Genomic DNA, 114693 nt, shown 5'->3' with positions numbered 1-114693 from the left:
AGATGTCGGCGATCGTCGAGAAGCCGGCGCCGGAAGTCGCGCCGACGAACCTCGGCGTGGTCGGCCGCTACGTGCTGAAGCCGCGGATCTTCGATCACCTGCGCGCGCTGAAGCCGGGCGCCGGCGGCGAACTGCAGCTCACCGACGCGATCCAGGCGCTGCTCGCCGACGAGCAGGTGCTGGCCTACAAGTACCAGGGCACGCGCTACGACTGCGGCAGCAAGCTCGGCTACCTGAAGGCGACGGTCGAATTCGCGCTGCGCCACCCGGAAGTCGGCGCGGACTTCGACACGTATCTGCGCACGCGCGACGGCGCGCACCCGGCCGCCTGAATGCGCGGCAAGGGCCGGCCCGCGGCGGGCCCGGCCCTCCCCTGACAGGCCGCGCGCGTCAGTGCGCCGCGGCCGGCTTCACCGAGACGACGCCCGGCATCGCGCCCGCGTCGTCTTTTTTCGTCTCGACGAGCCAGCCCTGCCCGAGCTCGAACGGCAGTTTCGCGAGCGCGCTCTTCACGAGCGTCGGCGCGGCCTGCTGCGCACCCGGTTCGCGGTCGCGCAACGCGGCCGACACGCGATAGACGTCGGCGCCCGATTTCGCATCGACGAAACGCAGCGTCAGCACATGGCGATACACGGTGCCCGCGAACGGCAACGCGAGCGGCGCCGGCCCGTCGACCGTCACGCACGCGCTGCTCGCGCCGCCGCACTGCTCGGCCGTTGCCGCGACCCGGGCCGGCTGCGTCGCGTATGCGATCGTCAACCGGTAGCGCGCATCCTTCGACGACTGCGCATCGAAGCCGTGGCGCGCGAGCTCGTCGCGCACCAGCGCTTCGATCTGCCGGTATTCGGCGTCGTCGGCCTGTGCGGCCGTGCGCACGACCTCGTAGCCGTGCGCGTCCGCGGCGAAGGCGCCCGGCTGGCCGAGCGCGCTCACGCCGGTCGTGACGCCGGCGCAGCCCGTCAACAGCGAAGCCGCCAGCGCGGTCGCCGCCCATTCCTTTCTCATGACTTCCCCCAATGCTGCCGTCGTGCCCGGCCCTGTCAGGCGGACGGCTCGTCGATCGCGGGCAGCGACACCGTCACCGCGGTGCCGACGCCCACTTCGCTGTCGACCGACACGCTGCCGCCGTGGCGCGTGACGACCGTCTTCACGAATGCCATGCCGAGCCCGGAACCCGAGATCTCGGGCCGCTCGCCGGCATGGAATCGCTTGAAACGCTCGAACAGATGCCGCTGATCCTCCGGCGCAATGCCGTACCCCTGATCGCGAACCGTGCAGAACATCCGTTTCGATGCGTGCTCCACCGTCAGCGTACACGTGATCGTCGTGTCGGACGGACTATATTTGACCGCGTTGTTCAGCAGGTTCACGAACGCGCGCGTGATCAGCGAGCGATCCGCGCGCACCCAGCACATGTCCGTGCCGACGTCGGTGTCGATGCGGATGCGCTTGGCCTGCGCCTGCGGCCAGACCTCGTCGCTCGCGTCGATCAGCACGTCGACGAGGCTCGTCGTCTCGAGCTGGTACGCCTGCGACTCCGCGCGTGCGAGCTGCACGAACTCGTCGGCCAGCGACAGCGCGCGATGCGCGTAGCGCTCGATCCGCGCGAGCAGCGCGCGCATCGAATCGGTTTCCACGCGGTCGCGCTCGATCTCGACGAGCGCGAGGATCGACGACTGCGGCGAGCGCATGTCGTGCGACAGCAGGTGCAGCGCTTCCTCGCGCTGCCGCTCGGCCGCATGCAGCTCGGTCACGTCGACGAGGCCGGCGATCCAGCCCGTCACGCGGCCCTGCGCGTTCGTGCACGGCGCGTAGCGTAGCAGATGGTCGAGACCGTCGCGATCGCGCACCTCGATGCCGCGCGCCATCGCGTCGTGCTCGGCCCCGATCGTCGGGTCGAGCGCGGCCGGCCAGTGGTCGCGGATCGCGACGTCATGCTCGGCATTGCCGTCGACGGTCTTCACGAAGGTCAGCTCGCCGAGCGCCGCGCGCAACGGCCGCCCTTCCGGCAGCGGCAGCGCGAGCCGCGACCCGTAGCGCTTGGCCGCATGATTCGCGATCAGCACGGTGCCGGCCAGGTCGGTGACGAAGATCGGCTCGGGCATGCTGTCGAGGCTGTCCCACACGAAGCGCTTCATGTCCTGCACGCGCTGCGCGGCCTGCGCCATCAGCGCCATCTGCCGCTCGAGCACGTCGCCGCCGACGCTGCGCGTGCGCGGCGCCTCGGGCAGCAGGTGCGGTTCGTCGGCGAGCCGCTGCAGCTCGCGCCGCAGATACGACATCGTCATCTCGAGGCGCCGCCAGTTCCAGATCGGGTAGACGACCACCAGCCCGAAGATCGCGGGCGCGGGCGACAGCCAGATGCGCGTCTCGAACAGCAGCGCCAGGCTCGCGACGACGGCGAGCGCGGCCAGGCTCAGCGTCAGCAGCAGCGAGCGCCACGGCGACAGCATCAGGAAGCCGCCGAGCAGCACCGCGAGCGGCAGCAGCGACGCGACGAACAGGCCCGCGCGCGATGCGGGCGAGATCGCGGTGCCGGTCGCGAGCATGTCGAGCACGCTCGCGTGGATGTACACGCCGGCGAGCGGGCCGAAGTCGCCGGACACCGGCGTCGCGAAGCGGTCGTAGAGGCCCGACGCGGTCACGCCGACCACGACGATCTTGCCGCGCAGCGCGTCGGGCTTCACGCGCCCTTCGAGCACGTCGTCGAACGACAGCGTCGGATACGCGGGCGTGTTGCGGCTGAACGGGATCAGGTAGCGCCCCTCGCCGGCCGCGTCGCGCGACAGGTCGTGCGCGTGCGGGCCGGGCGCGCCGCCGGCCGGATGCAGCTTGCCGGCCGAGATCGCGCGATACACGGGCACCATCAGCTGCGGCCAGCGGGTGCGGCCGTCGCTCTCGAACAGCGCGACGCTGCGCACGATGCCGTCGGGATCGACTTCGAGATTGATATGGCCGAGCCCCATCGCGCGCGCCGCGAGCGCGGCCACGGGCGGGTCGACCGTGCGCGTGCCGTCCGGCTGCTCGGGACTCAGCAGCACGGGCAGGAAGGTCGGTACGCGGGCTATCGCGTCCGCGAACGCGCGGTCTTCCGACGAAGGCTCCGTAAACAGCACGTCGTAGACGACGGCGGCCGGCTGCGCGCGCGCGAGCGTATCGAGCAGCCGCGCATGCACGTCGCGCGGCCACGGCCAGCGGCCGAGCGCCGACACGCTCTGGTTGTCGATGTCGACGACGACGACGTCGGGCGACAGCGGCAGGCTGCGCAGCATCAGCAGCCGGTCGTAGATCAGCCCGTCGACGCTCGACGACAGGCGGCCGAGCGCGCACGCGAGAATCACCGCGACCCCGAGGCAGCCGATCGCGATCCACTCGATCAGGAAGCGGCGCCCGAGGCGCCGACGCGGAGAAACGGAATCGGGTTTCATGCGCCGCGGATCAGCGCGACAACGTAAACGCGCCAACCGGACTCGTCTTCTCGTAGAACTTGCCGCCTTCGAACTCCTCGACGGTCACCGCCCAGAAATAATCGCCCGGCGGCAGGTGCGCGACGGTGATCTGGCGCGACTGCAGCGCGACCTGGTCGACGATCGGCGCGCTCAGGTCCTTCGAGCGCGACAGCACGAACCGGTAGCGCGCCTGCTCGCCCGCGCCGTTCGGCGACCAGCGGAACACGTAGCCCTCCGCGCCCGGCGTGGCGGTCGCGTCGAGCCCCATCAGGCGCCGTTCGAACGCGTAGATGCGCGGCACGCCCTCGAGGCCGTTGCCGTCGATCGCGGCGATCCGCACGAAGTAGGTCCCGTTCGGCACGTCGCGGAAGACAGCGTGCGGCGCGTCGGTGCGCATTTCACGGAACAGGTCGAGCATGCCCGCGTCGTGCGCGAGTTCCACGTGATACGCATGCGCCTGCGCGAGCGGCGCGAGGTCGAACGCGACCTCCGGCTCGTCCTGCACCTTGTCGGGATGCGTGAGCGCCGGCGCGGCCAGCAGTTCGACCGGCGCGCCGACCGCGCCGGACGAGGTCGCGACGCTGCCGAAGTTCGCATGCACGAGCGTCGGACCGGCCGGACGCCGGTTGCCCGCGACGCCGACCGTGCCGTCGAGCACCTCGACGCGCGTCGTCGCGTTGCCGGCCGCGTCGTAGTTGACGCGAAAACGCGTGCCGCGCACGCCCGCGACGACCGACGGCGAGCGGATCTGGAAGCGGTCGTCGCGCTTTTTCAGATGCGTGACTTCGCTGTCGACCGCCCCGCGCGTCAGCTCGAACTCGCGATCGAGCGTGCCGGTCAGCACGGTGCGGCGCAGCGTCTTCAGGTCGAGCTGGCTGTCGGGCGGCAGGCTCATGTGCGTGCCGTCGGCGAGCTCGAGCGTCACGAAGCCGTTCGCGCCGGTGCGCACGCGATCGCCTTCGCTGAGCGTCGAATCGGCCGCAAGCGGCGCGTAAGCGTCGCCCGTGCCGCGCTCGGCGGTGCCCTGCACCGCGACCACGCGCGCGCTCAGCCGCTCCTTGCGCAGCCGCGCGAACGGCAGCTTCAGCGCGATGCCGGGCTGCAGATGCCGCGGCTCCGGCACGTGGTTCAGCTGCTGCAGCAGCTGCCAGTCGTCCGGGCCCTGCAGGTAGCGCGCGGCGACGTCGTACAGCGTATCGCCCGCCTGCGTGCGGTAGACGACCGTCTTGTCCGCCGCGGCAGGCGGCTTCGCCGCGGCGAGCTGGGCCGCCAGCGCGATCGCGACCGCGCAGGCCGCGCGCAGGCCGACGGCGCGCACCCGCGTGCGCGGCGCGATTCCGGCGCTCACTCCGGTTCTCCCTGGCCGACCCGCTCGAGCCGGTAGCCGTAGCCGTAGATCGGCGCGAGGCGGTAGCCGTTTTCCGGCCGCAGGCCGAGCTTCGTGCGCAGCATCGAGATATGCGTATCCATCGTGCGCGACGGGATGTCGGTCGCCTGCTTCCATACGAGATCGAGAATGTGCGCGCGCGACAGCGGCCGGTCGAGGTGCTGGAACAGCAGCAGCGCGAGCTCGAATTCCTTCTGCGTGAGGCTCACGGCCTTGTCGCCGACATATGCCTGCTTCAGGTTCACGTCGAAGCGGAACTGATCGAATTCACGCACCGTCGCCTCGGCGTTGACCGGATACGCGCGGCGCAGCAGCGAGCCGATGCGCGCGCGCAGGATCGGGCCCGACACGGGCTTGACCACGTAGTCGTCGGCGCCGGCGTTGAGGATCTGCGTGATCCCCGCCTCGTCGTCGCGGCTCGTCATGAAGATGATCGGCAGGCTGTGCTCGGTCTGATTGGCGCGCACCCACTTCAGCACTTCCTCGCCGGACATGTCGGGCACGTTCCAGTCGAGCACCAGCAGATCGAAGGTCTCGCGCTGCAGACGCTTCTTCAGGGCCTTGCCTTCCTTGAACGCATAGCACGTGTGGCCGGCGGCCGTCAGCGTTTGACTGACGAAATCCGTCTGGGCCGGATCGTCATCCAGTACAGCAATTCTCATAGCACCCCGCAAATCGAAAGCGATTCGTCCAGTTGAGCTCCCCGCTCTCACCCCGCCGCATGCAGCTCCTGCGCGACTTCGATACCGGCTCGGCGAGCCGTCGTTCGCCGCCGCGCGACGCATGCGGCACGGAGGCCCCGGCGATATATCTCAAAAACGGGGCGCGGACGAACCAGCGATTTCAGCATAGTAGTATGAAATTCGCCAATAAATTGCGCGGACTACGGTCCATTCTTCGAATAATCCTTCCCGTCGCGCAATGACGGGCGTCGCGAACAACCGCGGCGCCGGCTGTCGGCTAGATGAAATCGTCGACCGGCGTGCGCTGCCCGAGCATCTGCTGCAACTGGTCGCGCACGTGCTCCCACGCGGCGGCCGCATAGTCGGGCCGGCTCGCCGCCCATGCGTGCGCGAGGTCGAACACGCGCTCGACGGTCGCGCCGCAGTGCGTCGGCGGCTCGTCGCCCTGCGCGGCGTCCTGCAGGCGCTCGCCGAGCCATTCGGCGAGCCACGGCATCTCGGCCGCGGCCGAATCCGCGTAGGCTTCCAGCGCGGCACGCGCATGGCGATCCTGCTGCGGGTCGAGCTCGACACGGCTCGAGGCCGGCGCGCGCCCGGGCGCGATGCATTCCATTGCGGACGGACGTCGAATGGTCCCTGGTCTGAAGGACATGTCCTCTCCCCGTTTGTACGACGGTAGCGTCAGGCATGGCCCCCGTGCCCGCCTCGCGGACGCACCGTGGCCGGCGCATCCGTCACGCGGACGACCGGCCGGCTCAGTATACGCAGCCGTCGGTCCGGCGAGGTTTAAGAATTGTCAGAGACGCACGGCCCGGCTGGCGGGCCCGCACGCGCCCGGCGAGGTCGCGGCGTGACGCGTGAGGCGGGCCGTCAGCGGCGGCGCATCAGGAATACGAAGGTCTTGTCCTGCGTCGTCGATTCGACGATCTCGTTGCCCGTCTGCTTCGCGAATGCGGCGAAGTCGCGCTGCGAACCCGGATCGGTCGCAAGCACCTTGAGGATCTGCCCGCTTTCCATATCGGCGAGCGCTTTCTTCGCGCGCAGGATGGGCAACGGGCAATTGAGCCCGCGGGCGTCCACTTCCTTGTGAATCTGCATCGGCTGTCGACCTTCGAATGACGCGCCACGCGGGCGCGGGAGGAAGCTGCGATTTTACCGCAGCGCCGCCGCGTCTGCCGGCGCGGCCGGCGGCCCGGCGCGCCCGCGCGCGGCCGTCACGCGTGCGAAAAGCCGCCTGCGAGCTGTTCGCGCAGATGGCGCACCAGCGCGCGCACCGCGCTCGGCACGACCGCGCTGTACGGGCGGATCGCGAAGATGTGATCGCCGAACGCGCCGGACGGCCGCCAGCCGTCGAGCAGCGCGACGAGCCGGCCGGCGTCGAGATCGCGCTGCGCGCTGAAATCGGGCAGCAGCGCGATGCCGAGCCCGCCGAGCGCGGCCTCGCGCATCGCCTCGCTGTTGTTCGCTGCGAAGCTGCCGCGCACCGGCACGCTCACGCGTTCGCGCCGCCGGCCGTGCGGCTCGAAGCTCCACGCGGCCGGCTCGTTGTCGCGCAGATAGCACAGGCAGCTGTGATCGACGAGCTCGTTCGGGTGGCGCGGCGCGCCGCGCGCGTCGAGATAGTCGCGGCTCGCGACGAGCAGCGAGCGCGTGTCGCAGAGCTTCCATGCGACATGCGTCTGCGGCGCGGTCGTCGCATGGCGGATCGCGAGGTCGAAGCCCTCCTGCGTCAGCGAATGGAGCCGGTCCGACAGGTCGAGTTCGATCTGCACGCCCGGATGGCGCCGCAGGAAATCGGGCAGCTGCGGCACGATCTGCTGGCGCCCGAGCGCGACCGGCGCGGTCACGCGCAGCAGCCCGCGCGGCTCGCCCGCCAGGTCCTTCACGCGCGCGAAATGCTGCCCGATCGATTCGAACGCGTCGCGCGTGCTGTCGACCAGCGTCTGGCCCGCGTCGGTGAGCCGCACGCTGCGCGTCGTGCGGCGCACGAGCGGCACGCCGGCCGCCTTTTCGAGATCGGCGATGCGCTGGCTCATCGCCGCCTTGCTGATCCCGAGCCGCTGCGCGGCGGCCGTGAAGCTGCCGGCGGCGGCCAGCACCGTCAGCGAATGGATGTGCGGCCACAGCGCCTGGACATTTTGCTGATTCATTCGCCGATTATTCAGAATTCTGAACAGTGAATCAAGCTGCGCGGCCTTCTCCACGTGCAGGCGATTCCCTAGACTGGGGCTTTCCACCCCGATCCCGAGGAGACACGATGCATCCGGTTCCCGCGTTCACGTCCGACGCCGACGTCGGCCACTATGTCGACGGCGCTGCCGTCGCCGGCCGCAGCGGCCGCTTCCAGGACGTCTTCAACCCGGCGCTCGGCCGCGCGGTGCGCCGCGTCGCGCTGGCCGACGACAGCGAGGTGCAGCGCGCCGTCGCGTCGGCGAATGCGGCGTTCCCGGAATGGGCCGCGACGCCGCCGATCCGCCGCGCGCGCGTGCTGCACCGGTTCCTGCAGCTGATGAACGAGCACCGCGACACGCTCGCGGCGATCATCACGGCCGAGCACGGCAAGGTGTTCTCCGACGCGCAGGGCGAAGTCGCGCGCGGCATCGACATCATCGAGTTCGCATGCGGCGTGCCGCAACTGCTGAAGGGCGACTTCACCGACCAGGTCAGCACCGGCATCGACAACTGGACGATGCGCCAGCCGCTCGGCGTCGTCGCCGGCATCACGCCGTTCAACTTCCCGTGCATGGTGCCGTGCTGGATGTTCCCGGTCGCGATCGCGACGGGCAATACCTTCGTGCTGAAGCCGAGCGAGCGCGACCCGTCGGCGGCGCTGTTCATCGCGGACCTGCTCACGCAGGCCGGCCTGCCCGCCGGCGTGTTCAACGTCGTGCAGGGCGACAAGGGCGCGGTCGACGCGCTGCTCGACCATCCGGACGTGCAGGCGGTCAGCTTCGTCGGCTCGACGCCGATCGCGGCCTACGTGCAGCAGCGCGCGGTGCAGTCGGGCAAGCGCGTGCAGGCGCTCGGCGGCGCGAAGAACCATCTGGTCGTGATGCCCGACGCGAATCTCGACCAGGCCGTCGACGCGCTGATCGGCGCCGCGTACGGGTCGGCCGGCGAACGCTGCATGGCGATCAGCGTCGCCGTGCTGGTCGGCGACGTGGCCGACAAGATCGTGCCGGCGGTCGCCGAGCGTGCACGCAAGCTCGTGATCGGCGACGGGATGTCGCCCGAAGTCGAGATGGGCCCGATCGTCACCGGCGAAGCGCTGAAGCGCATCGAGGGCTATATCGAACAGGGCGTGAGCGAAGGCGCGCAGCTCGTGGTCGACGGCCGCGGCCTGAAGGTGCCCGGCCGCGAACACGGCTTCTTCACCGGCGGCACGCTGTTCGATCACGTGACGCCCGAGATGCGGATCTACCAGGAAGAGATCTTCGGGCCGGTGCTCGGCTGCGTGCGCGTGAAGGACTTCGGCGCGGCGGTCGACCTGATCAACGCGCACGAATTCGGCAACGGCGTGTCGTGCTTCACGAGCGACGGCGGCATCGCGCGCGAGTTCGCGCGGCGCATCCAGGTCGGCATGGTCGGCATCAACGTGCCGATTCCGGTGCCGATGGCATGGCACGGCTTCGGCGGCTGGAAGAAGAGCCTGTTCGGCGACATGCACGCGTACGGCGAGGAAGGCGTGCGCTTCTATACGCGCCAGAAGTCGGTGATGCAGCGCTGGTCGTCGAGCATCGGCAAGGGCGCCGAATTCGCGATGCCGACCGCCAAGTAACGCGGCGCGCCCGCCGGCCCGGCGGGCGTCAGCCGGCCGCCTTCGTGCCGTCGGCGGTCGGCAGATAGGACAGTTCGAGCCGGTACGCGAGCGCGACGAACAGGCTTTGCGCAAGGCCCATCGTCGCCGTCAGCGCGCGAAAGCCGAACGTCTCGCTGTCCTGCACCATCAGCGTCACCTCGGCCTCCCGCGCGAGCGGGCTCATCCGGCTGTCGGTGATCGCGATCAGCCGCGCGCCGCGCTGCACGGCCTGCTGCGCGACCTGCACCGTCTCCTCCGCATACGGCATGAACGAGATCACGATCATCACGTCGCCCTGCCGCACCGACCGGATCTGCCCCAGATGCATGCTGCCGAGCGCGCTGAACAGGCCGATGCGCTTGTCAGTGTGCTGCAGCGCATAGTCCAGATAGACGGCGATCGGAAACGCGCGCCGCGAACCGGCGATCCAGATCGCCTGCGTGTCGGCCAGCAGGTCGACGGCCTGTGCGAGCGCCTGCGCGTCGAGCGTCTGTCGCAACTGCTGCATCCCGGCAATGCTGCCCTTGATGAATTCGTCGGCGATCTGCTCGGGCTGCAGGCTCGACGAGCCCGATTCGATCACGTCGCGCAGCCGCAGGCTGTACGCGCGTCCCGGCGCGATCTGCTGCGCGAGCCCGTCGCGGAACACCCGCTGCATCTCGGAGAAGCCCGAGAACCCGAAATGCTTCGCGAAGCGCACGACCGCCGACGGCTGGACGCCGCACGCCTCGGCGAGCGACTGGATGCCCTCCAGGCCGAGCTGGTCGCGATGCGTTTCGACATGGCGCGCAATGACCTTCAGACGATTGCTGAGGCCGTCGTACTCCTGCGTCAGGCGCTGCAGGAACTGCTCGACGGTGGCGGGAGGTTTCTCGGATGAACTCATCGGATAGCGCGAAGTTGACGGCCCCGGTCTTCGCGCGATACGGGCGGGCGCGGCCGGGACTCGGCATGGATACATGCATGGAGGGCGAATTTAATCACGTTTGCGGCGCGGCCCGCGCCGCGCCGTCGCTCCCATGCGCTCGATCATCACCTGCACTCACTCCACGACGGTGGCTGGAAACGATTTTCCGCCGCGCGGGCGGCGCCGTAAAGATCGCCGATGCCGGACCCGCGCGCAGGGCCGAGGCACGGCGGCCCGGCCGCGCTCAGCGATAGTCGACCCACACGCCGCCCGCGTCGGCCGAGCGCACGCAGTTCTCGACCCAGCGCACGCCTTCGACGCCCGCATGGACGTCCGGAAAGCGGATGCCCTGCAACGTCGCCGTGTCGCCGCGATCGGCCGCATCCATCGCGGCCGCGAAGCGCGCATACAGGTTCGACCACGCCTCGAACAGCCCTTCCGGATGCCCGGCGCCGATGCGGTCTTCGCGCAATGCGTGCGGATGCAGGTACGGCATGCCGCGGTCGAGCACCTGCGCAGGCTGCCCCTGCACCTCGTAGCGCAGCTGGTTCGGATGCTCGTCCCACCATTCGACGCTCGCCTTCGAGCCGATCACCCTCACCTTCTGGCCGTGCATCGAGCCCGCGTTCACCGCGCTCGACCACACATAGCCGATCGCGCCCGTGTCGTATTCCATGATCGTGAACGCGTTGTCCTCGAGCGGCGAGCGGCTCTTCACGAAGCTCTGCCGCGAGCACATCAGCCGCCTGATCTTCAGCGCGGGCGCCATCACTTCGGAGATGTACAGCGGATGCGTGCCGATATCGCCGAGCACGTAGCTCGGCCCCGCGAACTTCGGATCGACGCGCCAGCGCGCGGCCGCGCTCGCGGCCTCGACGCCTTCGCTGTGAAAGCCGTGCGCGAACTGCATCTGCACGATGCGGATCTCGCCGAGATCGCCGCGCGCGATCATCTCGCGCGCCTGCTCGATCATCTGGTGGCCCGAGTAGCCGTATGCGACGCCGACGATGCGGTTCTTCTCGACCGACAGCCGCTGCAACGCCTCGGCCTCGGCGGTCGTGAAGCACAGCGGCTTCTCGCACACGACGTGCAGCCCCGCGTTCAGCGCGGCGCGGCAGATCTCGAAGTGCGTGTTGTTCGGCGTGGCGATCGACACCGCGCGGATGCCGTCCTCGCGCCGCGCCTCGGCGTCGAACATCGTCTGGTAGTCGGGATAGCAGCGCTCGCCGTCGACGCCGAGCTTCACGCCGAACTGGCGGCCGCGTTCGGGATCGATGTCGAACGCGCCCGCCACCAGCCGGAAGCTGCCGTCGCGCAGTGCAGCCGAGCGGTGACTGTAGCCGATCTGGCTGCCGAGGCCGCCGCCGACCATGCCCCAGGGAATCGAATGGCCCAGCAGAATCTGTCCGTCGATCATGATTGTGTCGTTCCTTGTCCGTAGTCGGGTCTTCAGGCGAAACCGGCCGATGCGAGAAACGCGCGGCTTGCCGCGACGTCGCGCAGGCTCGTGCCCGCATTGCGCGGATCGCGCTCCTGTTCGATCGTGATATAGCCGGCGTAACCGATGTCGTCGAGCGCCTGCCTGATCGATCGGTAGTCGAGCACGCCCTGCCCGATCGGGCACATCACGCCGCGCGCGCAGGCCGCGAAGAACGCGATGTGCTCGCCCATCACCGCGTCGTACACGGCCGCGTCGATATCCTTGAAATGCACGTAGTCGAGTCGCGCCGCGTGGCGGCGCAGCCACGTCTCGGGGTCCATGCCCGAGTAGTACAGGTGGCCCGTGTCGAGACACAGGCCGGCCGTGTCGGCCGGGATGTCGGCGACGATCCGGTCGATCTCGTCCGCGAACTCGATGTAGCCGCCCGCGTGCGGATGGATCACCGCGCGCACGCCGAACGCGTCGCGCGCGAGCGTCGCGATCTGCCGGATGTGGTCGACCATCGCGGCCCAGCCTTGCTCCGGCAGCCGCGGGGCGCGATCGCCGTGGCCGGCCGCGTAGTCGCGTTCTTCATGGCCCCAGTCCATCACGACCAGGTACGGCGCCGCGTAACGCTGCCCGGGCTGCGTCGGCAGCTTCGGCAGCCGCGTGATCAGCGCGCAGATGTCGCGCGTCTGGCGCAGCAGGTTCGGCAGGTTCTCCGGCGATACGAGATCGTCGAAGATCGTGCCGGCCGTAATGCTCAGACGCTGCCGCTCCAGCTCGGCGCTCACCACGTCGAGTTCGAGCGGGATGTAGCCGTAGGGCCCGAGCTCGATGCCCGAATAGCCGGCCTGCGCGGCCTCGGCAAGCACGTGCCGCCACGGCGGCAGATGCGGGTTATTCACGTCGTCGACGCCCCAGCAGCACGGCGCGCAACCTATCTTCATCGTCATGTCGGTCTGTCCGGCAGGATTCCTCGGGTGTCAGCCGCGATAGAACGCGGGACGCTCGGCCATCGCGATCGGCTCGACCGCACCGCTGCGCTGCGCGCGCACGCATGCGTCGGCCGCGACCGCCGCCGCGTAGCCGTCCCACGCCGACGGCCCGGTCAGCACGCCCTGTCGCACGCCGTCGATGAACGCCTGCAGCTCGACGTCGTACGACGCGATGAAACGCGCCTTCCAGTCGGTCATGATCTCGACCGACTGCCGCGCCGCATGCTTGAGCCCGACGGCCGGCGGATCGGGCAGCTTCGCGATGCCCTGCTCGCCGACCACCTCGCACTGGATGTCGTAGCCGTACTGGCAGTTCACGAAGATCTCGACGTCGATGCGCACGCCGCTCGCGGTCTCGAGCAGCACGATCTGCGGATCGGCGAGATGCGCGCACGCGTGGCGCGTCTTCCTCGGATAGACGACCTGCGCGCTCACGTAGTCCTCGCCGAGCAGCCAGCGCAGCACGTCGAGTTCGTGGATCAGCGTATCGGTGATCGCCATGTCGGTCGTGTAGCGCTCGCCGACCGACTGGTTGCGGTGCGCGCAATGCAGCATCAGCGGCGCGCCGATCTCGCCGCTGTCGATCACGCGCTTGAGCGCACGATAGCCTTCGTCGTACGGACGCATGAAGCCGACCTGCACGAGCCGCTTGCCGTGCGCGAGTTCGGCCTCGACGATGCGCATGCAGCCCTCGGCGGTCACCGCGAGCGGCTTCTCGCAGAACACCGGCTTGCCGTGCGCGATCGCGTCGAGCACGAACGCTTCGTGGGTCGGCCCCCACGACGTGACGAGCACGGCCTGCACGTCGGCGGCCGCGATCACGTCGTGGCCGTCGCCGTAGATCTCGGCGTCGAGCCCGTATTGCGTCACCGCGTCGCGCGCCTGCTGCGGATCGATGTCGTTGACGGCCACCACGCGCGCGCCGGACAGCGTGCGGGTCAGCCTGCGAATATGGTCCTGGCCGATCGCGCCGCAGCCGATCACGCCGATTTGCAAGGTCATCAGGGTCTCCAGTCGGTCAATGCATTCACGACGCGGCGCGCGCCGCGTCGACGAGTCGGCTTCAGCGCGCCGTGCGCTGAAAATGGCGATCCACGTAGCGCCCGATCGTCTCGCGCATGTAGCGCGACGACGCGTCGGCACGGTCCTCCCACGCGAACACGCACGACGACATCACGCCGTCGAAGCCGGCGTCGCCGAGCGCGCGGAAGAACACGTCCCAGTCGATCTCGCCCTGCCCGATGTCGAGGTGCTGGTGCACGCGGATCTGGTTCGAGCCCGGCGGGTTCACGATGTAGCGCAGCTGGCTGCTCTTGCGGTGATCGAAGGTATCGGCCACCCGCACGTGCGCGAGGATCGGCGCGGCCTGCGCGATCATCGCGGCCATGTCGTCGCCGTAGTAGAACGTGTGCGGCGCGATGTACGACAGCTTCAGCGCCGGCGAGCCGAGGTTCGTGACGATGTCGATCGCGGGCTGCAGCTGCTCGATCCAGTCCTCCGGATGCGGCTCGACCGACAGCACGATGCGCTCGCGCTCGAGGATCGGCAGCAGCTCGTCCATCGAGCGGAACCACGCGGCCTCGCACATTTCCTTCGGGTTCGCGCCCGGTCGCTCGCCGACCGAGCGCTCGGGCGACGCGCCGCGCCCGAACTCCGACACCATCAGCGCGCACTCCATCTCGATCGCGACCTCGATCGCCTTCTTCCAGCAGCGCACCGCCCATTGCCGCTCGTCCTCGAACGGGCTCGCCCAGCGATACATCGGCTGCAGCGACGCGAGGCCGACGCCGCTCGCGCGCAGCGCCTGCCGGAATGCGGCCATCCGCTCGCGCGTGGCGCGCGGCATCACCCACCAGTCGAGAAAGTCGCTGCGCGGCGACAGCTCGATCTGGTCGTAGCCGAGCTCGGCGACCGCGTGCGGCAACCGGTCGAGCGGCAGGTGGCGAATCATGTAGGGGTCCAGTGCAATCTTCATCGAAGGTTCCCGGTGAATCCAGAATCGGCCGCGCGGCGTTCGCGCGGCCGGCCCGCGAGCTCGACGCTCAGCGACGATGCTTCTTGTTGCGATACTGGTCGGCGATCACGGCCGCGACGATGATCGCGCCCTTGACCATCTCCTGGTAATACGCGTCGATGCGGATGAACGTGAAGCCCGACGTCATCACGCCGAGGATCAGCACGCCGATCACGGTGCCCGTCACGCGCCCGAGGCCGCCCGACAGCGAGGTGCCGCCGATCACGACCGCCGCGATCGCGTCGAGCTCGTACATCACGCCCATCCCCGACTGGCCGGAAATCGCGCGCGCGGCCGTCACGGTGCCGGCGATCCCGCTCAGCAGGCCCGCGATCGCATACACGAGAATCAGATGACGCGTCACGTTGATGCCCGACACGACGGCCGCATGCCGGTTCGCGCCGATCGCATACGTGTACTTGCCGAAGCGCGTATAGCGCAGCACCACGTGGAAGATCGCCGCGACGACGAGAAAGATCAGCACCGGATTCGCGCCGGCGCCGATCGCCGCGAACTGGTCGGTCAGCATCGACACCGGCATCCCGTTGGTGAACCATTTCGCGAAGCCGCGCGCGGCGACCATCGTGCCGAGCGTCGCGATGAACGGCGGGATGCCCGTCAACGCGATCAGCGAGCCGTTCAGCAGGCCGACCAGCAGCCCCACGCACACGCCGGCCAGCACCGGCCAGATCACCGGCAGGTCGGTCAGGTGCGGGAACACCGCGCGCGGGAAGTCCGACACCTGCGCGAGGCTCGCCGACACGACGGCCGCGGCCGCAACGACCGAGCCCGACGACAGGTCGATCCCGCTGGTGATGATCACGAGGTTCACGCCGACCGCGATGATGCCGATCACCGCCATCTGCAGCACGATGATCTCGAGCCGCTCCGCGTTGAACAGGAAGCTCTGGCCGACCACGATCCAGCCGATCGCTTCGAAGAACAGGCTGATGCCCACCAGCACGAGAAAGATGCTCAGCTCGGGCGGCCACTTCGCGTGCCGCGCCTTGATCGTCATGGTCTGCGCGTCCGCGACCGGATTCAGGTTGCCCATTTCAGTTGTCTCCAATGCTTGTTTCGGCTCAGCGCGATGCCAGGTCCATGATGCGAATCTGGTCGGCATCCTTGCGCTCGACGATGCCGGTCATGCGCCCTTCGTGCATCACCATGATCCGGTCGCTCATGCCGAGCACTTCCGGCATCTCCGACGAGATCATCAGCACCGCGACGCCCCTGGCCGCCAGCGCGCTGACGAGCCGGTGAATCTCCGCCTTCGCGCCGACGTCGATGCCGCGCGTCGGCTCGTCGAGGATCAGGATCCGCGGCTGCGTGAGCAGCCACCGGCCGATCAGCACCTTCTGCTGGTTGCCGCCCGACAGGTTCTGGATCTCCTCGTGCAGTCCGGGCGCCTTCACGCGCAGCGTCCGGCTCATTTCCTCGCAGTCGCGCTTCAGCTGCGCCTGCCGCACGAAGTTGAACTTCACGTAGCGGTTGCGCAGCACGGCCGCTTCCATGTTCGCGAGCAGGTCGAGATTGAGGAAGCAGCCGGTGTCCTTGCGATCCTCGGTCAGGAACGCCATCCCGTGCTTCATCGCCTGCGCGGGCGTCGCGATCCGCACCGGCTTGCCGTCGATCCGGATCTCGCCCGAGGTGGCCGGCACGACGCCGAACAGCGCCTCCGCGACGTTCGAGCGTCCCGAGCCGACCAGGCCCGCGACGCCGAGAATCTCGCCCGCGCGCAGCTCGAAGCTGACGTCGCGAAACACGCCGTCGACGGCGAGGTCGCGCACCGACAGCACGACGTCGCCGATCGGCACGTCTTCCTTCGGGAACATCTGCGTGATTTCGCGCCCGACCATCATGCGGATGATGTCGTCGCGCGTGACCTCGGTCGACGCGTGCGTGCCGATGTACTTGCCGTCGCGGAACACCGAGAACTCGTCGGCGATCTCGAACAGCTCGTTCATCTTGTGCGTGATGTAGACGATGCCCTTGCCCTGCTCGCGCAGCTGGCGAATGATCCGGAACAGGTGCGTGACTTCCTTGTCGGTCAGCGCCGACGTCGGCTCGTCCATGATCAGCACGTCCGAGTCGAACGACACGGCCTTCGCGATCTCGACCATCTGGCGGCTCGCGACCGTCAGCGTGCGCACGTCGGCGTCGGGATCGATGTCGATCGACAGCCGCTCGAACAGCGCCGCGGTACGGCGCCGCAGTTCGGCATGGTCGATCAGGCCGAAGCGGTTCTTCGGCTCGCGGCGGATCCAGATGTTCTCCGCGACGGTCATGTACGGCATCAGGTTCAGTTCCTGATGGATCATCGCGATGCCGCGGTCGAGCGCGTCGAGCGGGCCGTTCAGCACGACCGGCTCGCCGTTGATCAGGATCTCGCCCTTGTCGGGCGTATAGACGCCCGCGATGATCTTCATCAGCGTCGATTTGCCGGCGCCGTTCTCGCCCATCAGCGCATGGACGGTGCCGCGCCGCACGCGGAACTGCACGCCGTCGAGCGCGACGACGCCGGGAAACGACTTGCCGACGCCGCGCACCTCGAGCAGGCAGTCGGAAGCGGACGAAGCAGGTGAAACGAACGAAGCGGCCGGGGCCTCCTCGCTGGCCATTGGACGCGCCATCCTGGCTGTAAACATGAACGTTCCTCGAAAGTCGCGGGCGAGCCCGGCATGCCGGGCCCGCGCCATTCAGCGGGCCGGCCGGTCAGTGCTTCGCGTACTGGCTCATGTTGTCGGGCGTCACGAGCTCGAACGGCACGTTCACGTAACGGTCGACCGGCTGCTTCTTCGCGAGCTTGAGCGCCGCGGCGACGGCCTGCTGGCCCTGGCCGGCCGCATTCTGGAACACCGTCACCTTCAGGTCGCCGCTCTTCATCGACGCGAGCCCGTCCGGCGTCGCGTCGATGCCGGCGACGATGGTCTTCGGCGTCCACTTGCGCGCGGCCTTCAGCGCATTGATCGCGCCGATCGCCATTTCGTCGTTGTTCGACACGATCGCGTCGAACTTCGTCCCGGAGCTCAGCCAGTTCATCGTGATGTCCTGGCCCTGCGTGCGGCTCCACTTGCCTTCGCGCTTGTCGACGACCTTGATGCCCGAGCAGTCCTTGGTCGCGATCACGTCCTCGATGTCCTTGGTGCGCGCGCGCGCCGATTCGTTGGACAGCTCGCCCATCAGCACCAGGATGTCGCCCTTGCCGCCGAGCAGCTTGCACACGTTGCGCATCTGCAGCGTGCCCGACTGCTTCTCGTCGGACGCGACGACCGCGACGCCAGGCGGCAGCTTGTCGAAATCGACCGGCTTGCGGTTCACGTAGACGAGCGGAATCTTCGCGGCGGTCACCATCTTCGTGATCTTCGGCGTCGCGTCGGTGTCGACCGCATTCACGATGATCGCGTCGACCTTCTGCGCGATCATGTTCTGAACCTGGCTCAACTGCTTGCCGACATCGTTGCCGCCGTCCTCGATCTGCACGGTCGCGCCGTCCTTCTTCGCTGCGTCGGCGATGCTGTTGCGCAGGATGGTCAGGAACGTGTCGTCGAACGACGCCATCGTCACGCCGATCTTCTCGGCATGCGCGAGCGGCGTCGCCAGGATCGCGGCGGCCGCGACGGCAATCAGCTTGGTCTTCATGATCGATCTGTCTCCTCATCTCCGTGGGGCGGGAAGCGGCGCGTTGCACGCCGCCGGGCCGAGTCCGATCGAGTCCGATACGGACTGAAGCATCCGGATGGAACTGTAGATCACTTCGCCGAGAATTTGGAAATTTATTTCTACGTGATTTCACCTAGGGAACTGGATTTCCAAAAAGTCTAGACTGCGTCCGTAGCCCGATTCCCGGCGGCAGGCCGCTTCGCGTCGTGCAGCATCGACGTGCAGCGGCCGCCCGGCCGGTCGGTCCCCTAATCTGCCGGCATGGCCGATCGCCGGCCGCGAGCGTGACACGTGAACATGAGCCTGAACTTTCCGAGCGACCGCCCCATCGATCTCGCCTGCCTCGGCCGCGTGGCCGTGGACCTTTATGCGCAGCAGTACGGCAGCCCGCTGGAGGACGCGCGCAGCTTCCAGATGTATCTCGGCGGCTCGTCCGGCAACGTCGCGTTCGGCGTGGCGCGGCTCGGCCTCAGGACCGCGATGATCTCGCGCGTCGGCGACGAGCAGATGGGCCGCTTCGTGCGCGACACGCTGGCGCGCGAAGGCTGCGACACGAGCCAGCTGCAGACCGACCCGGAACGCCTGACCGCGCTGGTGCTGCTCGGGCTGAAGGACCGCGACACCTTCCCGCTGCTGTTCGTGCGCGAAAACTGCGCGGACATGGCCGTGCGCGCCGACGAGATCAGCGAAGACTTCATCGCCGGCTGCCGTGCGCTGGCGATCACCGGCACGCACCTGTCCACGCCGGCCACCCGCGAGGCGTCGCTGACCGCGCTCGGCTACGCGCGCCGCCACGGCGTCGTGCGGATCCTCGATATCGACTACCGGCCCGTGCTGTGGGGGCTGACCGCGCGCGGCGCGGGCGAGAACCGCTATGTGCCGGACGCCCAGGTCACGCGGCAGCTGCAGCAGGTGCTCGGCGAGTTCGACCTGCTGGTCGGCACCGAGGAGGAATTCCTGATCGCGGGCGGCGTGCCGCACGACCTGATCGCGTCGCTCGAAGCCGTGCGCCGCGCGAGCAGCGCGGTGCTGGTCGTCAAGCGCGGCGCGCTCGGCTGCTGCGTGATCGAGCGCGAGATCCCCGCGCGCATCGACGACGCGCCGACCTTCCCCGGCGAGCGCGTCGAGGTGCTCAACGTGCTCGGCGCCGGCGACGCGTTCCTGTCCGGCCTGCTGTCGGGCCTGCTGCGCGGCCGCGACTGGGCCGAGTCGACGCGCATCGCGAACGCGTGCGGCGCGATCGTCGTGTCGCGCCACGCCTGTTCGGCCGCGATGCCGACGCCGGCCGAACTCGAACACTGGTTCGGCGGCAGCCGCAATCCGCAGGTCGACGCCGATCGCACGCTCGCGCACCTGCATCGCGTGACGGTGCCGCGCCGCGCATGGAACGACCTGTGCGTGATGGCGTTCGACCACCGCAGCCAGTTCTACGAGCTGGCGGTCCAGGCCGGCGCGGACGAGGCCCGCATCAAGACGCTCAAGCGCCTGCTGGTGCGTGCGGCCGAGCAGGTCGAGCGCGACCGCCGGATCGAAGGCCATGTCGGCGTGCTGATCGACGGCGGCGCATACGGCAGCGACGCGCTCGCGTCGGCCACCGGGCGCGGCTGGTGGGTCGGCCGGCCGGTCGAGCTGCCGGGCTCGCGGCCGCTGCGCTTCGACGACACGCGCTCGGTCGGCTCGGCGCTCGTGCACTGGCCGACCGAACAGGTCGTGAAGTGCCTGGTCCACTACCACCCCGACGACGACGTCGCGCTGCGCGTCGAACAGGAGCAGCGCGTGCTGGAGCTGTGGGAAGCCACCCGTGCCAGCGGCAACGAGCTGCTGCTGGAAATCATCCCGCCGCGCGCGGTCACGCCCGCCGGCACCGAGGACGACGCGGTGCTGCGCACCGTCGCGCGCTTCTACAACCTCGGCGTGATGCCCGAGTGGTGGAAGCTCGCGCCGATGAGCGCGGACGGCTGGACGCGGCTCGCCGCGCTGATCGACGAACGCGACCGCTACTGCCGCGGCGCGGTGATCCTCGGGCTGAACCAGCCGCTGCAATATCTGGTCGACAGTTTCCGCTCGGCGACCAACCCGATCGTCAAGGGCTTCATGGTCGGGCGCACGCTGTGGGCCGACGCGTCGCTGCAATGGCTCGCCGGCCGCATCGACGACCAGGCGCTGATCGACGAAGTCGCCGGCAATTTCGCGCGGCTGGTGGATGCGTGGCTCGGCCGCCGCGCCGATGCCGCCCGCGCCGCCGCGGCCTGAGCTTGCCCCGCGATGACCATTCGACTCCTCTTCACCGACCAACGATGACTGCTACCGTGAGACTGACCGTCAGCCAGGCGCTCGTGCGCTACCTGGCCGCCCTGCGCGCCGAAGTCGTCCAGCCCGACGGCCGCACCGAGATCCTGCCGTACTGCGGCGGCGTGTTCGCGATCTTCGGTCACGGCAACGTGGCCGGGCTCGGCGAGGCGCTGCACGCCGAGAAGGACCGGCTGCCGACGTTCCGCGCGCACAACGAGCAAGGGATGGCGAACGCGGCGATCGCGTTCGCGAAGGCGAATTTCCGCCAGCGGATGATGGCCGCGACCTCGAGCATCGGCCCCGGCGCGACCAATATGCTGACCTCGGCCGCGCTCGCGCACGTCGGCCGGCTGCCGCTGTTGCTGCTGCCCGGCGACGTGTTCGTGTCGCGCCTGCCCGATCCTGTGCTGCAGCAGGTCGAGGACTTCGAGCAGGGCGACGTCAGCGCGAACGACTGCTTCCGCCCCGTCACGCGTTACTTCGACCGCATCACGTCGCCCGAGCAGCTGCTCGTCGCGCTGCCGCGCGCGATCCAGGTGATGACCGATCCCGCACAGTGCGGCCCCGTGTGCCTCGCGCTGCCGCAGGACGTGCAGACCTTCGCCTACGACTGGCCCGAGGATTTCTTCGCGCCGCCGCTGATCCGCATGCGCCGCCCGCCGGCCGACATGCTGGAGCTGGCCGATGCGCTCGACGTGCTGAAAGCCGCGAAGAAGCCGCTGATCGTCGCCGGCGGCGGCGTGCTGTACAGCCAGGCGTGGGACGCGCTGCGCACGTTCGCCGATACGCACGGCGTGCCGGTGGCCGAATCGCAGGCCGGCAAGGGCAGCCTCGCGTGGGACCATCCGCTCAACCTCGGCGCGATCGGCGTGACGGGCTCGCCCGCCGCGAACCGCGCGGCCGCGCAGGCCGACGTCGTACTGGCGGTCGGCACGCGGCTGCAGGACTTCACGACCGGCTCGCATGCGCTGTTCGGCCAGGCGACGCTGCTGAGCCTGAACGTGCAGCCGTTCGATGCGGGCAAGAAACGCGGGCGGCAGCTGATCGCCGATGCACGCACCGGCCTCGGCCAGCTGTCGGCCGCGCTGGCCGGCTGGCAGGCCGATCCCGCATGGACCGCCGCGAACCGCGACCAGGCCGCCGCATGGAACGCGCGCGTGGCGGAGCTGACGACGCGTGTGCCGAAGGACACGCTGCCGTACGACGCCGACGTGATCGGCGCGGTGCGCGACTCGGCGGCCGACGCGGGCCGCGACAGCGCGCGCGACGATCTGGTCGTCTGCGCAGCCGGCACGCTGCCGGCCGAGCTGCACAAGCTGTGGCGCAGCGGCGTGCCGGGCAACTACCACATGGACTACGCGTATTCGTGCATGGGCTACGAGGTCGCGGGCGGGCTCGGCGCGAAACTCGCGCGGCCCGAGCGCGAGGTGATCGTGATCGTCGGCGACGGCTCGTACATGATGCTGAACGCCGAGCTCGCGACCTCGGTGATGCTCGGCCGCAAGATCATCGTCGTGATCCTCGACAACCGCGGCTACGGCTGCATCGAGCGCCTGCAGCTGAACTGCGGCGGCGCGAGCTTCAACAACATGCTCGACGACTGCGTGCCCGAAGGCGGCGCACGCTCGACCATCGACTTCGCGATGCATGCGCGCGCGATGGGCGCCGACGCGGTGCACGTGCGCGACGTCGCCGAGCTGCGCAGCGAGATGCGGCGCGCCCGCGCGGCGAAAACGAGCCAGGTGCTCGTGATCGACACCACGCACCGGCGCACGACCGATGACGGCGGCGCATGGTGGGAAGTCGCGGTGCCGCAGGTCTCCGAACGCAGCGGCGTCGGAGCGGCCCACCGCGCCTATCTCGACGCGAAGACGCGGCAGCGGCGCTGATCGCGCGCACCGCCCCTCCCGAGCAAGCCCCCGTCCGCACGCGAAAACCATTCGAACCAAGGAAGCCCGTCATGAGCTGGAACGTCCGTATCGGCATCAACCCCCTGTCGTGGATGAACGACGACCTGCCGTCGCTCGGCGGCGAAACGCCGCTCGAGACGGCGCTGAAGGAAGGCGCCGAGATCGGCTACGCAGGCTTCGAGCTCGGCAACAAGTTTCCGAAGACCGGCCCCGAGCTGAAGGCCAAGCTCGCCGAATTCGGGCTCGTGTGCGTGTCGGGCTGGTATTCCGGATTCCTTGCTGAAGTCGAGCCGGGCATGAGCGACGCCGACGCGGTCGCCGCCGAGATCGCGCGCTGCCGCGCGCACATGACGAAGCTGCAATACAACGACGTGAAGGTGGTCGTCTACGGCGAATGCGCAGGCACGATCCAGGGCAGCATCGACACGCCGGTCGCGAAGCGCCCGCGTTTCGTCGACGACGACGCATGGCGGCGCTACGCCGCGCGGCTCGACGCATTCGGCGCGCACCTGCTCGACACCTACGGGATCAAGCTCGCCTATCACCACCACATGGGCGCGTACGTCGAGTCGCCGGACGACGTCGACCGGCTGATGGCGCTGACCGATCCGGCCAGCGTGTTCCTGCTGTTCGACACCGGCCACGCCTATTTCGGCGGCGCGGCCGACCCGGTCGCGCTGCTGAAGAAGCACGTGTCGCGCGTCGTCCACGTACACTGCAAGGACGTGCGGCCGCAGGTCGTCACGCAGGCGCGCAACGACGGCTGGAGCTTCCTGAACGGCGTGATCAACGGCACCTTCACGGTGCCGGGCGACGGCGCGCTCGATTACGAAGCGACGCTGCGCACGCTGAAGGACGCCGGCTACGAAGGCTGGCTCGTCGTCGAGGCCGAGCAGGACCCGGCCGTCGCGCCGAGCTATCCGTATGCGAAAAAGGGCTACGAGTCGCTGCGCGCGATCGTCGACCGCCTGAGCGCATGAGCGCCGTCATCTCATCGAGGAGCCCCACGCCATGACGATTTCTCCGCTGCTGGTCAAGGCCTCGCCGGACCGCGAAATCTGCAACGTCACGCCCGAGTCGGCCGGCTGGAAGCATGTCGGCTTCCGCGCGCTGCGCATGAAGGCCGGCGACGCCGAAACGCTCGATACGGGCGCGCGCGAGCTGTGCGTCGTCGTGCTCACCGGCACGGTGCGCGCCGAAGTCGACGGCGTGCGCTACGACGCGCTCGGCACGCGCGACAGCGTGTTCGACGCGGTGTCGCCGGACGCGCTGTATGTGCCGGGCGGCAAGACCGTCACGCTGGTCGCGACGCGCGATGCGGAAGTCGCGCTGTGCAGCGCGCCGTCCGCGAGCGCCGACAAGCCGGTGCAGCGCCTCGACGGCGAACGGATGCGTCGCTCGGTGCGCGGGCAAGGCACCAATACGCGCTATGTATGCGACATCCTGATGGGCGACAACCCGGCCGCCGACCGGCTGCTGGTGGTCGAGGTCGTCACGCCGGCCAGCCATTCGAGCAGCTATCCGCCGCACAAGCACGACCGCGACGCGGCGCCCGACGAGACCTCGCTCGAGGAAACCTACTACCACCGGATCGATCCGCCGCAGGGCTTCGCGTTCCAGCGCGTCTACACCGACGACCGCAGCCTCGACGAAGCATGCGCGGTCGAGAACCACGACGTCGTGCTGGTGCCGCGCGGCTATCACCCGGTCGTCGCACCGCACGGCTACACCCTCTACTACCTGAACGTGATGGCCGGCCCGAGCCGTGCGTGGGCGTTCAGGAACGATCCCGCTCACGAATGGATGCTCGACGCGGCGCCGAAGCGCTGACGCGCGCGCCGCTGCCGCCGCCGCAAGCCTGCGATCGCCCGGCAGCGCGAGCGTTCACCGCATGATCGCGCGAGCGCCCACGCCGCCGCGACGACTCAGCGCATCCCGCCGCTCGCGACCAGGCGCTCGCCGGTCATCCAGCGCGCGTCGTCCGACGCGAGGAACACGGCGATCGACGCGATGTCGTCCGGCTCGCCGAGCCGCCCCAGCGGCGTCCCGCTGCGCGTCTGCGCTTCGAGGTCCGAACCGATGATGCCCGCGCTGTGCGTGCCCTCGGTCACGACCATCCCCGGGTTGATCGCGTTCACGCGAATCTTGCGCGGCCCGAGTTCGAGCGCGAGCACGCCCGTGATCGCGTCCACCGCGCCCTTGGTGCCGCTGTAGACCGCGCTGGCCGGCGGCGTGATGCTCGTCACGACCGAGCTGATGTTGATGATGCTCGCGCCTTCGCCGAGATGCTTGACGGCCGCCTGCGTCGTCAGCAGCACGCCGAGCACGTTCGTGTCGAACTGCCGGCGGTAGTGCTCTTCCGTGATCGCCTCGATCGGCGAGAACTCGTAGACGCCCGAATTGTTGACGAGCACGTCGAGACGGCCGTAGGTGTCGATCGCCGTATCGACGATGCGCTGCGCATCGGCCGCCTTCGACACGTCGGCGCCCACCGCGACCGCGCGGCCGCCCGCTTCCTCGATCGCCCGCACCACCGCGTCGGCGCCCGTCCTGCTGCTCGCATAGTTGACGACCACCGCCGCGCCCTCGGCGGCCAGCGCCCGCGCGATCGCGGCGCCGATGCCCTTCGACGCGCCCGTGACGATCGCGACCTTGCCTGCCAGCTTGCTCATGATTGGATTCCTCAGTCAGATAACCCGGATGGAGAACGTCGGCCGCCGCGAACGTGCGGCGCACCGGCCTTGCAGGCAATGTAGAAGCTGTCGCCGCCGCGATAAAGCGGCTCGACGCGAATTGACTGGCTCGGCCAGCCGAACAATCGGCGCGCGGCCGTCAGCCGGCGCCGAGCCACGCATCGGCGATGTCGCCGCCGAGCGTGTCGAGCGGCCCGTCGTGGACGATCCGCCCGCGCCCCATTACCGCGACGCGACGCGCCAGCCGCGGCGCGAGCTGCAGCCGCTGCTCGATCAGCACGATCGCGACGCCGTCGGCCTGCAGCGCAGCGAGGCACGCACGCACCGCGTCGACCGCGCGCGGCGCCAGCCCTTCGGCCGGCTCGTCGACGATCAGCAGGCGCGGGCCGCCGGCGAGCGCGCGCACCAGCGCGAGCACCTGCTGCTCGCCGCCCGACAGCCGGCCAGCCTTCACGTCCGCGCGCGCGGCCAGCAGCGGAAAGCGCGCGAACAGCCGCTCCAGCGCCGTGCGCGCGGCTGCGCCGCCGACGCCGCGCAGCCCGAGTCGCAGGTTGTCGCGCACGCTCAGCAGCGGAAACACGTCGCGGCTCTCGGCCACGTAGGCCACGCCGCGCCGCGCGATCTCGAACGGCCGCGCGCCCGCGCATTCGACGCCCGCGATCCGCACCGAGCCGGTCGTGCGCACCAGCCCCATCACGGCCTTCGCGAGCGTCGAGCGTCCCGAGCCGTTGCGGCCGAGCAGCGCGAGCGTCTCGCCCGGCGCCAGCGCGAGATCGACGCCGTCGAGCACCGGCTGCAGCCCGTATCCCGCGCGCAGCCCGCGGATCTCGAGCAGCGCGCTCATGCGCCGCCCTCGCCGAGATACGCGGCGCGCACGGCCGGATCGGCGCGAATCGCGTCGGGCGCGCCGCTCGCGACCACGCGGCCGCGCACCAGCACCGTGATGCGCTCGGCGAAACCGAACACCGTGTCCATGTCGTGCTCGATCATCAGCACCGTGCGCCCCTGCGTCGTCGCGCGGATCAGCGCGATCATCCGCGCCGCCTGCTCGCGGTTCATGCCGGCTGTCGGCTCGTCGAGCAGCAGCGTGCGCGCGCCGCTCGCGAGCGCGATGCCGAGATCGAGCGCGCGCTGCTCCGCGTAGCTCAGTTCGGCGGCCGGCGTCTCGCGGCGCGCGTCGAGACCGACGTCGTGCAGCACGCGTGCGGCCGCGCGATCGACCGACGCCGATTCGCGCAGCCGGTTCCACCAGCGCCGCCGCTCGGCCGGCGCATGCAGCGCCGCGCAGCGCAGGTTGTCGAACACGCTCAGGCGCGCGAAGGCGCTGGTCTGCTGGAAGCTGCGGCCGATGCCGAGCCGGCTCGCGACGACCGGCCCGCGCCCCCGCAGCTCGACGCCGTGCAGCACGACCCGCCCGCGCGTCGGCCGCGTCGCGCCCGCGATCACGCCGAACAGCGTCGACTTGCCCGCGCCGTTCGGCCCGATCAGCGCATGGCGCTCGCCGGCCGCGACGCTCAGCTCGACACCGTCGAGCACGGTCTGCGCGCCGAAGCGCTGCACGATGCCGTGCAGCGCGATCGCATTGCCGTTCATCGCGTGTCCTCCTGCGCGCCGCGCGCGAGCCGCGCGCGCCAGCCCCACAGCAGCGCGCCGATGCCGGCCGCCGAGCAGGCGACGGCCCAGCCGGCCGGCATGTCCGCGTCGATACGCCACGCGCCGAACGCGAGGCCGCTGCCGTCGTCCGCTGCAAAGCGCCACGCATAGCCGAGCTCGGTCGCGCAGACCAGCGCGATGCACCAGAACGCGCATGCGGCGACGCCGCACAGCATGCGCCACCGCTCGCTTGCCGGCGCACCGCGCCGCAACGCGTGCGCGAGCGCCGCCGCGATGCCCGCGAGCCCGCGCGGCGCGGCCACCACGACCACCACGAACAGCACGCCGAGATACAGCGCCCAGCCGCGCGACACGCCCGCGACGACGATGCTCAGCGCGGTCAGCACGGCTGCGCCGGCCGCCGGCCCGAAGAAGCTGCCGGTGCCGCCGATCACCGCGGCGATCAGCACGGTCGCGGAGCGCGCCATCGACACGCTGTCGGGCGTCGCGATCTCGACGTCGATCAGCGTCAGCGTGCCGGCCACGCCCGCGAAAAACGACGCGCAGGTGACCATCGCGAGCCGCACGCGACGCGGATCGGTGCCGAGCGCCGCAACCCGCGCGGGATTGTCGCGCACCGCGTTCGCGAGCCGTGCGAGCGGCGTGCGCGTCAGCGCGTGCATCGCGAATGCCGAGCCGACGCACCACGCGGCGATCACCGCATACGCCTGCGCGGGCGCGCCGAAATGCCAGCCGAACCATGCCGTGCCGCTCGCGCGATCGATCGGCACGCCGCCGATGCCGCCGAACCACGCAGGCACGCTCCACGCGGCGGCCGCCACGCACTCGCCGAGCCCGAGCGTGATCATCGCGAACGCGGTGCCCGCGCGACGCGTCGCGAGCAGGCCGGCGAGCCAGCCGAACGCGGCGCCGGCCGCGCCGCCGACGAGCGGCAACAACGGCAGCGGGCCGCCGAAGCGGTTGAACCAGTGCGCGGCCGCGAACGCGCCGAGCCCCGCGAACGCCGCATGCCCGAACGACAGCAGCCCGGTCGTGCCGAGCTGCAGGTTGTACGACAGCGCGAGCACGACGAGCGCGGCCGTCTGCGCGAGATAGCCGAGCATCGCACCGTGCGGCCACAGCCACGCGGGCAGCGCGACGCAGGCCGCGAACAGCGTCCAGCGCGCGACGCCGGCGAACGCGGCGCTACGCATCGGCGCGCTCGCCGAACAGCCCGCGCGGGCGCGCGACCAGCACCGCGACCAGCAGCAGGTACGGCACCAGCGGCGCGAGCTGCGCGATCGACACCGCGGCGACGCTGTCTGGCAGCGCGAGGCCGGCCCACTGCGCGAGCTCGCGCAGCGACGTGTCGCTCGACGCGGCGAAGGTCTGCGCGAAGCCGACCGCGAGCGACGCGACGAATGCGCCGCCGAGCGAGCCGAGCCCGCCGATCACGACGACCGCGAACACGACGGATCCGACGGTCTCGGCGAGCGCGGGCTCGATCACCGCGAGCGGTGCGCCGATCACGCCGGCCAGCGCCGCGAGCGCGGTGCCCGCGCCGAACAGCGCGGTCATCAGGCGCGGCACGTCGTAGCCGAGCACCTCGACGGCCGCGCGATGCGTGAGCGCGGCGCGCACCACGAGCCCGATGCGCGACGCGCGCAGCAGCACGCCGAGCGCGACCAGCATCGCCGCGGACATCGCCATCATGAACAGCCGGTAGCGCGGCAGCGCGAGGCCGAGCACGGTCACGGGCGCGCCGTCGAACAGCGCCGGCACCGGAGCCGGCAGCGGCGCGAGACCCCACGCGAGCTTCGCGCCCTCGCCGATCAGGTAGGCCAGCCCGAAAGTCAGCAGCAGCTCGCTGGTATGGCCGTGCGCCTGCACGCGGCGCAGCAGCCAGCGCTCGCAACCGGCGCCGAGCAGCCCGACCGCGAGCGGCGCGAGCACGAGCGCGGGCCAGAACCCGGCCTGCGCGGCGATGCTGTAGCCGACGTACGCGCCGAGCATGTAGAAGCTCGCATGCGCGAAATTCAGCACGCCCTGCACGCTGAAGATCAGCGTCAGGCCGGCCGACAGCATGAACAGCAGCAGGCCGTAGCTGAGGCCGTTGAAGGCCTGGAGCGCGAACGCATGCACCGCGGGAACCGTCAGGTCGCGAGCGGCTCGAGCGCGGCGCGCAGCGCATCGGGCAGCGCCACCGGCCGGCGCGTGCCGCGATCGACGTACACGTGCACGAAATGGCCCTGCGCGGCGGGCGACGCGCCGCCGGCCGCGAATAGCCCGATCTCGTAGCGCACGCTCGACGTGCCGAGCTTCGCGACGCGCAGCCCCGCATCGACCGCCTGCGGAAACACCAGCGGCGCGAAGTAGTTGCACTGCGTCTCGACGACGAGGCCGATGGTCTGGCCGTGCTCGACGTCGAGCACGCCCGCGCGGATCAGGTACGCGTTCACGACCGTGTCGAAGTAGCTGTAGTAGACGACGTTGTTCACGTGCCCGTAGACGTCGTTGTCCATCCAGCGGGTCGTGATCGGCAGGAAGTGGCGATAGGCGTCGCGCGGACGCGGCTGCGGCTTGTCGGACATGGCGGTGTCGGTGGCGGTCAGGACGACGTTGGATGGACGTCGCGCAGGCCCGGCGGCACGGCGCGACGGTGTGAAAGCACGGCGCGGCGACGGTGCAGCCGATCCGGCCGCCGCGCCGCGCGGATCGCCGGCGGCACGACGGTACGGGCCGCCGCGCGGGCAAGCCGGCCCGTCACTGCCCGGGCCGGTCGACGAACTGGAAATCGAGGCCGCGCGCGCGCATCCAGTCGGCGAGCGCGTAGCCGGTGCCGGCGCGCCACGGCCGCAGCAGCGGCGGATCGACGAGCCGGTATTCGAGCAGTTCCGGCGACAGCGCGACCGTGCCCGACGCGCGCACGTGGTACGCGATGATCAGTTCGTTCTTGCGGATGAATTCGTACACGCCGACCAGCGCGATCTGCTCGGCCTTCAGCGCGGTTTCCTCGAACACCTCGCGGGCGATGCCGTCCTCGGGCGTCTCGCCGTTCTCGAGGAAGCCGGTGATCAGCGCGAACATCCCTTCCGGCCAGGCCGCATTGCGCGCCAGCAGGATCTTGCCGTCGAGCTCGACGATCGCCGCGACGACCGGCAGCGGGTTGTTCCAGTGCACATAGCCGCACGCATCGTCCGGGCACGCCTGGCGCAGGCGGCCCCCTTCATGGTCGGGATCGGCGCGTTCGATCAGCGGGCTCGCGCAGCGCGGGCAGAAACGGTAGTCGGCAACGGTCATCGGGGGGACATGGCGGGCGCGGCACGGCGCCCCGCTCGGCGCGGAAAGGTTTCATTCTAGCGAGTTTGCCCGCCGCGCAGATGATCCGGCCCCGTCAGGATTCGCTCATGCCGGAAGCCGGGATCGCGCGCGAGCCGCCGCGGCCGTCGCCGCGAAGCCGGCCGCGCCCGCCAGCAGTGCGGCGACCGCGACCCACAGCGCCGGCGAAAACGAGCCGAAGCGCGCGGTCAGCGGCGCGGCGACCAGCGGCCCGAGGATCTGCCCGATGCCGTACGACGCGGTCGCATAGCCCATCAGCCCCGCCGCGCGCTCGCCATGCAGGCGCCGCGCCTCGCGCATCGCGAACAGCGTGATCGCGGTGAACGGCAGCCCGAGCAGCACGCTGCCGATCGAGAAGCCGGCCGCATTCGGCCAGACGATGCCGGCGACGATGCCGAGCGCCTGCGTCGCGCAGCCGGCCGCGAGCAGCGGCCGGTTGTCCCAGTGCCCGGGCAGCCGCGCGGCGGCGATCGCGCCGACGATCAGCGCCGCGCCGAACATCGGCCAGAACAGGTCGGGCCACGGCGAACCGGCCGGCAGCGCCGCACGTGCGATCACCGGCAGGAAGGTGGCTGTGATGATGTAGCCGAAACCCGGCATCCCGTACAGCACGACGAGCCACGCGGCGTCCGCGCGATGGCGGCGCGCGCCGGCAGCCGGCGCCGCGACGGCGGCCGCCTGCGGCGCGGCGGCGGTCGCGGGCGCGCCGGTCGCCGGCGCAGCGGCGAAGGTGCGCCAGATCGCGGCCGACAGCACTGCCGCCAGCGCGGCGAAGCCGAGCCAGCCGGGCGCCGCGCGATGACCGGCCAGCGCGCTGCCGATCAGCCCCGTCAGCACGATGCCGACGCCGGGCCCCGCGTAGATCACCCCGCTCCACTCGGGCGCATGCAGCTCGGCGAGCCGCCGCAAGCCCCATTGCGACATGAACACGAAGGTCCACGCGCTGACGACGCCCGCGACGAAGCGCACCGCGAGCCACACCAGCAGCAGATGGCCGACGCCCATCGCGGCGGTCAGCAGGACGGTCGCGGCGAGCCCGAGGCGGACCATCCGCGCGGGCGCGACGCGCAGCGCCGCGCAGCTGACCGCGCCGACGAAATAGCCCGCGTAGTTCGCCGACGCGAGCCAGCTGCCGGCCTTCAGCCCGATCGAGCCGTCGGCGAGCATCAGCGGCATCAGCGGCGTGAACGCGAAGCGGCCGACGCCGAGCGCGACGGCCAGCCCGACCATGCAGGCCAGCGCAGCCGTACGGGCGCGGCGATCGGTTTCGCGTGACGGGCGCGCGTCGAGCGCGGCGGTCGGGGCATCGGAACGGGACATGGCGGCAACGGCCGCGCATCACGCGCCGGCCTGAATGGAAATCGGAATGTTTGTAGCCTAGCTTGACCGAACATTCTCTAAAAATGAATAATTCAGAATCGAGTCATCACATGGAGAGAACCATGGACCTGGCGGCGCTGGCGATTTTCCGCGCCGTCGTGCGCGAGAACGGCGTGACGCGCGCGGCGGCGAAGCTCAATCGCGTGCAGTCGAACGTGACGACGCGCATCAAGCAGCTCGAGGAGGAGCTCGGCGCCGCGCTGTTCGTGCGCGACGGCCGCCGGCTGGTGCTGACGCCGGCCGGACAGACGCTGCTGCCGTATGCGGAGCGCCTGCTCGCGCTCGCCGACGAGGCGCGCGACGCGGTGCGCGAAGACACGCCGCGCGGCCGGCTGCGGCTCGGCACGATGGAGAGCACGGCCGCGAGCCGGCTGCCGGCCGTGCTGGCGCGCTATCACCATGCGTGGCCCGACGTGTCGCTCGAACTCGTGACGGGCACGACCGGCTGGCTGATCGACAAGGTACGCGACTTCGAGGTCGACGCCGCGCTGTTCGCGCGGCCGCCCGCGCCCGACATGCTGCCCGACACGTTCGAGACGGTGCCGGTCTTCCGCGAGGACCTGGTGCTGCTGACGCCGCGCGGCCATCCGCCGGTGCGCACGCCGCGCGACGTGGTCCTGCCGACGCTGGTCGCATTCGAGCGCGGCTGCTCGTACCGCAAGTACGTCGAGCAGTGGTATGCAGCGCACGGGATGAAGCCGGCGCGCGTGCTCGAACTCGGCTCGTATCACGCGATCGTCGCGTGCGTCGCGGCCGGCGCCGGCATCGCGGTCGCGCCGCGTTCGGTGCTCGACCGGCAGCCGGAAGCCGGCAACGTCGCGCAGCACGAGATCGCCGAACTCCACGGCATCGACACGCTGCTCGCGTGGCGGCACGGCTATGCGTCGGCGGCGCTCGCCGCGCTGCGCGATGCGCTGGCGGAAGCCGCGCGGCAGACGGACGACGCAGCGGCACAGCGGACCGTCGCGATGCCCGCCTGACTGCATGCGGCCCGGCGCACGGCGCAGGCCGCGCCGCGCAGGCCGCGCGCACTGCAATGCCGCCGCTCGGGTGCAAGCGAAGCGCCAGCGCGCAACGGTTCCCGGCCATCCATGCAAAACGACCCGACCGGCCAACGCCGATCGGGTCGTTTCATGCGATCCCCTCACAGGACCGCGCAGCGCCGAACCGCACGGCGCCCGCCCGGGGCGCCGCGCGTTGCACACATCAGAGGCGCTCTTCCACCCAGCCCTTGACGCCCGCGAGCGCCGCCGGCAGGTTGGCCGGCTCGGTGCCGCCCGCCTGCGCCATGTCGGGACGGCCGCCGCCCTTGCCGCCGACCTGCTGCGCGACGAAGTTCACGAGCTCGCCGGCCTTGACCTTCTTGCTCGCATCGGCCGTCACGCCGGCGATCAGGCTGACCTTGCCGCCCTCGACCGCCGCGAGCACGATCGCCGCGCTCTTCAGCTTGTCCTTCAGCTTGTCGACCGTCTCGCGCAGCGTCTTCGCATCGGCGCCGTCGAGCGTCGCGGCCAGCACGTGCACGCCGCCGACTTCGACGGCCTGCTGCGCGAGCTCGTCGCCCTGGCTCGACGCGAGCTTCGACTTCAGCGCCGACAGCTCCTTCTCGAGCGACTTCACCTGGTCCTGCACCTGCGCGATGCGCTGCGTCAGCTCCGACGGCTGCGCCTTCAGCGCGGCGGCCGCTTCGTTCACGCGCGCGTCGAGTTCCTGCACGTAGCGCACCGCGTTGTCGCCGGTGATCGCCTCGACGCGACGGATGCCGGCTGCGACGCCGCCTTCCATCACGATCTTGAACAGGCCGATGTCGCCGGTGCGGCTCACGTGCGTGCCGCCGCACAGTTCGCGCGAGAAGCCCAGATCGAGCACGCGCACCTCGTCGCCGTACTTCTCGCCGAACAGCGCCATCGCGCCGCCCTTCACCGCTTCGTCGTACGGCATCACGCGCACGATGCCCGGCGCGTTCGCCAGGATTTCGTCGTTGACGATCTGCTCGACGCGACGGATTTCGTCGTCGCTCAGCGGCGCGTTGTGCGCGAAGTCGAAGCGGGTCTTGTCCGCATCGACGAGCGAACCCTTCTGCTGCACGTGCGCGCCGAGCACTTCGCGCAGCGCCTTGTGCATCAGGTGGGTCGCCGAGTGGTTGCGCTGCGTGCGTGCGCGGCGGTGCGCGTCGATCTCCGCGCGCAGCACGTCGCCGACCTTCAGCGTGCCCTGCTCGAGCGTGCCGTGATGGCCGATCACGTCGGCCTGCACCTTCAGCGTGTCGGCCACCGCGAAGCGCGTCGCCGCATTCGCGAGCACGCCCTGGTCGCCGACCTGGCCGCCCGATTCCGCGTAGAACGGCGTGTGGTCGAGCACGACGACCGCATCCTGGCCGGTCTTCACCTCGTTGACGGCCGAGCCGTCGACGTACAGCGCGACGACCTTCGCGTCGTCGAACGCGATTTCCTCGTAGCCGTGGAAGGTGGTCTTCGCGCCCGTGTATTCGAGGCCCTGCGTCGCCTTGAACTTGCCGGCCGCGCGCGCCTGCTCGCGCTGGCGCGCCATCGCGTCGTCGAACGCCGGCTCGTCGACCGTCATCCCGCGCTCGCGGCACACGTCGGCCGTGAGGTCGAGCGGGAAGCCGTACGTATCGTGCAGCTTGAACGCGAGTTCGCCGTCGAGCACCTTGCCGCCCTTCGCCTCGACATCGGCCAGCGCGGCCTCGAGGATCGACATGCCGTGCTCGATGGTCTCGAAGAAGCGCTCCTCTTCCTGGCGCAGCACGTCGGTCACGCGCTGCTCGGCTTCCTTCAGCTCCGGATACGCGACGCCCATCTCGGCGACGAGGTCGGCCACCAGCTGATGGAAGAACGCGCCCTTGCGGCCGAGCTTGTAGCCGTGGCGGATCGCGCGGCGCACGATCCGGCGCAGCACGTAGCCGCGACCTTCGTTGCCGGGAATCACGCCGTCGACGATCAGGAACGCGCACGCGCGGATGTGGTCGGCGATCACCTTCAGCGAGTTGTTGTTCAGGTCGCTGGTCTCGGTCACGCGCGCGGCGGCCTTGATCAGGTTCTGGAACAGGTCGATTTCATAGTTGCTGTGCACGTGCTGCAGCACCGCGGCGAGACGCTCGAGGCCCATGCCGGTATCGACCGACTGCTTCGGCAGGCGCGTCATGTTGCCCTGCGCGTCGCGGTTGAACTGCATGAACACGAGGTTCCAGATCTCGATGTAGCGGTCGCCGTCTTCCTCGGGCGATCCCGGCGGGCCGCCCCACACGTCCGGGCCGTGATCGTAGAAGATCTCGGTGCACGGACCGCACGGGCCCGTGTCGCCCATCGTCCAGAAGTTGTCCGACGCGTAGCGCGCGCCCTTGTTGTCGCCGATCCGGATGATCCGCTCGGTCGGCACGCCGACGTCCTTCGCCCAGATGTCGTACGCCTCGTCGTCTTCCTGGTAGACGGTGACCCACAGCTTTTCCTTCGGCAGCTGGTAGACGGTCGTCAGCAGTTCCCACGCGAACTTGATCGCGTCGTGCTTGAAGTAGTCGCCGAACGAGAAGTTGCCGAGCATCTCGAAGAAGGTGTGGTGACGCGCGGTGTAGCCGACGTTCTCGAGGTCGTTGTGCTTGCCGCCCGCGCGCACGCTGCGCTGCGCCGTCGTGGCGCGCGAGTACGGGCGCTGGTCCGTGCCGAGGAACACGTCCTTGAACTGGACCATGCCCGAGTTCGTGAACATCAGCGTGGGGTCGTTACCGGGCACGAGGCTCGACGAGCGGACGATCGTATGGCCCTTCGATTCGAAGAATTTGAGAAATTTCTCGCGGATTTCGGCAGCTTTCATGGCGTGCGGGGACAGTCTGGCTAAGACGGCTTCAAACGCCGGCGGCCCGGACGGGCGTACGGCGGCATATTCGGAAACGATCGATTATACGGGATCGGCAGCCGTTCCCGGCAAAGCGGCTCGGCCATCCGGCCGCCCCGGCTGGGCCACTGCCGCGGCCGATTCGCCTTAAGATGCTCGGCATGCCGGTTCGCGTTGCCGGCGCAACGCACGGCCAAGCCAACCAAGGAGACGATTCGACGATGGGTGCCCTGAGCCATATCCGCGTGCTGGACCTCACCCGCGTGCTCGCGGGCCCGTGGTGCGCGCAGACACTCGCCGATTTCGGCGCGGACGTGATCAAGGTCGAGCGCCCCGGCGCCGGCGACGACACGCGCCACTGGGGGCCGCCCTACCTGAAGGACGCGCACGGCGCGGACACCGCCGAGGCCGCGTACTACCTCGCCGCGAACCGCAACAAGCGCTCGGTGACGGTCGACATCGCGACGCCCGAAGGCCAGCAGATCGTGCGCGAACTCGCCGCGCAGAGCGACGTCGTGCTCGAGAACTACAAGGTCGGCCAGCTGAAGAAATACGGGCTCGACTACGAATCGCTGCGCGCGGTGAAGCCCGATCTCGTCTACTGCTCGGTCACGGGCTTCGGCCAGACGGGACCGTACGCGCACCGCGCGGGCTACGACTTCATCGTGCAGGGGATCGGCGGCTTCATGAGCATCACCGGCGAGCGCGACGGCGAGCCGGGCGGCGGCCCGCAGAAGGCCGGCGTCGCGATCGCCGATCTCGCCACCGGCCTGTACTCGACGATCGCGGTGCTCGCCGCGCTCGCGCATCGCGACCGCACCGGCGAAGGCCAGTACATCGACATGGCGCTGCTCGACGTGCAGGTCGCGCTGCTCGCGAACATGAACACCAACTTCCTCGCGAGCGGCAAGCCGCCGGTGCGCTGGGGCAACGCGCATCCGAACATCGTACCGTACCAGACGTTCCAGACCAGCGACGGCTGGATCATCGTCGCGGTCGGCAACGACGGGCAGTTCCGCAAGTTCGTCGAGGCCGGCGGGCGCGCCGAGCTGGCCGACGACGAGCGCTTCGCGACCAATCCCGCGCGCGTGCGCCATCGCGACACGCTGGTGCCGATCCTCGCGGAGATGGTGAAGACGCGCAGCAAGACCGCGTGGATCGATGCGCTGGAAGCAGCCGGCGTGCCGTGCGGGCCGATCAACGATCTCGACGAGGTGTTCGACAACGAGCAGGTGATCGCGCGCGGCATGCAGATCGCGCTGCCGCACCCGTGCGGCGCGGACGTGAAGCTCGTGCGCAACCCGATCCGGATGAGCGCGACGCCGCCCGACGCGCGCACCGCCCCGCCGCTGCTCGGCGCGCAGACCGACGAGGTGCTGCGCGACATGCTCGGCTACGACGAGGCGCGGATCGCCGCGCTGAAGGCGAAACAGGCGATCTGAGCGAACGGCCCGGCCGGAGGCGGCGCGTCACGCGGCAGCGGCGCCGGTGCGCCGCGCGAGCGCGTCGAGCCAGCCGCGCGCGTCGGGCCAGTCGCCGAGGCCGCTGTCCGCGTTGATGTGGCCGCGCGGGCCGATGTCGTGGAACGCGCTGCCCCACGCGTGCGCGCAGCTGCGTGCGAACGCGAGCGACCCGTACGGATCGTCGCCGCTCGCGACGACGCAGGTCGGAAACGGCAGGCGTTCGTGCGGCACCGGCCCGAAGCCGTGCGCGTCGGCCGGAAAGGCCGGCCCGGCAGGATCGGGCAGCGCGACGAGCAGCGCGCCGTGCACCTTCGAGAGCGCGGCGGGCCGCGCATAGCGCGTCGCCCACCAGGCGGTCGTCAGCGTGCCGAGGCTGTGCGCGGCGATCAGCACCGGCCCGCGCGCGGCCTCGACCGCCCGGTCGAGCGCGAGACACCAGCCGTTGCGGAACGCGCGCTCCCAGTCGGGCATCGCGATGCGCGTGAAGCGCGCGTCGGCGCGCTCCCAGCGGCTTTGCCAGTGGAGCGGACCGGAATTGCCGTAGCCCGGCAGGATGAAGATGCGGGAATCGCTCATGAAGGGGATGCGTCGACGCGTGAAGTCGTTATAGGGGTCGACGCAGTGTCGCACATCCGTTCCTCCCTGATCTTGCCTGTCAAAAAACCGGAAGGATGTGCGCGACGCCCGCGGGCGTCGCAATCGGCCGGCGCGCGAGGCGCCGGCGTCGTTCAGCGTACGCCCGCGCCGACCAGGCCGCCTGCGGCCGCGCCGGCGACCGTGCCGACCGGGCCGCCCGTGATCAGGTAGCCGAGCGCGCCACCCGCGGCCGCGCCGATACCGGCATTGCGCTGCGTATGCGTCATCGCGCATGCGCCGAGTTGCGACAGGGCCGCGACGATCACCGCGGTGCGAACGAGAAAAGTGGTCTTCTTCATCATGGTTGTTGGTGTCCTCCCGCCGCGCGGCAACGCGGGCAGCGGCATTGAAACGGTGAAACCCATCATAGAAAAACCCGAATGGCGCGGGCAATCCGATTTACGTCGTGTTACAGCCGACACAAAGTCGAGATATTGCGATTGCGCGACACGCCTGCCCCGCCGCCAGCGGCGAGCCGCGCGGGACCGACCCCGGTCAGGTAGAATTGCAGGATTAAACCGGCGCGACGCGCCGACACAACCTGACGCCATCCGCATGAGCACCGAACGCAACGACGCCCCCGCGGCTTCCAATTTCATCCGCAACATCATCGACGACGACAACCGCACCGGCAAATGGGGCGGCCGCGTCGAAACGCGCTTCCCGCCCGAGCCGAACGGCTATCTCCATATCGGCCATGCGAAGAGCATCTGCCTGAACTTCGGCGTCGCGAACAGCTACGGCGGCGTTTGCCATCTGCGCTTCGACGACACCAACCCGGAAAAGGAAAGCATCGAATACGTCGACTCGATCGTCGACGCCGTGCGCTGGCTCGGCTTCGACTGGCGCAAGGACGCGGTCGACCACCAATATTTCGCGAGCGACTACTACGACAAGCTGTACGAATACGCGGAGCTGCTGATCAAGCGCGGCAAGGCCTATGTCGACAGCCAGAGCGCCGAAGAGATGCGCGCGAACCGCGGCTCGCTGACCGAGCCGGGCAAGCCGTCGCCGTTCCGCGACCGCACGCCCGACGAGAACCTCGACCTGTTCCGCCGCATGAAGGCCGGCGAGTTCAAGGAAGGCGAGCACGTGCTGCGCGCGAAGATCGACATGGGTTCGCCGAACATGAACCTGCGCGACCCGGTGATCTACCGGATCCGCTACGCGCACCATTACCGCACCGGCGACGCGTGGTGCGTGTATCCGATGTACGACTACACGCACTGCATCTCGGATGCGCTCGAAGGGATCACGCACTCGCTGTGCACGCTCGAGTTCGAGGATCACCGCCCGCTGTACGACTGGGTGCTGAACGAGCTCGCCGAAGCCGGCGTGTTCACGCGCCCGCTGCCGCAACAGATCGAATTCTCGCGCCTGAAGCTCACGTATGCGATCACCAGCAAGCGCAAGCTGCTGCAACTCGTCAACGAAGGCCACGTCGACGGCTGGGACGACCCGCGCATGCCGACCATCGTCGGCGTGCGTCGCCGCGGCTTCACGCCGGACAGCATCCGCCTGTTCTGCGAGCGGCTCGGCGTGACGAAGGTCGATTCGTGGATCGACATGAGCGTGTTCGAAGGCGCGCTGCGCGACGATCTCGACGACAAGGCGCCGCGCACGGTGGCCGTGCTCGATCCGCTGAAGCTCGTGATCGACAACTACCCGGAAGGCCAGGAAGAAGCGTGCACGGCGCCCGTGCATCCGCATCATCCGGAGCGCGGCGTGCGCACGTTCCCGATCTCGCGCGAGCTGTGGATCGAGCGCGACGACTTCGTCGAGAACCCGCCGAAGGGCTATTTCCGCCTGTTCCCCGGCAACAAGGTGCGGCTGCGCTACGGCTACGTGATCGAGTGCACGGGCTTCGACAAGGACGCCGACGGCAACGTGACGGCCGTGCACTGCAACTACTTCCCGGACAGCAAGTCGGGCACCGACGGCGCGAACAACTACAAGGTCAAGGGCAACATCCACTGGGTCAGCGCGAAGCATGCGCAGCCGGCCGAAGTGCGCATCTACGACCGCCTGTTCAAGGAGCCGCATCCGGACGCGGGCGACGCGAACTTCCTCGACGCGCTGAACCCCGATTCGAAGAAGGTCGTGCAGGCGTTCGTCGAGCCGGGCGCCGGCGACGCCGCGCCGGAAACGCACTTCCAGTTCGAGCGGCACGGCTACTTCGTCACCGACCGCATCGATTCGAAGCCGGGCCAGCCGGTGTTCAACCGGATCGTCGGGCTGCGCGACAGCTGGGGCAAGCCGGCCTGACGGCCGGCCGGGCGCGGCGGCAAGCGCCCGCGCCCGGTCGCGACAGCATCGGCGCACCATGAAAAAAACCGGCCCCGGCCGGTTTTTTCTTGCGCACGAAACGCCGCTCGACGCGATGCCGCACACGCGGCGCCGTCATGCGCGCTGCAGGCGCCGATGCAGTTCCGCCAGCGGCAGTGTCGTGCGGAACAGCCGCGCGAGGCTGCGGCTCGCATAGGCGTCGACGTCGGCGGGCGTCGTCCAGCGGTACGCATCCATCTCGGGAATCAGCGAGCCGTCGCGACGGCTCGGAAACAGCGACGTGCACGTGCAGTGCGCGGGATCGATCTCGCCGTCGGCGACGCGCACCGCGAACAGGTGCAGGTCCTTGTCGTGCCGGTACGCGAAGCGGCCGAGATCGAGCAGCCGCCCGACCTCGAACACGATGCCGGTTTCCTCGCGCAGTTCGCGCAGCGCGGCGTCGGCCGGCGACTCGCCGGGCTCGCCCTGCCCCTTCGGGATATCCCAGTGCGTCGTGTCCGTCGCATGCGCAAGGAACACCTGCCCGGCCCCGTCGAGAATCACGACGCCGCACGACACCGTGCGCGGCGCGCCGCCCCGCTTCATCGCGTGCGCGCTCAGCGCTTCTGGAACTGCCAGTTGCCCGCGGCCGTCTTGCAGTAGACGGGGCGCAGCGTCATCGTCTGGCCCTTCGCGGCGATTTCGGTGGCGACTTCGCGGCAGGTCTTGCCGTCCTTCTCGGTGGTGGTCGGCGTGAGCTTCGCATCGATCTGCGTGCCGCGGCCGCTGCTCTGCCACGTCGTGGTCTCGCCGTCCTTGCCTGCGTCGCGCACTTGCGCAACCGCCTTCGACAGCGACGCGCGGTCCGCCTTGCTGAAATAGCTGATCGGCGTGTCGCTCAGGAAGTTCAGGTTGTTCTGCGCATGGGCAGGCAGCATCGCGGCAGCGCACGCGGCACCGGCCAGCACACGCGAGACGAGGGAAAGGGATGCACGCATCGACATGTTGTTCTCCTTGGATGTTCGATCGAACGGCGTGGCGCGCCCCGGCGAACCGGTGCGCGCCACGCCCGTCAGCGAGCGAGCATAGCATGCGTGCCGCGACGGGGCCCTGCTAGCGGGCCGCCTGCGCGGCCGTTTGCGGGGCCGTTTGTTGATATCCGTCAGTCAGCGTGTTCAGGAACGCGATCACGTCCTTGATCTCGGCCTCGTCCAGCGCCGGCTTGTCGCCCGGCTTGCGGTCGAACGGCGGCTCGCGGTTGATGTTCGGCCAGTAGCGCTTCGGCAGGTCGTCGTAGATCTGCACCTTGCCGTGCACGACCGGATAGAACTTCTCCGGATGGATGTCGCGCTCGACGTAGAAGCGCATCACGTCTTCCAGCGAGTGGTACACGCCGTTGTGGAAGAAGGTCTTGCGCAACGCGACGTTGCGCAGCGACGGCGTGCGGAACAGCCCGCAGAATTCGTCGCGGCCCTTCAGGTCGGTGCGCTCGGGGCCGCATGCGCCAAGATCGTAAAAGCGCGGGTCGCGATTGACCGGCAGCGCGCGGTTGCGCGGCACCGCGATTGCGATCAGCCCGAAATCGCTGAACTGCGGCGGCGTGCCGTCGAGCGTGCGCTGGCTCACGTGACAGCTCGCGCAGTTGCCCTTCTTCTCGTCGTTGAACAGTTGCAGCCCGTGCAGCTCCGCGGGCGTAAGTTGCGCGCGGCCGGCCAGGTACGCGTCGTACTTGCTCGTGTACGGATCGAACAGCGCCGGCTGCTGCTGGAACGCGTCGAGCGCACGCAGCACCGCGCCGAAGGCCGCCTGGTCGTCGGCGAGCACCTGCTCGCCGAACGCCTTGCGGAACGCATCCGCATACGGCGCCGCGCGCACCGCCTGCGCGACCCGCGCCGGCGAGCTGCTCATCTCGAACGGCGACAGCAGCGGAATGCGCGCCTGCGCGTCGCGCGTGTCGACGCGGCCGTCCCAGGTCAGGCCGCCGGTCGGGCCCGCGTCGATGCTTTCGTCGCCCTCGTCGGGCGAATCGTGAAAGTGCTCGCTGAACGGCGGAATGCCGCGCAAGTACTTCAGCGACGGCGCCGCGCGGAATCCGGTGCGATGCATGTCGTCGCCGCCGAGCTGCACCGACAGCGCGTTCGGCGGCCCGAACGCGTGCTCGGCGCTGTGGCACGATGCGCACGCGAGCTTGCCCGAGCCCGACAGCGACGGGTCGAAGAACAGTTGCCTGCCGAGCGCCGTCATCTGCTTCACGCCCTCGAACACCTGCGCGCGCGTCTGCGGCTGGCTGGCCGGCGCGACGGCCGGCGCGGCCGGGGCGGCCTGTGCCGCGGGCACGACGGACGCGGCCGGCGCATTCGCGTCCGGCCGCGCATCGCAACCGGCGAACGCCGCGAGCCCGGCAGCCAGCGCCAGGGTCGCCACGGCGTGACTCAACGGTCGCGCGGACGCGAGGGATTTCGGGGTGATGGGCATCGTCGTTCTATGGGTAGCGGTGGCAATCGTGCGGAGCTTATGTCAGTTCCGTGACCGTCACATGACGTTCTACCGACAGTCAATTGAAAGCAGCCCTACACCCGCCTGTCAAATCGTTTCCAGATAATGCGCGCAGCCGGTCGGCGCGTGCCGAGCCGGCGCGACGCCAACCCGGTTCCCACACGCGACCAACGACGAAAGAGAGAACAACGCATGAAGAAGCACGCCTGGATTCGCTACACGCCGATCGCCCTCGCGGCCGCGCTCAGCCTGACCGCCTGCGGCGGCGACGACGTCACGCAGCAGGGCTTGTCCGCCGTCAAGAACGTCGTCGTGATCTATGCGGAAAACCGCAGCTTCGACAACCTGTACGGCAATTTCCCGGGCGCGAACGGCCTGCAGAACGCAACGGCCGCGAACTCGGTGCAGAAGGATCGCGACGGCTCGACGATGGCGACGCTGCCGAAGGTCTGGGGCGGCCTGACCGCGACCGGCATCACGCCGGCGGTCACCGAGGCGATGACGGCGAATCTGCCGAACGCGCCGTTCGCGATCGACGATCCGAAGGGCTTCAACCAGCCGATGAGCATCGCGACGCGCGACATCGTGCACCGCTTCTACCAGGACCAGATGCAGATCAACGGCGGCAAGAACGACATGTACGCCGCATGGACCGATGCGGGCGGCCTGACGATGGGCCACTACACGCCGGACCCGTCGAAGCTGCCGCTGTGGAAGATCGCGCAGCAGTACGTGCTCGCCGACAACTTCTTCATGGGCGCGTTCGGCGGCTCGTTCCTGAACCACCAGTACCTGATCTGCGCCTGCGCGCCGTACTATGCGAACGCCGACAAGAGCCCGGCGGCCGGCAAGATCGCCGTCCTGAACGCCGACGGCAAGTCGCTGAAGGTGGCGACGAACTCGCCCGCCTCCGCGCTGAGCGGCCCGCCGAAGTTCGTCAACGACGGCGCGCTCACGCCCGACTTCTACGCGGTCAACACGATGCAGCCGCCGTATCAGCCGAGCGGCAACAAGGCGGCCGCCGGCGGCGACCCGCTGCTCGCCGATCCGGCCAACAGCTCGACGATGCCGGCGCAGACGGCGACCAACATCGGCGACCTGCTGACCAAGGCGAACGTGTCGTGGGCCTGGTACGGCGGCGCGTGGGGCCAGGCGCTGCAGGCGAGCCAGAACGGCACGTCGAACGTGATCTACGGCGCCGACCTGTCGACGCCGAACTTCCAGCCGCACCACCAGCCGTTCAACTACTTCGCGAACCAGGCGCCGGGCACCGCGAGCCGCGCGCAGCACCTGCTCGACGGCGGCGCGAACGGCGCCGAGTTCATCAAGGCGATCGACGCCGGCACGCTGCCGCAGGTCGCGTTCTACAAGCCGCAGGGCAACCTGAACGAGCACCCGGGCTACACGGACGTCACCTCCGGCGATCAGCACATCGCCGACGTGATCGCGCACCTGCAGGCGAGCCCGCAGTGGAAGAACATGGTCGTGATCGTCACGTACGACGAAAACGGCGGCTTCTGGGATCATGCCGCGCCGCCGACCGCCGACCGCTGGGGTCCGGGCACGCGCATTCCGGCGCTGATCGTGTCGCCGTATGCGAAGAAGGGCTTCGTCGACCATACGCAGTACGACACGGGCTCGATCCTGCGCTTCATCACGCGCCGCTTCTCGCTGCCGCGCCTCGCGGGCCTGCAGCAGCGCGACGACGCGCTGAAGGCCAACGGCGCGCAGCCGATGGGCGACCTGACGAACGCGCTCGAGCTGTCGCCGAACCTGTAACGGCGCGGCGCTGCACCGGCCGGCGCGAAACCTGAAGGGGCCGCCGCGGGCGCACCCGCATGCTGCAAGCCGAACGCGTTGGCGGGTCGCGCCGGGCGCTGCTCGACCTGCTCCGCGCCGGCAAAGTCGACGACACGGTGCTGCATCGGGTCCGAACTCGCCTTCGAGGAACTGCGGCGGCTGCGGCTGCTCGAAGCGTAACCACCGGCGCCGGTGCCGGCCCCTTCCCCAACTGGAATTCCCATGAGCGAACTGTCCGTCGAAGCGAGCATCGGCTCGATCGATTACCTGGTCCACTTCAGCGACGGCGTCCACCAGTGGCGCGCCGACGAACCCGCGCCGCTCGGCGGCGGCGACGCCGCGCCGACGCCGGTCGCGCTGCTGCTGTCGAGCCTCGGCGCATGCACGGCGATCACGCTGAAGATGTACGCGCAGCGCAAGGGCTGGCCGCTGACCGAAGTGCACGTGAAGCTCGCCCACGAATCGGGCAGCACCGGCAGCACGATCACGCGCCGCATCACGCTCGACGGCGAGCTGTCCGGCGAGCAGCGCGAGCGCCTGCTGCAGATCGCGAACGCGTGCCCGGTACACCGGATCCTCACCCATCCGATCACGATCGACACCGCGATCGCGTGACGCACCGCACCGACCACGAGGCCCGCATCATGTCCGCATCGATCAAGACCCTCCTCACGCCGCGCGACAGCGACATCGGCAATCTCGTCGTGCGCCGCGTGCTGCCCGCGCGCGCGGCACGCCTCGTCGGCCCCTTCATCTTCTTCGACGAGATGGGGCCGGCGGTACTGCCGGCCGGCCGCGGCATCGACGTGCTGCCGCATCCGCATATCGGGCTCGCGACCGTCACCTACCTGTTCGACGGCACGCTGATGCATCACGACAGTCTCGGCTTCCGGCAGAAGATCGTGCCCGGCGACGTGAACTGGATGACGGCCGGGCGCGGCATCGTCCACTCGGAGCGCTCGCCCGACGACGATCGCCCGCGCGAGCAGCCCGTGCACGGCATCCAGACCTGGGTTGCGCTGCCGGTCGAGCACGAGGACGCCGCGCCCGCGTTCGTCCATCATCCGGCCGACACGCTGCCGTCGTTCGAGCGCGACGGCGCGCGCGTGCGCGTGATTGCGGGCACTGCGTTCGGGCTCGCGTCGCCGGTCGCGGTGTTTTCGCCGACGCTGTACGCGTATGCCGAATTCGCCGCAGGCGGCCGGCTCGCGCTCGATGCGGAGCACGACGAGCGCGGCGTCTATCTGGTCGACGGCGACCTGAGCATCGACGGCACGCCGCTCGCCCCCGCGACGATGGCCGTGCTCGAACCGGGCGCGAGCGTCGCGCTGGCGAGCGCGAACGGCGCGCGCGCGATGCTGCTCGGCGGCGCGCACCTGCCCGGCGAACGCTTCATCGAATGGAACTTCGTGTCGAGCTCGCGCGCGAAGATCGAAGCGGCGCGCAGCGCGTGGGCCGCGCAGACCTTCGGCAAGGTGCCCGGCGAGGAAAACGAGTGGACGCGCCAGCCGGAACGCGGCGCCCACTGAACGCGCATCGGCGCCGGCGCGGCGTGAGGCGAGCCGCACGCATGCGTGCCGCCCGTCGCGCGCCGGCGGATCAGCGCGTCCGCCCCATCAGCCTGGCCAGCACCGGCCAGCGCTCGAGCGCGTCGAGATACGCGCGGCGCGCCTGCTCGTCGACATAGCATTCGGGATCGAATGCAGGCAGATGCCGCGCGAAGCCGAGCACGTCGTTCGGCTGCGACAGGCGATCGCCGTCGCCCTCGGTCGGGTTCACTGTTCGTCGATCCATACGCCGTCCGGAGTCTTGACCGCGTAGCCCGCGGCCGTCTGCATCGTCACCGTGCCCTCGTTCTCGCCGACCATGCGCGTGCGCGGCAGATCGGCCGCGTACTGCGCAAGCGTCGCGCCGGGCTTGAACGGGCTGTTCGACACGAGGTTCGACAGCAGCTGCGCGAGCGCGAGGAAGCTGGTCGGCTGGTCGATCACGGTGGTCGTGCCGTGGTTGCCGGCAAAGCCGACCAGCCGCACGCCGACCGGCCCGTGCACGATGCGCGGCGTCGGGATCTCGCGCAGGCCCGCGACCTGGTTCTTGTCGCCGCGCAACGCGGCGCCGTGCTCGGGCACGAACACGATCACCGCGCGCCGGCCCGACTGCGCGATCAGGTCGGCGAGCCGGTCGAAGTCGCTCATCAGCCTGGTTGCGCGCTGCGGATACGAATCGATGCTCGTCAGCGAACTGCCGACCACGCGATTGCCGTCATGCAGGCTGATCGTGTTGTAGTACAGCGCGACGGGCCCCGGCACCGATGCGCGCTGCGCGTACCAGTTCGAGAGCGTCGCATAGTCGTCCTTGATCGCGGAGCCGTCGAACGCGTGCATCGCGACGGGCGCCGCGTCGTTCGACACCATCGGCGCATCGGGCACGCCGATGTTGTCGTGCACGACCTGCAGGAAGTTGTCGAAATGGCCGTCGTGGTTCAGCAGCGACTGCACCGTGTAGCCGGCGCTCGCGAGCTGCGCGAACAGGTAGCACTGTTGCGGCGCGGGCTTGTACAGGTCCGCGTGCGCCTCCTGCCCGCAGCTCGCGCGCAGCACGCGAATCGCCGCGGGGCCGCTGTAGCTCGCCGCCGTGCTGAAGTTCGTGAACAGATAGTCGAAGTGGCTCAGCATCGGATGATTGCGGACCTTCGCCGCATCGAGGTCGTCCCACGACAGCGAGCAGATATGCAGCACGATCACGTCGAACTGCGCGGCGGGATCGCTGCCGAGATGGCCGAACGCGACCTGCCGCTGCGACTCCTGCGCGCGGAACGTCGCGAGCGCGGCGTTGTGATCCTCGGGCTGGTCCGCGCGCGCCATGCCGGTCGCGTTCGCCTGCTGCGGCGCGTTCGGCGTCGTGCGCGCAAGCAGGCCGGTGCCGGCCTGCCACAGCGGCATCACGATCAGCGCCGCGAGCACGAAGGTCGCGACGCGCACCCAGCGGTTGACGATGAAATAGACGATCAGCGCGCCGGCCACCGTCAGCAGCAGCACGGGCGGCAGCAGCCGCGGCAGGATCTCCATCCAGTAGTCGAGCCGGAACGTGCTCACCTCGCGCGCGGCCTCGGCCAGCCGCGCGAGCGGCGGCGCATGCAGCTCGCGCGCGAGCAGCGGTACCGCGATCGCGACGGCCGCGACCTGCCGCACGATGCGCCACGCGCGCGCGCGGATCGGCGCGCTCGCCGCGAGCGCCAGCGCGAAGCCGAGGTTGGCGAGCCACAGCGGCTGCAGGTGGCCGGTCGCGAACAGCGCGAACTTCAGGATGAAATACAGATTCCAGAACGTCATCGAAACCACTCCATGATAGGCGGCGATCAGTCGCGCGCCCGATCGAGCTTCGGCGCCAGCAGCGCCTGCAGCCCGCGCATCGCACCCTTCCACATCCGCACGTAGCCGTCGACGCCGACGCGCAGCACTTCCTTCAGTCCGCGCAGCGGCGTGTCGGCCTGTTCGCCCGCATGCCAGTCGAGCCACGCGTCCGCGCGGCCGAACGTGCATTGCACGAGCTGGCGCTCCTGGTCGAGCGTCAGCGCGTCGAAACTCAGGCCGACGTGCGTCGGCGTCACGCGGCTCACGCGCGCCGGGAACGGGAACGAACGGTCGCCGCGCGTCACGCACACCGTCAGCGGGTCGCCGACCGCGAGCGACAGCCCCGGCACCGCTTCGAGGCCGAGGCCGCCGGTCGAATAGTCGCTGGTGAAGCACGCGGCCGTCGTGCCGTCGGCCAGCAGCAGCGTGGCCGGCACGCGCATCGCGATACGGTGCGTGACGCGCACCTGCTTCGTCTCGCGCGCGACGGCCAGCGCCGCGCCGAGCATCGCGAGGTTGTAGACGGTCCAGCCGAGCGTGATCAGGATCGTCGACGCCTCGTCGCCCTGGTCGGCCACGAGCCGCCACAGGCCGGCGGCGATCGCGAGCACGTTCAGCCCGAACAGCACGAGATACGGCTTCGACGTCGACCAGTCGACGTAGCCCTGGTCGATCCGGCCGCCCTTGTCGGTCACGTTGAACTTGCCGTGCTTCGGGCTGAAGAACGCGACGGTGGTCGGCAGCGCGATGTACCACGCGAGCACTGACTCGTAGACCTCGGCCCAGAACGAATGGCGGTAGCGTCCCTGCATCCGCGAGTTCGCGACGTTCGCGAGCACCAGATACGGCACGACGTAGCTCGCGAGCGCGAGCGCCGACGCGTTGATGAAATACAGGTGGAAGAACAGGTATGCGAACGGAATCGTCAGGAACACGAGCCGCGGAATGCCGTAGAAGAAATGCAGCATCGCATTGCCGTAGCAGATCCGCTGCACGAAGCCGAGCCCGCGTCCGAGGAACGGGTTGTCGATGCGGAAGATCTGCGCCATGCCGCGCGCCCAGCGCGTGCGCTGCTTCACGTGGCCCGCGAGGCTTTCGGTCGCGAGGCCGGCCGCCTGCACGGTCGGCAGGTACGCGGACGTATAGCCGCGGCGATGCAGCTTGAGCGCCGTATGCGCGTCTTCGGTCACGGTCTCGACCGCGACGCCGCCGACTTCCTCGAGCGCCGTGCGCCTGAGCACCGCGCACGACCCGCAGAAGAACGTCGCGTTCCACAGGTCGTTGCCCGACTGCACGAGACCGTAGAACAGGTTGCCCTCGTTCGGGATCTCGCGGAACGTGCCGAGGTTGCGCTCGAACGGATCGGGCGAGAAGAAATGGTGCGGCGTCTGCACCAGCGCGCATTTCGGGTCGCGCAGGAACACGCCCATCGTCGTCTGCAGGAACGAGCGGGTCGGCACGTGGTCGCAGTCGAAGATCGCGATGTACTCGCCGTGCGTCTTCGGCAGTGCGCGGTTGATGTTGCCGGCTTTCGCGTGCAGGTTGTCGTCGCGCGTCAGGTAGTCGATGCCGGCTTCGCGCGCGAATGCCGCGAACTCGGGCCGGCGGCCGTCGTCGAGCAGGTATACGCGCAGCTTCGCCGTGGGCCAGTCGATGCTCTGCGCGGCGAACACGGTCGGCTTCACGACCGACAGCGGCTCGTTGTAGGTCGGGATGTACACGTCGACGCTCGGCCACGTGTCGGGATCGCCGGGCAGCGGCACGATCGGGCGGTCGAGCGGCCATGCGGTCTGCACGAAGCCGAGCAGCAGGATCATCCACGTATAGGCTTCGGCGCCGTACAGCAGATAGCCGGCCACCGCCTCGACCGGGCTGCGGAAGTCGAGCGTCTGCGTCGTGCGCCACCACACGTAGCGCACCGTCGCGAGCAAGGCCAGCGACGCGAGCGCGAGCGTCGGCAGGTGGCCGGGCAGCCGGCGCAGCGCGAGCGCCAGCACCGCGACGATCGCGAAGAACGCGAACTGCGCGCCGGGCATCAGCGGCGACATCCCGGCCGCCGCCCACATCAGCGCGCCGGCCAGCAGCAGCAGCGGCGCGAGCCAGCGGCGCCGGCCGACGCCGTTCGCGCGCGCGTCGAGCCAGCCGCCCCAGCGGTCCCACGGCAGGCGCGCGAGCACCGCGTCGATGCGCCGCCCGAGCGCGCGCATCGCCACGTAGACCGGCACGACGCTGCGGTCGAACCAGGCGAGCGGATCGCGCGCGGGCCGGCCGTCGGCCGCGTGCGGCGCCCGCACGAACGCGCGCCACAGCCATTCGCGCGGGCTGAGCGGCTGCAGCACGCCCCACTCGCGCGCGAGCCGCAGGAACGCGATGCGCGCCCAGCGGCGGGCGGGGTCGGCGCGCCCCGGCGGCGGTGCGTGGAAGAACAGCCGCACCAGCCAGTCGAGCAGCGTGCGCTGCGCCGGCAGCCCGATGCCGCGCGCGAGCCAGTCCGCCGCACGGCGGCCGGTCGTGCGCAGCGTCGCGGCGAACGCGGCCTTCATCGCGCCGCTCCCGCGTGGCCGGCCGATGCGGCCGCGAGCCATGCGTCGACCCAGTTCGCGACGCCGCTCAGGTCGTGCGACGCCTGCGAATACGGCGCATCGTCGAAGATCCAGCTGCCGCGCGCGAGCGCCTCGGGCACGGCCGCGTCGACGTGGATCCGCTGTTCGAGCAGCGTCGACGGGCCGGCCGCCGCGCGCAGCATCGCGAGCGCGTCGCGCTGCATGTCGCGCGCCGGGTTCAGCCGGTTCACGACGATCTGCACGGCGCCGCCGCCCGCGCGCAGCGCGCCGAGTCGCGCGGCGACCGTCGCGCATGCGAGCGGCTCGGGCGGCACCACGACGAGCGTCAGGTCCGCGCGGTGGATCGCCTGCTCGGCCTGCAGCGACGGATAGCGGGCGGTGTCGATCAGCACCGCGCCGTCGGCCGGCAGCGCGATCTCGTCGAGCGCGTGCGCGAGCCACGCGGGTTCGGCCGCGAGCCGCGCGTCGCAGGCGGCCGCCCCGGCCGCGTCGACCGGCCCGTACGGCACGAACAGCACGCCGTCGGCATTGCGCCAGGTATGCGCATGCCAGGGCCGCGACGGGTCGAGCAGGCTCTGCGCGAGCCCCGCATCGGGCGGCGTATCGAGACCGAGCGCCGCGCTCATCAGGTTCTGCGGATCGAACTCGACCGCGACCACGGGCCGGCCGCGGCGCGCGAGCAGCACCGCGAGCGCCGCGGCGAGCGTGGTGCGGCCCGCGCCGCCCGTCGTCGAGGTGATCGCGATCGTCTTCATCGCACGGCCTCGTCGGTGCGGCTCGCATCGGGCAGCAGCCGCCCGCGCAGCGCGACCGGCACGATCTCGCACGGCACCGCGTCCTGCCGGCCGATCCCGCGCGGCGCATGAAAGCCGCGGCCGATGCCGAGGTGCTGCGTCACGATCCACACGGGCACCGCGATCGCGATGCCGACGATAAATCCGATCACGAGTTCGGCAATCATGCGCCCTCCGGCTTGCGCAGCGGCATCGCGCTGCGGATGGCGCCGCGTGCGCGCGCGGCGGGAAACGACGACAGCGGCGCGGGTGCCGTCTGGTCGCCGGCTGGCGCCGCCTGTGAAGGCGCCGCGTTCCGGTCGCCGTCGGCCACGCCAGTCACACCGGCCGCGCCGTTGACATCGACCGCCGGCGCCGCACCGCCGCTGCGGCCCGGTACGCCGCCGGCCGGCTGCGGCGTCGCGAACAGGTCGCTGTAGTCGGCGATCGGCGCGCGCCGGTTCTCGGCCTTCAGCGCATGCAGTTCGGCGTCGATACTGCCCTGCCCGAGGCAGACGGTCCGGTCGGACAGCGTGTCGACCGGCGCATCGAAGATCCGCGCCAGCGCATCGTCGGCGTCGGCCGGCTCGCAGGCGAACAGGAACACGTACAGGTGCGCGGCATCGGCCGTCACGACGTCGCCCGCGCGGCGCGGATGGCAGCGCCGCAGCGCATCGACATGCGACACGCCGGGCAGCAGCGTCATCTTCACGAGCGTATGCGGTAGCGCCAGCACCGCGCCGCGTTCGAGCACGGCGGCAATCCGCAGACAGAACGCGCCGACCGGCAGATAGCCGAGCACCGAATCGCCGAGCGCCGCCGCGAGCGCCGCGCGATAGTCGGCCGCGACCGGGCGCGCGTAAAGCTGCCCGCGCAGCGCGTGCACGGCGGCCTGCACCCGCGTGGGCGGCAGGTCGCGCCCGACGATGCGGTTCGCGCCGACGCTCAGCACCAGCATCTCGAACTGCTGGCGCAGCACCTCGCCGCGCTCGACGACCGCGATCTTCAGCGCGCCGCCGCTTTGCCGGCGCAGCGCATGCACGTCCGCGCACAGCGACTCGAGCTGCGCATGCGTGCGGAACACCAGCACCGCCGTCGCGGCTTGCGCATGCGCGCAGGCGGCGACGACCGCCGCGTTGTCGTCGACGATTTCCCAGTCGGCGGGCACGCGGCTCATGCCGTCGACCACCGCGCGGCTGACGACGATGCGATCCTCGTCGCTTGCGAGCTTGGTGCGCCGCGCCGGCTCGGCCGCGTCGGCGTCGAGGTTCGCCGACAGCCGGCCGCCGGCCGCGAACCGCAGCGGCCGCACCTCGCCCGCGGCGAGCGTGTCGCCCGCGCGCCAGAACTCGACGCTCCACAGCAGCTCGCCATGCGTGCGCTGCAACTGCGCGACGCCCGCACATACGCCGTGAAAGCCGCTGCGCGGCGTACGGTCCGCGTCGCGCACCCAGGACGGATCGTCGGTGCGCATGCCGGCGTCCGCGGGCGCGGTGTCGGGATCGAGCAGCAGCACCAGCGCGATCCGGTACGTGCGACACCAGTCGGCAAGCGCGCGCCCCTCCTCCGCGAGCGCGGCCGGATCGTCCCAGCTGAACCAGCGCTGTGCGCCTTCGACGAAATACAGCGAGCGCGCGCGAAAGCCGTAGCGCTTCAGCGCACGCAGTCCGCCCGTCAGGCGCGCAAACGGGCCGGGCGCCGCGCGGCGCGGTGCATTTGCGTCGGGTTCGGCCGCGTCGTCGATGGCGGCGGGCGCCGGCGGCATCGCCAGCACGTTGAGCCGGCCCGGCCAGCCGGCCGGCCGCGCACCGCCCGCGAAGCCGCGCGCCTGCATCTGCTCGGCGACGCGCGCCGCGTCGCGCGCGAGCACGACCGTCACGTCGCGCGTGCGCGCCTGCCGCGCGCTTTCCCACACGAGCGCGTCGCACGCGGGCGTGCGCGCCGCCGCGTAGATCGCGTACAGGCCGCCCGGTTCGAGCTGCGTCCACGTGTCGGGCAGCCCGTCGATCGCGAGCCGCCCCGGCGTGCCGGAACGGCCGCCCGCCGGCCCCGCGCCCAGCAGCGCGCGCAGGCGGCCGAGCAGCCCGGCGGCGGCGGGCGCGGAGCGAGTGGCGTTGAGGTCGGAATTCACGCGCTTCCCCTAATAGTCCGAATACAGGCGCACCGGCGTCGGCGTGACGAGCCAGTTGCGCGGCGCACGCGCGTCGAACGCGTAGCGCAGGTACACGAGTGCCGAACTCGGCGCATAGTCGTGCGAACGATCGATGTGCAGCTGCGCGCCGACGCTCAGGTGCGGGTTCACGCGATATTCGACGATGCCGTTGACGCCGTACGAGAACGACACGCCGCGGGTCGAGCTGCCCCCATAAGCGAGCGCCGCGATCGCATCCGCCGACTTCAGCCCGGCGACGCCCGGCACCCCGAGCGGAAAATACGGCGTGTCGCGCTCGTAACTGTTCGAGATGCCGCCCGTCACGGTCAGGTCCCACGACAGCGCGTCGACGCGCCCGGCCCATTCGAGCGGCACGCCGAGCGACAGATAGCGCTGCGGGCTGTAGTAGCCGCCCTGCCCGTACGTGTAGTAGCGCAGGTTCTGCGCGTAGTGCCATGCGCTGCCGACGAGCCCCGTGCTCACGCGCATCGTCGCGCGTTCGTACACGGGCACCGTGAAGCCGGTGCGCAGCGTGACGGCCGCGTTGCGCTCGACATTGCGGCCCGACAGCACGCCCGCGCCGAATTCCGCGAACAGGTTGGTGCGACCGACGTCGGCCGACGCGCGCAGGTCGATGCCGTCGCGCCGCACGCCGCCCCAGACCGCGCCCGTCCACGGATCGCGAAACCCCGCATACGACAGCACGCTGCTGGTCTCGGGCCGCCGCGACGCGTTCACCGTGAAGCTCGCGGGGCCCGCGTCGAAGCGGTAGCGCACGCCGCCGACCACGTACTGCACCGGAAAGCCGAGCGGCGACGTGCCGACGTCGAAGCGCCACGCGTCGGTCTTGTAGCCCGCGCCGACCGCGACGCCCGTCGCCGACTGGTGCAGCGAGCCCGGCGGATTCGCGGCCGGCGCGTTCAGCGCCGGATACAGCGCGAACGTGTTCAGCGCGTACGACGACGGATCGCTGGTGTCGAGCGTGCCGGCGTCGAGATGCACGGTGTCGAGCTGCAGGAACGCATGCCCGTCGTAGCGCACCGGCAGCTGCATGTAGACCGGCACCTGCTGCGCGCGATACAGGGACACGCCGTTGTCGCCCGACTTGTACGCAGGCAGCCAGCCGATCTCGATCTCCGGGTCGCGGCGCTGCTCGAGATCCGCGAACGCGGCCTGCGCGGGCGTGCGGCCGTCGCGGCGCGGCGTCACGCCTTGCGCGCGCTCCTGCGACAGCGACAGCCGGTACAGCGAGGCCGCGTCGTCGTAGCGGCCCTGCGCCTCGGCGACGCTGCCCGCCGCGAGCGACACGTCGGCGCGCGCCGGATACGCGGCCTGCAACTGCTCCGTGACCTGCGCGGCCTCGTCCGGGCGGCGCAGCGCATTCAGGCGCCGCACCGCCGACAGGCGCGTGTCGACGTCGTCGTCCGGCGTGCGCGCGAGCACGGCCTGCACGCGGGCGAGCGCGGCGGCGCGCGCGCCGCTGTCCTCGTCGATGCGGGCCAGCGCGAGCTGCACGTTCGCATCGTCGGGCGTGCGCGTCGCCAGCGGCGCGAGCGCGTCGCGCGCCGCGCCGTAGTGGCCCTGTGCACGTTCGAGATCGGCCAGTTCGAGCGCATAGCGCGGATCCGCGCGGCCGGCCGCGCTCGCGCGCTCGAGCTGCGCACGCGCCTGCGCATAGTCCTGCCGCGCGATCGCGTCGTCGGTGCGGCGCAGCACGAGCCGCAGCGACTGATCCTCGAGCCGCGCGGACTGCGCGGGCGTCAGCGACGGCAGGCCGCGCAGCGTGTCGAGCCAGGCGGCCAGCGCGTCGTCGCGCCCCGCGCGGCCGAGCAGGTCGCCGTAGCGCAGCCGCACGTCCGCGTCGGCGTCGGCCGGATGCGCGAGGATCCAGTCGTGCAGCGGCGCGAGGCCGCGATCGGCGTCGCCCGCGTCGATCCACTGCGTGCCGAGCGCGGCCAGCATGTCGGGATCGTCCGGCGCGCTCGCCTGCGCGTGCGCGAGCGCCGCCGCGAATGCCGCGCGGTCGCCGCGCCCGAACGCGCCGCGCGCATCGGCCAGCGCGCTTTCGGCGTCGAGCTTGCGGGCCAGCGCGCGCATGCCGTCCGAGCGCTGCGCGTCGTCGACCGGCGCGAGCGCGGCCTGCGCGCCCGCCACGTCGTCGAGCGAGTTGCGGTACAGCGCCGTCGCATAGCGCATCTCGGGCGTGCCGGCATGCGCGAGCCCTTCGTCCATCACCGTGCGGCCGAGCTGCGGCAAGCCCATGTCGCGATACAGCCGCGCGAGCGCGAAGCGCGTCCACGGCGCGTCGGGCGCCGCGCGCACGGCCGCCTCGTAACGCTGCGCGGCGGGCCCGCGTTCGCCCTTGTCCGCGAGCGCGCGCGCCTGGTTCGCGAGCAGGTCGGCACGCAGGCCGTCGAGCGCATGGCGATCGTCGCGGTCGGTCATCCGCTGTTGCAACGCATCGAGCAGCGGTCCGATCCGGTCCGCGCGGCCGGTGTTTTCGTACAGCGTGGCCGCGCCCCGCACGGCCGACAGGCTCGGCGCACGCGCGGCCAGCAATTCGCGCAGCAGCGGCTCCGCGCGCGCCCAGTCGCGCTGCGCGAGCAAGGCGTCGGCGAGCTGCAGCTTCGCGTCCGGACTGTCCGGCTGCATCGCGAGCGCGGCGCGCGCCGCGCGCTCGGCCTCCTGCGCGCGGCCGGCCGCCGCCGCGGCGCGGCCCTGCGCGAGCAGGCCCCAGAACCGCGCGGTGCGTGCAAGGCCTTCCCATTTGCCGCGCTGGTCGGCGCCGAGCGACGCGGCCCGCGCGAACAGCGCCCGCGCCTCGTCGTGACGGCCCTGTCGCAGGCGCAGCAGGCCGAGCCCGCCCACCGCGTCGGGGTCCTCGGCGCGGGCGCGCGCGGCGCGCGTCAGCAGCGGATCGGCGGCCGCCAGCTCGCCGCGCGCGAGCGCCTGCAGCCCGCGCTGCTGCGCGATGTAGTCGGGATCGCGTTCGAGCCGGCGCTGCGCCTCGCGCTGGCGGTCCAGTTCGGCGATCCGATCGCTGAACTCGGTCTCGTCCGGCGCCAGTGCGAGATAGGCGTGCAGCGCGTCGAGATAGGCCGGATCGGCGCCCGCGGATTGCAGCACGCGCCGCCACACGGCCATCGCTTCGGCGTGATCGGCGTCGGCCCGCTTCGCGAGCGCCCACGCGATCCGGTTCGCGTCCGCACGCGTGTCGGCGCGCTGGTTCAGCAGCCGCGCAAGCGCGAGCGCCGAACTCGTGTCGCCCGGGTCGGCCGCGACCGCGCGGCGCAGCGCGGCGATCGCCGGCTCGCGACCGCCCGGCGCATTCGCGACGATCTGGTAATACTCGGCGCCGAGCGCGCCGGACGGCGCACCGTTCGGAAACAGCGCGACGATCCGCCGGGCCGCTTCGTCCGCGCGGCCGCTGCGCGCGAGCAGCCGGATCTGGGCCATCTCGCCGCGCCCGCTCGTCGCGACGCGGTATTCGTCGGCCACCCGCCGCGTATCGGGCGCATCGGGCGCGCGCGCCTGCAGGCGCGCGAGCGCGGCCTGCGCACCTTTCGCGTCGCCGAGCCGCAGCAGCACGCGCACCTGCTCCGCGAGCAGCTCGGGATCGCCGGGCGCGATCAGCAGCCCCTTGTTCAGCGCGTCGCGCGCGAGGTCGTCGCGATGCTTGACGCCCCACATCCGCGCGGTCGCCAGCTGACGACGCGCATCGGCGAGATCGGCGCCCGCCGCCGCGGATGCCGGCCGGGCCGGCGCCGCGGGCGCGGCCTTCGGCACCGCGGCCTGCGGCGGGCTCGCGCCGGGCGGCGCTGCGCCGGGCGCCGCCGCGCACACCGACGACGCGAGCCACGCGAATCCCGCCACATGCGGCGCGGTGCGCTTCAGCGGGCGGCGCACGACCGGTCTCCCCAGCGCACGTCGAGCGAGCCGTCCGCGCCGAAACGGTAGCGTCCGTCGCGCCACCCGAAGCCGAACAGCGTCAGCACGCTCGTGTAATAGCCGGGCGCCGCCTGGCGCGCGAGCGCATCGACGCGCGCGGCCTGCGCATCCGCGAGCGCATGCTGGCCGCGCGCATCGAGAAACGGCACGGCCGCCGCCGAAAAACCGCCGTTGCCGTCGTTCGGCGCCGCGACGCCCGTCGTCGTGTCGACCTTCTCCGGCGGCGCACCGTGCGCGGCGATGCGCTCGGCAAACGGCGCGAACCGCGCGAGCAGCGGCGCGGCGAGCGGGTCGGCGCGATCGAGCATGCCGGCCCACAGATACACGCGGATCGCGTTGTACGCGCCCTCCGCATGCGTGTCCGGGTCGGGCTCGAAACCCGCGCCCGCGCGATACAGCGCCCAGTCGGGCGAGAAACCCTTCGGCGCCGTGTCGAGCAGCACGCGCGCGGTGCTGGTCGCGAGCGCGGCCCAGCGGCGATCGTCGGGCAGCCTTGCGGCGAGCCCGCGGATCACCTGCGGCGGCGAATAGCTCGGATTCACGCGCCACTGCCCGTTCGCGAGCCGGAATCCGGTCGGCCCCGGCAGCAGCGTGAGGCCGAGACCGGGCACGACGGCCGTCTCGTCGTCGAGCACGCGCCTGGCGAGCAGCGCGCCGCGCGCCGTATAGCTGCGTTCATGCCACAGCCGCCCGGCCTCGACCAGCGCATAGGCAATCCACAGATCGGCATCCGATGCCGCGTTCGCGTCGAGCACGCGCCATGCGCCGTCCGGCGCGCGGCCCCACAACCACGCGGGCAGATGCGCGCTGAGGTCGCCCTGCGCGAGATTGTTCTCGGTCCACGCGAGGATCGTGTCGAACGCATGGCGGTCGTTCGCGACGAGCGCGAAGAACAGCCCGTACGCCTGCCCTTCGGAGACCGTGCGCGAATCGGCCGAGCCGACGTCGATCACGCGCCCGTCGGGCGACACGAAGTCGTGCTTGAACGCATCCCAGCGCGGCCACGCCGCGGCGCAGCCCGTATCGGCCGGGTTGCCGCCCGCGGCCTGCGCGCGCGTGGCCATGCCGGCCGCCGCGCACGTCGCCGCGACCGCCACTGCCAGCGTCGCGCCGACGCGCCATGCCCGTCGCCCTGCCATTGCCCGGCCCATCGATCACATCCCCCGTCGACGCGCGGCGATCCGCTGCAGCACGCTGAACACGCCGAGCGCGAGCAGCAGGCCGGCGACCACGCCGACCGCGCCGAGCACGACCGGATGCCGCGCCGCATGCGTCCACACGCGCGCATACCACGGCACGAAGCCGACCACGTACGGCTCGCCGACGCGCAGGCTGTCGACCGTGCCCGGCCGCACCAGCGCGAGATCGCCCTGCAGCTGCGAGACGAGGCCCGGCTTCTGGAACACGTCGAGCAGGTCGCCCAGGCGCGACGGCTCGGTCGCCGTCAGCGCGACCACGCTGCGACCGTGGCTGGCCGGCAGCTCGAAGCCGGCCAGTGCCGCGAGCGGACCGGTCTGCTCGATATTCGCGCCGCCGTCGGCCACGCCGACGCCGTTGCGCCAGCGCTCCTTCACCGAGAACGCGACGCGCGCCGCGCCGGCGCCGCCCGGCTCGCCGATCGCGAGCGGCAGCGCGGCGCGCCAGTGCGCGAGCAGCGGCGACGACGATGCGCCGTCGATCACGAGCAGGTCCTTGCCGCCCGCCAGCGCGGCGACCTCGCCGGCCCGCACGACCTGCACGCGCAGCGCCGGGAAGCCAGTCCACTCGCCCATGTGGCCGAGCATCGTCAGGTAGGCCTCGAGTTCCTGCGGCGACGGCCGGTCGGGCATCACGACGGCCGTCTGCGACAGGTCCGCGAAACGCGTGAACGGGAAGCCGCTGTTCGCGAAGAACGCGAGGTTCGGCAGCTGTGCGTAATGGACGAAGTGCGAGAAATCGATCGTCGAATCGGGATCGATCGCCGCGCGCTGCGGCTCGTTCGCGGTGCTCGAGCACAGGCCCGTCTTCTGCGAATCGAGCGTGAAGCGGAACTGCAGCTGGTTGCCGCTGCCGACGCGAAACGCGGGAATGTCGACGTCGCTCGTCACGCGCCCTTCCGGCACCGACAGCAGCGGCAGCTGCAGGCGGCCGCGCGCGTCCTCGGCGCGGGCCGGCGCGAGCCGGTACGACTTGACCAGCTGGTCGTTGATCTCGACCGCGAGCGTCGAGTTGTCCTGCACGGTCGGCGCCGTGTAGCGGTAGCGCAGCGTGATCGGCACGCCCGCGCCGTTCCACGAATGGAGATCGGCCGGCACGCGCAGGTTCAGCCGGATCGCGTCGGGCGTCGTGCCTCGCACTTCCAGCTCGCGCGGATCCGACACGAGTTCGCGGAACGCGATCGGCCGGTTGACCGGCAGCCAGCGCGGCGCATCGTACGGCTTGCGCGGCGCGCCGGGATCGACGTGCGCCACGGTCGCCGTCGGGCCCGACAGCGCCGCGCGGCCGAGCACGAGGGTCGCGACCGCATCGTCGACCTCGGCGGCGGTGCGTCCCGTGACGACGAGCAGCTTGCGGCCCGGCGCGGCCGGATTGTCGACGATCGCGAGCGTCGGGCCGCCGACGGTCGGCAGCGCGAGCGCCGCCGGCAGCGTCGCGACCGTGCCGATCACCACCGCCTGGTCGTCGGACGGCAGCGCCGTCGAGACGGGGAAGCGCGCATGCCGGTAGTCGGCCAGCGCGCCGAACCACGACGCGAGCACGCCCGCGCTGCGCAGCGTCGCCGAATCGGGCGAGGCGGGCAGCACGAACGGCAGCCGCACGAGGCCGTTGTCGCGCCGGTCGAAGAACGGTGCGGGCAGCAGCGCGAGATCGTTCGGCAGGCGCACCGGCGCCTCGTCGAGGATCAGCTCGCTGGTCGGGCTCACGTCGGCCCACAGCGCCGAATTCGCCGGATCCTCGCAATGGTCGAGCGTGTAGTGCGCAATCAGCCGCAGCCCGATCTGGTTGAAGTCCGAGAAATAGCGCGGATCGATCGGAATGTCCTGCGTGACGGCGCGGCCCGCATGCGCGGCGTCGAACGGGACGGTCGCGACGACCTCGCCGTTCACCGACACCTTCAGGTGCGACATCGGAAACACCAGCGCCGGCGAATACGCATAGGTCAACCGCAGCCGCGCGCCCGTCACCACGCGGTCGAGCCGCACGCCCGCGTTGATGGTGCGCACGTCGTCGGCGCCGCGCAGGCGCAGCGGGTCGAACGCGCCGAGCGACGCGAACGGCTGGTGCACGGTCACGGCCGGCCGGCCGGCGAGCGGCGCGCTGCTTGCCGCGGGCGCTGCCGCCGGAACCGCCGCGGGCTCGCTCGCGGGCGCCGCGGCAGCGCCGGACGCCGCCGCGGGCACGACCGGCGGCGTGGCCGCCGCCAAGCCGCCGACATGAAATGCGCCGGCCGCCGCAGCCAGCAGGACGAATCGCGAAGGAGCCGGCCTCATGCGCGGCTCCGTTCGGTTCGGTTCGTCCGGTGATCGATCGCGTCGGCATCGACGCGCGCAAAGCAGCTATGCCTGTGCGTGCACATCCCCTCTGCTACCCCTCATCAGTGGCCTGAACCCGTTTATCGAAACGACGCGACAGATTCTTGTGTCTGTCGCCGCCGGTTCGTCATCCGGCGCGCGCCTGGCACCGGCGTGCGCCTATTCGTCACACTATCTCAAAAATAGGACAAAGCGTGCCCCGATTCGCTCTGTCGAAGCGAAGAAAACCCAATCCGGTCGAAACTGCTGCGCAGGAGAAAAGAATGGCAAGAATTACGGCACGGCTGCCGGCCGGGCCCGATCGCCGACCGGCCGGCGGCGACCCGTTGCGGGCCGCCCGACACGCGCTGCCGCGTGGGCGGCGCGTATGCTACCGCAATGCCGCGACGCCGGGCGTGCTTTCTTCGCGAAAAAGTGACCTGGATCAAATCGCGGCGCCGTTTGTCCTGACCCGCGAAGCCGGGCAGACGCCGCCCGCACGCGCGACGTGAACGCCGCCGCCGTCGGCGGCAAGCGCAGCCGGTACGGTCGCGTCAGCCGATCTGCGGCACCGCGATCGCGATCCCGACCACGAGCCACTGCACGATCGCGACCAGCACGGCCGCCCGGCACAGCCCGACCGCGCCGCGCACGCGCGCATCGAGCGCGCGGCCGGCCTTGCCTGCGTCGATCCAGCCGAGCTCGGTCAGCGCGCGATCGAGCGCGGCAAGCCCGTCGTCGGTCGACGCGTCGCCCGCTACCGCACGCGCGAGCGCGGCGAACAGCCGCCGGTCGATCTCGATGCGCACCGCGTACCAGAGCGCGGCAATCCCCGCCCCCGTGCTGACGACCGCCAGCAGCACGCGCGCGATCGTCGCCGGCGCCCAGCCGGCCGCGATCCACCAGCCTGCGCCGGCCGCGGCCAGCGCGGCCGCGATCGCCCACGCGCCCGCATCGAGCGCGCCGCGCGCCGCGGCGATCCGGAACGGGGCGGACGGGTCGCGCATCAGACGCGCCCCGTCGCGCGGCGATCGATCCAGTCCTGCAGCACGGCCACGCCGTCGTCCGACCACACCGCATGCGGCCGCACCGCGCGCACTGCAGCGAGTGCGTCGCGCGCATCGGCAAGCCCGCGCCGCGCCGCGAGCCACGCGGCCGCGCACAGCACGCTGCGCCCGTAGCCGAGCGCGCAGCAGACCAGCACGTCGCGGCCCTCGGCGTGCAGCCGCTCGAGCGCCGCGACCGCCCGCGCGAACTGCGCGGCGCTCGGCGCGACCAGGTCGAGCTGCGGCACGGCCGCATAGGCGAGCGACGCATCGGCCGCCGCCCAGCGCGGCATCTCGGCCGTCAGGTCGACGAGCGCCGTGAAGCCGTGGCGTCGCAGCTCGCGCGTCGTCGGCGTGCGGCCGATCGACATGCGTTCGTCGATCCGCACCGGCGCCGGCTGGCGGAACGTCCATACGCGCGAATTGACGAACGCGCCGGCGATCGTCGGCGCGAGCAGCCAACGGACCGGCACCGGGAAGCGCCCCTGCGCGTCCTTCTGGAACGCGCCGGGCGCGCCGCGCCAGTAGATCCATGCAACGCAGCCGAGCGCCAGCGCGACCCAGCCGGCGAGGAGCGCCCAGCCGGGCGCGCGCGGCACGCAATACAGCGCGCCGAGCGCGACCAGCGCGGCGGCGGCCGCATAGCGACGCGCGAGCCGGCGGCCGGCCGCGCCCGGCGCCGCGCCGGCGTCCGGCAGGCGGCCGGCCGCATCGCGCAGCGGAAACAGGAACAGCGCGAGGCAGCCGACGGCCGCGCCGGTCGGCACGTCGATCGCATGATGCTGATAGGTCGTCAGCACCGACACGCCGATCGCCGCGAACCACAGATGCAGCACCATGCGCGCGAGCGTGCCGCGCAGATGCTGCGCATAGACGGCCCACAGCACGACGAGCAGCCCGATGTGCAGCGACGGCGCCTGGTTGTACGGCTTGTCGAAGCCCATCAGCAGCGTGAACAGCGCGCCGGCGACGCCGCCCGCCTCGGGCCGCTCGAAGCCGAAGCGCAGCGGCCACGCGATGAAGCACGCGACCGACACCAGCTGCACGGTCAGCAGCCGCTTCACGTGATCGAGCAGATCGTCGCGGCGCGTCCAGAACAGGAACGACAGCGCATACAGCAGGTCGATCGACCAGTACGGGACGATCGTCCACGGCACGAACGGAATCGCATGCTCCCAGCCGAACGCGAAGGTCGGCACCGCCGCGCGACGCGCGGCGAGCCAGTTCGCGAACCCGTAGGTGGAGAAGAACACGGCGCCCATCGCCGCGAGCCAGCCGATGCGCAGCGCGAGCGACGCCTCGGACGCGGGTGCGGCCAGCCCGCGCGCGTCGCTGCCGAGTTCGCTCATGACGCGTCGACCCGCTGCGCGAGGCTCACCGTGAAGATGCCCATCTCGTCGATCCGCTGGTCGAGCTTGCGAAAGCCCGCGCGCGCGACCAGCTCGTCCATCTCGGCCTGCGAGCGGCGGCGCATCACCCAGGTCGCGTCGCCGCGATGATTGTTCAGCGCCCGCGCGATGAATTCGAGCTGCGGATGCCATGGCTGCCCCGTATAGACGAGATAGCCGCCCGGCGGCACCGATTGCGCGAGCCCGCGCAGCGAACGCTCGATCAGCGCGTTTTCGCCGAACAGCTCGTACAGGCCCGACACGATCGCAAGCGTCGGGCGCGGCGCGAGCGCCGCGAGCGACGCCTCGTCGAACGCGTCGCCGCGCTCGAAGCGCGCGATCGGCTCGAGGCCGCGCTGCGCGATCAGCACGCGCCCGGCCTCGACGTTCGGCGGGCTGTAGTCGCGCAGCGTGATGTCGTCGGGCGCCGCGCCGTCGCGCTCGGCCGCCGACGCGATCGCGTCGAGCACGTAACGGCCGTGCCCGGCGGCGATGTCGACGATCCGCACCGGTTCGCCGTGGCCGCGCAGCCGGCCGATCGCCGCGCCGATCAGCTCCTGCAGATGGATCTTGCGCTGGCGGATGCCGACCCAGCCCGGCGAATCGAGATATGTGCGGTCGATCAGCCGGCCGATGCCGAAGCGCCCTTGCGCCTGGTTGCGATACACGTAGTCGAGCGTCGAGCCCGAATCGAAGCCGAGCCGCAGCCCGAGCGCGATGCCGTCCGACAGCGCGCCGCCCGCCTTCAGGCCCGCGCGCGTGATCGCCCAGTACGCGCGTGCGAACGGATTCGCGGGCGGCTTGCCGAGCGCCGCGTATTCGTCGTGGAACGCGCCGCGCCGGTCGGCGTCGGCGAGCGACACGCGCGGGCTCGGCGCATCGAATTCGCGCAGCACGAACGCGCGCAGCGGCGCGAGCGCCTGCGCGCGATCGCGTTCGCCGAGCGTGTCGTGATAGAAGCCCGGCAGCACGATGCGCTCCTTGCGCGCCGACCCGAGCCGCTCGAAGAAGCGGTCCTGCGGGCCGCGATGCACGACCCAGTCGGCGCCCGAGATCAGCAGCTGCGTCGGCACCGTGATCGCGGCCGCGTCGGCGACGATGCGCTGCGCGGTGTCGTGCAGGTCGAGCAGCATGTTGACGGCGATCGGCCGCGTGATCAGCGGATCGGCCGCATAGCTCGCGATCCGTTCGGGATCGTGCGTGAGGAATTTCGGCTTCACGTAGCTGTTCACGTAGAACAGCCCGCGCAGCTTGTGCATCAGCCGCAGGCCCGGCCGCGCGAACGGCACGTACAGCTTGATGTGGAATGCCGGCGACGCGAGGACGAGGCAGCGGATCGGCGGCGCGTAGTCGTGCGCCCAGGTCGCCGCGAGCACCGCGCCGACGCTCTGGCCGATCACCGCGATGTCTTCGATCGCGATGCCGTGCGTGTCGCGGATATGCTCGACGAAGGTCTGCAGGTCGCGCACCGATGCGGCCGCACTGGGGCTGTAGCCGCGCGCGCCGGGCGAACGGCCGTGGCCGCGCGCGTCCCATGCGAAGAACGCGAATTCGGGCAGGTCGAGTTCGTCGACGAGGTGCGCGACGCGCGCCGAATGCTCGTGGCCGCGATGCAGCAGCACGACCGCGCCGCGGCAGCGTGCGCCCGTGGCGGGCCAGTGACGATAGAACAGCGATTCGCCGTCATGCGTGGCGAACTCCGCCTCGCGCGCAATGCGTGTGCTCATTGGATCTCTCTCGTTTCGTTATTCGAATCATGTTGCGCCGCCCTCCGGCGCATCCTGCTTCAGCCGCCCTGCTCGGCGATGCCGGCCTGCACGCGCCGCACCACGGTCACGATCGACAGCACGATCAGCAGTCGCCACAGCCACGCGGCGATGCTGCCGACCGGCAGACCGAGGCCGATCCACAGCGCGAACGCGCCGAGCGCCAGCGCGCGGTCGCTCTTGCCGAACGGGCCGTCGTAGCGGCGGCTCGCGCCGACCAGCGGGCCGATCAGCCCCGCGCATTCGACGATCACGGCCGTCAGCGCGAACAGCCAGACGTCCGCCGGAGCGAACGCCGGAATCGCGAGAAACGGCAGCACCAGCGCGACGTCGGACACGATGTCGCCGAGTTCGTTCAGATAGGCGCCGAGCGTGCTCTTCTGCCCGTGCTCGCGCGCGAGCATCCCGTCGATCGCGTTGAGCGCCATCCGTGCGAACAGCCAGAGCGGAATCAGCAGGAACAGCACGCGGGCGAAGACGCCGAGCCCCGCGAGCGCGCCGACGACGATCGAGCCGCCGGCCGCGAACAGCGTGACCTGGTTGGCGGTCACGCCGCGTTCGGCAAGGGTGTCCGCGAACGGCCGCAGACGGTTCTGGAATTTGGGTTTGAGTGCGTAGAGGCTCATCGTTTTATTCGCACGTCACGTCCGGACGCATTAACCGCCGCGATGCCCCGCGCGGCGAAACGGCCATCGGCAACCTTCATTGGACGGACGTAATCGTCGCCGAGCGGCCCCGATGCGTCAAGCACACGACCGGCGCCGGCAATCTGGCATTTTTCGCGGAAACTCGCGATAATCCGCTGGCCCGAGCGCAGCGCAATCTATTCGAACTGCAAACGGGCGCGCGTGCAACAGCCGACCACCCCGCCGCCGACCGGCGAGTTCGCCGCGCACGCAATCGCGTGCGCCGACGACCCGTCCGATTATCGCGGACTTGCGACAGGCAGCCACGAATTTGAAAAAACTTAAACATGGGCCGTCCGGCGCGCATCCTGCGACGCCGGCATACCGGGATCCCGTCCGCCGCGTCCGCGCGGCGGGCCGGGCATGCAAGCTGGAGGCGCGCCGCCGATGAACATCCTGAACGTCTGGCAGCGCGACTTCCTGTTGTCGATCGTGCGTCTCGTCGCGGGTGCGTACCCGGTCTGGCATCAGGCGCCGCCCTCGCCGACGCAGAAAATCTATTTCTCGAACCATACGAGCCATATCGACACGCTCGCGATCCTCGCGGCGCTGCCGCGCGACGTGCGCGCGGTCGTGCGGCCGGTGGCCGCGCGCGACTACTGGGACAGCGGCGACCTGAAGCGGCACATCGCGCAGAAGCTGTTGAACGTCGTGCTGATCGACCGCCACCGCGAGTCGGGCGGCGATCCGCTCGACCCGGTGCGCGACGCGCTGCGCCAGGGCCACTCGATCATCATCTTTCCCGAAGGCACGCGCGGCGCCGAGGCGCTGCCGCAGCCGTTCAAGAGCGGGCTGTTCCATCTCGCGACCGAGTTTCCCGACGTTGCGCTCGCACCCGTCTATCTCGAAAACCTGCAGCGCATCATGCCGAAGGGCGCGATCTGGCCCGTGCCGCTGATCTGCAAGGTGCATTTCGGCGCGAACGAACAGTTGGGCGACCACGAGGAAAAGGCGAGCTTCCTCGCGCGGATGCGCGACGCGATCGTCGCGCTCGCGCCGCAGCGGCCCGCGGGCTGAGTGCGGCGCGCCTCTCTACTCTCCGGATATCCCTATGCGAACTCTCTTCTGGGAACTGGTCGCGGGCGTGACGGGCGTGCTCGTCGTCGCGACCGTGATCGGCGCGATCCTCGGCGCGCGCAGCGGCGGCACCAGCGCGACGATCGTCAACCTGAACCAGCGCATCCGCGCGTGGTGGGCCATGATCGCGATCATGGTGATCGCGATCGGCCTCGGCAACCACGTCACCTATCTCGTGTTCGCGGTGCTGTCGTATCTGACGCTGCGCGAATTCATCACGCTGACGCCGACCACCGCGAGCGATCACACGACGCTGTTCATCGCGTTCTTCATCGCGATTCCCGTGCAATACCTGCTGCTCGGGATCAACTGGTACGGGATGTACTCGATCTTCGTGCCGGTGCACCTGTTCTTCGCGATGTCGCTCGTGTCGGCGCTCACGCAGGACACGCGCGACTTCCTGAGCCGCAACGCGAAGATCAACTGGGCGCTGATGGTGTGCGTGTACGGGCTGAGCCATGCGCCGGCCCTGCTGATCCTCGACATCCCGCACTACACCGGGCAGAACGCGCTGCTGCTGTTCTTCTTCCTGCTCGTCGTGCAGATCAGCGACGTGCTTCAGTACGTCGTCGGCAAGCTGTTCGGGCGGCGCAAGATCGCGCCGCGGCTGTCGCCGTCGAAGACGGTCGAGGGCTTCATCGGCGGCGGCCTGCTCGCGACGCTGTGCGGCGCGTCGCTCTATCGCGTGACGCCGTTCAGCTTCGGCGCCGCGTTCGGCATCTCGCTCGCGATCGTGATCGCGGGCTTCGTCGGCGGGCTCGTGCTGTCGGCCGTCAAGCGCTCGCTCGGCACGAAGGACTGGGGCTCGATGATCGCGGGCCACGGCGGGATGCTCGACCGCGTCGACTCGATCTGCTTCGCCGCGCCGGTGTTCTTCCACCTGGTCCGCTATCTGTACGTGTGACGCGTCGCCGCGCGTCGGCCGGCGCGCGGTTCAATAGCCTTCGCGCAATGCCTTCGGCACGACGTAGCGCCCGCGCGCCGCGTCGAACCTCACCGTGTAACGCGCGTGTATGTCGCGCTCGCCGCGCGTGCCCGTTTCGATCACCGTCAGCGGATAGACGTCGTCGCCGCCCGCTGTGTCCGGCGCGATCGCGAAGCTGCGCGTCTCGCATCGCGACATGCGCCGAGCACGCAGAGCGGCGCCGCGAATCGGCGGAAGCGGTTTTTCAGGGCGTCGAAGTGCATGTCGGGTCTTGGGTATTCGGAACCGCCTGACGAAGCGCACGCCGTCCGGCTGATCATGCGGCCTCGCCATCCGGCCCGCCCGGCGTTACGATCTCGTTCTTCATCGCCGGATCCGGTCGATGCGCGGGCACACGCCCGCGCCCCGTAGCGTACACGCACCGCGCGGCGCCGCAAGCGCGCGCCGGATCCGGCCCGACACGGACACCTTCATGAACCTGAGCTTGCAGGACGTCGCATGGCACCGGTCGGTCGGACGGCTCATCGAGTCGCTCGACCAGCCCGGCTTCTGGCTGGCGCTGGTCCGGCTGATCGAGGAATACGTCGCGGTCGACAGCTGGGTCGCGCTGATGTTCGGCGACGGCCGCCCGCGCGTGTTCGCCGAATGCCCGTACGAAGGCGGCGGCCCCGACCCGCTGTTTCGCGACTACGTGCAGGGCCTGTACCTGCTCGACCCGTTCTACATCGCCAATCGCGACGCGCCGAAAAGCGGGCTGTTCCGGCTGTCCGACGTCGCGCCCGAGTGCTTTCGCGATACCGAGTACTACACGCTCTACTTCACGCACAACGTCGTCGAGGACGAAGTGCAGTACAACGTCGTGCTCGACGACGTGCGCACGCTGTGCCTGTCGCTCGGCAGCAAGCGGCGCTTCGGCCCCGAGGCGGTCGCGCTGCTCGACCTCATGCGGCCGTGGGTGGCCGCGCTGATGCGCCAGCGGCTCGCGTTCGAGCGCGCGCCGGACGAACCGGCGCCGCCGAAACGGCCCGGCGGAACGGACCGCTTCGAGCAGGCGATGGCGCGGCTCGGCACGCCGCTCACCGCGCGCGAACTCGACGTGATCCGGCTGATCCTGAGCGGCCGCTCGAACAAGGAAGTCGCGAACAAGCTGGCGATTTCGGCGGAAACGGTCAAGGTGCACCGGCGCAACATCTACGGCAAGCTCGACATCAACTCGCAGTCGGAGCTGTTTTCGCTGTTCCTGAAGGCGCAGACCGATGCGTGACAGGCGGGTCGGCGCGAAGTGCATGGGCGCTCGTGCACCGCGCAAACGAGCCCCCCTCAGCCAGCGCCCGGCGAAATCAATACCCCCGACGGGTTAACGCGTCGGCGGGATGGGAAAACGGACCGATCGGCGCATACTGGCGGCTGTCTACCGAGGGAACGCCCATGAAACTGAAGCTCGACATCGTCCAGCTCGCGGGTCGCGACGGCGACACGCGCTACAACCTGCAACGCACGCTGGACGCGATCGCGGCCTGTGCGCCCGGCACCGATATCGTGATGTTCCCGGAGGCGCAGCTCACCGGCTTTCTCGATCCGTCCAATCTCGCCGAATGCGCTGAACCGCTCGACGGCCCGAGCGTCACGGCCGTCGCGGCGGCCGCACGCGAACGCAACGTCGCGGTGGTGGTCGGCCTGATCGAGAACGACGGCGGCCGCTTCTACAACACGACCGTATTCGTCACGCCGGACGGCATCGCGCTGCGCTACCGCAAGACCCACCTGTGGGTCACCGAGCACGGCGTCGTGCTGCCCGGCGACCGCTACGCGACCGTCGAATGGCGCGGCGTGCGGATCGGCCTGCTGATCTGCTACGACAGCGAGTTTCCGGAAAGCGGCCGCGCGCTCGCCGAACTCGGGGCGCAACTGATCCTCGTCACCGACGGCAACATGGAGCCCTACCGCTACGTGCACCGCACGTCGGTGTCGGCGCGCGCGATGGAAAACCAGGTGTTCGCGGTCGTCGCGAACCGCGTCGGCGAGAGCACGCACGACGTCGTGTTCGCGGGCGGCAGCCTCGCGGTCGATCCGTTCGGCAACCTGCTGTTCGAAACCGGCGCGGTCGAATCCCGCCATGCGGTCGAACTCGACTTCGACCAGCTTGCCGCGGCGCGCGCGGTGTACGACTACCGCAAGGACCAGCGGCTGCGCGTGCACGGCGAACGCATCGAGCACCCGGACGGCCGCCGCGAGCTGCTGATTCCGTGACGGCGGCCGCCGCGGCCGGGCGGCACCGGACCCCTACGCGGGGTCCGGCACATCGATCGCGAGCAGCGCCGAGCTGACCGACTTGCCGTGCGCGTCGAGCGCGAGCGAGCGCGTGACGCCGCCGCCGAGCGCATCGCGCAGCACGAAGTTGAACGCGCCGAGCGCCGGCAGCTCGTACCGCACGACGTCGCCGTGCACGATGCCGGCGAGCCATGCCTTCACCGTATCGGCGCCCAGGTGCGTGCGCAGGTGCGCGTAGTGGCGCGGATCGCGGCAGATCACCGACACGTTCAGCGTATTGCCCTTGTCGCCCGTGCGCGCATGCGCGAGTTCACGCAGCTTCATCACGCCTCCACGAAAGAAAACGACGGCTGCACCGCATCGCGCGGCAACAGCACCGACTGCACCGCGATCACCTCGCGGGTCGACTTGAACGCGCCGCCGCCGCCGGCCGGCCCGTTGGTATACAGCGTCTCGACCTCGTTGCCGATGCGCGCCGCCTCGTCGGCGCTCGCCGCGCGGCCGGCCACCCGCACGCGCACCTCGGCCGGCTCGCCGCGCGCTGCCGATGCGGTCTCGCCATACAGCGAATCGACGCCGATCAGGTCGAAGCGCAATTCGGTCGCGGCGACCCGCGTCAACGCAAGCCGCTCGCGCACGATCTCGAGCGCGAGCCGCGCACGCGCGAGCGCACCGGGGCCGCCGTACGAAATCTGCCCTTCGCCGATATGCCCGTCGAGATACGCGACCGACGCCTTCAGCGTATCGGGCCGCGCGGCGCCGCGCCCGCCCGTCACGCGCACGCGGTCCGGCGCCTCCTCCACGACGGCCGCCTGCGTGAAATCGGCGACCACGTCGGGCTGCAGATAGCGGCCCGGATCGTGGATCTCGTACAGCAGCTGCTCCTTGCAGGTCGCCGCGCTGACGCGGCCGCCCGCGTGCGGCACCTTGGTGATCACGACCGCGCCGTCGGCCTCGACCTCGCCGATCGGAAACCCGAGCCGCGCGAGATCCGGCACGTCCTTGTATCCGGGATCGGCGAAATAGCCGCCCGTCACCTGCCCCGCGCATTCGAGCAGATGGCCGACCAGCGTCGCCTGCCCGAGCCTGTCCCAGTCGTCCATGCGCCAGCCGAACGCGTGGATCAGCGGCGCCGCGAACAGCGACGGATCGGCGACGCGGCCGGTCAGCACGACGTCCGCGCCGGCCGCCAGCGCATCGACGAGCGGCGCGGCGCCGAGATACGCGTTCGCGGCCACGATGCGGTCGCGATACGAGGCGACTTCGTCGCCCGACTCCTCGAAACGGAACGCGCCGCGCAGCACGACGTCGAGCACGTCGTCGCCCTCGACTGCCGCGACCTTCAGCGACGCGAAGCCGAGCGCGCGCGCGATCTGCGCGGTGCGCCGCGCGGCCGCGCGCGGGTTGGCCGCGCCCATGTTCGACACGATGCGCACGCCCTTCGGTACGGCAACCGGCAGCACCGCGCGCATCCGCGCGTCGAGCAGCGGATCGTAGCCGAGCGCCGGATCCTTGCGCCGCGCCTGCTGCGCGATCGCGATCGTGCGCTCGGCCAGGCATTCGAACACGAGATAGTCGAGCTGCCCGTGCTCGGCCAGCTCGACCGCGGGCTCGATGCGGTCGCCCGAGTAGCCGGCGCCCGCGCCGATGCGCACGCGCCGTGCGGGTTGGGTTGCGGTCATGTGTGCCCCGTCATTCGTCAACGATTGCGATCCATGCGGATCAAAAGATGCCCAGCGCGACGCAGGCGATCGTCATCACGATCGATGCGCCGAACAGCAGCGGGAACGTGAATTTCTGGTGCTCGGCCAGCTCGATCCCGCACAGGCCGACGACGAGGAACGTCGCGGGCGTCAGCGGGCTGACCGGGAAGCCCGTCGTCATCTGGCCGAGCAGCGCCGCCTGCCCGACGTGCAGGGCCGGCACGCCGAACTGGCCGGCCACCTCCGCGATCACCGGCAGCACGCCGAAATAGAACGAGTCGGGATCGAACAGCAGGCTGAGCGGCATCGACGCGATGCCGAGCGCGACCGGAATGTGGCCGGCCATCGACGGCGGCACGAAGCCGACCGCCGCCTGCGCCATCGCCTTCAGCATGCCGCTGCCCTGCATGATGCCGGTAAACACGCCGGCCGCGAGCAGGATGCCGGCCATCATCAGCGCCGCGCGCGCATGCGCGTCGATGCGCTTTCTCTGCATGTCGACGTCGGGGTAGTTGACCATCAGCGCGATGCACAGCCCGACCATGAACATGATCGCCGGCGGAATCTTCTCGCCCATCACGACCATCGTGCCGAGCACGACGAGCGTCAGCACGAGGTTGAACCAGAACAGGTGCGGCCGGCGCAGCGCCTGCTCGTCGGGCGTCAGTTCGCGCTTCGGCAGCGGAATCGACGCGTCGCCGTGCGCGAGCCCGAGCCGCTTCTCCTCGCGCCGGCCGAGCCAGTACGCGACGCCGAACACGAACGCAAGGCCGATCGCCTGCACCGGAATCAGCGGGTTGAACAGCGCCGACACCGGCAGGTGCAGCGAGGCGGACGCACGAATCATCGGCCCCGTCCACGGCAGGAAGTTGATGCCGGCGGCCATCGACACGGCCGCGGCGAGCACGCGCCGGTCCATGTTCAGCCGGTCGTAGAGCGGCAGCACGGCCGGAATCGTCACCAGGAAGCAGACGGCGCCCGAGCCGTCGAGATGGATCAGCAGCGCGAGCAGCGTCGTGCCCGTCACGATCCGCGTCGGCCGCGTACCGACCGCGCGCAGGATGCGGTCGATGATCGGGTCGAGCGTGCCGGCATCGGTGATCGTGCCGAAATAGAGGATCGCGAACACGAACATCGCGACGACGGGCGCGAGCCCCTTCAGCCCGTCGACGACGAACTTGCTGGTCTGCAGCCCGAACCCGCCGAGCAGCGACGCGGCGATCGGCACGACGATCAGCGCGACCAGCGGCGACATGCGCTTCGACAGGATCGCGGCGAGCAGCACGACGATCGTGGCAAGCCCGAGTAACGGCAGCATCGGTGTCTCCTACCTTGTCTTTTGTTGGAGACGAGCGTAAGGTCGGCGCAGCGATAGCACAATTGAAATGATTTGATCGCAGCAATCACGAACCGTTATGGATCTGAATCTTCGCGACATTCGCGCGTTCGTCACCGTCGCGCAGGCCGGCAACTTCACGCGCGCGGCCGCGCGCCTGCACCTGTCGCAGCCCGCGCTGACCGTGCAGATCCGGCGGCTCGAGGAAATCGTCGGCGCGCGGCTGTTCGACCGCAACAGCCGCAGCGTCGCGCTCACGCAGACCGGACGCGAACTGCTGCCGCTGCTGCAGCGCTCGCTCGACGACATGGAGCGCGTGCTGCGCGATGCACGCGCGCTTGGCGAAGGCGCGAGCGGCACGGTGCGGCTCGCCTGCCTGCCGACCTTCGCGTCGAGCGTGCTGCCCGAGCTGATCCAGTCGTTCCGGCGCGACGTGCCGCGCGCGCGCTTCGAGATCCGCGACGGCGTCGCGAGTCTCGTCACCGCGCTGGTGCGCAACGAGGAAGCCGATCTCGGGCTGACCGGCGGCGATGCGTTCGATCCGTCGCTGGAGGTGCTGTATACGGGCGCCGACCGGCTCGTGGCCGTGTGCCCGCGGGATCATCCGCTCGCGCGCAAGCGCCGCGTGGCGACCGCCGACCTCGCCGGCGTGCCGCTCGTACTGACTGCGCGCGGCACGAGCGTGCGCAGCGTCGTCGATGCGGCGCTGGATGCGGCCGGCTGCGCGCCCGACATCGCGTGCGAGCCGACCTACATGATGACGGCCGTCGCAATGGTGCGCGGCGGCCTCGGCGTGACGATCCTGCCCGCGACGGCGCGCGAGGTGCGCGCGGAGCCGGAGCTGGTCGCAAAGCCGATCGACGACGACGCCTTCGTGCGGCCGATCGCGCTCGTCTGCAAGCGCGGCCGCACGCTGCCGCGCGTCGCGCAAGCGTTCATCGAATCGATGCTGTCGCAATTGCGGCGCACGTGAGCGGCGCGGCCGGCGGCGCGCCGCGTGATGCGTTCGCCGCGCGGCCGTTCCCGCCGTTCATTGCGCGTCCGGCTTGCCCGTGTCGACCGTCAGCGACTCGCCGATCGCATAGAAGTTGCCGCCCGCGATGTAGTGCAGGCTGCGCAGCGCGGGATCGGCCGACTCGAAATACCAGTGACCGTCGCGAAACACGCGCGTATCGGACCATGCGCCGACCACTTCGCCGATGAACAGGTCGTAGGCCTGCTGGTTGTGCGGCTCCGGGATCAGCCGGCATGCGAGCCAGCCGGAACAGCCGGCGACGAACGGCAGGTCGTGGCCCGCGACGTCGAACAGCTCGACGCCCGCGTCGCGCAGCTTGGCCGGCCGCTCGGCGAGGCTGTGGGTGCCGACCGCGTGCGTGAGCCGCAGCTGCGCGGCGGTCGGCACCTGGATCACGAACCGGCCGCTGCGCTCGACGAGCTCGCGCGTCTTCGCGGACTTGTCGAGCACGACGGTCAGCTTCGGCGGCATGAAATCCAGCGCGCACGCCCAGGCGGCGGCCATCACGTTGTCGACGCCGTCGTGACGGGCCGACACGAGCACGGTCGGGCCATGGTTGAGCAGGCGGTAGGCTTTTTCCAGCGCCACCGGCGCGATGTGACTGTCCATGCGGATTCCTTCGAGAGCGATGCGAGGCGTGCCGGCGCCCGATGCGCGCGGCGACGCTGCGCATTCTCGCATTCAATCGTCGCCGGCGTGGCGGACAGGGCGCGGCGCGGTCATTCATGAATGCGCTTCATAAGCGTATGCGAATCGCGGGGATCGATCGGCGCGGCGCTTCGGCCGACAATCGTGGCTCGCATCGCGCGTCGCGCGCCCACCCCGACGAACCGGAGCCGCGCATGAAACCGATCGCCGCGGCCATCCTGCCGCTTTCCCTGCTGCTGTCAGCCTGCACATCGATGAATACACCGCCCGTCACGTCCCGCCCCGCCGCTGCCGCCAACCCGCCCTCGCTCGCCGAGTTGGGCGCCGTCGCGCCCGCGCTCGCGCATTACGCGAGCGGCCCGCTGATGCACGACCTGTGGCAGCGCGCCGGCCTGTCGCCGCGCGATCGCAGCATCGTCACGGTGTCCGCGCTGATCGCGCGCAACCAGACGGTCGAGCTGCCGCGGCAGCTGAATCTCGCGCTCGATCACGGCGTCACGCCGCGCGAGATCGCCGAGATCGTCACGCACCTCGCGTTCTATGCGGGATGGGGCAACGCGATGGCGGCGGTGGTCGCCGCGAAGCCGGTGTTCGACGCACGCGGCATCGATCCGGCGCAGCTCGATCCGGAGCCGGAGCTGCCGCTGCCGCTCGACGCAGCGGCCGAAGCGCAACGCGCCGCCGCCGTCGAGCAACACTTCGGCACCGTCGCCCCCGGCGTGCTGCACTACACGAGCGCGCTGCTGTTCCGCGACCTGTGGCTGCGCGCCGGCCTCGCACCGCGCGAGCGCAGCCTCGTGACCGTCAGCGCGCTCGTCGCGAACGGCCAGACCGCGCAGATTCCGTATCACCTGAACCGCGCGATGGACAACGGCCTCACGCGCGAACAGGCTTCCGAGGCGCTCACGCAACTCGCGTTCCATGCCGGCTGGCCGAGCGTATTCTCGGCGATGCCGGTGTTCAGGGACGTGTTCGCCGCGCGCGGCGACTGACGCGCCGCACGCGGATCAGCGACGCCCCGCCGCCCAGTCGATCGCTGCGTCGAACAGCGCGAGCCCGGCCGGCGACAGGTTGACGAACGTGTCGTTGTCGAGGAAGAACATCACGCGGCGCGCGGGCGCGAGCGCTTCGTAATCCATCGTCGCGCCCTTCTCGTACGCGAAGATCGCGGCCTTGTCGGGCTGCCCGTACACGGTCGCGATCGTCGTCGCGCCGAGCCCGGGCTTGCCCCAGCTCATCGGCGCCTGCCTGCCGTACACGTCGGTCACGCCGGCCGGCAGCCCGGCCGCGACCGGATGCGGCGCGTTGACCAGCCACAGATAGCGCTCCTTGCCGGTTTCGCCGAAATCGACGTCGTGCCGCTTGCCCGTCATCGCGAGGTCGTCGAGCAGGTCGTTCTCCCACGTGACGAGCGGCTTGTCGAGCGTGCGCCAGCCGGGCCGCACGTTCTTCGACGATACGGTCGACGAGATCACGACCAGGTCGGCGTCGCGCGCCGCATCGGGCGTCGCGTTCTCGTCGATCAGGCGCACCGCGTAGCCGCGCTCGCCGAGATGCCGCACGACCTGTTCGTCGACCTTCAGGTTGGGGCCACGCAACTGCACGAGCATCGCGACGCGCGTGACGGCGGCCGGCGCATCGGCCGCGACGGCGCGCGCGCCGACGCCCGGGCCCGCGGCCAGCGCCAGCGCGGCGCCGGCGATTACGCGCAACGTGCGGCGGCGCGCGCCGCCGGTGTTCGGCTTCCGGTTCATCGGTATGTTCTCCGAAGGTGTGATCAGAACTGCAGCGTGGTGAGCAGCGACACCTGCCGTGCATCGCCGATCGCGACGAAATAGCGGTTCGCGCTCGACGGGTAGTACGTGCGGTTGAACAGGTTCTTCACGTTCAACTGGAACGACAGCTTCTGCTTGCCGATCCGCGTGTCGTAGGTCGCGAACGCGTCGGCGAGCACGTACGACGGCAGCGTGAAGCTGTTCGCCGAATCGCCGGGCCGCGCGCCGACGTAGCGCGTGGCCGCGCCGATGCGCAGGTCGTCGCCGCCCGCGAGCGGGCCGACGTCGTAGACGGCCGCGAGCGACGCCGTATGACGCGCGACGTTCCACAGCCGGTTGCCCGCGTAGAGCGGATCCTCGACGGTCTTCGCATCGATGTACGCATAGCTCGCGATCACGTTCACGCGCTCGCCGAGCTTGCCCGACACGTCGAGCTCGATCCCGCGCGAGCGCGCCTTGCCCGACGTGCGCCAGTCGGTCAGCTTCGTCGCGTCGTTGTACTGCGACACGAGCACGTTCTTCTTGTCGATGTTGAACAGCGCGAGCGAGCCCGTGATGCCGCCCGGCAGGTCGAGCTTGCCGCCCACCTCCCACGCGGTCGCCTGCTCGGGCGGCGTCGCGGCGTCGATCACGTAGCCGGACGCCATCGGCGCGATCGACGACGACGGCTTCAGCGACTGCGAATAGCTGCCGTACAGCGAGAACGTGTCGGTCCACTTGTAGACGACGCCCGCGCGCGGCAGCCACTTCGAGCCGCTCAGGTCGGTGTTCGCCTTGAACGGCCGGCCGCGCCCCGCGACCTGGTTGTAGGTGATGTAGCGCACGCCGCCCGAGACGATCCACTTGTCGGTCAGGTGAATCGTGTCCTGCACGAACGCGGACGCGTCGTGCAGCGTGTCGGTCTGGTCGCTGTCGCTCGCGGACACCGTACTCGACGGCGGCAGCAGCCCGTATACCGGATCGACATAGCTGAACGGCGTCTTGACGGCCTGCCGCAACATGTCCTTGCGATAGATGCGGCGGTACTCGGTGTCGAAGCCGACCTGCACGTCGTGCCGCATCCCCGCGAGCGTCAGCTTGCCGTTCACGTAGCCGATCCCGTAGCTGTCGGTGCTCAGCGAGCCGTGCGTCGCGTCGTTGCTGCGCGACAGCGTGCCCGTCACCGGATCGACGCCGGTCGTGCGCAGCTGGTTCGCATCGTAGGTCTCGCGGTTGTAGCTGTAGCCGAAATGCGCGCTCCAGTCCGCGTCGAACTGGTGATCGACGCTCAGCTGCGCGAGATGCGATTCGCCGTCCATGTTGTTGAACGGCTCGTCGATGCGCCGCCGCGCCGGAATGTCGAGCGGCGCGTTGGTGCGCGGGTCGAGCGCGGTGCCGCGGTCGAACGGCGAGTGGAATTTCCGGTACTCGTACGACACCACGACTTGCGTGTCGCGCCCGTACCATGCGAGCGACGGCGCGACGAAGGTCTGCCGGTATTCGCCGAAATTGCGCCAGTACTGCTCGTTCGACTGGTCGACGATCAGCCGGTACGCGAGCCGCGAATCGCCGATCGGGCCGGTCGAATCGAACGTCGCGCTGCCGCCGTTCTTGCCGTGCCCGAATGTCGACGCGCCGAGCGAAACCGCGTTGTAGCGCGTGAGCTGCGGCTGCTTGCTGACGACGTTGACGACGCCGCCCGGGTCCATCAGCCCGTACAGCAGCGCCGTCGGTCCCTTCAGCACCTCGACGCTGTCGGTCGCCGCGTTGAACGAGCGCCCCTGCACGACCGGCATCCCGTTGTGCATGATCGAGCCGTCGCGGTTGTCGCCGAAGCCGCGCTTCATGATCGTGTCCTGCGTGCCCGCGAGCGTGTTGCCCTGCGTGATGCCGCTGACGTTGCCGAGCGCATCGTCGAGATTGCGCGGGCGCTGGTCGCGCAGCACCTGTGCGGGCACGATGGCGACGGCCTGCGCGGTGTCGAGCAGCGGCGTCTCCGCGCGCAACACGCCCGCTTCCTTCGGCGGCCGGTAGCTTTCCGCGCGCAGCGTGGTGCTGCGCACGGCGATCGCCGGCAGTTCGGTCCCGCCGTCCGCATCGGTCGCCGCAGACGGCGCGGCCGAACCGTTCGCGCGCATCAGCGTGTAGCCGCCGCCCGGCTGTCGCAGCGCGAAGAGCCCCGTGCCGGCCAGCAGCCGATCGAGCGCACCGTCGACGTCGAACCGGCCGTGCACGCCGCCGCTCGTCAGGCCGGCCGTCAGCTCGGCCGGGAACGCGAGCAGAATGCCCGCGTCGCGTCCGAAGCGGTTGAGCGCCCCTTCGAGCGGGCCGGCCGGGATGTCGAAACTGCGACGCGGCGCGCGCTGCGCGGCGGGCGACGCGTCGGCGTCGGTATCGGCCAGCGCGGGCAACGGCAGCAGCGCCGATACCAGCACCGCGCCGGCCAGCCGGCGGGCGAAGCGATTCGAGGCGACGGCCGCGGCGCGCGAGGTGCGCGGCAACAGCCGGGCGGGCGCCGGACGGCGCCGATAGGCAAGACGGATGGAAACCATGATCGGGTGTCGTTGGACGATGGGCGAGTGCTGCTTTCACTACCCATGTCACGCGAACATCGGAAAACAGCTCAGGTCGGCGAAAAAAATTTCTGCGGGATCACGAATGCGCCGGCACGACCGTCGCCCAGTAGCGCGTCACGTACTCGACGTCGATCGGCAGGGTCGCCTTCAGCGTGTCGAGCACACGCTCGGGATCGTCGAGCGGATAGGTGCCCGAGACGCGCAGCTCGGCGACGGCGGGATCGCAGCGCAGGCGGCCGCGGCGGTAGCGGTCGAGTTCGGCGACGAGATCGGCCACGCGCATGCGCGACGCGACCAGCATCCCGGTCGTCCACGCGGATGCATACGCGTCGAGCGGCGCCGACGCACCGATCGCGTCGCGCGTGAAATCGGCGCCGTCGCCCGCCGAAACCACGCGCGCGCCGGCCGCCGCATTCGCCGGCTGCACGCGCACCGCGCCCGCGAACACCTCGACGCGCGTCGCGCCGTCGCGTTGCCGCACCGCGAAGCGCGTGCCGAGCGGCCGCAGCTCGCCCTGCTCGGTCGCGACCACCAGCGGCCGTGCGGGCGCACGGTCGTCGTGACCGCTCGTCACCATGATCGTGCCGCGCAGCAGGCGCAGGCGGCGCGCGGCCGCGTCGAAGCGCACGTCGAGCGCGGTATCGGTGTCGAGCACGACGACCGTGCGATCCGCGAGCGTCACCGTGCGCCGCTCGCCGACCGCGGTGCGCAGGTCGGCCTGCAGGATCGCCCAGCGACGCGCGGGATCGGCCATCCACACGGCGCCGCCCGCGAACAGCAGCACGGCCAGCGTCTTCACCGCGACGCGACGGCGGCCCGAACGCGGCGGCAGCAGCGCGGCGCGCGCGGCCTGCGTGTCGAGGCCGGTCGCGAGCTGGCCGAAGCGGCCCTGCATCGTTTCGATATGGCGCCACGCGGCGTCGTGCGCGGGGTCTTCCGCGCGCCAGCGCGCGAGCGCAGCCGCGAACGCGGCGTCCGTGCGGCCGGCCTGCAGGTCGACCCACCATTCGACCGCGCGGCGCGCGACCTGCGGCGCCACCGTCGGTGCTGCCGGGATCGCCATCGCTCAGGCCGCCATCGCGAAGAAACACTGCGCGCCGGCCTTCACCAGATGACGCTTGACCGTCGCGAGCGACACGCCGAGTTCGCGCGCGATCTCGGCCTGCGTGAGCCCGTCGAGCTGTGCGAGCAGGAACGCGCGCTTCGCGGCGACCGGCAGGCCGTCGAGCAGCCGGTCGATCTCGAGCAGCGTCTCGAGCAGCACGGCCCGCTCCTCCGGCGACGGCGCAACCGCTTCGGCACGCTGGGCAAGCGCATCGAGATACGCGCGTTCGAGCTGCTCGCGCCGCCAGTGGTTGAACAGCACGCGCTGCGCGACCGTGGTCAGGAACGCGCGCGGCTCGTCGGCGGCGATCGGCTCGTCGCGCGCGAGCAGCCGCATGAACGTGTCGTGCGCGAGATCGGCCGCGCGATGCGCGCAGCCGAGCTTGCGGCTCAGCCAGCCGCGCAGCCACGCATGATGGCCGGCGTACAGAACGTCGATTTCTCGATGGAGGGACAGCTTGTCAGCAGACATGGCCGGGTTCCGGGCGCTCGGGTGCGAGCGGTTTTGTAAATGAGAATGATTATTATATACAAAAGTAAACCGGCATCCGGGGGGCGATGCGCGACGACCCTGACGCTGACGCAGGCTTATCGGGATACGCAGCGGCTGTGAGGACGTCATCGAGGAACGCGGCGGTCACGCTGCGGACGACCGGTTCAACCCCGACCGTACGCCTGACCGCGACATCGCGACGTGCATGAAAAACGGGCAACCCGGAGCCCGGGCCGAAGCGGGGCTGCACCTTCTCTTTCCGATGAACGAAGGCCGCGGGCATCGCGCCATTAACATATTCACTACGCCGCTGCGCATTCAATTCATTCAATAATCCATTGACGAATCGACGACAATGCCGCCATCGGCGCAATTCAGTCGAAAATCGCGCGAAATTATAACGGAACCGGTAATTTTCAATATTGAGACAGCGGATTTGAAAAACGATTAATGCGCATTCTAAAATAATTCAAATCCCTCAATAGAGACTGCCGCAGAACGTTCCTGTCTGCTTTATGTAACAAAAGAGAATTTCATTTTTGTCGTTCCCGCTCGCGTCTGTAGTCTCCTGCCATTCCGGTTTACGAATAAAGCCATGCGCAAGGAGATGAAATGAAACGCACCCGCCTCTCTCTGATTTCCCTCGCGTCGCTCGCGGCGATGCCGGTCGCGCACGCGCAGTCGAGCGTCACGCTGTATGGCGTAATCGATACGTCGATCACTTATGTGAATCACGCGCAGGGCAAGGACAATGCGTGGCTGCTCGGCAACAGCAGCGCGGGCAACCTCGCCGGCAGCCGCTGGGGCGTCAAGGGCACTGAGGATCTCGGCGGCGGCCTGAAGGCGCTGTTCCAGCTCGAGAACGGCTTCGACCCGAGCAACGGGCGCCTGGGCCAGAGCGGCCGGATGTTCGGCCGCCAGGCATTCGTCGGCCTGACGAGCGAGCGCCTCGGCACGGTCACGCTCGGCCGCCAGTACGATCCGCTCGTCGACCTCGTGCAGGGCATCACCGCCGACAACTATCTCGGCAGCGCGTTCGCGACGCCGGGCGACGTCGACAACTACGACAACAGCTTCCGCGTCGACAACGCGGTGAAGTACACGTCGCCGCTGATCTCGGGCCTGCAGTTCTCGGCGATGTACTCGTTCGGCGGCATCGCAGGCAGCACCGGCTCCGCGCAGTCGTACTCGGCGGCCGTGTCGTACAGCAACGGCCCGCTGAGCGTCGCGGGCGGCTACTTCCACGCGACCAACAGCCCCGCGTCGAACGGCCTGCGCGACGGCTGGACCAGCTCGTCGGACGGCACCTTCGACGGGCCGATCAACAACGGATACGCGAGCGCGCACTCGATCGGCATCGCGCGTGTCGCGGGCCAGTACGTGGCCGGCCCGTTCACGTTCGGGCTCGGCTACAGCAACGCGCAGTACCGGCGCGACGCCAGCTCGGTGTTCGGCTCGAACGAGCACTACAACACCGGGCAAGGCTTCGTGAACTACCAGGCGACCAACGCGCTGCTGGTCGGCGTCGGTTACAGCTACACGCGCTCGGGCGGCGACACGTCGGCGACCTATCACCAGGTGTCGGCCGGCGCGGACTACAGCCTGTCGAAGCGCACCGACGTCTATCTGACCGCCGCATACCAGCATGCGAGCGGTGAGACCGGCGACGGCCACGGCGGCGCGATGGCCGCGCAGGCGTCGATCGGCTCGTACGGCTACGCGGGCACCAGCTCGCAGACGATCGTCAACCTCGGCCTGCGTCACCGCTTCTGATCCCGCGCGGCCGGCCGCGCACGCCGGCCGCCGCGTTCGTCGGCAAGGCCTCGCGGCTGCGGCCGCGCTCGCGCGCGGGTCGATCGCGAACGGCGGAGTGTGCGGGCCGCGCTCCGCCCGCCCTCCGCCCTCCGCTCGTCGCCAAAACCGAGCCACCCGCAGCCGCGCTGACCCGCAGCCCGCACCGCGTGATACCCGCGCCGCAACGATGCCGCGCATTGCTTCGCAGCAGGGAACGCCTCGATGGTTTTCGCCCGACGGGCGGCCATTTTTACCGATCGGCGGCGTCCCGCCGCCTGTCCCGCGCGTGCGCAAATGCAAAGGAAAGTTTGACGCGAGCCATTTGTCTGCGCGCTATGGCACACTTCGCGTCTGCGTAATTTCCTTGCACCGGGCGGCCGGATCCCGCCCCATCCTGCCATGCCGTGTCAGACAGTCCGTTCGCTCAGCCGTGAAACGCTGAAAATCGCCTCGACGCTCGCGATCTCGGCCGCGTTGCACGGCGTCGCGCGGGCCGACTGTCTCGATGACGCGGCCGCGTTCCAGCATGTGAGCGTCAGCCTGCTGCGCGGCATCGCGCAGGTCGAGTCGGGCATGAATCCGAATGCCGTCAATACCAACACGAACGGCACGGTCGACATCGGCCTGATGCAGATCAACAGCACCTGGCTGCCGACGCTCGCGCGCGAAGGCATCACGCAGCAGAGCCTGTTCGACGCGTGCACCAATGCCTATGTCGGCGCGTGGATCCTGTCGCAGAACATCCGCCAGCTCGGCCCGAACTGGAACGCGATCGGCGCATACAACTCCGCGTCGCCCGACAAGCGCCTCGTGTATGCACGCAAGGTCTATGATGCAATCCGGACCATGCCGGATTCGCCGGATACTCCCATGCCCATCCTTCCGCCGTCCTTCACGCCGCCGCAACAGGCGTACAACCCGTTCGCGAGCCTGAGCGCGCCGGCGCCGCAGGTGACGCGCCCGCGCACCATCGCGTCGCCCGCGGCGATACCCGCCGCGCCGCCGCCAGGCGGCCCGGCCGGCCCCGCCGGCACGTACAACTTCGGGTGGACGGTCACCGGCGCGGACCAGGCGAAACCGACCCAGGTGTTCGACGACGGCGCGCGGATCTACGTGCAGTTCAGCGACATGAAGCATGTGCCGGCGATCTTCACCGAAACGTCGGCCGGACGCGTGCTGATGTCGTGGGAGCTGCAGTTTCCGTACGCCGTCCTGACGCGTCCCGCGCAAACGTTAATCTTCCAGCTCGGGCCGTTCGAGGCGCGCGCGCAGCGCGGCGGCGCGGGCGCGGCCGGCGCGACCGCGCAGGCCGGCACGGCGCCGCCGCAGCCGGCCACGACGTCGGCGTCGCCGGCGTCGAAAAAAGCCACGGAGACGGCCGCCCGGGCCGCGACGAACGCGGCAGGCAAGCGCACGGCGTCGATCGACGCCCTCTGGTATCTGAACACACCGTCGACGTCGGGCACCGCGTCGACGACCAGCACCGCCGAAGCGGCCAATACGCCGAGCACGGCGAACCTGCCCGCCACGTGGCCGACGGCCGTGACCTCCGCCACGCCGCCCGCCGCGACGACTCAGCCGCCGGCCGCGACGAAATCGCCGTCGCGCGCCAGCACGGACGCGCTCTGGTACATCTCGAAGTAACGCGCGCGCGGCGTCAGCCGCGCCACACCCGGCTCACCTTGCCGTCGCGAATGCCGAGATTGCGGCGCTCCGCACGGTAGTCCATCGTGCCCGGCAGCGACTTGCCGTCGCGTTCGAGCACGCGCCACAGGCAGCCGTCCAGCAGCGCCGTCGCATCGGCCTCGGTCTTGCCGACCAGCGCGTCGTCCGGCGCGGCGTCGGCCTTGCATGCATGCGGCGCGCCGGCCTGGCCGGCCGCATTTCCCGCGTTCGTGTCGTTCGTGTTCATGTCCGCACATCCTGCAAAGGTTGCGCATGCAACGACTCCAATCACCGTCGCGATCGTTCGCTTCATCGTCGATTTCTCCTTGTCTGGCCCGCTACCGGCGCCGCCTGCATGTTACCGCACGCCGGAGCATCGACATCGACCGCCGCTCGCTCAGAACCGATAGCTGACGCCGGCCATGCCGAAGCAGTTGCTGCGCGACTGCACGATCGGGCTGTCCCCGTAGCGGCCGAGCAGGCGCGTGACGCCGGCCGTCGCATGCATCGACCAGTGCTGCGACAGGCTCCAGTTCCACGCGACCGACATCGACGCGCTGTCGATCCCGCCGCCGGTCGAATACGGCCGGAACCGGCTCGCCGCCGCCTGCGCGTCGGTGACGCCGTAGAAGGTCTGCGTATAGCGTCCGGTGCCCGCGTGCACGCTGCCCGTCACGACGATTTCATGCTGCGCGCGCTTGAACACGGGCACTGCGAGATCGACGTGCCCCGACACGCCGCGCGACGTGTGCGTGACGGGCGTGTCGAGCGCGACGCTCAGCGTGGCGCCGCCGGACAAGGTCACGCCCGCGCGCACGCCCACCAGCACCGAGCCCGGAATCCGCCCCATCCCCTTCAGGTGGTCGGAGCCCGGCAGGTCGAAGCGGTTCTCGTCCGCGCGGCCGGGATCGTAGTCCACCGCCGCGGACACGAATACGCCGTGCGGCAGATCGAGCCGATAGCCGGCGCCGTCGGGCGCGCCGATGAAAAACCCGTTGCCGAAGGTCGCCGAAAACGACGGCGCGACGATGCCGCGATACTGGCTGCTGCCCTGATAGCGCGGGGCGAAGCCGCTGTCGAGCGAGATCGTGTATTCGTTTTCCGCGTGAGCGGCGGCGGCGAGGGCCAGGCCGGCGAGCGGCATGCAATAGCAGTAGCGAGGGAGAGTTGGACGCACGGTATCGGATTCCGGGTGAAGGAGCCCGGAGTCTAGGAGCCGGCGCGCGCCGAATCTGTCCCGAAACTGCGGGGAATCTGTGCTTAATTGTGTTCGATTGTCCGTGAGTGTTGCGGCGTGGCCCTGCCCGTCGCGACCGCGGATAGAATGCCCGTGCCGCGCCGCATGCCAGCCGTTCGCGCATGCGGCGACGCGCGCATTCCGGGGAGACCATGAACGAAGATCCGCTCAAACACCGCGTGCTGCTGATCGAGGACGACGACCGCCTCGCGCAGCTCGTCCGCGAATACCTGGACAGCTACGAGTTCGCGGTGACGGTCGTGCGCCGCGGCGACCTGGCCGTCGCGGCGGTGCGCGAGCATCGCCCCGCGCTCGTGATACTCGACCTGATGCTGCCGAACCTCGACGGGATGGAAGTGTGCCGGCGCATCCGCGCGTTCACCCATGTGCCGGTGCTGATCCTGACCGCGCGCGCGGACGTCTACGACCAGATCGCCGGCCTCGAGACCGGCGCCGACGACTACGTGACGAAGCCGATCGAGCCGCGCGTGCTGGTCGCGCGCGCCCGCGCGCTGCTGCGCCGCACGCAGCCGGCCGAGACGGGCCCGCGCCCCGCCGCGCCCGAGGCGCTCGTGTTCGGCGAGCTGACGATTTCGCCGCCGAACCGCACGGTCACCTGGCGCGGCCAGCCGGTCGACCTGAAGACGGCCGAGTTCAACCTGCTGCTGATCCTTGCGCGTGCGGCCGGCACCGTGCTGAGCCGCGACGACATCCTGAAGCAGTTGCGCGGCATCGAATTCGACGGGCTCGACCGCTCGGTCGACTCCGGCATCTCGAAGCTGCGCCGCCGCTTCGAGGACGCATCGTCGGAGCCGCACAAGATCAAGACGATCTGGGGCCGCGGCTATCTGTTCAGCCCTTCCGCCTGGGACGAATAAATGCTGCGCCCGCTGATCAGGCTGTACCTCATCGTGATCGTGTTCGTCGCGGCATCGATCGTCTTCATCCAGCTTTCGTTCGACCGGATCTTCTACGAGCGCGGCGCACAGGCGCAGCGCGATTCGCTCACGACCTATGCGTTCGTGCTGAACGATTACCTCGAACGCCATCCGGGCGCGCAGCGCACGCTTGCGCTGCGCGAGCTCGCGCGACACGGCAACGAGGGCTTCCGCTTCGTCTCGATGGCCGAAGCGCGCGCGCAACTGAGCGGCGCGCCGCTGCGCGACCTCGACAGCGGCAAGATCGCGATCAGCTACGACGGCAAGGATTACTACATGCCGCTCGCGGACGGTTCCGTGCTGTACGCGCATCCGGCCGAAGCGTTCGATCTCGACATCCGCATCTACGCGTACGGCGTGCTCGCGATCGCGACGCTGCTGGCGGTCGTGCTGTGGACCCACCACCACTGGCGCGACCTGCGCAAGCTGCAGGCGGCCGCGCGCGCGTTCGGCGCGGGCGACCTGTCGACGCGCGTGCAGTTGTCGGGCCGCTCGAACATCGACGAGCTGTCGCAGCAGTTCAACGACATGGCCGCGCGCATCGAGGCGTCGATCAAGCAGCAGCGCGAGATGATGCACGGCATTTCTCACGAGCTGAAGACGCCGCTCGCGCGGCTCGAATTCGGCCTCGCGCTGCTCGCGGAGGCCGACGAGACGGGCCGGATGCGCGAGCGCCGCGATGCGCTGCGGCGCGACGTGCGCGAGCTCGACGAACTGGTCACCGAACTGCTGACGATCGGCCGGCTCGAACAGGGCGCCAGCGAACTCGCGCCGATGGAGATCGACGTCGACGCGCTGGTCGACAGCGTCGCGGGCAATGTCGCGAACGACGTCGCCGATCGCGGCATCCAGCTCGACGTGTCGACCGACGGCGCACCGGCGACCCATGTATGCGACCCGAAGCTCGTCGCACGCGCGCTGCTGAACCTGATCCGCAACGGCGCGCGCTATGCGTCGCGCACGGTGTGGCTCGCGGCCGCGCGCGATGCGTCGGGCGCGCTGGTGCTGAGCGTCGACGACGACGGCCCCGGCATTCCGGCCGCCGAGCGTGCACGCGTGTTCGAGCCGTTCCAGCGGCTCGACTCGAGCCGCGACCGACAGACCGGCGGCTTCGGCCTCGGGCTCGCGATCGTGCGGCGCGTCGCGATGGTGCACGGCGGCGACGTGCGGCTCGAGGATTCGCCGCTCGGCGGCGCGCGCTTCGTGATCACGCTGCCCGCGCGGAGCCTGCCCGATGCCATCGACGCCATCGACGCCATCGAGGACGCCACGGCAAGCCCGGCGCATGCACCGGCCGGCGCCGCCCTGCCCGCACCGCTGCGATAAGGCCGCCCGTCGCACGCACCGGCATGCGCGGCCCGCCGATCAGCGCCGGCGCAGCAGCGCGACGAAGAACAGGCTGCCGAACAGCGCGGTGACGATGCCGATCGGCAGATCCTCGGGCGCCGCGAGCGTGCGCGCGACCACGTCGGCCCAGACCAGCAGGATCGCGCCCGTCAGCGCGGCGACCGGCAGCAGCCGGCCATGCTCGGCGCCCACGACGCGGCGGCACAGATGCGGCGTGACGAGGCCGACGAAACCGATCGCGCCGCTCACCGCGACCATCGCACCCGTCGCAAACGACGCGATCACGAACACTTCGCGGCGCATCCGCGCGCTCGGCACGCCGAGCGCGGCCGCGGCGACATCGCCCGACATCAGCGCATTCAGCTCGCGCCGGCGCGCATACAGCGCGGCGCCGGCCAGCACCGCGCATGCGGCCGGCACCGGCAGCAGGTCCCAGCGCGCGAGCCCGACGCCGCCGAGCATCCAGAACAGCACCGCCGCGGCCGCGCGCTGGTCGCCGAGATACAGCAGCAGGTTGCCGAACGCGGCCATCATGAACGACACCGACACGCCCGCGAGCAGCAGCCGGTCCGATTCGAGCCGGCCGCGCCGGTACGCGAGCGCGACGACGCAGCCGGTCGCGGCGAGCGCGCCCGCGAATGCGGCGGCCGACAGCGTGAACGGACCGAACGCCGCACCCGACACGACCGTGACCGTCACCGCGCCCAGCATCGCGCCTGAGCTCACGCCGAGCAGATGCGGATCGGCCAGCCGGTTCGCGGTGGCCGCCTGCAACGCGACGCCGACCGCCGCCAGCGTCGCGCCGACGATCGCCGCGAGCAGCGCCCGCGGCATCCGGATCAGCCAGACGATCGCATCGTCGCCGGCGCTCCACGCGAGCGCAGGCGGGCTGCCGTGACCGAACACGTCCGCGAGGTGCGCGGCGACGATCCGCCCCGCCAGCGGCATCGCGATCGGCGCGGGGCCGAACGTCACCGACACGACGACCGACGCGACCAGCAGCACGGCGAGCGCCGGCGCCGCCATGCGCGCGTACCGGCGCGACGCGGCCATCGCGACACCGGCGCGCGCGCTCATTTCGACGGCCGCGCGAATGCGGCCGGATGCAGCGCGCGCGCCAGCGTCTCGACGGCCGCGACGTTCTCGGGGCCCGGCGTCGCCGCATCGTACGGAATCACGACGAAGCGCCGCTCGCGGATCGCGGCGACGCCCGCGAGCGCGGGCTGGCTCAGCAGGAACTGCTGCTTCTGCGCGGCCGTCACGGCCGAGTAGTCGACGATCACGATCGCCTGCGGATCGCGCGCGACGACGCTTTCCCAGCTCACCTGCGTCCAGCTGCGCGGCAGGTCGTCCATCACGTTGCGCGCGCCGGCCGCCGCCAGCAGCGCGGTCGGCATCGCGAGCGCGCCCGCCGTCATCGGCTTGTCGGTGCCGCTGTCGTAGACGAACACGCGCAGCGGCGGCGTCGCGGGCCCGAGTGCGGCCGCGACGGCCGCGAGCCGCGCGCGCATCGCGCCGACGACCTGCTCGCCGCGCGCGTCGACGCCGAAGATGCGTGCGAGGTTGCGCAAGTCGCGGAACACGTCGTCGAACGAGGCGGGCGGCCGCTTCATCACGTGCGCGCACGATTCGGTCAGCTCGTAGGCGCGGATGCCGAACGGCGCGAGCGTCGCCGGCGTCACCGGGCCGCCGACGTGCATCCCGTAGTTCCAGCCGGCCAGATAGAAATCCGCACGCGCGGCGGCCAGCACCTCGAGCGACGGATACTGGCTCGCGAGTTCGGGCACGCCGGCCAGCGCCTTCTGCAGCCGCGCGGTGCCGGTCTTCCACGCGCCGATGCCCGTATAGCCGGCCAGACGGTCCTTCAGTCCGAGCACGAGCATCATCTCGGTGAGGTTCACGTCGTTGCTGACCGCGCGCGTCGGCGCACGCTCGAAGGTCACGTCGCGATCGCAGCTGCGCACGGTGACGGGATAGGCGCCCGCGTGCGCGGCCGCGCCGGCGAACGCGGCAGCTAACGTGGCGACCCGCAGCCGGCGCAAGCGGCCGCGGGACGGGCGAGGCAGTCGAGACGAAACGGCAATCGGCATGGCGGTCATTCCGGATGAAGCGGCGTGATGCGCGGCCGGCCCGTGACCGGATGGCGATCGACGAGCGCGGCGACGCCGAACACGTCGCGCAGCAGCGCTTCGGTCAGCACGTCGGCCGGCGCGCCGGATGCGACGACCCGGCCGTGCGCGAGCACGTGAAGCCGGTCGCAATAGGCGGCCGCGAGGTTGAGATCGTGAATCGTCGCGAGCGTCGCGATGCCGATGCGGCGCACGCGCGCGAGCAGTTCGAGCTGATGGCGCAGATCGAGGTGGTTGGTCGGTTCGTCGAGCAGCAGCAGTTCGGGCTGCTGCGCAAGCGCGCGCGCCAGCAGCGCGCGCTGCTTCTCGCCGCCCGACAGCGACGCGAACGGCTGCGCACGGCGCTCGAGCAGCCCGACGTCGCGCAGCGCGGCTTCGACGATGCGGCGATCGTCGTGCGTCTCCGCCTCGAGCGGCCGCTGGTGCGGCGTGCGCCCCATCGCGACCAGTTCGTCGACCGTCAGCCCGAAATCGTCCGGCGCTTCCTGCTGCAGCACCGCGATCCGCTGCGCGACCGCGCGCGGCCGCATCCGCCATACGTCCTGCGCGTCGAGCGTCACGCAGCCCGCATCGGGACACGCATAGCGGAACACGCAGCGCAGCAGGCTCGTCTTGCCGCTGCCGTTCGGGCCGACGAGGCCGACGAACTCGCCGGCGGCCACCGTCAGCGTCACCGCGTCGAGCACCGTGACCGCCCCGCCGGGCGACCAGCTCACGCGCTCGATCTCGAGCTTCGGCGTCACGGGCGCGCGCACGCTAGAAGCGCATCGTCGCGACGAGTTCCGCCGCGCGCGACGGACCGAGCAGCCATTGCTCGCCGCCGTTCGACGTCGTCACCGCGTAGGTGCGGTTCGCGAGATTGCGCAGGTACAGTGCGAGCTCGGTGCGCGGGCTCGCCTGCCAGCGCAGCGACGCATCGAACACCGTGTACGACGGCACCTGCACGCGGTTCGCGTCGTCGCCATAGGTCGGACCGACGTAGCGCACGCCCGCGTTCGCCTGCCAGCGTTCGGCGAAGGCCCAGCCGAGCCACAGGTTCGCCGTCTGCTGCGGCACGTTCGACGGCACGTTGCCGGCGCGCGATACCGTCGCGCCGCCCGACGACTGGTTGAATGCGTCGTAGCGCGCGCGCAGCAGCGCGACGTTCGCATCGACCGTCCAGCCGTGCGGCAGTCGCGCGCCGCCCGTCAGTTCGATGCCGCGCGACGATTGCCGGCCGACCTGCCGGCGCAGCGCCGGATGCAGCGGATCGGTGCTGAGCAGGTTGCGCTTCGTGATGTCGTAGAGCGCGAGCGTCCAGTACGCACGACCGTCGAGCAGCGTCTGCTTGACGCCGGCCTCCCATTGCACGCCCGTCGCGAGCCGGTAGTTCGCCTGCGACGCCGACAGCGTGACGAGCGAACCGAGGCCTTCCGCGCCCGTCGTGTACTGCGCATACGCGCTCAGCGTCGGCGCGATCTCGAAGACGAAGCCGGTGCGCCAGCCGACGTTCGCGAAACGCTTGTCGAAACCCGCGCCGGTCGCGGCCTGCTCGCGGCCGAACGCGATGTGGTCGTAGCGCAGGCCGCTCACCCACGCGAGGCGCGGCAGGACTTCGAGACGGTTCTCGGCGAACACCGCGAACTGGTTCGCGCGCGTGCTGAACTGCAGGACCGTCGGGTCCGGGCTGGCAAACGCGCCGGGATCGAAGCCGTGCGCGTCGACCGTCGATTCGCCGCCGTACGGCGCGTTGTTGGTGCCATCGAACGTGATCCGGTTGAACTCGGCGCCGACGACGAAGCGGTTCGCGCGCCCGGCCAGCGTGCCGTCGAAGCGCGCGCTGAGCCGGTCGCCGACCTGCCGCTGATGATGGGCGATGTCGAGGTAGTCGCCGCGCGTGACGCGACCGGTCGCGGTGTCGAGCGCGTAGCGCTCGGCGTTGCGCCAGTGACGGTTCGAGCTCAGGTAGTAGAACCGGTTGTCGAGCGTCACGCCGGCGGCGGGCCGGTACGTGGCGGACAGCCGCGTCCACTGGTCGTAATACGCGATGGTCGCGTCGCCGACGTTGTAGTTGAGCTTGCGCAGCGACGAATCGAGCACACCCTGCGGCGCCGGCACGCCGTAGTACGTCGCCGGCATCTGGCGGCCGTAGTCGTAGTCGAGCGTCAGCGTGAGGCGCGGGCTCGCGTCGAACTTCAGTGCGCCGCCGAATGCAGTCGCATGCGTATCGGCTCGTTCGGCCAGCCCGTTCGCGCGCGCGTCGCTCGCGTAGAAACGATAGGACAACCGCGAGCCAAGCGCGCCCGTCGTGTCGAAGCCGGCGCGCTTCGCGCCGTCGGCGCCGATGCCGAGCTGGAGCGTCGTCTCGCGCGTGCGTTGCGGCCGCTTCGGCACGACGTTCACGACGCCGCCGATCGCGCCCTCCCCGTACAGCACCGACGCGGGGCCGCGCAGCACCTCGATGCGATCGACCGACCACGTGTCGAACGGAAAGGTGATCGTGCCTGCCGCCGGAAACAGGCGCACGCCGTCGAGCAGCGTCATCACCGATTCCTGCCCGTCGAAGCCGCGCACGCTGAGCGCCGTGCCGCCGGTGCCGGGCGCATGGGCGCTCGCGAAACCCGCGGTGCGCGTCACCGCGTCGAGGACCGTACGGTCGCCGCGCGCATCGATCGCATCGGCCGTGACCGTCTCGACGCTCGCCGGCGTGTCGAGGCTCGCGAGCCCGAGCCGCGAGCCCGTTTCGAGCGGCTGCGTCAGCGGATCGGCGAGCGTGGCGCGGGCGGTGACGTCGATCGACGGCAGCGCATGCCGCTCATCCTGGGCAACCGCGTCCGCGGCGAGCGCGCCGGCGCTCGTCATCGCGCAGCCCAGCAGGGTCGCGCAGCCGTGCGCGGCGCGCAGGCGCCAGCCGCGTTCGTTCCGGCGCGGGCCGGCGTGCCGCCGTTCCGCCCGGGCCAGCATGAGGTTCGTCTTCATCGCGTCGTGTCGATATGCGCAGGGTCGCGTCGCGGGCCGCACCGGCATCCGCGGCCCGCGACGAAAACGTCGGATGATATAACATATCGAATTGACGCGTCAGCAATTTGTCAGGTTCGGCGCGCGCCGCTCACGGCGCCCGGCGCGCATAGGCGAAGGTCGAGCACACGCGGCTCACCGAGTGCGTCTCCGGCTTGCCCGACCACCAGTCGTTGTCGACCGTCCTGCCGTCGCCGACGGCGATTCCCACATGCCAGTGCGTGTTCGGACACGGCAGCACACCGTTGCGCCGCGGCCGCCAGAACACCACGTCGCCCGGCTTCAGGTCGTCCGCATCGTCGATCCTGCGCCAGCGCGACAGCGCCGCGTCGACCGACGTGACGGACGCGAGCTGGCCGATCGGGTGACAGGCCTCGCGGAAAATCGCGCTCACCGTGTACGCGCAGGACAGCAGCCCCGGAAACGTCAGGCCCAGATAGCGGGCGCGCGTCGCCGGCGTCCAGCGCGCCATCCCGTAAAGCGAACCGTCCTGCTTCACGGCTGCGGGCGATGCGAGTGCGGCCTGCGTCAGGCGCTGCGCGAGCGGCTGGTCGCATTGCACGGGCGCGGTTTGCCCGCTGGCTGCGCAGGAAGCGAGGCCGCACGCGATCGGCAGCGTCCACGCGAGGGTGCGAATAAACGTGTTCGTCATCTGTCGAATCCCGATGTCACGGTCGCCGTTCGCTTGCGGTGTGCCCGTTCGAACGCGACCGGCGCAGCATAGCAAACGTCCGGGGAATCGCGCCTTCATCCGAAGGCGTGCCTGTCGCGCAGGACCGGCGCAGCGACACGCGTTTGCGGATTGGTTCGTCAGGACTCCGTGCCACATCTCGTCGATTGTTTCCGGCTTCCGCATCGATCATCGGATGATCGGCCCGCATTGCATCGGAAACGTACCGAAAACGCCGAACGAGTGGACCGCGCGCGCCCGCTTCGTCGGCCACCGCGCATTACGCGCCGTTACCCCGCCAGGTCGCACGAAATTCGCCGCAAACGGCCACTCCGGTTGACGGCGCGCCGTTCGCTCGCGCGCCTCGCGGGCGTGCGCCGCGACGTTTGCTTACACACCGCAAAGGCTTTTCATCGGGCAAGCGGCTAGCCTTGGTTCACCGCGCGAAAACGCCTTTCCGCGCGATCCGTTCGTTATCCGATACGCTGGACGATCCATCATGAAACACGCCTCTTCCCGTTACGATGCCGCCCTCCGGCGTCCTCGCCTCGCCATCGCCGTCGCCGGCTGCGGCATACTCGCCGCCGCATGGTTCGCCGACATTGCGCCTGCGTCCGCGCAGGTGATGGTGCTGGCCCCGCCGGCGCCCGTCCATGAAACGGCGCCGGCGCCGCGCGTCGGCTATGCGTGGGAGCGCGGCTACTGGGGCTGGCAGTACGGCCGCTACGTCTGGGTGCCCGGCCACTGGACCGCGGTCGAACGACGCGTCGCGATGCCGCCGCCCGCCGCGCCGGTCGCACAGGTGATGCGGCTGTCGGCCGACGCGCTGTTCGCGTTCGATCGCGGCGACCTCGCCGACATCCTGCCGGGCGGACGCGCGGACATCCGCGAGATCGCGGCGAGACTGAGCGCCACCCGTTTCGGGCGCATCGAGGTTCGCGGCTACACCGACCGGCTCGGCTCCGCGGCCTACAACCAGCAACTGTCCCAGCGTCGCGCGAACGCGGTGAAGGCGCTGCTCGTCGAGCACGGCATCCCGGCCGACCGCATCGACGCACGCGGGTTCGGCGCACAGGATCCGATCGCGCAGTGCGCCGACACGATGCCGCACGACCGGCTCGTCGCCTGCCTGCAGCCGGATCGCCGCGTCGAGATCGTCAGCTTTGCGCGCGACGATGCGCGCGACGCGATGCCGTCGCCGCCGTGATGCGTCGACGCCCGGCCGCGTGCGTCGCGCGTCGGCAAGCCCGGCGCAGTCGTGCGCGAGCGTGCCGGGCGGCACGCACCGACAGCGTCGCGACAGAACCGGCTCAGGCCTCCGGCAGGATCACCACCTTGCCCTTGACTTGCCGGTTCGCCATTCGCGCAATCGCGTCCGCCGCGCCCGCGAGCGGCACGCGCTCGGTGATCGCGGGCCGCACCTTGCCCGATGCGAACCATTCCGCGAGCTGGCGCATGTTCGCGGCGTGCTGCGCGGGGTCGCGCCGCATCGCGTCGCCCCAGAATACGCCGAGGATGTCGCGCTCCCTGAGCAGCGCAAGGTTCAGCGCGATCTTCGGGATCTCGCCGGCGGCAAAGCCGACCACGAGGAACCGGCCGCGCCACGCGGTCGCCCGCAACGCCGCTTCGCTGTATGCGCCGCCGACCGGATCGTAGACCACGTCCGCGCCGCGCCCGCCGGTCAGCTCGTCGACGCGGCGACGCAGATCCTCGGTCGCGTAGTCGATCGTCTCGTCGGCGCCCGCCGCGCGACACAGCGCGAGCTTGTCGGCGCTCGACGCGGCCGCGATGACGCGCGCGCCGAGCGCTTTCGCGATCTCGATCGCGGCAAGCCCGACGCCGCCCGCCGCGCCGAGCACGAGCAGCGTCTCGCCCGCCTGCAGCCTCGCGCGCTGCTGCAGCGCGTGCAGCGACGTGCCGTAGGCGAGCACCAGCGTCGCGCCCTGCTCGAACGTCATGCCGGGCGGCAGCGCGGCGATCTGATGCAGGTCGGCGACGCACTGCTCGGCGAAACCGCCATGGCCGGTAAACGCGACGACCGCGTCGCCGGGCTGCCATGCGCTCACGCCCTCGCCGACCGCGTCGATCACGCCGGCCAGTTCGGCACCGGGCGAGAACGGCAGCGCCGGCTTTACCTGGTACAGCCCCTGGACGATCAGCGCGTCGGGGAAATTGAGCGACGCTGCCTTCACGCGAATCCGCACCTGGCCGGCGGCCGGTTCGGGCGCCGCCACGTCGTCGATTCGCAGGCTGTCGATCGGGCCGAATGCGGTACACAACAGGGCTTTCATGCTGACACTCTCCTTGCGCGGCGTGGCCGGGCATTCGTACGATGCGCGGGACGATCCCGCACGATGCGTTCATGAAAACCGCGCACCGGCCCGGTCGAACGGGCCGGTGCGCGACCGATGCTCAGAACCACGCGTCGCGCATGTCGAGCGTCGTCGTATCGACGCTCGCGAGCAGATCGAGCTGCGCGTCCACCTTCGGCAGTTCCCAGCGAAAGAAATAACGGGCGGCGGCACGCTTGCCTTCATGGAAGTCGTCGCTTTCCGCCTGCGCGGCCAGCGCGACGTCGAGCCACAGCCACGCGACGACGACATGCCCGAACGCCTCCAGATAGACGCTCGCATTCGCCAGTCGCCGCTGCGGGTCGCCGATCGCGTCCAGCTCGCGCGTGACGTCCAGCAGCCGCGCCCAGCGCCGTGCGAGCGCATCGGCCTGTGCCGCCGCTTCGGCGTTCGCCTGTCGCGCACGCTCGACGGTCGACGCGACCCGCGCGTCGAGCGCGCGTAGCGCGGCGCCCTCGTCCTGCCCGACCTTGCGGCCCAGCAGGTCGAGCGCCTGGATGCCGTGCGTGCCTTCGTGAATCGGGTTCAGACGATTGTCGCGATAGAGCCGCTCGACCGCATAGTCGCGCGTGTAGCCGTAGCCGCCGTGCACCTGGATCGCGAGATCGTTCGCGGCCAGACACCACTGCGACGGCCAGCTCTTCGCGATCGGCGTCAGGATGTCGAGCAGGCGCGCCGCGTCGTCGCGCACGTGTGCATCCTCGTGTGCGCGCGCTTGGTCGACGAGCCGCGCGCAGTACAGGATCAGCGCCAGCCCGCCTTCGACGTAAGCCTTCTGCGCAAGCAGCATGCGCCGCACGTCCGGGTGCGCGACGATCGGCGCCTGCGGTGCGGCGACATCCTTGCCGGCCGGCCCGAGCGGACGCCCCTGCGGCCGGTTGCGCGCATAGTCGAGCGCATGCAGGTAGCCCGTATAGCCGAGCGCCACCGCGCCCGCGCCGACGCCGATGCGCGCTTCGTTCATCATGTGGAACATATAGGCGAGACCGTGATTCGGTTCGCCGACCAGAAAGCCGATCGCCCCCGCGCGTCCGCCGGGACGATGGCGCGTGCCTTCGCCGAAGTTCAGCAGGCAGTTGGTGGTGCCGCGATAGCCCATCTTGTGGTTCAGCCCGGCGAGCACGACGTCGTTGTGCTCGCCGCGCACGCCCGCATCGGCGCCCGGCAGGTACTTCGGCACGATGAACAGCGAGATGCCGCGCGTGCCCGGCGGCAATCGGCCGTGTTCGTCGGGGATCTTCGCGAGTACCAGGTGGACGATGTTTTCCGCGAGTTCGTGCTCGCCGCCGGAAATCCACATCTTGTTGCCGGTGAGCCGGTAGCGCGGGCCGAGCGGCGATTCGCCGTCGAAATCGGCGCGCGTCGCGATGTCGGACAGCGACGAACCCGCCTGCGGCTCCGACAGGCACATCGTGCCGAGGAATCGCCCTTCCAGTTCGGGGCGGGCAAACGCGTCGACCTGCGCGGGGCTGCCGTACGCGACCAGCAGGTTCGCGTTGGCGACGGTCAGGAACGGATAGGCCGCCGTCGCGATGTTCGCGGCCTGGAAGAACAGGAACGACGCCGCCTCGATCAGCTTGGGCAGCCGCATCCCGCCGAGCGCCTCGTCGTGCCCGGCCGCGATCAGGCCCGCTTGCGCGAACGCGCGTACCGCGGGTTCGACCTCCGGGATCAGCGTCACGCGTTCGCCGTCGAATTGCGGCTCCTCGCGATCGCCGCGCGCCGCATGCGGCGCGAACAGGTCGGCGGCGATCCGCTCGCTGGTATCGAGCACCGCATCGAAGGTCTCGCGACTGTGCTCCGCATAGCGCGGCAGCGCGACGAGCGCCGCTGCGTCGAGCCAGTCGTACAGCAGGAACGCGAGATCGCGTCGCGACATCAACAGGCTCATCGCGTCGCCTCCCGCAGCGTCGGGTGCTGCCCTTCACCTGCGCGGCGCGTCAGCGCGCCATGCCTCCTCGATGCATGCTCCATCGCGTCCGTCTCCTGTCGATCGGCGTCCGGCGTTCGCGCGCGAATACCACGCCCGCTTCCCTGTCGCGCGGTCGGGCCGAACGACGGCGGCCGCGCCGCGGCGGCGCCCGGCCGGGACCTCGAAGACGGGCCGGCGATCGCGCGAGCCGATCGGCAATTTAGCACGACCGTTCGCGAACAACAACGCGGGGATGCGCGAAGCGCGCGGCGGCCGACAACGGCCGCGCTCAGAATCGATGCGTGATGCCGACGCCCGCGAGCACCTGCGTCGCGCCCGGCACGCCGACGCTCACGCCCGACCAGCTCGCGGTCGAGCTGCCGTTGTTCTTGATCCAGCCCGCGCGCGCATAGACGCTGGTGCGCTTCGACAGCAGATGGTCGACGCCGAGCTGGGCCGCGATCGCGTTGTCGTGCGCGCCGCGTACGCTGCGCTGGACGAGCGCGAATTCGATCGTATCGGTCACCGTCGGCGAGATCGTCGCGCCCGCCTCGGCGACGCTGTACGGATGCGCGCTGCCGAGCCGAGCGGTCAGCGATCCGGGCGATGCGTCATTGGGCCGGTTGTACGTGTAATTGAACTGCAGGTTCACGATGCCCCACCGATACGCGAGCGCCGCGCCGAAGTACTGCGCGCCCGGCACGTCGAGCGCCGCCGGCAGGCCCGGAAACGACAGCGTGCCGGGACGCTGGTTGCCGTAGCCGACGCCCGCATACAAGCCGTGCCCGGAATACGACAGCGTCACGCCGAGCTCGTTGCCGCTCGTGCGCCGCAGCGGCTGCGTGGCGCTCGACGCGAACGCGTACATCGCGCGCAGCCGCCAGCCGCCGACGACCGGCGACTGATAGAGGATCGAATTGTCGGCGCGGCCGGTATCGTATTGCGTCGCGAGCGTGAGGCGATCGATCGCGGCCATGTTGCCGGAGTACGGCGACGTCGCGTCGTTCAGCCCGAACGGATCGGTCGGATAGACGAGATAGAAGCCGGGACCGTATTGCCGGCCGAACGACAGCATCCCGTAGCGATCGTCCTGCAGGCCGACCCACGACTGACGAACGAACATCGCGGTGCTGTCGAGGTACAGCGAGCCGTTGTTCAGATTGAAGCCGTTCTCGAGCACGAACCGCACGCGCAGGCCGCCGCCGAGATCCTCGGTGCCGCTCAGCCCGAACACCGACGTCGACGCGCCGCCGCTGCGCTGCGAAAACGCATGCGCGCCGCCGTTGCCGAGATACTGGATGAACGCATCGGTGATGCCGTACAGCGTGACCGACGAATCGGCCGCGAGAGCCGAACCCGATGCGAGCGCAAACGCGGCGCCGCAAACGCCAAGCATGGTCGAGCGCATTGCTGTCTCCTTTCTTGTCTTGTCTGTATCGACCGGATGCCGGTCGCTGCCGCTGCTGCGTGGTGTCCTGCTGCGTCGGCTCAGGTCGCGTAGCCGGGATTGCGGCGGTCGAGCCGGCGCAGCAGGCCGGGCCACACGAGCTGCTCGGGGCCCATGTTGCGTGTCGTGATGCGCGACTGCCGCGCGATGCCGTCGAGAATCGGCTGCGGGATCGTGCGCAGCGCGCCGCCCGCCTGGGCGCGCACCTGGATTGCGCAGGCCGCTTCGGCGAAATACATCCGCACGAACGCCGCGGCCGCGCTGGCGCCGACGGTCAGCAGTCCATGATTGCGCAGCATCAGCGTGTCGCGGTCGCCGAGATCGCGGACGAGCCGCGGCTTTTCTTCCGGCTCGACCGCGATGCCCTCGTAGTCGTGATATCCGAGCGAGCGCAGCACCAGCAGCGACTGCTGCGAGATCGGCAGCAGCCCGTCGGACTGCGCGGACACCGCAACGCCGTTCAGCGAATGCGTGTGCATCACGCAGCACACGTCCTCGCGCGCCGCGTGGATCGCACTGTGGATCGTGAAGCCCGCTGGATTGATGTCGTAGGTCGACGGCGCGAGCTTGTTGCCGTCGAGATCGATCTTGACCAGCGACGACGCGGTGATCTCGTCGAACATCATCCCGTACGGGTTGATCAGGAATTCATGCGTGCCCGGAATGCGCATCGAGATATGCGTGTACACGAGGTCGTCCCAGCCGTACAAAGCCGTCAGGCGATACGCGGCGGCCAGGTCGACGCGCGCCTGCCATTCGCCGGCCGTCATGTCGCGCTTGATATCGGTGTCGTTCATCTTGCTTCCTCCGGAATGAAATAACGGGCGGCACGATTGCCGCGCCGGCTGCGCTCGATTCATCGGCCCGTCGCGCGCTGCCCGCCGGCCGGCAGCGCATTGCGCATGCCGAAGCCGACGGCCATCGCCGCGACCAGCAGCAACAGCGCCATCGCGTCGATCGCGGGCACCAGGCTGCCGGTGCGGGCCTTGACCAGTCCGATCAGCGCAGGGCTCGCGCCCGAAACGCTCGCCAGCGAATTGACGAACGCGATGCCGGCCGCCGTGCGGCCTTGCGTGAAATAGCGTGTCGCCATCGCCCAGAAGATCGGCGTCGACGACACCAGTGCGGAGCCGCCGAACGCGAGCGCGGCAATCGTCCACGGCAGGCTGTGCTGGACCGAACGGCCCAGCGCGAGAAACCCGAGCGCGGCCGCGACGAATGCGAACGCCCAGTGCAGGCGCTGCTCGTTGCGCAGATCGGAATGCCGGCCGTAAAGAATCATCGCGGCGATGCCGAACACGTTCGGAATCACGGTATAGAGACCGATCGCGCGCGGATCGTCGACGCCGAGCTCGCGAATCAGCGTCGGCACCCAGAACGCGAGGAAATAGCCGGCGCAGCCGTTGACGAAGATCCCGAACGCGAGCAGATACGTGCGCGCGTCGCCGATCACGCGCATCAGCGAACGACGTTCGTGTGCGTCGCCGGGCTCGGCGAGCGCGGCGTGAATCAGATCCTTCTCGGCGGCGTCGAGCCACTTCGCGTGCTCGGGCCGGTCGGGCAGCAGCACGAACACGAGGCCCGCGGCCAGCATCGTGGGCAGCCCCTCGATCAGGAACATCCATTGCCAGCCTTCCAGCCCGCCCGCCTCGTGCAGCGACTTCAGGATCACGCCCGACACGGGGCCGGTGACGAAGCCGGCCGCGACGCTCGCCATCATGATCAGCGCGATCGCACGCGCCCGGCGATTCGACGGGAACCAGTACGTGAGGTACAGCACGATGCCCGGAAAGAAACCGGCTTCGAAGACGCCGAGCAGAAAGCGCATCACGTAGAACTCGGCCGGCGTGCGCACCAGCATCGTGCCGGCGGACGCCGCGCCCCACAGCAGCATGATCCGGAACAGCGTCGCACGTGCGCCGATGCGTTGCAGCAGCAGGTTGCTCGGCACCTCGAACAAGGCATAGCCGACGAAGAACATCGTCGCGCCGATGCCGTAGGCCGCATCGCTGAAGCCGAGCGACGTCTTCATCTGAAGCTGGGCGAAGCCGACGTTCGAGCGGTCGACGAAACTGAACAGATAGCAGACGAACAAGAACGGAATGAGGCGCCGCGTGACCTTCGCGTATAACGCGTCGAGCCGCGGCGACGCCGCGAGCGCCATTCCGGCGTCGACCTGCCTGCCCGCAGTGGAGGACATGGGAATCCTTGACAGATGCTGCGATGCGCCCGCCCGTCGGGAAGGCGCCCGCGATAGGTTGAACCGGCCGACGCCGCTCGTGCCCGCGCCGACACGCGCGTTCCACCGGCCATCAGGCCGGGCACAGGCCGCCGTCGACGACCAGCTCGGACGCCGTCACGAAGCGGCTCTCGTCCGACGCGAGATAAAGCGCCGCATAGGCCACGTCGTCCGGCTCGCCGAGCCGTCCCATCGGAATGTGGCGCGTCAGCGCGCGCGTCGCCGCTTCGTCGCCCAGCTGCGCGAAGACCGGCGCAACGATGCCGGTGCGCACGTACGCGGGGTGGATCGAATTGCAGCGCACGTCGAGACGGTTGCGCGTGCAATCGATCGCGATCGACTTCGTCAGCATCGCCACCGCGGCCTTCGACGTGTTGTATGCGATCAGGTCCGGATCCACCCGGAACGCGGCCACCGACGAGATATTGACGATCGAGGCCGGCTGCGCGTCGCGCAGGTACGGCAGCGCGTGCTTGCAGCCGAGCATGACGCTGTCGACGTTGATCTCCATCACGCGCCGCCATTCGGCCTGCTCGATCTGCGCGAGCCCGCCGCGCGAGCCGACGCCCGCATTGTTCACCAGCACGGACACGCCGCCCATCGCGTCGGCGGCCTCGCCGAGCAGCGCTTGCCAGCGCGCCTCGTCGCGCACGTCCTGCACGGCGCTCCATGCGACCTGCTCGCCGCACGCCGCATTGATTTCGTCGGCGAGCCGGGCCAGCGCCGACGGCTCGCCGATATCGGTCAGGAAAACCTTCGCGCCCTGCTCGGCCATGCGGCGCGCAATCGCGCCGCCGAGCCCGCCGGCCGCGCCGGTGATGTAAGCACGCTTTCCTGCCAGACGAAGAAGATGGGATTTCATATCGATCGGTTCGAGTGGGAATGGTCGGTCGCGCGTCCCGGCCGGGACGCGCGCGGAACGTTTGGCTGCGCGCGCGTTCATCCGCCGAAGGCGGTGATGTCCTTCGGCGCGATGCGGTGTCTTTCGCAATGGGACAGGTAGCGCTGCATCGCCGACTTCCAGTTCTCGATCGACAGGATCCGGTCGTTCTCGTCGAGGTAGACCAGCTCGCCCTGCACGATGTTGAGCGTCACGATTTCCTCGCCGGGCAATGCCTGCGGCGTGTGGCTCGACGCCGCCGTCTCGAACACCAGGCTGCCGGGGCCGGCCACCCAGTCGTGCTCGACATATTTCCAGCGCCCCTTCAGCGTATAGACGATCACCGTGCCGGTGTGGTGATGCTTCGGCAGCTGGCCGCGTCCGGGCGACTTCATCAGCGCGATGATCTCGCCGCGCGTCGGGTCGAGCTTGAAGTATTTCAGCAGCACGTCGGGCAGCTTGTCCGACATCGGCACCCACGGAATCGACGCATCGTCGATGCATTCGGTCGCCACGTTTTCGTAGAACATTCGTCGTCTCCTTCGAGGGCGCGTCGTCGCGATCGCAGTGCGATTGCGCGACGCGCGCAGTGTCTGATGAGGCAGATGCGGCCGTCGTTTGCGCCGCTGCGCATCGATGCAGCGGGCCGGCTGCCGGTCGTCCGCCGGGGCCGATCGTTCGTGCACCCGGTTCGCCTATGATGGTCAACCCCGGTTGTCCTGCCCTTGTTCGAATGGGACACTACGTTGTCGAATCAGGACAGCGCCTGCGCGCGCGAACTTCGGGAGCCACGTCGTGCGAACACCCCTCTACCGCTTGCCCGGTCATTACTATTCGGGACTTGCGCAGATCGTCGTCGAACACCTGCCGGATCTTCGCGATTTCACCGAGCGATCGGGGCTCGACCTGCGGATGCTTCGCGATCCGAACGGCACGCTCACGCTTGCGCAGCTCGACTGCCTGATCGAGACGGCCAGCGACGTCAGCGGCTGCGCGCATCTCGGGCTCCGGCTCGGCCAGCGCGCACGGCTGACCGGGCACGGCGCGCTCGGCTACGCGCTGCTCAGCAGCAGCACGCTCGATGAACTGGTGCGGCTCGCCGCGCGCTATTACCACCTGATCCTGCCGGTCGTGACGATGCGCTACGCCCGACGCGCGGGCTGCGCGGAAATCACGTTCACGCCCACCGTCGCGATGCGCGGCCGCACGCTGCAGTACTTCGTCGAAGCGCTGGCCGCATCGTTCCAAGTCCAGATCGACGGCCTCGTCGGCGCGGACAACGACGATTACGACATTCACCTGTCGACGGATGAACCCGCCGAGGTCCATCGCTATCTGGGGCGCCGCCTCGCGCGCTATCGCTTCGGCAGCCGCGGCACGCCGGGCGTGACCGTGATGCTTGCTGCGTCGCTGCTCGACCGGCCGCTGCCGATGGCGAACCGGCTCGCAAAGGAGCGCGCGGAGGCGCAGTGCGAAGCGCGCTCGCGCATGCCGGCCGACGCGGACGACGTGGTGGCGCTGATCGAAATGATGCTCACGCAGAGCAAGGATTTCCGCTTGACGCGCGAGGACGTCGCGGCGGCCATGAACGTGACCGTGCGAACGCTGAATCGCTATCTCGGCAAGCAGGGACAGACGTTTCGCGACGTGTGCCAGCGCACGCGCTTCGCGTATGCGTGCCGGCTGCTCGACGAGCGCAGGCTGACCGTCACGCAGATCGCCGCCAGGGTGGGCTTCAGCGACGTCGCCAACTTCAGCCGCAGTTTTCGCGAATACATCGGCGTGTATCCGACGCGCTATACGGAAATGCCCGAGGAATCGCCGCCGGCCGGCCGCGCATGAGTGCGCGCGCGGCGCGAGCCGGGTAGCGCGATGTCGTCGTCGACGCAGGCGCGCGACGACCACATCGGGCCGCGCAACCCGGCGTCTACACGGTCGAGCGCGCCGCCGCCGGTTCCGGCCACGCACGCCGGGCCGGACCCATGTCCTCCCAGCGCTGCGCGATTTGCAGCACGCCGTGATCGTCGAAGCGCCGCCCGACGATCTGCAGCCCGATCGGCAAGCCGTCGGCCGTATAACCGCAGTTGATCGATGCGGCCGGCTGCTCGGACATGTTGAAGACGATCGTGAACACGACCTGCTCGATCGGATGCAGCCCGTCCATGTCGAGATGCGTGGCCTCGGCGTCGAAAGGCGGCTGCGGGAAAGTCGGCGACAGTACGTAGTCGAAGTCGCGCGTCGCGGCGAGGGTTCGTTCGCGCAGCGCGAGCATCTTCGCGTACGCGTCGTAGACTTCGTCGCCCGTTGCGCCGGCATCGGCCAGCGCGCGGCGCCGCACGAATTCCGCGACCTTCGCGCGCCGCGCCTCGGGCAATGCCGCCAGCGTGCCGCGCAGGCGCGCGGCCCAGAAGCGTGCGACGGCGAGCAGCGTGCCCGGCGAAATCCACGGCTGCACCGGCACGACGGTCGCGCCGGCCGCCTCGAACGCCGCCGCCGCCCGCTCGATCGACGCACGCACGTCGGGCGCGACGCGCACGCCGTTGCCCGGCTCGAGCCACAGGCCGATGCGCAGGCCCTTCACGTCGCGCTCGAGGTTCAGCCAGTCGATCGGCTGATACGGCAGGCTCATGTGATCGCGCGCGTCCGGCAGCGCGATCGTCTGCATCGCCAGCGCCGCATCGCGCACGGTGCGCGTCAGCGGTCCCGTCACGCGGCCCGGATACGGCATGTCGACCGGTACGCGGCCGAAGCTCGGCTTGAAGCCGAATACGCCGCAAAACGCAGCGGGGATCCGCACCGAGCCGCCGATGTCGGTGCCCAGGTGCAGCGGCCCGTAGCCTGCCGCGGCGGCCGCGCCCGCGCCCGAACTCGATCCGCCGGTATTGCGGCGCAGGTCCCACGGATTGCGCGTGAGCGGATGAAAACTCGACACCGCGGCGCCGAGCAGGCCGAAGTCCGGCATCGTCGTCTTGCTGACGAATACCGCGCCGGCTTTGCGCAGGCGCGCCGCGGGCGGCGAATCCTCCGCGGCGGGAACCAGCTCGGTCGCGGCGCAGCCGAGCGGCACCGGCACGCCGCGCGTCGCGATGTTCTCCTTGAGCGTGACCGGCACGCCGTCGAGCGGGCCGGCGGGCTCGCCGCGCATCCAGCGCGCCTCCGATGCGCGCGCCATCGCGAGCGCACCGTCGGCATCGAGCGCGTAGGTCGCGCGGATCAGCGGTTCCCAGTCGGCGATGCGCGCCAATACCGCCTGCGTGACCTCGACGGGCGAAAGCGCCTTGCGGCGATAGCCGTCGATCAAGCGCGCGGCGCTGAGTTCGTTGACCGATTCAGTCGTATCCATGATGATCCAGAGAGCGCGCCGGACGGCGCGGATTGCACGAGAAAACCGGTATCGCGTTCGTCATGCGGGCCGCACGACGACACTGCGCGCCCGGCGCACGCTCACGCGGCCGCGCCGGATCGCGGGCGAGCCGCGCCGGCGCGTTCCAGCGCGGCGAGACGCCGCTTCGAGCGGGCCGGGTCGAGCAGCGCGAAGCCCAGCACGGCCGCGACCAGCAATGCGGTGCCGATCCCGCCGTACACGAACGCAAACGCGCCGGAATCGCGATTGAGTCCGCCCATCGCATCCATCACGCCGCCGAGCATGAGCGGCCCGAGCACGCCGGCCGTCGACGCGATCGACACCGCCACGGCGATCACCGTGCCGCGCTGCGACTCGGGCGTCATCTCGGCGATGATCTGCGGCCCGAACGCATTGACCTGCATCACGAACGCGCCGCCGATCGTCAGCCATGCAACCTTCGCGACCGGCGCCGCATGCGTCAGCAGCACCAGATACGTGATCGCACCGACCGCGCAGCACAGGCTGCAGAAGACGCCGCGCGCGACGCGCGTCGTCACGCCGCGACCGATCATCGACTGCGACAGCGCGTTGATCGCGAGTCCCAGCGGCACCTGCGCGGCGACCTGGATCGCGAAGATCCAGCCGATCTCCTTCGTGCCGTAACCAAGCACCGAGTTCAGGTAGACCGGCCCCCAGGTCAGGCCGATGGCCGCGATCAGCGCCGCGAGAAACCATTGCACCGTCACGACGACGACGGTCGGATCGAGCAGCAGACGACGATAGGGCAACACGCCGACGTGCCCGGCCGCATCGACGGCGCGGCGCTCGCGCCGGTCGCCGCGCCCTTCTTCGCCCCACAGCAGCCACATCGCGGCCCAGACCAGGCCGACGATGCCGAGCGCGACGAACGACGCGCGCCACGAATAGCGTTCCATCAGCGCGGTCAGCGCCGGCGCGGCCACCACGACGCCGAGCGGCGCGCCGGTCTGGACGATCGAGGTCGGCACGCTGCGCTTGTGATCGTCGAACCATTTGTAGACCGCATGCAGCGCGACCGGGTAAGCGGGCCCCTCGCCCGCACCGAGCAGCACCCGGCAGACGAGCAGCGTGCCGAACCCCACCGGCGTCGCCATCGGAAACTGGACGGCCGCCCAGATCAGCGCGAGCAGCAGCAGGATCCACCGGGCCTTGACGTAGCGCGTCAGCACGCCGCCCGTCACGCCCGCCACCGAATACAGCAGATAGAACGCGCTGCCGAGCAGGCCGAACTGCGTCGGACTGAGCTGCATGTCGCGCATCATCGGCAGCGCGACGAAGCCGAGCACCGACTTGTCCGCGTAATTGATCATCATGAACAGAAACAGCAGACCGACGACGCGCCAGCCGCGTCTTGCTTGCGATTTTTCCGACATGGGGTCCCCTGCTGGATCGAGGCGCGCGACGCGCAAGGCGCGCCGCCCTTCATAACGCAGTCCTAACTTGTTTATCGGTTGCGGCGCGCTCGAGCGGAAACGGACCGGCTCAACGGGCGCGCCGCCTGTCAGGCGACGCGCTTCGGCGGATTCGCCGCTTGCTTCTGCTTCGCGAGATGGTCGATCAGGCCGGCGGTCAGCTTGTCGATGACGCGGTTGAACACGCGCAGTTCGTCGGGAGGCAGCGCGTCCAGCATTGCCTGTTCGAGCACGTTGCCGCGCTCGTAGGTCCGCTTGACGAGATCGTCGCCTTCGGGCGTGAGGAACAGGTTGATCTGGCGGGCGTCGACGCGGCCGACTTCGCGGCGCAGGTAGCCGCGCTTGACCATCGCGCTGACGATCTTCGACACGAGCGTCTTTTCCAGCATCGTCAGCTCGATCAGCCGCGTCAGCGTCAGCCCCGGTTCGAGCGCGACCAGCCGCACGATGCGCAGGTCGCGCACCGACACGCCGAATTCGCTTTCATACACCTGCGTGCCGGCCTCCTTCGTCAGTTCGCTGAGCCGGTCGATACGAAACGTCAGGTATTCCAGGATCGGGTGGTCGGGCTTCGACATGGCTGGCCTCGTCGGGCGTTGGGCGTGAAACAGATTCTGTTCGCAATAGTTGCAAATTTCAACTAAGCAGAATCACCTAGGCCGTGCCCGGGGCGGCGCCAACCGCTTACTGTGTGCTGGAGCACATCGTGCGGGTACGTGTTCCGGTAATAAGTAGGCAGCGCCGCGGCGGCAATTCCCCGCCCCGGACGAGCCCGACCACCCGTTTTCCCGGATTCACCCAGCGCCAATGACGAACCGCCACCAGAAATACGAAGTGCTCGACGGCCTGCGCGGCATCGCGGCCATCAGCGTGATGGTCATGCACTTCCTGCAGGATCTCAGCGTGCCGGTGCTTCAGAGCGCTTATCTGTCGGTCGACATCTTCTTCATCCTGAGCGGCTTCATCCTGACGCACTCCTATGGCGACAAGCTTCACCACGCGCTCGGCATCGGCCAATACCTGAAGATGCGGCTCGTGCGCCTCTACCCGATGATCTGCATCGGTCTCGTGATCGGCGCGATCAGTCTCTACGCGATGAAGCTCGACGGCGCCGCCGCATTTTCCGTCGGCAACTTCGTGTCGGCCGTCGGCGAGAATTTCCTGCTGCTGCCGTATCTCGGGGACATGAGCGTCGGCAGTTTCGTCCGCACGTCCGCGCACGGCGTGCCGACGCTCGGCAACGCGGGGAATTTCCCGCTGAATCCGCCGGAATGGTCGCTGTTCTTCGAGATGTTCGCGAGCCTGCTGTTCGTCGCGGCCATCCGCTTCGACCGCAGGTCGCTGCTGAAGGCCGCCTATGCGAGCCTCGCGCTGTTCGTCGTGTACGGCATGATGATCGGCATCAACGAAGGAAAGCTGACGATCATCGTCAATCAGGGGTGGCGGGCGGACAACTTCGTCGGCGGGTTCTTTCGCGTCACCTATGGATTCCTGATCGGTGTCGCCATCCGCAAGATGCTCGACTCCGACGGCGCGCCGCACGCGTACTGGATGTCCGGCAGGCTGATCGGGAGCGCGCGCGCGCTGTTCGTCGCGTTCCTGCTGATCACGCTGTTTCCGACCTCGATCAAGGGCCTCTACCCGCTCGCGATCCTGGTTTTCGTCGCGCCGATGCTGATCTTTCAAGGCGCGAAGCTGCGCCCGGGCGGCGCGCTTTCGGCGCGGGCCTGTTCCTTCGTCGGCTGGCTGTCGTACCCGCTGTACTGCGTTCATTACCCGGTCGGGCGGCTCGTCTTCACCTATCTGCCGAACAGCGAGCAGCATATCGTCGGCGCGGCGGCGCTTGCGTGCTGCCTGTCGATCGCCGCTGCGGCGGTGCTCGCGAAATGCGTCGAAGAGCCCGTGCGGCGCTATCTGATGAAACGCTTCGCGGGGGCGGCGAGTCGGTCGGCCGCGTCGCCCGTCCGGGCCGCGTGAAGCATCGGTCAGGTCGCGACTGACATCGCTTCCCCAACTCCCTCCCGCAGCGCGCGCCGCATCCGCGTCGATTCGCTACCGGGCTTGCCCCGGCGCTTGCGCTCGGCGCGCCTTGCAACCATGATGTCGGGCGACGGCCCGGGCAATCTTCTGCATCGCATTCGCCCGGCGCGGCATCGGTCGCCGCGCATGTTTCCCAAAAGCGAACATCCCGTTATTGATTAATTCGCTGTTTCCGGACGTCGGTTCCCGCTAGGCTTCATGCGATGGAAGGCGTGTTCGCCGTTGCCGGCGTCCCGTTGCTCGCACGGACAGCCGCCGCACGCAGAAAAAAAGTGACAGGAGACCCGGTATGGCACGAGGCCGTATCGACGCGACCGGTTCCAGCGCTCTTCGAGCCGCCGCCCACGCCATGCCGACCGGCAGACCGCGCCACGCCGCGCCCCGATCGAGCAAACGCATCGCCGCCGTGCGCGTCCGGCGCCCGCGCGATGCTCGCCCCGTTCCCGATCGTTCGAGGAGATCACGATGACTGAATCCGCCCGCTCCGGCGCCGGCTTTCACTGTGCCGCGCCTTTGCCCGACGTCGCCCCGCCCGTCTTCGACATGCCGGCCGGCGCCGTCGACACGCATGCGCACGTGATTGCGACCGGCCCCGACTATCCGCTGGTCGAACAGCGCAGCTACACGCCGCCGCCGGCGTCGGAGCAGCAGTATCTCGCGATGCTCGACGCGCTCGGCTGCACCTATGGCGTGCTGGTCCAGGTCAGCGTGCACGGCACCGACAATCGCTACATGCTGCAGGCGCTGCGCCGTCATCCGCAGCGCCTGCGTGGCATCGCCGTGGTGTCGCCGGAGATCGGCGATCGCGAGCTCGACGCCATGCACGAAGCCGGCGTTCGCGGGCTGCGCATCAACGTGCTGTTCGGCGGCGGCATCGGGTTCGCCGCCATGGAGACGCTCGCGCACCGCATCAAGGATCTCGGCTGGCACATGCAGTTCCTGATGGACGTGAAGACGCTGCCCGAGCTGATGCCGCGCATGACGCGGCTACCGATCACCGGCATCGTCGATCACATGGGCCACACGCCGGTCGACGCGGGACTGGCTGCGCCGGGCTTTGCCGCGCTGCGCGAACTGGTGGTCGGGCATGGCTTCTGGGTCAAGCTGTCCGGCGCTTACCGGATCAGCCATCGCTTTCCGGCTTTCGACGACGTCACCCCGTTCGCACAGGCGCTGATCGCCGACGCGCCCGACCGGATGGTCTGGGGCAGCGACTGGCCGCATGTGTCGCTCGAACCGGACCGGATGCCCGATACCGGCGATCTGCGCAATCTGCTCGCGCAGTGGGCGCCCGACGCGGCGACCCGGCGCCGGATCCTCGTCGACAATCCGGCCCGCCTGTACGGCTTCCCGCAACGCAAGCCGTGACCCGTGCGGCGCGGCCGCGGTGCAGCGCCCTGTCATTCAAGGAGACAAGATGAGCTGGTACAGCGAGATGTCCGCCACCGAAAAGCGGACCTTCATTTCCGCGGCGGGCGGCTGGGCGATGGACGCGCTCGACTTCATGGTGTTCACCTTCGTGATCAGCACGCTGATCACCCTGTTCGGGATCGACAGCACGCAGGCCGGCATGCTGGCCACCGTCACGCTGCTGTTCTCCGCGATCGGCGGCTGGATCGCCGGCATCCTGGCCGACCGCTATGGCCGCGTGCGCATCCTGCAGGCCACGATCCTGTGGTTTTCCGCGTGCACCTTCGCCATCGGCTTCGCGCAGAACTTCGAACAGATCTTCGTCCTGCGCGCGCTGCAAGGGCTCGGCTTCGGCGGGGAATGGGCCGTCGGCTCGGTGCTGATGGGCGAGATCGTGCGCACCGAATTTCGCGGGCGAGCGGTCGGCACCGTGCAGAGCGCCTGGTCGATCGGCTGGGGGATCGCGGCGATCGTGTATACCGCGCTGTTTTCGTGGCTGCCCGAGGACTATGCGTGGCGCGCGCTGTTCTGGGTCGGCGCGCTGCCGGCGCTGCTGGTCCTGTACATGCGCCGCGGCGTACCGGAACCCGAGGTGTTCCAGCGCGTGCGCAAGCAGCAGGCCGCCGGCGACACGCGCACGTCCATGTGGACGATCTTCTCGCCGTCGCTGATCAGGACGACTGCGCTGACCTCGCTGCTGTGTACCGGCGTGCAGGGCGGCTACTACGCGGTGACCACGTGGCTGCCGACCTTCCTGAAAACCGAGCGCCATCTGTCGGTGGTCGGCACCGGCGGCTATCTGCTCGTCATCATCGTCGGCTCGTTCGTCGGCTATCTCACCGGCGCATGGCTGACCGACCGCGCCGGCCGTCGCGCGAACCTGCTGATCTTCGCGATGCTGTCGGGCATCACCATCTACGCGTATACGCAGCTGCGGCTCACCAACGACCAGATGCTGGTCCTCGGGTTCCCGCTGGGCTTCGCGGCGTCGGGGATCTTCAGCGGGATGGGCGCGTACCTGACCGAGCTGTTTCCGTCGGCAGTGCGGGCCAACGGGCAAGGCTTCGCGTACAACTTCGGACGCGGCCTCGGCGCGCTGTTTCCGAGTCTCGTCGGGTATCTCGCGCACGGATACGGGCTCGGCATGGCGATCGGGATGTTCGCGGGCGGCGCTTACCTGGTGGTGCTGATCACCGCGCTGCTGTTGCCGGAAACGAAGGGGCGCGAGATCAGTTGATTGTCACGGGTTGTCGTGGCGGACAGGGCGAGTGAAAAAGACGACTCGTTGTGCCCGCCCCGACCGAGTTCGTCGTGACTCGCACCGACCTCGAACGACGACGCAAACCCTGCAGCCGCAACCTCAATCCGCGAAGCCCAGGATCGACTTGACCTCCATGTACTCTTCCATCCCTTCGATGCCGTATTCGCGGCCGTTCCCCGACTGCTTGTAGCCGCCGAACGGCGCCTGCGGGTCCCATGCCGGATAGTTCAGATGCACCTGCCCCGAACGGATGCGCGCCGCCACCGCGCGCGCGCGTTCCCTGTCGGCGCCCTGCACATGTGCACCCAGCCCGTAGACCGTATCGTTCGCGATCGCGACGGCCTCGTCGACGCTGTCGTAAGGAAGGATCGCCAGGACCGGCCCGAAGATCTCCTGCTGCGCGATCGTCATGTCGGTGCGGACCTCGGAAAAGATCGTCGGCCGCGCATAAAAGCCGCGCGCGAAACCGGCCGGCCGTCCGGGCCCGCCGACGACGAGTTTCGCGCGCTCGCCGATGCCCGCCTCGATCATCTGCGCGACCCGGCCGAACTGCGCGCGGTTGGCGAGCGGGCCGTGCGTCGTCGCGTCGATGAACGGATCGCCGACGACCATCTGCGCCGTTGCCGCGACGGCCAGCTCCTCGACCCGGCGCAACGCGCCGCGCGGGACGATCATCCGCGTCGGCGCGCTGCACGACTGGCCCATGTTCCGGAACGCGGCGGCAACGCCGGGCGCAATGGCGCGCGCCAGGTCCGCGTCGGGCAGCACGATGTTCGGCGACTTGCCGCCGAGCTCCTGCGCGACGCGCTTGACGGTCGGCGCCGCCGCCTGCGCAACCAGCACGCCGGCCCGCGTCGATCCGGTGATCGACACCATGTCGACCGCAGGATGCGACGAAAGCGCGGCCCCCACTGTCTCGCCGCTGCCGCTCACCAGGTTGAACACGCCCGCGGGCACGCCCGCATCGGCGATCACCTCCGCAAACAGCAGCGCACTGAGCGGCGACAGTTCGCTGGGTTTGAGCACCACCGTGCAGCCGGCGGCGAGCGCCGGCCCGACCTTCGCGGTGATCTGATAGATCGGCCAGTTCCACGGCGTGATGAGCGCGCAAACGCCGATCGGCTCGCGGACGATCGCGGTCGTCCCCCGCAGCGAGACGAACGGGTAGCTCGCAAGGTTGTCGCGTGCGACACGGATATGTTCGGCCGCGAGCGGCACATGCGCACCGCGCGCATAGCTGACCGGCGCCCCCATTTCCATCGCGAGCGCCATCGCGAACAGCTCGGCGCGCTCGAGGATCAATGCATGAATGCGGTCGAGCAGCGCGGCACGTTCGTGCGGCGAGGTCGCGGACCAGCGCTCGAACGCGTCGCGCGCGGCCCGCACTGCGCGGTCGGCATCGCGGGCGTTCCCGAGCGGAATCTCGCAGAGCGTGTCCTCGGTGGACGGGCAGACGACTGCGAACCGGTCGCTGCCGTCGGGCACGACCCAGTCGCCGTCGATGAAGAACCGATCGAGCCTTCCGGCCTGCTGCAGGCGATGAAGCGGTGAATTGACGGGTGAATGCATTGCAGGGTGTCCTTGAATCGATACCGGCCGCGCGTTTCGGATCGAAGCGCAGCGCGCCGGCGCCGCAGCCGATTCGGCCTCGCGACCGCACGCTAAAAATCGGCGACCTTGCCCCACGCGGAATCCGCGAAACGACCGGGTCGATACGGCAGCGGATCGACCAGCGGTTGCGCGCCGGTGGCCAGATCGGCGATCAGGTGCCCGGCGCCCGGACCGATGCCGAAGCCGTGCCCCGAAAAACCCGCCGCGAGGATCAGCCCCGGCACGCCGGGCACTTCGCCGATCCCCGGCACGCCGTCCGGCGTGCTGTCGACGAAGCCGGCCCAGGCATGCGTGATGGTTGCCTCGCGAAGCTCGGGCAGCAGTTCGACCGCACGCCGATAGGTCTCAGTGACCGTCGGCATGTCGGGCTTCGGGTCCAGAATGCGCACCGCCTCCATCGGAGTCGGTGCATCGAGCCGCCAGCGCTTCAGGGTTTCATGGCCGCCGCGCATCCCTTCGAGGCCGCCCGGCAGAAGATTGCGCCAGCGCTTCGCGAACATCGGCACGAATTGCGGCGCGAAGCGCAGAAACTGCGGCGTGAGGTCCACGCGTGCGCGGCCGCTGATCGCCAGCGCATAGCGACCGTCGCTGCGGCGGGTCACCGACACGCCCGATGTATACAGCGCGTCCGGCAGCGGATGTTCGACGGGCGACACGCTCAGGATCGACTGCCTGATCGACGCCTGCGGAAAACGGATGCCGAGCTGGCGGCAGAACGACGACGCCCATGCGCCGCCGGCGAGCACGACCGTCCGGGTCTTGATGACGCCGGCCTCCGTGACGACGCCGCTGACGCGCCCGCCCTCCAGCTCGATGCCGCGCGCCGCGCAATGCTGGTGGACGCTGCCGCCGAGCTTGATCAGCGCGGCCGCCACGGCCGGCGCGGCCTTCGCGGGGTCGGCCGTACCGTCGCTCGGCGAGAATACGCCGCCTTTCCACGGCCGCCCGGTCGCGCGGCCGCGCTCGCCGGCCTGCTTGCTGTCGAGCATGTACGTCGTCACGCCCGCGGTCTTCGCAAACTCGCCCCAGCTGGCCCAGCGCGACAGCTCGGCTTCGTCGTTGCTCAGGTACAGCAATCCGCAGCGGTGAAAGCCCGTGTCCTCGCCGGATTCGATCGCGAACCGCTCCCACAGATCGATGCTCTTGCTTGCCATCGGCAACTCGCGCGCGTCGCGGTTCTGCTGCCGGCACCAGCCCCAGTTGCGGCTCGACTGCTCGGCGCCGATGCGGCCCTTCTCGACGAGCGCGACCGACACGCCGCGCCGGGCGAGGTAGTAGGCGGTAAAGACGCCGATGATGCCGCCGCCGATCACGACGACGTCGGCCGAAGCCGGCGGCGTGGCGGGCGTTTCTATATGGCGCAGCGGAGGGGACATGTCAGTCTCGTTCGGTGGATGCATGGACGTTTTGCACGACGTAGAACTTCGCCACGCGTTCGCCGCTTTCCCACCCGATCGGCGCACCGCGCGGTACGAACAGCGCGTCGCCGGCGCCGAGCGACAGCACGCTGCCGTCGGGCGACGCGAATCGCACGCTGCCGGCCAGCAGGAACATGAATTCGTTGACGCGATGCGGGCGCACGATCCGGTGATAGGGCGTCGAATCCCAGGTGCCTGCGCAGTACTCGGCGCCGTCGTCGACGAACACGTTGTCGCTGCGGCATTGCGGTGCAGGGCCGAGCAACACCTCGGCCGGCAGCGACGACGACGGCTTGAAATCGGCATCGGCGCGCAGCGGAACGAGGCCGCGCTTGGTCGGCTGCGTGCACGCGGCGGCGCAGAACGTCAGGAGCACCGGCGATTGCGCGGCGATGCGAAGCGCGGTACCGCCGCCGACGACTGCCCCCTGCCCCGCCCCCAG

The 114693-nt window shown here is 70.1% G+C and carries 98 protein-coding genes and 1 pseudogene (2 of these 99 only partly in view); 28 read left to right on the top strand and 71 right to left on the bottom strand.

Features of this window, described 5'->3' with window-relative positions; all coding sequences use genetic code 11:
- Positions 1-332: the end of a UTP--glucose-1-phosphate uridylyltransferase GalU gene (gene galU / locus WS57_RS25480; RefSeq protein ID WP_040127217.1), read on the top strand. It extends 553 nt beyond the left edge of the window; 332 of the gene's 885 nt are visible here — the last part of the coding sequence; the start codon falls outside the window, past its left edge; the stop codon is at positions 330-332.
- Between the two features lie 58 nt (positions 333-390).
- Here galU and WS57_RS25475 read toward each other — a convergent pair whose 3' ends face one another.
- The 7 genes from WS57_RS25475 to WS57_RS25445 all read right to left on the bottom strand — a co-directional run bounded on the left by WS57_RS25475 (position 391) and on the right by WS57_RS25445 (position 7669).
- Positions 391-1005, bottom strand: coding sequence for a DUF4136 domain-containing protein (locus WS57_RS25475; protein ID WP_040127216.1), 615 nt, complete (start codon positions 1003-1005; stop codon positions 391-393).
- Between the two features lie 35 nt (positions 1006-1040).
- Complete coding sequence (locus WS57_RS25470) at positions 1041-3428, bottom strand: CHASE2 domain-containing protein (protein WP_069244994.1); 2388 nt, start codon at positions 3426-3428, stop codon at positions 1041-1043.
- 10 nt (positions 3429-3438) lie between these two features.
- On the bottom strand, positions 3439-4785 hold the full coding sequence (locus tag WS57_RS25465) for a FecR family protein (RefSeq protein WP_409070479.1): 1347 nt from the start codon (positions 4783-4785) through the stop codon (positions 3439-3441).
- Between the two features lie 8 nt (positions 4786-4793).
- Positions 4794-5498 (bottom strand): response regulator transcription factor, encoded by a 705-nt coding sequence (locus WS57_RS25460; RefSeq protein ID WP_006402120.1) that lies wholly within the window; start codon positions 5496-5498, stop codon positions 4794-4796.
- Between the two features lie 298 nt (positions 5499-5796).
- Positions 5797-6171 (bottom strand): hypothetical protein, encoded by a 375-nt coding sequence (locus WS57_RS25455; protein WP_059479234.1) that lies wholly within the window; start codon positions 6169-6171, stop codon positions 5797-5799.
- 218 nt (positions 6172-6389) lie between these two features.
- Positions 6390-6617, bottom strand: coding sequence for a sulfurtransferase TusA family protein (locus WS57_RS25450; protein ID WP_006402122.1), 228 nt, complete (start codon positions 6615-6617; stop codon positions 6390-6392).
- Positions 6618-6733: 116 nt separating this feature from the next.
- Positions 6734-7669 (bottom strand): LysR family transcriptional regulator, encoded by a 936-nt coding sequence (locus WS57_RS25445; RefSeq protein ID WP_059600867.1) that lies wholly within the window; start codon positions 7667-7669, stop codon positions 6734-6736.
- Positions 7670-7776: 107 nt separating this feature from the next.
- Between WS57_RS25445 and WS57_RS25440 the strand changes: the two genes are divergently transcribed.
- The gene (locus WS57_RS25440) at positions 7777-9297 is read left to right on the top strand and encodes a CoA-acylating methylmalonate-semialdehyde dehydrogenase (RefSeq protein ID WP_059600868.1); all 1521 of its coding nucleotides are present in this window, start codon (positions 7777-7779) and stop codon (positions 9295-9297) included.
- Positions 9298-9325: 28 nt separating this feature from the next.
- Here WS57_RS25440 and WS57_RS25435 read toward each other — a convergent pair whose 3' ends face one another.
- The 8 genes from WS57_RS25435 to WS57_RS25400 all read right to left on the bottom strand — a co-directional run bounded on the left by WS57_RS25435 (position 9326) and on the right by WS57_RS25400 (position 18299).
- A complete protein-coding gene (locus tag WS57_RS25435) occupies positions 9326-10204 on the bottom strand; it encodes a MurR/RpiR family transcriptional regulator (RefSeq protein WP_059518285.1) in 879 nt (292 codons plus the stop codon).
- Between the two features lie 265 nt (positions 10205-10469).
- Positions 10470-11642 (bottom strand): Gfo/Idh/MocA family protein, encoded by a 1173-nt coding sequence (locus WS57_RS25430; protein WP_069244993.1) that lies wholly within the window; start codon positions 11640-11642, stop codon positions 10470-10472.
- 32 nt (positions 11643-11674) lie between these two features.
- Positions 11675-12601 (bottom strand): TIM barrel protein, encoded by a 927-nt coding sequence (locus tag WS57_RS25425; RefSeq protein ID WP_069244992.1) that lies wholly within the window; start codon positions 12599-12601, stop codon positions 11675-11677.
- A 30-nt stretch (positions 12602-12631) separates the two neighbouring features.
- Complete coding sequence (locus tag WS57_RS25420; protein ID WP_059600873.1) at positions 12632-13645, bottom strand: Gfo/Idh/MocA family protein; 1014 nt, start codon at positions 13643-13645, stop codon at positions 12632-12634.
- 61 nt (positions 13646-13706) lie between these two features.
- Positions 13707-14618: a sugar phosphate isomerase/epimerase family protein gene (locus WS57_RS25415; protein WP_059600875.1), complete on the bottom strand. Its 912-nt coding sequence runs from the start codon at positions 14616-14618 to the stop codon at positions 13707-13709.
- A 67-nt stretch (positions 14619-14685) separates the two neighbouring features.
- Complete coding sequence (locus WS57_RS25410) at positions 14686-15711, bottom strand: ABC transporter permease (protein ID WP_059518295.1); 1026 nt, start codon at positions 15709-15711, stop codon at positions 14686-14688.
- 28 nt (positions 15712-15739) lie between these two features.
- Positions 15740-17305 (bottom strand): sugar ABC transporter ATP-binding protein, encoded by a 1566-nt coding sequence (locus WS57_RS25405; RefSeq protein WP_069244991.1) that lies wholly within the window; start codon positions 17303-17305, stop codon positions 15740-15742.
- Between the two features lie 67 nt (positions 17306-17372).
- A complete protein-coding gene (locus tag WS57_RS25400) occupies positions 17373-18299 on the bottom strand; it encodes a sugar ABC transporter substrate-binding protein (protein ID WP_059518299.1) in 927 nt (308 codons plus the stop codon).
- A gap of 318 nt (positions 18300-18617) precedes the next feature.
- On the opposite strand from WS57_RS25400, the gene WS57_RS25395 reads away from it, so the two are divergent.
- The 4 genes from WS57_RS25395 to iolB all read left to right on the top strand — a co-directional run bounded on the left by WS57_RS25395 (position 18618) and on the right by iolB (position 24352).
- On the top strand, positions 18618-20573 hold the full coding sequence (locus WS57_RS25395) for a bifunctional 5-dehydro-2-deoxygluconokinase/5-dehydro-2-deoxyphosphogluconate aldolase (protein ID WP_059600879.1): 1956 nt from the start codon (positions 18618-18620) through the stop codon (positions 20571-20573).
- 44 nt (positions 20574-20617) lie between these two features.
- Positions 20618-22501 (top strand): 3D-(3,5/4)-trihydroxycyclohexane-1,2-dione acylhydrolase (decyclizing), encoded by a 1884-nt coding sequence (gene iolD / locus WS57_RS25390; RefSeq protein WP_059518303.1) that lies wholly within the window; start codon positions 20618-20620, stop codon positions 22499-22501.
- A gap of 71 nt (positions 22502-22572) precedes the next feature.
- Positions 22573-23502, top strand: coding sequence for a myo-inosose-2 dehydratase (gene iolE / locus WS57_RS25385; protein ID WP_059479224.1), 930 nt, complete (start codon positions 22573-22575; stop codon positions 23500-23502).
- Positions 23503-23533: 31 nt separating this feature from the next.
- The gene (gene iolB / locus WS57_RS25380; RefSeq protein WP_059600881.1) at positions 23534-24352 is read left to right on the top strand and encodes a 5-deoxy-glucuronate isomerase; all 819 of its coding nucleotides are present in this window, start codon (positions 23534-23536) and stop codon (positions 24350-24352) included.
- Positions 24353-24447: 95 nt separating this feature from the next.
- On the opposite strand, the gene WS57_RS25375 is transcribed toward iolB, so the two are convergent.
- The 8 genes from WS57_RS25375 to WS57_RS25340 form a co-directional block, all read right to left on the bottom strand.
- Positions 24448-25194, bottom strand: a complete 747-nt coding sequence (locus tag WS57_RS25375) for a glucose 1-dehydrogenase (protein WP_040127199.1) — start codon at positions 25192-25194, stop codon at positions 24448-24450.
- A 160-nt stretch (positions 25195-25354) separates the two neighbouring features.
- Complete coding sequence (locus WS57_RS25370; RefSeq protein WP_059518308.1) at positions 25355-26059, bottom strand: ABC transporter ATP-binding protein; 705 nt, start codon at positions 26057-26059, stop codon at positions 25355-25357.
- Positions 26056-26808 (bottom strand): ABC transporter ATP-binding protein, encoded by a 753-nt coding sequence (locus WS57_RS25365; protein WP_060242235.1) that lies wholly within the window; start codon positions 26806-26808, stop codon positions 26056-26058. Before WS57_RS25365 ends, WS57_RS25370 begins: the two co-directional genes overlap by 4 nt.
- Positions 26805-28022: a branched-chain amino acid ABC transporter permease gene (locus tag WS57_RS25360; RefSeq protein WP_069244990.1), complete on the bottom strand. Its 1218-nt coding sequence runs from the start codon at positions 28020-28022 to the stop codon at positions 26805-26807. Before WS57_RS25360 ends, WS57_RS25365 begins: the two co-directional genes overlap by 4 nt.
- Positions 28015-28950 (bottom strand): branched-chain amino acid ABC transporter permease, encoded by a 936-nt coding sequence (locus tag WS57_RS25355; RefSeq protein WP_059518316.1) that lies wholly within the window; start codon positions 28948-28950, stop codon positions 28015-28017. Before WS57_RS25355 ends, WS57_RS25360 begins: the two co-directional genes overlap by 8 nt.
- A gap of 11 nt (positions 28951-28961) precedes the next feature.
- Positions 28962-29399 (bottom strand): acyl-CoA thioesterase, encoded by a 438-nt coding sequence (locus WS57_RS25350; protein ID WP_059518318.1) that lies wholly within the window; start codon positions 29397-29399, stop codon positions 28962-28964.
- Positions 29400-29571: 172 nt separating this feature from the next.
- Positions 29572-30108 carry an NUDIX domain-containing protein gene (locus WS57_RS25345; RefSeq protein WP_040127193.1) on the bottom strand — a complete coding sequence of 179 codons (537 nt, stop codon included), beginning with the start codon at positions 30106-30108 and terminating at the stop codon, positions 29572-29574.
- A gap of 105 nt (positions 30109-30213) precedes the next feature.
- Positions 30214-31467: a YbfB/YjiJ family MFS transporter gene (locus tag WS57_RS25340; protein ID WP_059518320.1), complete on the bottom strand. Its 1254-nt coding sequence runs from the start codon at positions 31465-31467 to the stop codon at positions 30214-30216.
- A 122-nt stretch (positions 31468-31589) separates the two neighbouring features.
- Here WS57_RS25340 and WS57_RS25335 point away from each other — a divergent pair, with 122 nt between their 5' ends.
- Positions 31590-32507, top strand: a complete 918-nt coding sequence (locus tag WS57_RS25335) for a LysR family transcriptional regulator (RefSeq protein WP_040127191.1) — start codon at positions 31590-31592, stop codon at positions 32505-32507.
- A 226-nt stretch (positions 32508-32733) separates the two neighbouring features.
- On the opposite strand, the gene alaS is transcribed toward WS57_RS25335, so the two are convergent.
- Positions 32734-35358: an alanine--tRNA ligase gene (gene alaS / locus WS57_RS25330; protein ID WP_069244989.1), complete on the bottom strand. Its 2625-nt coding sequence runs from the start codon at positions 35356-35358 to the stop codon at positions 32734-32736.
- Positions 35359-35600: 242 nt separating this feature from the next.
- On the opposite strand from alaS, the gene WS57_RS25325 reads away from it, so the two are divergent.
- On the top strand, positions 35601-36821 hold the full coding sequence (locus tag WS57_RS25325) for a CaiB/BaiF CoA transferase family protein (RefSeq protein WP_069244988.1): 1221 nt from the start codon (positions 35601-35603) through the stop codon (positions 36819-36821).
- 27 nt (positions 36822-36848) lie between these two features.
- On the opposite strand, the gene WS57_RS25320 is transcribed toward WS57_RS25325, so the two are convergent.
- Together WS57_RS25320 and WS57_RS25315 are read right to left on the bottom strand one after the other, a co-directional pair.
- Positions 36849-37418: an RBBP9/YdeN family alpha/beta hydrolase gene (locus WS57_RS25320; protein ID WP_069244987.1), complete on the bottom strand. Its 570-nt coding sequence runs from the start codon at positions 37416-37418 to the stop codon at positions 36849-36851.
- 152 nt (positions 37419-37570) lie between these two features.
- Positions 37571-37780, bottom strand: coding sequence for an ornithine acetyltransferase (locus tag WS57_RS25315; RefSeq protein WP_006497729.1), 210 nt, complete (start codon positions 37778-37780; stop codon positions 37571-37573).
- 253 nt (positions 37781-38033) lie between these two features.
- Here WS57_RS25315 and WS57_RS25310 point away from each other — a divergent pair, with 253 nt between their 5' ends.
- Positions 38034-39743, top strand: a complete 1710-nt coding sequence (locus WS57_RS25310; protein ID WP_009688309.1) for a glutamine--tRNA ligase/YqeY domain fusion protein — start codon at positions 38034-38036, stop codon at positions 39741-39743.
- 135 nt (positions 39744-39878) lie between these two features.
- On the opposite strand, the gene WS57_RS25305 is transcribed toward WS57_RS25310, so the two are convergent.
- The 3 genes from WS57_RS25305 to WS57_RS25295 all read right to left on the bottom strand — a co-directional run bounded on the left by WS57_RS25305 (position 39879) and on the right by WS57_RS25295 (position 42218).
- Positions 39879-40349: an NUDIX hydrolase gene (locus WS57_RS25305; protein ID WP_009688310.1), complete on the bottom strand. Its 471-nt coding sequence runs from the start codon at positions 40347-40349 to the stop codon at positions 39879-39881.
- A gap of 11 nt (positions 40350-40360) precedes the next feature.
- Entirely contained in the window at positions 40361-40747 is a 387-nt protein-coding gene (locus tag WS57_RS25300) for a hypothetical protein (RefSeq protein WP_040127187.1), read from the bottom strand.
- A 109-nt stretch (positions 40748-40856) separates the two neighbouring features.
- Positions 40857-42218, bottom strand: a complete 1362-nt coding sequence (locus tag WS57_RS25295; RefSeq protein ID WP_069244986.1) for a cytochrome-c peroxidase — start codon at positions 42216-42218, stop codon at positions 40857-40859.
- A 213-nt stretch (positions 42219-42431) separates the two neighbouring features.
- Here WS57_RS25295 and WS57_RS25290 point away from each other — a divergent pair, with 213 nt between their 5' ends.
- From WS57_RS25290 to WS57_RS25280, 3 genes are all read left to right on the top strand, one after another.
- Positions 42432-44018, top strand: a complete 1587-nt coding sequence (locus WS57_RS25290) for an acid phosphatase (RefSeq protein ID WP_059482359.1) — start codon at positions 42432-42434, stop codon at positions 44016-44018.
- A gap of 243 nt (positions 44019-44261) precedes the next feature.
- Positions 44262-44654, top strand: a complete 393-nt coding sequence (locus WS57_RS25285) for an OsmC family protein (RefSeq protein WP_040127184.1) — start codon at positions 44262-44264, stop codon at positions 44652-44654.
- Positions 44655-44683: 29 nt separating this feature from the next.
- Positions 44684-45568, top strand: coding sequence for a pirin family protein (locus WS57_RS25280; protein ID WP_069245482.1), 885 nt, complete (start codon positions 44684-44686; stop codon positions 45566-45568).
- A gap of 70 nt (positions 45569-45638) precedes the next feature.
- Here WS57_RS25280 and WS57_RS25275 read toward each other — a convergent pair whose 3' ends face one another.
- Genes WS57_RS25275 through bcsB form a run of 9 tightly spaced genes read right to left on the bottom strand, consistent with a single transcriptional unit; the run spans position 45639 to position 60299 of the window.
- The gene (locus WS57_RS25275; RefSeq protein WP_069244985.1) at positions 45639-45833 is read right to left on the bottom strand and encodes a hypothetical protein; all 195 of its coding nucleotides are present in this window, start codon (positions 45831-45833) and stop codon (positions 45639-45641) included.
- Positions 45815-47371, bottom strand: coding sequence for a cellulose biosynthesis protein BcsG (bcsG, locus tag WS57_RS25270; RefSeq protein ID WP_069244984.1), 1557 nt, complete (start codon positions 47369-47371; stop codon positions 45815-45817). Before bcsG ends, WS57_RS25275 begins: the two co-directional genes overlap by 19 nt.
- A 26-nt stretch (positions 47372-47397) precedes the next feature.
- A complete protein-coding gene (bcsA, locus tag WS57_RS25265) occupies positions 47398-49935 on the bottom strand; it encodes a UDP-forming cellulose synthase catalytic subunit (RefSeq protein ID WP_059482363.1) in 2538 nt (845 codons plus the stop codon).
- The gene (gene bcsQ, locus WS57_RS25260; RefSeq protein ID WP_059518354.1) at positions 49932-50711 is read right to left on the bottom strand and encodes a cellulose biosynthesis protein BcsQ; all 780 of its coding nucleotides are present in this window, start codon (positions 50709-50711) and stop codon (positions 49932-49934) included. The genes bcsA and bcsQ overlap by 4 nt, the downstream gene beginning before the upstream one ends.
- Positions 50708-50917: a hypothetical protein gene (locus WS57_RS25255; protein ID WP_040127179.1), complete on the bottom strand. Its 210-nt coding sequence runs from the start codon at positions 50915-50917 to the stop codon at positions 50708-50710. Before WS57_RS25255 ends, bcsQ begins: the two co-directional genes overlap by 4 nt.
- Positions 50914-52860: a cellulose biosynthesis protein BcsE gene (gene bcsE, locus WS57_RS25250; protein ID WP_069244983.1), complete on the bottom strand. Its 1947-nt coding sequence runs from the start codon at positions 52858-52860 to the stop codon at positions 50914-50916. The genes WS57_RS25255 and bcsE overlap by 4 nt, the downstream gene beginning before the upstream one ends.
- A 9-nt stretch (positions 52861-52869) precedes the next feature.
- Positions 52870-56787, bottom strand: coding sequence for a cellulose synthase subunit BcsC-related outer membrane protein (locus WS57_RS25245; protein ID WP_069244982.1), 3918 nt, complete (start codon positions 56785-56787; stop codon positions 52870-52872).
- On the bottom strand, positions 56772-57980 hold the full coding sequence (gene bcsZ / locus WS57_RS25240; RefSeq protein WP_069244981.1) for a cellulose synthase complex periplasmic endoglucanase BcsZ: 1209 nt from the start codon (positions 57978-57980) through the stop codon (positions 56772-56774). The genes WS57_RS25245 and bcsZ overlap by 16 nt, the downstream gene beginning before the upstream one ends.
- A gap of 3 nt (positions 57981-57983) precedes the next feature.
- Positions 57984-60299 (bottom strand): cellulose biosynthesis cyclic di-GMP-binding regulatory protein BcsB, encoded by a 2316-nt coding sequence (bcsB, locus tag WS57_RS25235; protein WP_059518362.1) that lies wholly within the window; start codon positions 60297-60299, stop codon positions 57984-57986.
- A gap of 305 nt (positions 60300-60604) precedes the next feature.
- Here bcsB and WS57_RS37265 point away from each other — a divergent pair, with 305 nt between their 5' ends.
- The gene (locus WS57_RS37265; RefSeq protein ID WP_155741242.1) at positions 60605-60832 is read left to right on the top strand and encodes a hypothetical protein; all 228 of its coding nucleotides are present in this window, start codon (positions 60605-60607) and stop codon (positions 60830-60832) included.
- Between the two features lie 42 nt (positions 60833-60874).
- On the opposite strand, the gene WS57_RS25230 is transcribed toward WS57_RS37265, so the two are convergent.
- Genes WS57_RS25230 through WS57_RS25215 form a run of 4 tightly spaced genes read right to left on the bottom strand, consistent with a single transcriptional unit; the run spans position 60875 to position 65146 of the window.
- Entirely contained in the window at positions 60875-61327 is a 453-nt protein-coding gene (locus WS57_RS25230; RefSeq protein ID WP_059518364.1) for a hypothetical protein, read from the bottom strand.
- Complete coding sequence (locus WS57_RS25225; RefSeq protein ID WP_059518366.1) at positions 61327-62715, bottom strand: phosphatase PAP2/dual specificity phosphatase family protein; 1389 nt, start codon at positions 62713-62715, stop codon at positions 61327-61329. The genes WS57_RS25230 and WS57_RS25225 overlap by 1 nt, the downstream gene beginning before the upstream one ends.
- Positions 62712-64481 carry a bifunctional alpha/beta hydrolase/class I SAM-dependent methyltransferase gene (locus tag WS57_RS25220; RefSeq protein ID WP_040127173.1) on the bottom strand — a complete coding sequence of 590 codons (1770 nt, stop codon included), beginning with the start codon at positions 64479-64481 and terminating at the stop codon, positions 62712-62714. The genes WS57_RS25225 and WS57_RS25220 overlap by 4 nt, the downstream gene beginning before the upstream one ends.
- Positions 64482-64540: 59 nt before the next feature.
- A complete protein-coding gene (locus WS57_RS25215; protein WP_009691629.1) occupies positions 64541-65146 on the bottom strand; it encodes a CDP-alcohol phosphatidyltransferase family protein in 606 nt (201 codons plus the stop codon).
- A 447-nt stretch (positions 65147-65593) separates the two neighbouring features.
- Between WS57_RS25215 and WS57_RS25210 the strand changes: the two genes are divergently transcribed.
- Together WS57_RS25210 and WS57_RS25205 are read left to right on the top strand one after the other, a co-directional pair.
- Positions 65594-66223 carry a lysophospholipid acyltransferase family protein gene (locus tag WS57_RS25210; protein WP_040127171.1) on the top strand — a complete coding sequence of 210 codons (630 nt, stop codon included), beginning with the start codon at positions 65594-65596 and terminating at the stop codon, positions 66221-66223.
- 34 nt (positions 66224-66257) lie between these two features.
- A complete protein-coding gene (locus WS57_RS25205; protein ID WP_009691631.1) occupies positions 66258-67187 on the top strand; it encodes a phosphatidate cytidylyltransferase in 930 nt (309 codons plus the stop codon).
- 30 nt (positions 67188-67217) lie between these two features.
- Here the strand turns inward: WS57_RS25205 and WS57_RS25200 are convergent.
- A pseudogene (locus WS57_RS25200) lies at positions 67218-67415 on the bottom strand (topoisomerase IV); the annotation flags it as partial.
- Between the two features lie 265 nt (positions 67416-67680).
- Between WS57_RS25200 and WS57_RS25195 the strand changes: the two are divergent.
- Together WS57_RS25195 and WS57_RS25190 are read left to right on the top strand one after the other, a co-directional pair.
- On the top strand, positions 67681-68472 hold the full coding sequence (locus WS57_RS25195; RefSeq protein ID WP_059600914.1) for a response regulator transcription factor: 792 nt from the start codon (positions 67681-67683) through the stop codon (positions 68470-68472).
- A 164-nt stretch (positions 68473-68636) separates the two neighbouring features.
- Positions 68637-69458, top strand: a complete 822-nt coding sequence (locus WS57_RS25190) for a carbon-nitrogen hydrolase family protein (RefSeq protein WP_069244980.1) — start codon at positions 68637-68639, stop codon at positions 69456-69458.
- A 33-nt stretch (positions 69459-69491) separates the two neighbouring features.
- Here WS57_RS25190 and WS57_RS25185 read toward each other — a convergent pair whose 3' ends face one another.
- Genes WS57_RS25185 through WS57_RS25175 form a run of 3 tightly spaced genes read right to left on the bottom strand, consistent with a single transcriptional unit; the run spans position 69492 to position 72500 of the window.
- On the bottom strand, positions 69492-69803 hold the full coding sequence (locus WS57_RS25185; RefSeq protein WP_009691634.1) for a hypothetical protein: 312 nt from the start codon (positions 69801-69803) through the stop codon (positions 69492-69494).
- Positions 69803-71161: an acyclic terpene utilization AtuA family protein gene (locus WS57_RS25180; protein WP_069244979.1), complete on the bottom strand. Its 1359-nt coding sequence runs from the start codon at positions 71159-71161 to the stop codon at positions 69803-69805. Before WS57_RS25180 ends, WS57_RS25185 begins: the two co-directional genes overlap by 1 nt.
- Before the next feature lie 40 nt (positions 71162-71201).
- Positions 71202-72500, bottom strand: coding sequence for a CitMHS family transporter (locus WS57_RS25175; RefSeq protein ID WP_009691636.1), 1299 nt, complete (start codon positions 72498-72500; stop codon positions 71202-71204).
- Between the two features lie 97 nt (positions 72501-72597).
- On the opposite strand from WS57_RS25175, the gene WS57_RS25170 reads away from it, so the two are divergent.
- Positions 72598-73491, top strand: coding sequence for a LysR family transcriptional regulator (locus tag WS57_RS25170; protein ID WP_069244978.1), 894 nt, complete (start codon positions 72598-72600; stop codon positions 73489-73491).
- 57 nt (positions 73492-73548) lie between these two features.
- On the opposite strand, the gene WS57_RS25165 is transcribed toward WS57_RS25170, so the two are convergent.
- Complete coding sequence (locus tag WS57_RS25165; protein WP_040127164.1) at positions 73549-74142, bottom strand: flavin reductase family protein; 594 nt, start codon at positions 74140-74142, stop codon at positions 73549-73551.
- Positions 74143-74375: 233 nt separating this feature from the next.
- On the opposite strand from WS57_RS25165, the gene WS57_RS25160 reads away from it, so the two are divergent.
- A complete protein-coding gene (locus WS57_RS25160) occupies positions 74376-75173 on the top strand; it encodes a carboxymuconolactone decarboxylase family protein (RefSeq protein ID WP_069245481.1) in 798 nt (265 codons plus the stop codon).
- Positions 75174-75188: 15 nt separating this feature from the next.
- Here WS57_RS25160 and WS57_RS25155 read toward each other — a convergent pair whose 3' ends face one another.
- From WS57_RS25155 to WS57_RS25140, 4 genes are all read right to left on the bottom strand, one after another.
- Entirely contained in the window at positions 75189-75935 is a 747-nt protein-coding gene (locus WS57_RS25155) for a hypothetical protein (RefSeq protein ID WP_059600919.1), read from the bottom strand.
- Between the two features lie 23 nt (positions 75936-75958).
- Positions 75959-78487: a TonB-dependent siderophore receptor gene (locus tag WS57_RS25150; RefSeq protein ID WP_069244977.1), complete on the bottom strand. Its 2529-nt coding sequence runs from the start codon at positions 78485-78487 to the stop codon at positions 75959-75961.
- Positions 78488-78587: 100 nt separating this feature from the next.
- Positions 78588-79574, bottom strand: a complete 987-nt coding sequence (locus WS57_RS25145) for a FecR domain-containing protein (RefSeq protein ID WP_059518380.1) — start codon at positions 79572-79574, stop codon at positions 78588-78590.
- Between the two features lie 3 nt (positions 79575-79577).
- Positions 79578-80087 (bottom strand): sigma-70 family RNA polymerase sigma factor, encoded by a 510-nt coding sequence (locus WS57_RS25140; protein WP_059518382.1) that lies wholly within the window; start codon positions 80085-80087, stop codon positions 79578-79580.
- A 633-nt stretch (positions 80088-80720) separates the two neighbouring features.
- Here WS57_RS25140 and WS57_RS25130 point away from each other — a divergent pair.
- Both WS57_RS25130 and WS57_RS25125 read left to right on the top strand, forming a co-directional pair.
- Positions 80721-81881, top strand: a complete 1161-nt coding sequence (locus tag WS57_RS25130) for a porin (RefSeq protein WP_009692488.1) — start codon at positions 80721-80723, stop codon at positions 81879-81881.
- A gap of 420 nt (positions 81882-82301) precedes the next feature.
- Complete coding sequence (locus tag WS57_RS25125; RefSeq protein WP_059518384.1) at positions 82302-83546, top strand: transglycosylase SLT domain-containing protein; 1245 nt, start codon at positions 82302-82304, stop codon at positions 83544-83546.
- A gap of 13 nt (positions 83547-83559) precedes the next feature.
- Here the strand turns inward: WS57_RS25125 and WS57_RS25120 are convergent, their stop codons facing one another.
- Entirely contained in the window at positions 83560-83880 is a 321-nt protein-coding gene (locus tag WS57_RS25120; RefSeq protein ID WP_059518386.1) for a hypothetical protein, read from the bottom strand.
- 84 nt (positions 83881-83964) lie between these two features.
- The gene (locus tag WS57_RS25115) at positions 83965-84711 is read right to left on the bottom strand and encodes a MipA/OmpV family protein (protein WP_040127156.1); all 747 of its coding nucleotides are present in this window, start codon (positions 84709-84711) and stop codon (positions 83965-83967) included.
- A 245-nt stretch (positions 84712-84956) separates the two neighbouring features.
- On the opposite strand from WS57_RS25115, the gene WS57_RS25110 reads away from it, so the two are divergent.
- Together WS57_RS25110 and WS57_RS25105 are read left to right on the top strand one after the other, a co-directional pair.
- Positions 84957-85682, top strand: coding sequence for a response regulator transcription factor (locus WS57_RS25110; protein ID WP_059518390.1), 726 nt, complete (start codon positions 84957-84959; stop codon positions 85680-85682).
- Positions 85683-87068, top strand: a complete 1386-nt coding sequence (locus tag WS57_RS25105) for an ATP-binding protein (RefSeq protein ID WP_069244975.1) — start codon at positions 85683-85685, stop codon at positions 87066-87068. It begins immediately after the preceding gene.
- A 39-nt stretch (positions 87069-87107) separates the two neighbouring features.
- Here WS57_RS25105 and WS57_RS25100 read toward each other — a convergent pair whose 3' ends face one another.
- The 5 genes from WS57_RS25100 to WS57_RS25080 all read right to left on the bottom strand — a co-directional run bounded on the left by WS57_RS25100 (position 87108) and on the right by WS57_RS25080 (position 92867).
- Positions 87108-88166: a FecCD family ABC transporter permease gene (locus tag WS57_RS25100; protein WP_059600932.1), complete on the bottom strand. Its 1059-nt coding sequence runs from the start codon at positions 88164-88166 to the stop codon at positions 87108-87110.
- Positions 88163-89188, bottom strand: coding sequence for an ABC transporter substrate-binding protein (locus tag WS57_RS25095; protein ID WP_081337665.1), 1026 nt, complete (start codon positions 89186-89188; stop codon positions 88163-88165). Before WS57_RS25095 ends, WS57_RS25100 begins: the two co-directional genes overlap by 4 nt.
- Positions 89185-89961: an ABC transporter ATP-binding protein gene (locus WS57_RS25090; protein WP_069245479.1), complete on the bottom strand. Its 777-nt coding sequence runs from the start codon at positions 89959-89961 to the stop codon at positions 89185-89187. The genes WS57_RS25095 and WS57_RS25090 overlap by 4 nt, the downstream gene beginning before the upstream one ends.
- 13 nt (positions 89962-89974) lie before the next feature.
- Positions 89975-92059, bottom strand: coding sequence for a TonB-dependent receptor (locus WS57_RS25085; RefSeq protein ID WP_069245480.1), 2085 nt, complete (start codon positions 92057-92059; stop codon positions 89975-89977).
- Positions 92060-92306: 247 nt separating this feature from the next.
- On the bottom strand, positions 92307-92867 hold the full coding sequence (locus tag WS57_RS25080; protein ID WP_069244973.1) for a hypothetical protein: 561 nt from the start codon (positions 92865-92867) through the stop codon (positions 92307-92309).
- A 517-nt stretch (positions 92868-93384) separates the two neighbouring features.
- On the opposite strand from WS57_RS25080, the gene WS57_RS25075 reads away from it, so the two are divergent.
- Positions 93385-94092: an OmpA family protein gene (locus tag WS57_RS25075; RefSeq protein ID WP_069244972.1), complete on the top strand. Its 708-nt coding sequence runs from the start codon at positions 93385-93387 to the stop codon at positions 94090-94092.
- Positions 94093-94195: 103 nt separating this feature from the next.
- On the opposite strand, the gene WS57_RS25070 is transcribed toward WS57_RS25075, so the two are convergent.
- The 7 genes from WS57_RS25070 to WS57_RS25040 form a co-directional block, all read right to left on the bottom strand.
- Positions 94196-95176, bottom strand: a complete 981-nt coding sequence (locus tag WS57_RS25070; RefSeq protein ID WP_040127151.1) for an NADPH:quinone oxidoreductase family protein — start codon at positions 95174-95176, stop codon at positions 94196-94198.
- A gap of 121 nt (positions 95177-95297) precedes the next feature.
- Positions 95298-97127: an acyl-CoA dehydrogenase gene (locus WS57_RS25065; protein ID WP_069244971.1), complete on the bottom strand. Its 1830-nt coding sequence runs from the start codon at positions 97125-97127 to the stop codon at positions 95298-95300.
- A 310-nt stretch (positions 97128-97437) separates the two neighbouring features.
- Complete coding sequence (locus WS57_RS25060) at positions 97438-98556, bottom strand: porin (protein WP_040127148.1); 1119 nt, start codon at positions 98554-98556, stop codon at positions 97438-97440.
- 80 nt (positions 98557-98636) lie between these two features.
- Complete coding sequence (locus WS57_RS25055) at positions 98637-99392, bottom strand: class II aldolase/adducin family protein (RefSeq protein ID WP_009693923.1); 756 nt, start codon at positions 99390-99392, stop codon at positions 98637-98639.
- 59 nt (positions 99393-99451) lie between these two features.
- Entirely contained in the window at positions 99452-100795 is a 1344-nt protein-coding gene (locus tag WS57_RS25050; protein ID WP_069244970.1) for an MFS transporter, read from the bottom strand.
- 112 nt (positions 100796-100907) lie between these two features.
- Positions 100908-101696 carry an SDR family oxidoreductase gene (locus tag WS57_RS25045; protein WP_069244969.1) on the bottom strand — a complete coding sequence of 263 codons (789 nt, stop codon included), beginning with the start codon at positions 101694-101696 and terminating at the stop codon, positions 100908-100910.
- Positions 101697-101773: 77 nt separating this feature from the next.
- Positions 101774-102244 (bottom strand): 2,4'-dihydroxyacetophenone dioxygenase family protein, encoded by a 471-nt coding sequence (locus WS57_RS25040; RefSeq protein WP_069244968.1) that lies wholly within the window; start codon positions 102242-102244, stop codon positions 101774-101776.
- A gap of 265 nt (positions 102245-102509) precedes the next feature.
- On the opposite strand from WS57_RS25040, the gene WS57_RS25035 reads away from it, so the two are divergent.
- Positions 102510-103556, top strand: coding sequence for an AraC family transcriptional regulator (locus tag WS57_RS25035; RefSeq protein WP_069244967.1), 1047 nt, complete (start codon positions 102510-102512; stop codon positions 103554-103556).
- 85 nt (positions 103557-103641) lie between these two features.
- Here the strand turns inward: WS57_RS25035 and WS57_RS25030 are convergent, their stop codons facing one another.
- The 3 genes from WS57_RS25030 to WS57_RS25020 form a co-directional block, all read right to left on the bottom strand.
- Positions 103642-105057 carry an amidase gene (locus WS57_RS25030; protein ID WP_069244966.1) on the bottom strand — a complete coding sequence of 472 codons (1416 nt, stop codon included), beginning with the start codon at positions 105055-105057 and terminating at the stop codon, positions 103642-103644.
- Positions 105058-105158: 101 nt separating this feature from the next.
- Entirely contained in the window at positions 105159-106472 is a 1314-nt protein-coding gene (locus WS57_RS25025) for an MFS transporter (protein ID WP_069244965.1), read from the bottom strand.
- A 128-nt stretch (positions 106473-106600) separates the two neighbouring features.
- Positions 106601-107089, bottom strand: coding sequence for a MarR family winged helix-turn-helix transcriptional regulator (locus WS57_RS25020; RefSeq protein ID WP_009692260.1), 489 nt, complete (start codon positions 107087-107089; stop codon positions 106601-106603).
- 229 nt (positions 107090-107318) lie between these two features.
- On the opposite strand from WS57_RS25020, the gene WS57_RS25015 reads away from it, so the two are divergent.
- The 3 genes from WS57_RS25015 (at position 107319) to WS57_RS25005 (ending at position 111198) form a co-directional block, all read left to right on the top strand.
- Entirely contained in the window at positions 107319-108488 is a 1170-nt protein-coding gene (locus WS57_RS25015) for an acyltransferase family protein (protein ID WP_009692259.1), read from the top strand.
- Positions 108489-109016: 528 nt separating this feature from the next.
- The gene (locus WS57_RS25010) at positions 109017-109919 is read left to right on the top strand and encodes an amidohydrolase family protein (protein ID WP_059518424.1); all 903 of its coding nucleotides are present in this window, start codon (positions 109017-109019) and stop codon (positions 109917-109919) included.
- Between the two features lie 49 nt (positions 109920-109968).
- Complete coding sequence (locus WS57_RS25005) at positions 109969-111198, top strand: MFS transporter (RefSeq protein WP_059518426.1); 1230 nt, start codon at positions 109969-109971, stop codon at positions 111196-111198.
- Positions 111199-111321: 123 nt separating this feature from the next.
- Here WS57_RS25005 and WS57_RS25000 read toward each other — a convergent pair whose 3' ends face one another.
- The 3 genes from WS57_RS25000 to WS57_RS24990 all read right to left on the bottom strand — a co-directional run.
- Complete coding sequence (locus WS57_RS25000; RefSeq protein WP_069244964.1) at positions 111322-112791, bottom strand: aldehyde dehydrogenase family protein; 1470 nt, start codon at positions 112789-112791, stop codon at positions 111322-111324.
- Between the two features lie 92 nt (positions 112792-112883).
- On the bottom strand, positions 112884-114209 hold the full coding sequence (locus WS57_RS24995; RefSeq protein WP_009692253.1) for an NAD(P)/FAD-dependent oxidoreductase: 1326 nt from the start codon (positions 114207-114209) through the stop codon (positions 112884-112886).
- 1 nt (position 114210) lies between these two features.
- Positions 114211-114693 carry the 3' portion of a cupin domain-containing protein gene (locus WS57_RS24990; protein WP_069244963.1) on the bottom strand. 252 nt of this gene lie beyond the right edge of the window, so only the last 483 of its 735 coding nucleotides appear in the window; its start codon lies beyond the right edge, outside the window; it ends in the stop codon at positions 114211-114213.

The organism is Burkholderia pseudomultivorans (assembly GCF_001718415.1).
Taxonomy (GTDB): domain Bacteria; phylum Pseudomonadota; class Gammaproteobacteria; order Burkholderiales; family Burkholderiaceae; genus Burkholderia; species Burkholderia pseudomultivorans_A.
This window is presented reverse-complemented; position numbering and strand designations above follow the sequence as displayed.

Excerpts from the sequence above, each read along its gene's own strand:
- WS57_RS25015 (WP_009692259.1), top strand. The coding sequence starts at position 107,319 with ATGACGAACCGCCACCAGAAATACGAAGTGCTCGACGGCCTGCGCGGC.
- WS57_RS25440 (WP_059600868.1), top strand. The coding sequence starts at position 7,777 with ATGCATCCGGTTCCCGCGTTCACGTCCGACGCCGACGTCGGCCACTAT.
- WS57_RS25430 (WP_069244993.1), bottom strand. The coding sequence starts at position 11,642 with ATGATCGACGGACAGATTCTGCTGGGCCATTCGATTCCCTGGGGCATG.
- WS57_RS25415 (WP_059600875.1), bottom strand. The coding sequence starts at position 14,618 with ATGAAGATTGCACTGGACCCCTACATGATTCGCCACCTGCCGCTCGAC.
- WS57_RS25345 (WP_040127193.1), bottom strand. The coding sequence starts at position 30,108 with ATGACCGTTGCCGACTACCGTTTCTGCCCGCGCTGCGCGAGCCCGCTG.
- bcsB (WP_059518362.1), bottom strand. The coding sequence starts at position 60,299 with ATGAGGCCGGCTCCTTCGCGATTCGTCCTGCTGGCTGCGGCGGCCGGC.
- WS57_RS25030 (WP_069244966.1), bottom strand. The coding sequence starts at position 105,057 with ATGGATACGACTGAATCGGTCAACGAACTCAGCGCCGCGCGCTTGATC.
- WS57_RS25120 (WP_059518386.1), bottom strand. The coding sequence starts at position 83,880 with ATGAAGCGAACGATCGCGACGGTGATTGGAGTCGTTGCATGCGCAACC.
- WS57_RS25220 (WP_040127173.1), bottom strand. The coding sequence starts at position 64,481 with ATGAGCACACGCATTGCGCGCGAGGCGGAGTTCGCCACGCATGACGGC.
- bcsA (WP_059482363.1), bottom strand. The coding sequence starts at position 49,935 with ATGAAGGCCGCGTTCGCCGCGACGCTGCGCACGACCGGCCGCCGTGCG.
- WS57_RS25310 (WP_009688309.1), top strand. The coding sequence starts at position 38,034 with ATGAGCACCGAACGCAACGACGCCCCCGCGGCTTCCAATTTCATCCGC.
- WS57_RS25275 (WP_069244985.1), bottom strand. The coding sequence starts at position 45,833 with ATGGATCGACGAACAGTGAACCCGACCGAGGGCGACGGCGATCGCCTG.
- WS57_RS25255 (WP_040127179.1), bottom strand. The coding sequence starts at position 50,917 with ATGATTGCCGAACTCGTGATCGGATTTATCGTCGGCATCGCGATCGCG.
- WS57_RS25280 (WP_069245482.1), top strand. The coding sequence starts at position 44,684 with ATGTCCGCATCGATCAAGACCCTCCTCACGCCGCGCGACAGCGACATC.
- WS57_RS25005 (WP_059518426.1), top strand. The coding sequence starts at position 109,969 with ATGAGCTGGTACAGCGAGATGTCCGCCACCGAAAAGCGGACCTTCATT.
- WS57_RS25175 (WP_009691636.1), bottom strand. The coding sequence starts at position 72,500 with ATGCTGCCGTTACTCGGGCTTGCCACGATCGTCGTGCTGCTCGCCGCG.
- WS57_RS25080 (WP_069244973.1), bottom strand. The coding sequence starts at position 92,867 with ATGACGAACACGTTTATTCGCACCCTCGCGTGGACGCTGCCGATCGCG.
- bcsG (WP_069244984.1), bottom strand. The coding sequence starts at position 47,371 with ATGACGTTCTGGAATCTGTATTTCATCCTGAAGTTCGCGCTGTTCGCG.
- WS57_RS25315 (WP_006497729.1), bottom strand. The coding sequence starts at position 37,780 with ATGATGAAGAAGACCACTTTTCTCGTTCGCACCGCGGTGATCGTCGCG.
- WS57_RS25105 (WP_069244975.1), top strand. The coding sequence starts at position 85,683 with ATGCTGCGCCCGCTGATCAGGCTGTACCTCATCGTGATCGTGTTCGTC.
- WS57_RS25195 (WP_059600914.1), top strand. The coding sequence starts at position 67,681 with ATGAACCTGAGCTTGCAGGACGTCGCATGGCACCGGTCGGTCGGACGG.
- iolE (WP_059479224.1), top strand. The coding sequence starts at position 22,573 with ATGAGCTGGAACGTCCGTATCGGCATCAACCCCCTGTCGTGGATGAAC.
- WS57_RS25010 (WP_059518424.1), top strand. The coding sequence starts at position 109,017 with ATGACTGAATCCGCCCGCTCCGGCGCCGGCTTTCACTGTGCCGCGCCT.
- WS57_RS25325 (WP_069244988.1), top strand. The coding sequence starts at position 35,601 with ATGGGTGCCCTGAGCCATATCCGCGTGCTGGACCTCACCCGCGTGCTC.
- WS57_RS25065 (WP_069244971.1), bottom strand. The coding sequence starts at position 97,127 with ATGAGCCTGTTGATGTCGCGACGCGATCTCGCGTTCCTGCTGTACGAC.
- WS57_RS25145 (WP_059518380.1), bottom strand. The coding sequence starts at position 79,574 with ATGGCGATCCCGGCAGCACCGACGGTGGCGCCGCAGGTCGCGCGCCGC.
- WS57_RS25190 (WP_069244980.1), top strand. The coding sequence starts at position 68,637 with ATGAAACTGAAGCTCGACATCGTCCAGCTCGCGGGTCGCGACGGCGAC.
- WS57_RS25420 (WP_059600873.1), bottom strand. The coding sequence starts at position 13,645 with ATGACCTTGCAAATCGGCGTGATCGGCTGCGGCGCGATCGGCCAGGAC.
- WS57_RS25225 (WP_059518366.1), bottom strand. The coding sequence starts at position 62,715 with ATGAGCGAACTCGGCAGCGACGCGCGCGGGCTGGCCGCACCCGCGTCC.
- WS57_RS25435 (WP_059518285.1), bottom strand. The coding sequence starts at position 10,204 with ATGAGTTCATCCGAGAAACCTCCCGCCACCGTCGAGCAGTTCCTGCAG.
- WS57_RS25100 (WP_059600932.1), bottom strand. The coding sequence starts at position 88,166 with ATGAGCGCGCGCGCCGGTGTCGCGATGGCCGCGTCGCGCCGGTACGCG.
- WS57_RS25160 (WP_069245481.1), top strand. The coding sequence starts at position 74,376 with ATGAAACCGATCGCCGCGGCCATCCTGCCGCTTTCCCTGCTGCTGTCA.
- WS57_RS25165 (WP_040127164.1), bottom strand. The coding sequence starts at position 74,142 with ATGGACAGTCACATCGCGCCGGTGGCGCTGGAAAAAGCCTACCGCCTG.
- WS57_RS25125 (WP_059518384.1), top strand. The coding sequence starts at position 82,302 with ATGCCGTGTCAGACAGTCCGTTCGCTCAGCCGTGAAACGCTGAAAATC.
- WS57_RS25340 (WP_059518320.1), bottom strand. The coding sequence starts at position 31,467 with ATGTCCCGTTCCGATGCCCCGACCGCCGCGCTCGACGCGCGCCCGTCA.
- WS57_RS25460 (WP_006402120.1), bottom strand. The coding sequence starts at position 5,498 with ATGAGAATTGCTGTACTGGATGACGATCCGGCCCAGACGGATTTCGTC.
- WS57_RS25365 (WP_060242235.1), bottom strand. The coding sequence starts at position 26,808 with ATGAACGGCAATGCGATCGCGCTGCACGGCATCGTGCAGCGCTTCGGC.
- WS57_RS25350 (WP_059518318.1), bottom strand. The coding sequence starts at position 29,399 with ATGTCCGACAAGCCGCAGCCGCGTCCGCGCGACGCCTATCGCCACTTC.
- WS57_RS25070 (WP_040127151.1), bottom strand. The coding sequence starts at position 95,176 with ATGAAAGCCCTGTTGTGTACCGCATTCGGCCCGATCGACAGCCTGCGA.
- WS57_RS25115 (WP_040127156.1), bottom strand. The coding sequence starts at position 84,711 with ATGCCGCTCGCCGGCCTGGCCCTCGCCGCCGCCGCTCACGCGGAAAAC.
- WS57_RS25450 (WP_006402122.1), bottom strand. The coding sequence starts at position 6,617 with ATGCAGATTCACAAGGAAGTGGACGCCCGCGGGCTCAATTGCCCGTTG.
- WS57_RS25045 (WP_069244969.1), bottom strand. The coding sequence starts at position 101,696 with ATGAAATCCCATCTTCTTCGTCTGGCAGGAAAGCGTGCTTACATCACC.
- WS57_RS25285 (WP_040127184.1), top strand. The coding sequence starts at position 44,262 with ATGAGCGAACTGTCCGTCGAAGCGAGCATCGGCTCGATCGATTACCTG.
- WS57_RS25360 (WP_069244990.1), bottom strand. The coding sequence starts at position 28,022 with ATGCGTAGCGCCGCGTTCGCCGGCGTCGCGCGCTGGACGCTGTTCGCG.
- WS57_RS25055 (WP_009693923.1), bottom strand. The coding sequence starts at position 99,392 with ATGAACGACACCGATATCAAGCGCGACATGACGGCCGGCGAATGGCAG.
- WS57_RS25230 (WP_059518364.1), bottom strand. The coding sequence starts at position 61,327 with ATGCGCGACCCGTCCGCCCCGTTCCGGATCGCCGCGGCGCGCGGCGCG.
- WS57_RS25290 (WP_059482359.1), top strand. The coding sequence starts at position 42,432 with ATGAAGAAGCACGCCTGGATTCGCTACACGCCGATCGCCCTCGCGGCC.
- WS57_RS25180 (WP_069244979.1), bottom strand. The coding sequence starts at position 71,161 with ATGACCGCAACCCAACCCGCACGGCGCGTGCGCATCGGCGCGGGCGCC.
- WS57_RS37265 (WP_155741242.1), top strand. The coding sequence starts at position 60,605 with ATGGCAAGAATTACGGCACGGCTGCCGGCCGGGCCCGATCGCCGACCG.
- WS57_RS25020 (WP_009692260.1), bottom strand. The coding sequence starts at position 107,089 with ATGTCGAAGCCCGACCACCCGATCCTGGAATACCTGACGTTTCGTATC.
- WS57_RS25075 (WP_069244972.1), top strand. The coding sequence starts at position 93,385 with ATGAAACACGCCTCTTCCCGTTACGATGCCGCCCTCCGGCGTCCTCGC.
- WS57_RS25470 (WP_069244994.1), bottom strand. The coding sequence starts at position 3,428 with ATGAAACCCGATTCCGTTTCTCCGCGTCGGCGCCTCGGGCGCCGCTTC.
- iolD (WP_059518303.1), top strand. The coding sequence starts at position 20,618 with ATGACTGCTACCGTGAGACTGACCGTCAGCCAGGCGCTCGTGCGCTAC.
- WS57_RS25300 (WP_040127187.1), bottom strand. The coding sequence starts at position 40,747 with ATGTCGATGCGTGCATCCCTTTCCCTCGTCTCGCGTGTGCTGGCCGGT.
- bcsZ (WP_069244981.1), bottom strand. The coding sequence starts at position 57,980 with ATGGGCCGGGCAATGGCAGGGCGACGGGCATGGCGCGTCGGCGCGACG.
- WS57_RS25405 (WP_069244991.1), bottom strand. The coding sequence starts at position 17,305 with ATGTTTACAGCCAGGATGGCGCGTCCAATGGCCAGCGAGGAGGCCCCG.
- WS57_RS25395 (WP_059600879.1), top strand. The coding sequence starts at position 18,618 with ATGAGCCTGAACTTTCCGAGCGACCGCCCCATCGATCTCGCCTGCCTC.
- iolB (WP_059600881.1), top strand. The coding sequence starts at position 23,534 with ATGACGATTTCTCCGCTGCTGGTCAAGGCCTCGCCGGACCGCGAAATC.
- WS57_RS25185 (WP_009691634.1), bottom strand. The coding sequence starts at position 69,803 with ATGAAGCTGCGTGAACTCGCGCATGCGCGCACGGGCGACAAGGGCAAT.
- WS57_RS25050 (WP_069244970.1), bottom strand. The coding sequence starts at position 100,795 with ATGTCCTCCACTGCGGGCAGGCAGGTCGACGCCGGAATGGCGCTCGCG.
- WS57_RS25040 (WP_069244968.1), bottom strand. The coding sequence starts at position 102,244 with ATGTTCTACGAAAACGTGGCGACCGAATGCATCGACGATGCGTCGATT.
- WS57_RS25425 (WP_069244992.1), bottom strand. The coding sequence starts at position 12,601 with ATGACGATGAAGATAGGTTGCGCGCCGTGCTGCTGGGGCGTCGACGAC.
- WS57_RS25150 (WP_069244977.1), bottom strand. The coding sequence starts at position 78,487 with ATGGTTTCCATCCGTCTTGCCTATCGGCGCCGTCCGGCGCCCGCCCGG.
- WS57_RS25295 (WP_069244986.1), bottom strand. The coding sequence starts at position 42,218 with ATGCCCATCACCCCGAAATCCCTCGCGTCCGCGCGACCGTTGAGTCAC.
- WS57_RS25335 (WP_040127191.1), top strand. The coding sequence starts at position 31,590 with ATGGACCTGGCGGCGCTGGCGATTTTCCGCGCCGTCGTGCGCGAGAAC.
- WS57_RS25110 (WP_059518390.1), top strand. The coding sequence starts at position 84,957 with ATGAACGAAGATCCGCTCAAACACCGCGTGCTGCTGATCGAGGACGAC.
- WS57_RS25000 (WP_069244964.1), bottom strand. The coding sequence starts at position 112,791 with ATGCATTCACCCGTCAATTCACCGCTTCATCGCCTGCAGCAGGCCGGA.
- bcsQ (WP_059518354.1), bottom strand. The coding sequence starts at position 50,711 with ATGAAGACGATCGCGATCACCTCGACGACGGGCGGCGCGGGCCGCACC.
- WS57_RS25130 (WP_009692488.1), top strand. The coding sequence starts at position 80,721 with ATGAAACGCACCCGCCTCTCTCTGATTTCCCTCGCGTCGCTCGCGGCG.
- WS57_RS25475 (WP_040127216.1), bottom strand. The coding sequence starts at position 1,005 with ATGAGAAAGGAATGGGCGGCGACCGCGCTGGCGGCTTCGCTGTTGACG.
- WS57_RS25370 (WP_059518308.1), bottom strand. The coding sequence starts at position 26,059 with ATGAGCGCGCTGCTCGAGATCCGCGGGCTGCGCGCGGGATACGGGCTG.
- WS57_RS25025 (WP_069244965.1), bottom strand. The coding sequence starts at position 106,472 with ATGTCGGAAAAATCGCAAGCAAGACGCGGCTGGCGCGTCGTCGGTCTG.
- WS57_RS25205 (WP_009691631.1), top strand. The coding sequence starts at position 66,258 with ATGCGAACTCTCTTCTGGGAACTGGTCGCGGGCGTGACGGGCGTGCTC.
- WS57_RS25400 (WP_059518299.1), bottom strand. The coding sequence starts at position 18,299 with ATGAAGACCAAGCTGATTGCCGTCGCGGCCGCCGCGATCCTGGCGACG.
- WS57_RS25445 (WP_059600867.1), bottom strand. The coding sequence starts at position 7,669 with ATGAATCAGCAAAATGTCCAGGCGCTGTGGCCGCACATCCATTCGCTG.
- WS57_RS25095 (WP_081337665.1), bottom strand. The coding sequence starts at position 89,188 with ATGACCGCCATGCCGATTGCCGTTTCGTCTCGACTGCCTCGCCCGTCC.
- WS57_RS25320 (WP_069244987.1), bottom strand. The coding sequence starts at position 37,418 with ATGAGCGATTCCCGCATCTTCATCCTGCCGGGCTACGGCAATTCCGGT.
- WS57_RS25375 (WP_040127199.1), bottom strand. The coding sequence starts at position 25,194 with ATGAGCAAGCTGGCAGGCAAGGTCGCGATCGTCACGGGCGCGTCGAAG.
- WS57_RS25455 (WP_059479234.1), bottom strand. The coding sequence starts at position 6,171 with ATGTCCTTCAGACCAGGGACCATTCGACGTCCGTCCGCAATGGAATGC.
- WS57_RS25210 (WP_040127171.1), top strand. The coding sequence starts at position 65,594 with ATGAACATCCTGAACGTCTGGCAGCGCGACTTCCTGTTGTCGATCGTG.
- WS57_RS25060 (WP_040127148.1), bottom strand. The coding sequence starts at position 98,556 with ATGCGCTCGACCATGCTTGGCGTTTGCGGCGCCGCGTTTGCGCTCGCA.
- WS57_RS25155 (WP_059600919.1), bottom strand. The coding sequence starts at position 75,935 with ATGAACCGGAAGCCGAACACCGGCGGCGCGCGCCGCCGCACGTTGCGC.
- WS57_RS25410 (WP_059518295.1), bottom strand. The coding sequence starts at position 15,711 with ATGGGCAACCTGAATCCGGTCGCGGACGCGCAGACCATGACGATCAAG.
- WS57_RS25140 (WP_059518382.1), bottom strand. The coding sequence starts at position 80,087 with ATGTCTGCTGACAAGCTGTCCCTCCATCGAGAAATCGACGTTCTGTAC.
- WS57_RS24995 (WP_009692253.1), bottom strand. The coding sequence starts at position 114,209 with ATGTCCCCTCCGCTGCGCCATATAGAAACGCCCGCCACGCCGCCGGCT.
- WS57_RS25305 (WP_009688310.1), bottom strand. The coding sequence starts at position 40,349 with ATGAAGCGGGGCGGCGCGCCGCGCACGGTGTCGTGCGGCGTCGTGATT.
- WS57_RS25215 (WP_009691629.1), bottom strand. The coding sequence starts at position 65,146 with ATGAGCCTCTACGCACTCAAACCCAAATTCCAGAACCGTCTGCGGCCG.
- WS57_RS25085 (WP_069245480.1), bottom strand. The coding sequence starts at position 92,059 with ATGACGAGCGCCGGCGCGCTCGCCGCGGACGCGGTTGCCCAGGATGAG.
- WS57_RS25170 (WP_069244978.1), top strand. The coding sequence starts at position 72,598 with ATGGATCTGAATCTTCGCGACATTCGCGCGTTCGTCACCGTCGCGCAG.
- alaS (WP_069244989.1), bottom strand. The coding sequence starts at position 35,358 with ATGAAAGCTGCCGAAATCCGCGAGAAATTTCTCAAATTCTTCGAATCG.